Genomic DNA, 80,784 nt, shown 5'->3' on the forward strand with positions numbered 1-80,784 from the left:
GAATGAGCCAGTTAGTGGACAACTTCGAAGTTGACTTCCTGACTATATCGATGGCACGCTCATGTCACCACCCCGTCACTAGCTCCACTTTGTGGACGTAAGGAGCCAGCAACGATGTCGACACCGTCCTGTCTTCGACTCGGTACGGTGCTGCGCGTGCCAGCAACCCCGAAGCTCGCGATCGCCGACCTCCGCGCCGAGCCAGTCGACGAGCACCCGGGGTGGGTGCGCCTCGCCGGGACGCGCACGGCGCTGCCCGCGCGGTTCGAAGTGCAGGTTCTGCTCGACGATCCGGAGTGCGGGGTGCTGCTCGAGGTGAGCATCGATACCGACACCAACACGCCGGTCGTCGACGCCATGACCGTGGTCCGGACGGGCGATCGTCAGAGGTTCGGCCCACCGATCACGGGCGCCATGACGCGGCGGATCGCCGTAGACACCCTTCTGCGGCGGGGGGTCGACCAGCTGGCAGAGCCGATCGTGGCGGTGCGCCGCGATGGCATGGTCGGCGTGTTCCAGCTCCAGCGCGACGCCGATGCTGGCGAGAGCATCGCCTACGGCGGGCGGCCGGCTCAGGCCCCGTCACGGCGTCAGGCACCACGTCAGGCGATCACGGACGACTTCCTGCAGCGGGTTGCGTCGGTGTACCGATCCGCGGACCGCGCTCCGACGCAGGCGGTAGCTGACCAGCTGCACGTGTCCCGGTCCCACGCGGGCCGGCTCGTCGCACAGGCCCGCGCCGCTGGGCACCTCGGCACCACGACACGAGGGAAGGCCGGCGAGCAGCGATGAGCCGCGGCGGCATCTCGAAGCGGTGCGGCTGCACCGAGGTCGTCGACGGCAAGCGCCGGCAGCTCGGCGCGCGCTGCCCGAAGCTGCGCCGCTCCGACGGCTCGTGGAACCCGCGACACGGCACCTGGGCGTTCACGACGACCGTGCGCGGCAAGGGCGGCAAGCCTGAGCCGATCCGCCGGTCGGGGTTCGCCTCGCAGACCGAGGCTCAGCGGGAGCTCGACAAGATCCGTGACAAGGCCCGCCGCGGAGTCGTCGTCACCGACGTGACGGTCGGGGCGTACCTCGAGGAGTGGCTCGGCACGAAGAGCGACATCGCGGCCGGCACTGTCCGGTCCTACGCCGCCCACATCCGGAACTACCACGCCCCGCACCTCGGGCACCTCCGCATGGACGACCTGCGGGTCGCGCACGTCGCCGAGATGCTCGCCGAGGTGCCCTTCTCCGACGCGACCCGCCAGCGCGTGCGGGCGACGCTGCGCTCGGCGCTGAACGACGCGATCCGCGAGGGCCTGCTCATGGTCAACCCCGCCGCGCTCGTGAAGCTCCCGGCCGGGAAGCGGCCGAAGGCGCTCGTGTGGACCGCCGAGCGGGTACAGCGGTGGCGCCAGGCGAACGAGCTGCTCGCCGCCTGCGAGCCGGACGCGCCGGAGCGGGAACAGCTCGAGCTGGCCGCGCAGCCACCGTCGCCGGTCATGGTGTGGACGCCGGCGCAGCTCGGCCAGTTCCTCGACGCCGCGCACGACGATCGGCTGTACGCGATGTGGCACTTGATCGCGCACCGTGGCCTGCGCCGCGGCGAGGCGTGTGGGGTCGAGTGGTCGGACGTCGACCTCACGGCTGGCACGGTTGCTGTCCGCCGCCAGCTCGTGCAGCTCGGCTGGGAGGTCGCCGAGACGAGGCCGAAGTCGGAGGCCGGGGAGCGCACGGTGGCGCTCGACGCCGGCACGGTGGCGGCGCTGCAGGCGCACCGGAAGCGGCAGATGGAGGACCGGCTCGCGTGGGGGCCCGCGTGGGTCGAGACCGGCAAGGTGTTCGTGCGCGAGAACGGCGAGACGCTGCACCCGGCCCGCGTGACGGACTGGTTCCACGCGATCGCGGAGGCGGCCGGCCTGCCTCCGATCCGGCTGCACGACCTCCGGCACGGCGCGGCGTCCCTGATGCTCGCGGCCGGCGTCGACATGAAGGTTGTTCAGGAGACCCTGGGGCACTCGTCGAGTGCGATCACCTCCGACACCTACACGAGCGTGTACCCGAAGGTTGCCGCGGCGGCTGCGGAGGCCGCAGCGGCGCTCGTGCCGAGGCAGGCCACCGGGACGGGAATGCACACACCGCGCACATACCCCGCATCCGCGGGTCAGACCAGGACAGGAAACGCCTGGTCAGAGGGTGGGCCCCCAGGGGATCGAACCCTGAACCCGCGGATTAAAAGTCCGCTGCTCTGCCGATTGAGCTAGAGGCCCGTGGCACCCCAGAGTAGCCGCACCGGATGACCGCCCCGGAGATCACCACGACCCGCACACGACCGCGGCGCCGGGAGCGTCCACGTCCTGCCGGCGCGCTCGCACCGGGACGACGGGGCCGAGTGGCACGCCCGCGGTGCACGGGCAGCGCGCGCGTGCTGCTCGCCCCGAGCATGCCGCCATCGGCCTAATGGTCAGCACGCACAGCAGTCGGGCTCCAACCTGCGGATACCTCGCGTGGAGTAACGCAGGGTCAGTGTTCGCGACGTTACGCAACCACCCATCCTGGGGATTATGCGACCCCGTCACCTGCTCCCCGGTGTGCTCGGTGCCCTGCTCGCGGCCGGTTGCGCCACCCCGGACACCGTCGTCCAAACGGCGGCCTCCACCACTCCTGTGCACACCATCCAGGTGAGTGAGACGTTCCAGAGTGGCACCGGCCCGGCCATCACCTACGACGAGGGACTGGTGCCCGCGGGGGCGCGTGGTGCGGTGCAGTCCCGGTCAGGGGAGGGCACGACCACCGTGATGCTGGCCGTCCGCGGCCTCGAGCGGAACCGCGTTTACGGGGCGCACGTGACCATGCAGCCGTGCGGCGCCGCGCCCGACGACGCCGGTTCGAACTTCCAGTACTCCGCCGACCCGGTCCAGCCCAGCGTCGACCCGACGTTCGCCAACCCGCAGAACGAGATCTGGCTCGACGTCACCACCGACGACACCGGCGCCGGCAGCACCGAGTCGACGGTGGCGTGGACCTTCCCGGACGACCGGCGCCCCGAGTCCGTCGTCCTGCACTCCGGCCAGACCTCCTCCGAGCCCGGCGACGCAGGCGGTCGCGTCGCCTGCATCTCCGTCGACTTCTGACGTCGGGGACAATGGGGCCCTGTGAGTGCCCCGACCGCCGTCCGCCCCCTGCGCATCGGATCGTTCGTGTCCGAGACGCCGGTGGTGCTCGCCCCCATGGCCGGCATCACCAACGCCGGCTTCCGGCGCCTCTGCCGTGAGCAGGGCGCAGGCTTCTACGTCTGCGAGATGATCACCTCGCGCGGGATCGTCGAGAAGAACCCGCTGACGTTCCGGAAGATCGAGTTCGACCCGGAGGAGCATCCGCGGTCGATGCAGCTCTACGGGGTCGACCCCGCCGCGATGGGGCTGGCCGTTCGCATGATCGTCGAACGGGACCTCGCCGACCACATCGACATGAACTTCGGCTGCCCCGTTCCCAAGGTCACGCGCCGGGGCGGCGGAGCGGCACTGCCGTACAAGCGCCGGCTGTTCGAGCGGATCGTGCGCGCCGCGGTCGAGAACGCCGGGCCGGTGCCGGTCACCGTGAAGATGCGCATCGGCATCGACGACGAGCGCCACACCTACCTCGACGCCGCGCGCCGGGCCGCGGACGCCGGCGTGGCCGCCGTCGCCCTCCACGCGCGCACCGCGGCGCAGCGCTACTCGGGCACCGCCGACTGGTCGGCGATCGCCCGGCTCCGCGACGCCATGCCAGCGGAGCTGCCGGTGCTCGGCAACGGCGACATCTTCAGCGCCGCGGACGCGCTCGAGATGGTCACGCGCACCGGCTGCGACGGCGTCGTCGTCGGGCGCGGATGCCTCGGCAGGCCGTGGCTCTTCGGCGACCTGGAGGCCGCGTTCGCCGGACGCCCGCTGCCGGAACCGCCCGATCTGGGGCACGTGGCCGCCACCATGCGGCGGCACGCCGTGCTCCTCATGGAGCACATGGGCGACCACAAGGGCATCCGCGACATGCGCAAGCACATCGCCTGGTACCTCAAGGGCTTCCCCGTCGGTTCCGAGCTGCGCCGCCGCCTCGGCCTGGTGAGCAGCCTCGACGAGCTGGACGAGCTGCTGGCCGAGCTCGACCCCGACATCCCCTTCCCCGCCGACGCCGACGGCCCCCGCGGCCGTCAGGGCTCACCGGGGCGCGTGGTATTGCCGGAGCACTGGCTGGACGACCCGGACGACCCCACGGTCCCCCTGGGCGCTGAGCTGGAGCACTCGGGCGGCTGAGCGATCCGACGGGTTGCGGGCCTCAAGGACCCACGCCTCGCCGTCGACACAACTGGCATGACGATGCTGGACGCGCCCAGGCGGGAGCACGTTCCGTCCACGCCCGGACCGGCAGGCGCGGCGTGGCACACCGCGGCCGCGGAGGAACTCGCCGCCGCCGGCCGCTGGGAGCAGGCCTACCAGCACCTGCGCACCGCCGTTGGGCTGCTGAACGGGCGGTCCGGGGTCGACGAGCTCGATCGGCTGCGCCGCGAGCACGCCGAGGCCCGGGAGCAGAGCCGCCGCGACAGCCTCACCGCCACCTACAACCGCCGCTACCTCGACGAGCGGCTCGTCGCGCTGGTGGGCCAGCCGGGCGGCATCGGGGCGGGCGGGATCGCGGTCGCGCTGCTGGACGTCGACCACTTCAAGCAGATCAACGACACCTACGGCCATCCCTTCGGGGACCGCGTGCTGCAGCGCCTCGTCGCCGTGGTCGACTCGAGCCTGCCCGAGGACGCGTTCTGCGCCCGCTACGGGGGCGAGGAGTTCGCGATCGTCATGCCCGGTTACGACCGCCACGAGGCGGTGCGGGTCTGCGAGACCGTGCGGGAACGGGTCGACGGCCACCTGTGGCAGGAACTCGCCCCCGGCCTCCGCGTGACCGTCAGCATCGGGGTCGCCCACGGGTTCGGGCCGGTGACCGGCCCCGACGGTCTGGTCGGTTCGGCGGACAGGCTGCTGTACGCGGCGAAGCACTCCGGGCGCAACGCCGTGGCGTTCCACGACGCCCACACCGGGCACGCGCGGCTCGCCGGACCGGCGGGCGGCCGCCGGTCGATCCCGTAGCCACCGGTCGTCGCACCCCACTGCGATCAGGGCACCCCCGCTCCGTAAGCTCGAATCGAGACGTTGAGGGGCGGGCTCGGGCGGTCGTTGCCCGTGCCCGCCCGCCTTCTGTTGGTGTCGAGGAGGTGGGCGTGGAGGACGGTCCGTACCGTGCTCGGCGCCCCACCGAGGGGCGCAGGCGCGCCCCGGAGGATCCGCAGGACGTCCTCGCCCGGCACGGCCTGCTCGGTTCCGGCCTCGAGGCGCCGCCACCCGGCAGCCGCGCCGCCCGGCGACGGGCGGCCGAACGGGAGGCGTTCCCCGTCGGCGACAGCGGCCGGCATGGCGTCGCGCCGTCCGAGCGGCACGGCACGCCGCCGGAGGACGGTCCGCGCAGCGGACGCCGGTACCCGGCCGACGAGCCCGCCCCCGAGCCGAACGGGTTCCACTCCGGCCGGTCGCGCAGCCATGGCCGGAACGGGTACGCGGCCGCGGACGAGGTCCCGCCTGCCCGCGGCGGGGGCCACAGGCGAGCGCCGGATCCGTTCGACGCCCCACCACCGACCGACTCCGGGGCCACCGGCGGCCGTCGTCGGCTCGCCGACGACCTCGACGAACCCGCCACCCCGCCCCGACGCCGCCGGGCCGAACCCGTCGAGCCCCCACCGCGCAACGGCCGCCGCCACCTCGACCCGTTCGACGCTCCCGCCGAGGTCCGTCGGCAGCGCCCGCCGGAGCCGCCCGACCCCGTCGCGCCGCTCCGTCGCCGGCACACCGAGCACCCGGACGTTCCGCCCGCGGCACCCCGTGGCCGGAGCGAACGCTCCCGCCCGGCAGCCGTCGACCTCCCACCGGACGGTCCGGCCCGCCGCCACCGCCCGGACCCCGCCGACGAGCCGGCCGTGCCGGCGAACGGCCACCGGCGTCCCGCCGACCCGGCCGCCACCACCGCCCTTCAGCCGGCGGGAGCCCGCCGCAGGCGCGCCGACGATCCCGACGTCCGCCGTCCCGATGCCGGTGCGCCCGCCACCACGGCCATCCCCACCGGCGGACGCTCTCGCCGGCGCCGCCTCGACCCGCCCGCAGCGGACGTCGGCGCCGCCACCACCGCGCTCCCCGCGGCGCCCGCCCGCCGCGGCAGCGAGCCAGCCGGCCCGCCGACCACCGCCCTGCCCGGCACCCGTCGCCGCCCCGCAGGCCCGCCGGACGACGTCCCGCCGCGGAGCACCCCCACCCGCCCGGCCGCGGACACGTCCGCCACGACGGCCCTTCCCGTCGACGGCGGGCGCAGGCCCCGTACCGACGCGCCCGAGCCTCCGGCCACCACGGCCCTGCGCACGCCGCGCAGCCGCGACGGCGCGCCGAGCCCCGAGGCGCCGGTCGCGGTCTCCAAGACCGCGGCGGACGGCAACGACACCCGCCTGTCCGATCGCAACCTCGAATCGCGCACGCGCGCGATGCGCATCGACGAGACGCTCACGCGGCTGACCGCCGCCCATGCCGGCCTGACCCTCGCCGTGACGGACCGTCCCGCGGTGGAGCCGAGCGCGCCGCCGCCGCGGCGTGGGGCGGCCGCCACCGCGGGGCGCCTGCTCGCCGGGGCGCTGGCGCTCGTGGTGCTCGCGGCCACGGCGTTCGGCTGGGGCACCAAGACCTGGCTCGGCTCGGCCGTCCGCGACGCCGCGGCGCTGGATCCGACCTCGAGCGCCGTCGTCGACGCCGCCGCCCAGGCCGGCGACGAGAACGTGCTGGTGGTGGCGAAGGCACCGGCCCCATCGGACCCCGCCGAGCCGCGTGCCGACACGGTCGCCGTCGCGCACGTCCCGGACGGCGGCGGACCGGTCACCGTGCTCGCGTTCCCCGTCGACCTGGAGATCAACCGCCCGCCCTGCGAGACCTGGGACGCCGCCACGGCCACGTACCGGGACGAGCCCGTGCAGGCGGAGGCCCGCACCCAGCTCGCGAGCGCCCTCGATCTCGGCGGCCCGCGCTGCGTCACCCGCGTGGTGCAGCAGCTCAGCGGGCTCGCGATCACCAAGTACGTCGGCATCGACCTCGCCGCCGTACCGGCGCTCACCGACGCGGTGGGCGGTGCCGACGTCTGCGTGCCGCGGCCGGTGCTCGACGGGGTGCTCGGCCCGGTCGTGCCGGACCCGGGCCCGAACCGGCTGGCGGGCGTGCGCGTCGCCGACTTCGTGCAGGCCGGCAACGTGGAGGGCGAGCCCTCCCCGGAGTACGGGCGCATCGAACGCCAGCAGGCCGTGCTCGCCGCTGTGCTCGACTCGGCGGTGTCGGGCACCGCGCTGCTCGACGTCGGGCGGCTCATGGCGCTGCGCCCGTCGCTCTCGAACGCCGTGCTCACCGACGGGGCCGGGATCGACCAGGTGCTCGCGCTCGCGCTGACGCTGCGCCGCCTCGACGCCGACGGCGTGCAGTACGCGGCGGTGCCCACCGGTGAACACAACAGCCGCGGCAATGCGGTGCTGCGCGACACGGACGCGGCGGCCCTGTTCTCGGCCGTGCGCGGCGACCAGCCGCTGCCCGCCGCCGCCACCGACCCCGGCGCCGGGACGGCCGGGCCCAGCCCGAGCGAGGTCACGGTGGATGTCGTCAACGCCTCCGCTCGCTCCGGGCTCGCAGGGGAGGTGAGCGAGACGTTGAGCTCGCTCGGCTTCGACGTGGGCGAGCCCGAGAGCGCCGAGCAGCCCACCTCCGAGACCGTGATCCGGTTCTCCCCCGACCAGGCGGCCGCCGCCGAGGTGCTGCGCGCCACGGTGCCGTCGGCCACCCAGGTGCCCGACCCGGGCAGCACCGGGGTGCTGCAGCTGGTGCTCGGCCGGTCGTTCGACGACGTGGTCCGGGCCCCGTCGGAACCGATCGCGTTGACCGCCCCCACCGGAGAGGCACCTGCGGAACCCGCCGTCACCTGCACGTGAGCTATCCCGACGTTCACCCCGGGTTCACCCGCCTGCGCGGCCGTCCGCCCGTTTCGGCACTACCCTTGGGGGATGCGTGACGTCTACCAGGAGCAGCTCGACGAACTGGCGGGAGCCCTGGCGTGCATGTGCACCCAGGTGGCCGACGCGATGCGCAAGGCCACACGGGCGCTGCTGGAGGTCGACCTGCAGCTGGCCGAGGAGGTGATCTCCGAGGACGTCCGCGTCGACGAGATCCGCGCCTCGGCCGAGGAGAAGGCGTTCGCGCTGCTCGCGCTGCAGGCACCGGTGGCCACCGACCTGCGGATCGTGGTGTCCGCCATCCACGGCGCGGGCGACATCGAGCGCATGGGTGACCTCGCGCTCCACGTCGCCCAGGCCGCCCGCCGCCGGCACCCCCACCCGGTGCTGCCCGCGGAGGTCGCACCGTACTTCGCCGAGATGGGCAAGGTCGGCGTGGAGCTCGCGCTGAAGGCGGGCAACGTCATCCGCACCCGCGACCTCGCCCGTGCCGCGGAGCTCGAGAAGGACGACGACGCCATGGACGACCTGCACCGGCACATGTTCACGGTGCTGATGGACCGCAACTGGAGCCACGGCGTCGGCCCGGCCGTCGACATCACGCTGCTGGCCCGCTTCTACGAGCGCTACGCCGACCACGCCGTGGCCGTCGCGCGGCGGATCGTGTACGTCGTCACCGGCCAGATGCCGGGACCGCTCACCGTCTAGTGCCACCGCACCCGGTTCACCCGTCGTTCATCCGGCCGCTGCTGCCGACTCATAGGCTCTCGCCGTGCCTCCCCCGCCGCTGCCCCAACAGCTGGTCGAGCTGTCCGAGCTGATCGGCCGGATGTGCACGGCCGCGGCCGGTGCGCTGAACCGCGCCACCGCCGCGCTGCTCGAGTCGCGGGAACGGCTGGCCGTCCAGGTCGTCGCGGGCGACGAGGTGATCGACCTGCTCCGCGCGCAGGTGGAGGAGCTCGCGGGTGACGCGCTGCTGTTCCACAGCCCCGTCGCGGGCGACCTGCGGGCGGTCGTCTCCGCGATCCGCACGGCGGGCGACGTCGAGCGGATGGGCGACCTGGCGCTGCACGTCGCCGAGGTCGTGCGGATGCGCCACCCGGAACCGGCGCTGCCCCCGGAGGTGCGGCCGGCGTTCGCCGAGATGGGGAAGGTCGCCGTGCATCTGGCGCTGAAGGCCGCCGAGGTCGCGCGCACCCGCAACGTGGTGCTGGCCGCCGAGCTGGACACCGACGACGACGCCATGGACGTGCTGCACCGCGAGATGATGGAGGTGCTCATGGACGAGCGCTGGCCGCACGGGGTCCGCACGGCCGTCGACGTCACACTGCTGGCGCGCTACTACGAGCGCTTCGCCGACCATGCGGTGGTCGTGGCCCGCGAGACGGTGTACGCCGTGACGGGCCAGGAGCCCGACGCCCTCCCGATCTGACCCGTGAGCGGGTTCTGATCAGCCGAAACGGCCGGAGACGTAGTCCTCGGTGGCCTTCTCCGTGGGCTGGGAGAAGATCGTCTTGGTCTCGTCCATCTCCACGAGCTTGCCGGGCTTGCCGGTGCCCTCGATGTTGAAGAACCCGGTGTAGTCGCTCACCCGCGCGGCCTGCTGCATGTTGTGGGTGACGATGACGATCGTGTAGTCCATCTTGAGCTCGTTGATCAGGTCCTCGATCGCCAGCGTGGAGATGGGGTCGAGGGCCGAGCACGGCTCGTCCATCAGCAGCACGTCGGGCTGCACGGCGATGGCCCGCGCGATGCAGAGGCGCTGCTGCTGCCCGCCGGAGAGTCCCGAGCCGGGCTTGTCGAGCCGGTCCTTGACCTCGTTCCAGAGGTTCGCGCCGCGCAGCGACTGCTCGACGAGCTGGTCGGTGGCGTCCTTCCTCAGCTTCCTGTTGTTCAGGCGCATCCCCGCGATCACGTTGTCGTAGATCGACATCGTGGGGAACGGGTTGGGCCGCTGGAAGACCATCCCGATCTGGCGGCGGACGCCCACCGGGTCGATGCCCGGCGCGTACAGGTCCTGGCCGTCGAGTTCGAGCGTGCCCTCGACCCGCGCGCCCGGGATGACCTCGTGCATGCGGTTGATCGCCCGCAGGTAGGTCGACTTCCCGCACCCCGACGGCCCGATCAGCGCCGTGACCGTCTTCGGCCGGATCATCATGTTGACGCCCTCGACCGCGCGGAACGAGCCGTAGTAGATGTTCAGGTCCTTGGCTTCGATCGCCTTGCCCATGGTGTGTGTCCTTTATCGGGTCTTCGGGGCGAACAGGCGGGCGATCAGGCGCGCCACCAGGTTCAGCAGCATGACGAGGATGATCAGCACGAGCGCCGCCGTCCACGCGCGGTCCAGCGACGGCTCCGGCGGGACCCCGGGCTGGGTGTACGAGTAGTAGGCGAACACGGGCAGCGTGGACATCCGGCCGTCGAACGGGTTGAGGTTCAGCCCTGTGGTGATGCCGACGGTGACGAGCAGCGGTGCCGTCTCACCGATGACACGGGCGATCGCGATCGTGACGCCGGACGCGATGCCCGCGATCGACGTGGGGATGACGACCTTGAGGATCGTGCGCCACTTCGGCACGCCCAGCGCGAACGCCGCCTCGCGCAGCTCGTTCGGCACGATCTTGAGCATCTCCTCGGTGGACCGGACGACCACCGGGATCATGAGCACCGACAGCGCGACGGCGCCGGCGAACCCGAGGCGCGCGCCCGGCCCGAGCAGCAGCGTGAACAGCGCGACGGCGAAGAGGCCCGCGACGATCGACGGGATGCCGGTCATGACGTCGACGAAGAACGTGATCGCGCGCGCGAGGCGGCCCTTCCCGTACTCCACCAGGTAGATGGCGGTGAGCGTGCCGACCGGGATCGACATCACGGCGGCGAGCAGCGTGATGATCAACGTGCCCATGATCGCGTGGTACGCGCCGCCGCCCTCGCCGACGATCCCGCGCATCGAGTTCGTGAAGAACTGGGCGTCGAACCGCGTGATGCCGTACCCGACGACGGTGATCACCACGCTGAACAGCGGGACGAGCGCGACGAGGAACGCCGAGGTGACGACGATCGTGACGAGCCGGTCCGTGGCCTTGCGCCTGCCCTCGACCACGCGGGAGAGCACGTAGAGGCCGACGGCGAACACGACGACGGTACCCACCACGAACAGCCCGACGCTGAAGCCCGTGATCGCGAGCAGCCCGCCGACGACGACCGCCGCGGCGCCGAGGGCGGCGGGTGTGGCCCAGCTCGGGAGCTGTCCCCGGCGTTCGAGCCCGCGCAGGTCGGGGGCGAGCTCGGTGGCGAGGTCGGAGCTGTGCCGATCGGTGTCGATGGACATCAGTTCGCTCCCGAGAACTCGCGACGCCGGTTGACGATGTAGCGGGCCAGCGAGTTGACCGCCAGCGTGACGAGGAACAGCACCAGGCCCGACGCGACGAGCGTGTTGTTCTCCAGGCCGGTGGCCTCCGGGAACTCGAGCGCGATGTTCGCCGCGATCGTGGCCGGGTTGCCGTTGCCGATCAGGTTGAAGGTGATGCCGCCCGACACGGACAGCACGATGGTGACCGCCATGGTCTCGCCGAGGGCCCGCCCGAGGCCGAGCATCGCCCCGCTGATGACCCCGGAGCGGCCGAACGGGATGACGGACATGCGGATCATCTCCCACCGGGTGGCGCCCAGCGCGAGTGCCGCTTCCTCGTGCAGCTTGGGCGTCTGCAGGAAGACCTCGCGCGACACCGCGGTGATGATCGGCAGGATCATGACCGCGAGCACCAGCCCGGCGACGAGCATCGTGCGCCCGGTGCTGGACACCGGACCCGCGAACAGCGGGATGAACCAGAGGTACTCGTTCAGCCACGTGGCGAGGCCGACCGAGGCCGGGGCGAGCACCAGGATCCCCCAGAGGCCGTACACGATGCTGGGCACGGCGGCCAGCAGGTCGACGAGGTACCCGAGGCCCTGCGCGATCCTCCGGGGCGCGTAGTGCGTGATGAACAGGGCGACGGCCACCGCCAGCGGGGTGGCCACCACCAGGGCGATGAGCGCCGCCACCAGCGTGCCGAACACGAGCGGGGCGATGTAGGCGACGAGGCCGTGGCCGCCGGGGATGTCCTCGGCGGGTGCGACCAGCGCCGGCACCGCTTCGACGATGAGGAAGGCCGCCACTCCGGCGAGGACGACCAGGATGAGGACACCGGCCGCCGTGGCCGAGCCCGAGAAGATGCGGTCGCCGCGCTGCACGACGGGCTTGTCGGGGACGGCGGATGGTGCGTCTGTGTCCGGGGCCGACCCCGGGCTGGTATCGGTGGTCACTTCGTCCCTTCCGGCGAAGCCGTGATCGGCTCGCAGGTGGCGCCGGAAAGCCCGGGCGGCACCATGGTGGCTGCTGCCCGGGCTCCCCGGCTACGTGATGACGGTTGCACTAGTGGCCTCCGCCGGAAGTCCGTTGGGTGAGTCGGTGGATCCAGGTTCTCGCTGGGTGCGCCGGACGGCGGCCCTCGTACCGGGCGTACTCGGGCCGCTGGCCGGTGCGGCCAGCGTGGGCCTGGGCCGCCGAATCATTCGGCGGACTTCCGGCGGGGGCCACCTAGCTCCCGGCGGAGATGGCGTCGACAGCGGGCTGGAACTGGCCCCGCTGCGCGTCGGTGATCGGCGCGCTGCCCGCGGCGTCGGCCGCCGCCTGCTGCCCCTCCTCGCTGATCACGTAGTTCAGGAAGGCGTGCACCACGCCACCCTGCGCCTGGTCCGCGTACGTCGTGCACGCGATCTGGTACGAGACCAGCACGATCGGGTAGTTGCCCGACTCCGTGGTGTCGCGGGCGAGGTCGATGGCGAAGTTGTACTTCCCCTTGCCCTCGACCCGCTGCGAGCTCTCGACGACGGCCGCGGCCGCCTCCGGCGTCGGCGGCACGAACTCGCTGCCGACCCCGACGGCCACCTTGCCCAGCTCGCCGGCCTGGCTCTCGTCGGCGTAGCCGATGGTGCCCTGGCCACCCTTGACGGCGTTGACCACGCCGGACGTGCCCTGAGCGGCCTCGCCGCCCTGGACCGGCCAGTCGCCGCTCGGCTCGTGCGGCCAGTCGGCGCCTGCGGCTGCCGCCAGATACTCGGTGAAGTTCTCGGTGGTGCCGGACTCGTCCGAGCGGTTCACCGGCGTGATCGCGGTGGCCGGCAGCTGCACCCCGGGGTTGTCGGCGGCGATCGCCGGGTCGTTCCAGGTGGTGATCTGGCGGTTGAAGATCTTGGCCACCGTGGCAGGCTTGAGCTTCAGATCGTTGACGCCCTGGAGGTTGTAGACCACCGCGATCGGCGAGATGTAGACCGGGATCTGGACCACGTTGTCGACGCCGCCGCAGCGCTGCTGCGCCTGCGGGAGCTCCTCGTCGTCCAGCGCGGCGTCGCTGCCGGCGAACTGCACGCCGCTGGCGACGAACTGGTCGCGCCCCGCGCCGGAACCGCTCGGGTCGTAGTTCACCGTGGCGTCCGGGGCCACGGAGTTGAAGGCCGCGATCCAGGCCTGCATGGCGGCCTGCTGCGAGCTCGCTCCGGCCCCGGAGATCTGACCGGAGACGTCACTCGTCGCCGGTGCGCCGCCACCCGCGGGCGGGGCCGCGGTCTCGTTGGCCGCGCCGCAGCCTGCCAGCAGGAGCGCGCCGCTGGCGGCGACGCCGACGGCGGCGAGTCGGGCACGAGAGCCGTGCCGCAGGGTGTTCACCTGTGTTCCTCCGTACGTGGGTTCCCGTGCAACGGGCACACGGCTCGGGGGCCGCTCGTCGCGAACGGTAGGTAAGGCCGGTGGACGCGCCCCGCCGTTCAGGTGAACGAAAGATGAACAGGCCTGCCGAGTGAGGCAATGCACTCACGCGGCGTCGATCGTGACCTGGCCGTGACCTGCGTCGACGTGATCAGCCGGATCGATGCCGTGGTTGCCGACGGGTGAACAGACCTCAGCGGCGGTACGAAACATCGGCCTGCCATCGGGTGAACCCGAGGCCGCCGTAGAGCCGCACGGCGGGAGTGTTGTCCGCCTCGACGTAGAGCAGGACGCGGGACAGACCGCGTTCCCGCAGGTGGCGGAGGCCGGCGAGGGTGAGCGCGACGCCCAGCCGCATGCCGCGCGCCGACGGGTCGACGCCCAGCACGTACACCTCGCCGATCGGGTCGGGACCGGCGTGCACCTTGGTCCAGTGGAACCCGAGCAGGCGGTCCGCCTCGTCGACCGCCAGCAGGAAACCTGCCGGGTCGAACCACGGCTCGGCCTCCCGCAACCGCAGCTGGGCACGGTCCCAGCCGCCCTGCTCCGGGTGCCAGTCGAACGCCGCGTTGTTGACGCGCAGGAACTCCTCGTCGTCCTGCCCCGGCACGAAGGAGCGCAGCCGCACACCCGGCGGCAGCTCCGGCTCCCCGATCGGCGCGAGCAGGCTGCGCCGCATCTGCCACAGCTCCCGTACCGGGGTGAAGCCGAGGCGGGCGGCGAGGGCCACCGCACCCGGGTGCTGGCCGTGCGCCCACACGCGCAGCTCACCCCCGGCCCGCGCCAGCACCTCCTCGACGATCCGCCTGCCGAGGCCCGCCCTGCGGTGGTCGGGGTGCACCACGAGCTCCGCGACACCGTCGGCCGTGTCGAGCTGGGCCACCCCGCGCAACGCGCCGCCCTCAAGGGCGAGCAGGTGTGCCGCGCCGGCGTCGGTGAGGTGCATCAGCACGTGCTCGCCGAGGGGCGCGGTGCCGTCGACGTCCGCGGCCGCTGCGGCGAGCGCCTCGACATCGGCGGCCTGCGCCGCGTCCAACCCGGCCCGCCACGACAGCTCGATCACCCGCACGACGCTACCCGGGACGCTCAGGGACGGCCCGCGACCTCGGAGGCCTGGCGCGGGACCCGGTCACCTTCCTCGTCGTCGCCGGGGGCGTCGTCGTCCAGGAGCCCGACCGGGGGCGTGCCGAGCGCGTGGCGGCTGGGACGGACGAACTTGTAGCCCACGTTGCGCACGGTGCCGATCATCTGCTCGTGCTCGGGGCCGAGCTTCGCGCGCAGGCGCCGGACGTGGACGTCGACGGTGCGGGTGCCGCCGAAGAAGTCGTAGCCCCACACCTCCTGCAGCAGCTGGGCACGGGTGAAGACCCGGCCCGCGTGCTGCGCGAGGTACTTGAGGAGCTCGAACTCCTTGTAGGTGAGCTCCAGGAGCCTGCCGCGCAACCGGGCGGCGTAGGTGGCCTCGTCGATGACGAGCTCGCCGAGCACGAGCGCGCCGCCGTCCCGGCCCGCGTCGGCGCCGGGCCGCGACCTCAGCAGCCTCAGCCGGGCGTCCACCTCGGCCGGGCCCGTGGTGGGCAGCAGGATCTCGTCGACCACCCACTCGCCCGACACGGCCACCAGCCCGCCCTCGGTGAGCACGGCGATGACGGGGACGTCCGTGCCGGTGCTGCCGAGCAGGCGGCACAGGCTGCGGGCCGCGACCAGGTCGGTGCGGGCGTCGACGAGGACGGCGTCGTGCGGGCCCGCGTCGAGCAGCGCCGCGACCTCGGGCGCCGCCGTCCGGATCCCGTGTGGGAGCAGGGTCAGGGCCGGTAGCACCGACCCGGGGTCGGGGTCGGCCGTCAGCAGCAGGAGTTCCACGTGGCGTGCCTCCTCTCCCACCGGGTACCGGGCCGCCCGCTGCGGCCGCCTCCAGACGATTCACGGCGGGCAGCGACGACGCACCGTTCACACCCGCGTGACCCGGCGGGAACACCACACGCGGATCGATGCAGGATAACCGGGTGGGGGTCGATCACACGAGCCGCGCGGCGCAGGTCACGCCAGTGCCGATCACCGCCACCTCCGCCGACGGGATCGCGCTCGCGGGTGTGCACCTCGCCGGGCAGGCACCGGCGGGCGGCACCGCGCTGGTGGTCGCGCACGCGTTCACCCACCACGTCCGGCACCCGATCACGCGCAAACTGCTCGCGGCGCTCGCCACCGAGGCACCCGTCGTCGCCTTCGACATGCGCGGCCACGGCCGCTCAGGAGGCCGCAACACCGTCGGCGACCGGGAGCTGCTCGATCTCGACGCCGCCGTCTCCGCCGCGCGCGCCCTCGGCTACGAGCGGGTGGCCACGATCGGGTTCTCCCTCGGCGCCGCGGTGGCCCTGCGCCAGGCCGTGAGCGGGGCCGACCGGCCGGACGCCGTGGCGGCCGTGAGCTCCCCCGCCCGCTGGTACTCGCGGGAGACCGCGGCCATGCGCCGCGTGCACTGGCTGCTCGAGCAGCCGCACGGCCGGCTCGCCGCCCGCGCGATCGGGGTGCGCCTGGACGGCGGGTGGGAGGTCGTCCCGCCCTCTCCGGTCGAGGTCGTCGCCCACATCGAGGTGCCTCTGCTGCTCGTCCACATCGCCGGTGACCGCTACTTCTCCGCGGCGCACGCACGCACGCTCGCCACGGCGTCCCGGGATCGGGCCGAGCTGTGGGAGGAGCCGGGCGACGGGCACGGGGAGAGCGGCACCCACCCCGGGCTCGCCCGCCGGATCGCCCGATGGGCGCTCGCGTCGTCCGCCCCCCGGTGACGGGCGAGAAGGGGCTCGCTCTACCGTCGAAGCCTTCACCCCGGCAGAGCGCCGGGCCGCAAGGTCGGAGGTCGGATGAGGCGCCTGGTCATCGCGCTGCTCGTCCTGGTCGGACTGTTCATCGCCGTGGACTACGGAGCCGCCGCGCTCGCCGAGTCCGCGGTGTCGCGCCAGATGCGCGACCAGATCGGGCTCGTCGACGATCCCTCGGTGCGGATCAACGGCTTCCCGTTCCTCACGCAGGCGATCTCCGGGCAGTACTCCAGCGTGGACGTCGAGGCCACCCACATCCGCGTGGGCGAGCTGCAGGAGCTGGGCGTCCGCGCGCAGCTGCGCGACGTCACCGCCCCACTGCCGATGCTTCTCGGGTCGGGCCCGAAGTCGCTGTCCGTGAAGGCCGTAGAGGGCACCGTCCAGATCCCCGCCTCCGACGTGGAGCGGCTCGTCCCCGGCATCGAGAAGCTCCGCATCGAGAACGTCGACGACTACGCGCTCGAGCAGGTCGTCGTCGACGAGGGCGCCGACAAGTCGCTCCGCACGATCGACCCGGAGAACGCCGTCCGCCTCGTCGGCACCGCCTCGATGCTCGGCGAGAAGGCGGAGGTGTCGGTGATCGCGGTGCTCGAGCTGGTGGACGGGCAGGCCCGGATCACCCCGCGCGACATCCGGCTCGGCGGCAGCGACGCGGACCCGCTCCCCCCGGCCGTGCAGCGCACGCTGCAGCAGCAGTTCACGCTGCGGATCGACCCCGGCGCCCTCCCGCTCGCGGCCACTCCGACGAAGCTGCGCGCCGTCGGCGGTGCGCTCGAGATCAGCGGCTACGCCGACGACCTCACCCTCGGCGGCAACGCGGTGTCCGCCACCGGGTAGTGACCTGCTCCGCATCCGCACTGCCCAGCGGGCCCATCCTCGGTTACCCTCACCAGCGTGTTCTGGCCGCTGACCCGTCGCCGCGCAGTTGACCTGTGCCGCGTCGGCAGCTGCCTGTGTCGCGCCTCCTGAGCATTCGCGTCGTCCACGCACCCCTCAGGAGCATCTGCATGTCCGCACCACCGCACCCGTCTGCCGTGCCCCGCGCCGGCAGCGTCGTCGCGCCCGCCCAAGATCGCACCACCGACATCCAGGGAGCTACCGCATGAGCCGCCAGGACGTCCTGGTCACCGCCGACTGGGCCGAGAAGAACCTCGGCACCGACGGCATCGTCTTCCTCGAGGTCGACGAGGACACCACCGCCTACGACGGCGGCCACCTGCCCGGCGCCGTCAAGGTCAACTGGACCACCGAGCTGCAGGACCCGGTGCGCCGCGACATCGTCGACAAGGACCAGTTCGCGCAGCTGCTGTCGGCCAAGGGCGTGAGCAACGACGACACCGTCGTGCTCTACGGCGGCAACAACAACTGGTTCGCCGCCTACGCCTACTGGCAGTTCAAGCTGTACGGGCACGCCGACGTCAAGCTGCTCGACGGCGGCCGCAAGAAGTGGGAGCTCGACGGCCGCACGCTCACCACGGACGTCCCGGAGCGCACCACCACCACCTACACCGCGAAGGACCCGGACCTGTCGATCCGCGCCTTCCGCGACGAGGTCGTCGACTCGATCGGCAAGAAGAACCTGGTCGACGTGCGCTCGCCCGACGAGTTCTCCGGCAAGATCCTCGCGCCCGCCCACCTGCCGCAGGAGCAGTCGCAGCGGCCCGGCCACGTGCCGTCCGCGATCAACATCCCGTGGAGCAAGGCGGCGAACGAGGACGGCACCTTCAAGTCCGACGAGGAGCTCGCGAAGCTCTACGCGGAGGAGGGCTACGAGGCCGGCAAGCCCACCATCGCCTACTGCCGCATCGGCGAGCGCAGCTCCCACACCTGGGTGGTGCTGCACGAGCTGCTCGGCTACGGCGACGTCAAGAACTACGACGGCAGCTGGACCGAGTACGGCTCCCTGATCGGCGTGCCGATCGAGCTGGGCGCGCCCGCGAAGAAGGCCTCCTGATGTGCGGGGCACCCGACCAGGCGGTCGCGCTCCCGCCCGGCACCGATCTGACCAAGGAGACGGTCCTCACCGGCCGCGTCGTCGCAGGCGGCGCACCGGTCGGTGGCGCCTTCGTGCGGCTGCTGGACGGCACGGGTGAGTTCACCGCGGAGGTGGTGGCGTCGGAGGCCGGGCAGTTCCGGTTCTTCGCCGCCCCCGGCACCTGGACCGTCCGCGCGCTCTCCCGGGTGGGCACGGGCCAGGCCGAGCTGAGGGCCGACGGTCCCGGCGTGCACCGGGCGGAGATCGCGCTCGCGTAGGCGCCCCGGGTTGCAGCAAAGCCACTTCCATGCAACGTGCTTGCGTGAAAGTGGCTTTGCTGCGACCGGGTAGGGTGCGGCCGGTGCAGTGGTTGTTCACCGGCGTGCTCCTCGCCTCCTGCGGAGGGATCGTCGCCTTCACCGGTTACCTGCTTCGCAGGCTCTTCACCACGGCCCCCGCCGAGCCCGAGGAGTCGAGGCCGTGAGCGGGGACGAGCTGCCGGGCACCATCACCGGCCCGGCGAACGCCGCCCCCGACTCCCCGCAGCGCAACCGGCCGCGGTTCGACGACCTGCCGGTCCCGGACGACACGGCGAACCTGCGGGAGGGCCCCGACCTGCACGAGCTGTGCATCGGGCTGCTCCCGCTCGTCGGGGTGTGGCGGGGCACCGGGGAGGTCGTCTACCCGACGATCGACGGCCCGTACAGCTACGGGCAGCAGATCGTATTCGCCCATGACGGCCGCCCGTTCCTCTCCTACGAGGCCAAGGCGTGGCTGCTCGGCCCGGACGGCGAGGTGCTGCGGCCCGCCGCACGCGAGACCGGATTCTGGCGGCCGCAGCCCGACGGCGAGCTCGAGGTGCTGATCACCCATGCCACCGGGATCACCGAGATCTTCTACGGCCGTGCGCGCAACCTCACCTCGTGGGAGATCGAGACCGACGCGGTGGTGCGCACGGCGTCCGCGAAGGAGGTCGTGGGCTCCCACCGCCTGTACGGGCTGGTGGAAGGCGGCGACCTCGCCTACGTGGACGAGCGGGCGATGATGGGCCAACCCCTGCAACCGCACCTCTCGGCGCGCCTCAACCGCATCGCCGGTTAGCCCGTCCCGCCGCTCCCGGGCGGCACGACGGCCCTCAGGCCTGCTGCTCCGCAGGCGCGGGGCTCAGCAGGGCCTCCACCTCCGGCAGCGGCATCCGCGCCAGGCGGGCCATCTGGTCCGGGCGCAGGCCCGCCGCGGCCAGCCGGTGCAGCACGTCACGCAGGGCCGACCGCTCCGAGCGCACGGCGTCGGACAGGCGGTCGAGCTCGCGCAGGCAGCTCTCCAGCTCGACGGTGGCTCCGACGGCCCGCTCGGGATCGTCCAACAGCACGGCGAGCAGCCGGTCGCGCGCGTCGGGGGCCGGCCCGTCCTGCCGCGCCACGCCGTCCTCGTCGGAGCGGGGGGCCGGTACGTCGGCGGGGTCGGGGTCGGCCGGGACGGGCGCGGCGGGCGGCGTCCACGCGGCGGCCGCGAGGCCCGCTGCCGCCGCCGCGGCGGGGGCCTCGCCGTCGGAACCCGGCTCGGGCACCTGCCGCTCCTCGGGAGGCCGGCCGTCCCCGTCCGGCACCTGCTCGGGAGCGTCGGACGGGCGGTCGCCGTTCGTCCCGTGCGCCACGGGCGCGACCCACCCGTTGCCGCTCACGTCCGGGCCGGGCTCGTCGACGACGGGCGTCCTGACCTCGTGGTCAGGCGTCGCCGGCACGGCCAGCCCGACACCCTCGGGGTCCGTCGTCGCGGCCGGGTCGACGCCGTCGACGTCCCGGGTGGGAACGGGCTCGGGGCGCTCGGGCTCCGGCTGGGCCACCGCGCTCTCGTCGGCCCCCGGCGGCGGGCCTACCGGCCGCTGGGCGGAGGAGGCGCCGGTGCGGCTCGCGGCCGCGCGCACGGCGAACGCCTGCGCCACCGCGGCGGCCACGGTGCGTCCGGAACCGGCCTGGTGCGAGCGTGACGGCACCGCGGGCATCCCGGCAGCGGGGGTCCACGCCGCCGGGACATGATCGTCGCCGGCGGGCGGCTGCACGCTCGAGGAGACCTCCACCGGGTGGGGCGGCGCGGCCGCCGGCACGGGGGCGACCACGGGCTGGGGCGCGGGCGGCGCAGCGGGCTCGGGCTCCGGCGCGGCCACCGGCTGGGGCGCGGGCGGCGCAGCGGGCTCGGGCTCCGGCGCGGCAGGCGCGGGCACGGGTTCCGCCTGCGGCACGTACGGCTGCGCGACCGGGCCGTCCGCGGGCGCGGTGGCGGCGTACGGGCCCGACGGTGCCGCGGGCTGCTGCGGCATGCGCATGTCCGGTGGCACCCGGGTGGGCCGGCTCGCCGGCTTCCGCCTGCGAGCGATCTCCACCACGAGGATCACCGCACCGACGAGCACTGCGCCCACACCCAGCATGACCAGCGCGGACGCCGACAGGGGCAGCTGCATGGTTGCGAACCGTACGCCCTTTGAGCGCACGCTGCGCAACAACGATCACCCGGAGCGTGACGCCGATGCGGAGCGGTCGGCGCGCTCCGCGCCGGTTCCGGCTTGCCCGGAACCCTGCCGTCCGGACTCGCCGGAACCACCCTGCGCGTCCCGGCGCGGCTCGGGCCGCGCGCCGTCCGGACGCGGGTCGGACGCAGGCCGAGGCGGGTTGCCCGTGGTCGACGGGCCGGATCCGGCGCCGTTGGCGGGCTTGTCGCTCGGGCGCGGCGGCGCCACCTGCGACGGCGGGATGGTCGGGACGAGAGCGGTGCGGTCCCCGGGCGCCCGCGCGGGCGGCCGCTGTTCACCGTTCCCACGCTCCGCCCGATCGGATGACCCCCGGAACAGGTCACCGCCCTCCTGGGCACCCGGCCGGCGCTGATCGGCGGGGGGCCGGGCGGCGGAGGAGGTGCCTTGGCCGGACGGGCGCGCACCCGACGCCTGCTGTGCCCCTCCGGCCTGCTGACCGGGCCCGTTGCCTCCCGGGCCGCTTCCGTGGGACGCGCCGGGCTGTGGCCCGCCGGGCCGCTGCCCGGAGCCGTTGCCGCCGCCCGACGGGTTGGCACCCTGGCTCGACCCCGGCCCGTTCGTCCGGGGAGGGGACGGCGAAGCGGAGGCCGGCCCGTTCGCGCGCGGGCCCGCCTGCTGCCCTGGCGCGTTCGCCCCCTGGTTGGGGTTCTGGCCCGACCCGCTCGGCCGCTGGGCCGGGGAGCTCCCGCCCGCGCCTGCCGGTGGGGCCCCGCTCGCGGCCGGACGGGACGCGCCGGGGCCGCTCGGGTTCTGCCCCGGACGGCCCGGTGCGGCGGACCCGGGCTGCTGCCACGATCCGCCGGCGGGCGGTGCGGTGGAGGGCCGGGAACCGGCCTGGGACTTCCCGACCGGCGTGGGTCCGCCGCCGGCGGGGGCGGCGGGCGGCTGCGCGGGTGCCTGCCCGATGGGCGGGACCTTCGGTGCCGCCCGGGTGACCCCGTCTGCGGGAACGGGGCGCCCGCCGCCCGCGTCCGGCTTGCCGGCATCGGCGGCCGCACGTGCCGGAGCCTGGCCCTGTGCCTCGGTCGACGGGCGCGGCCGAGGGGTGGGGCTGGCGGGCGGCCGTGCCCCGGGCGGCGCCTGCGCCGGCCGCTGCGACGAGGGCTGCGACGAGGGCTGCGACGAGGGCTGCGACAACGACTGGGACGACTGCGGCGCAGAACCACCCGATCGAGTGTTCCCCGAGGGCTGCGGCGCGGGCGCCGGGCCGGCCTGCCGGTTGCCCGACGATGGCTGGGCAGAGGGCTGGCCGGAGGGGTTGGCGGCGGGCTGCTGCGCCGGGGACTGCTGCTGCGCCGACTGCTGCGACGGCGACTGGGGCTGCGAGGGCGACTGGGGCTTGCCCGGGCTCGGCTTCGCCGCGCCCGGGGAGGCCGAGGCGCCCGGGCGGCCGCTGTCGCTCCTGTTGAGGTCGAGCCGGCCGGTGGGAGCCGCGAGCATGCCCTCGAGCTGCCCGCGCATGCGGGTGAGCTCCTTCAGGAGGGCGTCGCGCTGCCGCACCAGGTCGGCGAGCTGCGCGCGGACCTTCTCCTCCTCGGCCCGCGCGGCCGCCCTGGCCTTGTTGCGGATCTCGGCGGCCTCCTCCTCCGCGGCCTGCAGGATGCTCTGCATGCGGTCGGTGAAGCTGCCGACGACGTCGGGGGCCTCGCCGGCCCGCTGCGGCGGCTGGCCGGGCTGTGGCGGCCGCGGCGCGGGTCGGGGACCGCCGGCGGCGGGCACGCCACCCGGCGGGGACACGAGCGGAAGTGGATGGCTGCGCGCCATCTCGAGGTCGGCGCGCATCCGCGACACCACGCGCTGCAGGCGGGCCACGTGCTCATCGACCTGCTTGCGGTCGTAACCCCGGAGGACGACGTCGAAATTGGGGGCACCGAGCGCGCCCGCATCACTCGTCATCCGTGGTCCCTCCCGAGCGTCAGAGCCCTTCCACCCGCCGAGGGTAGGTAGGTCCAGGCTCCCAAACCTGGTCGTTCACCCTGACGGAGCATACCGACGGAACCCGATCCTCGGGTATCGGAGCGCGCAACCCCTGCTTCGTCCACCCCGACACACCGGACGCCCGAGCGCCTACCATCGGCTCGGTGGACACCACGTCGGGATCCGTGGAGAGCGGGCCGGCCGCGCTCCGCCGCACCCTGCACCAACGCGGCCTGCGCATGACGCCACAGCGCCAGCTCGTGCTCGACGCCGTGCGCGATCTCGGGCACGCCACCCCCGAACAGATCTGCGCGCAGGTGCAACAGGCGGCGCCCGCCGTCAACATCACCACGGTGTACCGCACGCTCGACCTGCTCGAGCGCATCGGGATGGTCCGCCACACCCACCTCGGCCACGGCGCGCCGACGTACTCGGAGCAGGAGCACCAGCACGTCCACCTGGTCTGCCACTCGTGCGGCTCCGTCACCGAGTCCCCCACCGATCTGATGGACGGCCTCGCGGAGCGGTTGCTCGCCGAGTCCGACTTCGCGCTCGACGCCTCCCACGTCGCGCTGTCCGGGCAGTGCCGCAACTGCCGCGACGCCGAGGAGGACCAGCGGTGACGGAGCTGCCTGGAGCCACCACCGACCGGGGCGTCCCCGCGCACCGGGGCGACCCCTTCGCCGAGCAGCGGGCCATGAGCCGGGGCGCCGCCGTCGTCGACCGCGGCCACCGCGGCGTCATCGCGGTCACCGGGCCGGAGCGGCTCGCGTGGCTGCACCTGCTGCTCACCCAGCACGTCAGCGAGCTGCCGGCCGACACGGGCACCGAGGCGCTCGTGCTGGACATCAACGGGCGGGTGCTGCACCACATGGTGGTGGCGCACACCGCCGATGCGGTGTTCCTCGACACCGAGCCGGGCGACGTGCCGGAGCTGCTCGAGTACCTCCGGAAGATGGTGTTCTGGTCCAAGGTCGAGCCGCGCGACGCCACGGCGGAGCTCGCCGTGCTGAGCCTCGTCGGCCCGGACACCCCCGGCGTGCTGGCGAAGGCGGGTGTCACCGTCCCGGACCGCCCGCACGGCGTGCTCGGCCTGCCCGAGGATGTGTTCGACAAGCGCGGAGCGGGCCGCCCGGAGCAGCCGGGACCCGCTGGATCAGGCGGCGGGTTCGTCCGGCGCATGGACTGGCCCGGCACCGACGCCGCCGACCTGCTGGTGCCCCGCGACGCGCAGGCCGCGTGGTGGGAGCGGCTCACCGCAGCAGGCGCCCGCGCGGCCGGCAGCGTCGCCTTCGAGGCGTTGCGCGTCGAGGCGCTGCGGCCCCGGCTGCACGTCGACACCGACGAGCGCACCATCCCGCACGAGGTGGGCTGGATCGGGTCGGCCGTGCACCTGACGAAGGGCTGCTACCGCGGCCAGGAGACGGTGGCCCGCGTGGCCAACCTCGGGCGGCCGCCGCGGCGCCTCGTGCTGCTGCACCTCGACGCGGGAGACGAGACCCTGCCCGTGCCGGGCGACCCGGTGCTGCGCGACGGCCGCGCCGTCGGCCGCGTCGGCACCGTGGTGCTGCACCACGAGCTGGGCCCGGTGGCACTGGCACTGGTGAAACGCAACGTCCCGATGGACGCCGAGCTGACAGCGGGCGAGGACGACCGGATCGCCCCGGCGGCGATCGACCCGGCGAGCGTCCCGCCGGAGGGGGACGCGCCACCCCCCGGCCGCGCCGCCCAGCTCCGCGGCGGCCTCCGCTAGCACTTCGCACATCCAGTACGGACTTCGCACGAGGCCGGCCTCGTGTGAAGTCCGTACTGCGTGTGCGAAGTCTCAGCCGTCTCACCTTTTGGGAGATCTATCCCGGATTTCGGTACGCCGCCTTATCGTCGGGCCATGGGTTCAGGGCCTCGGTACCGGTGGGTCGTGCTCCTCGTCGGCACGGCGGCGCAGGCCGCCACCGCCTACTTCCTCGGGCTCGCGGCCGTCACGCCCGCCCTGCGTGAGCACTACGGGCTGGGCATCGCGGGCGTCGGCGTGCTCATCGGGCTCGCCTCCGCGGGCCTGATCCCGACGCTCATGGCGTGGGGCAGCGCCGCCGACCGGTTCGGCGAGCGCTGGGTGATGGCGTCCGGCCTGCTCGGGGCGGCCGTCGCGCTCGGCGTCCTCTCGCTCGTCGACCACCCGGTGGCCGCGGGTGTCCTGCTCGTCGTGGCCGGGGGCTGCGGCGCGAGCGTCAACGCCGCCAGCGGACGGGCGGTGCTCACCTGGTTCCCGGCGACGGGGCGCGGCACGGCGATGGCGATCCGGCAGACCGCGGTGCCCGTGGGGGCGGCGATCGCGGCCGTGGCGCTGCCGCCGATCGCGGACGCCGGCGGGGTCCCCGCGGTGTTCGCGGCGCTGGCCGTCACCTGCCTCGCCGCGGCGGCGGCCGTCGCCGCGTTCATCCGCGAACCGCCGGACCGGCCCGTCCGGTCGGCGCAGCAGACGGCCCGGGCCCGCGAGGTGCTGGCCGACCGGCGGCTGCAGCTGCTGAGCCTGGCCGGGCTGCTGCTCGTGGTGCCGCAGTTCCTCGGCTCGGTGTTCCTGGTGGAGGTGCTGCACGGAGGGGCAGGCCTCTCCCTGCCGGTCGCCGGGGTGCTGCTGGGCCTCACCCAGGTGCTGGGGGCCGCCGGGCGGCTCGCGAACGGCGCGTGGTCGGACCGCGTGCACAGCAGGATCGGCCCGCTGCGGATCGTCGCGCTCGCGGTGGCCGCGGGCTTCGCACTGGCCGCCGTGCTGCGGCCCGGCCCGGCCGTACTGCTCGCCGCCGTCCTCGTGCCGGCCGCCGCGCTCGCGATCAGCTGGAACGGGCTCGTGTTCACCGCGGCGGGCGAGCTGGCCCCGAACGGGCGCGCCGCCACCGCCATGGCCATGTCGAACACCGCCAACTACGCCTCCGGCGCCCTCACCCCCGCCCTCGGCGGGCTCGTGGCCGACCTGGCGGGCTGGTCGGCGATGCTCGCGATGGGCGCTGTCGCCGCGCTCAGCGCCCTCGTCATGCTGCGCCACCTGGTGGAACCCGCGGCGGAGCCACTGCCCCGGTGACCGCGCGGACGTCCACCCGAACGTGTGATGGCTGCGCGGGTGGACGCGCGCGACGCTGGGGTGCGGACCCGCTGGTGCCAGCCCAGCGGGTGAGCTCACACGCGTGCGGCGTCACATCACCGGTGCCACGTCGCACTCCTGCCGGTTCGCAAGGTACGGTGAACACCAGGAGATTGATGAGATGAATGGGGCCGCCGAGACATCCGGCCGCCCCTTCCCTGTTGTAAGGGGGACCAGCCATGGGGCGCGGACGAGCCAAGGCCAAGCAGACGAAGGTGGCCCGTCAGCTCAAGTACAGCTCCCCCACCATGGACCTCGACGCGCTGCAGCGCGAGATCGGGAGTGCGGCACCCCGCAACGGTGAGGCGGAGGACGACTACACCGATCCCTACGCTCCGGTCGAGGACGACGAGGACGAGGCTCCGCAGCGGCGCTACCGCTGAGGCGGGGTCGCCCGCAGCCCGGTGGGGGGCGGCGCGGGTGAGGGGTCAGCTGGTGAGTGTGAGCGCGAAGGAGTACCGGCTCGCGCGATAGATGTGCGAGCCGTACTCCACCGCACGACCGCCGGCGTCCCACGCTGTGCGCGTCATCGTCAGCACGGGGGCACCCCGCGTGTCGTCGAGGAGCCGGGCTTCGGCTGCCGTCGCCGCGCGAGCGCCTACCACCTGGTCGGCCATCCGCGGCACGTAGCCCGCTGCGCGCAGGAGCTCGTAGAGCCCGCGCGTCGCGAGGTCGTCGCCGCGCAGCGGGAGCACGTCCACCGGCACCGCGTTGTGCATGAGCGCGAGCGGTTCGCCGTCCGCGAACCGGATCCGCTCGAACCAGGTCACCTCGGTGCCCTCGGGAACGCCGAGAGCCTCGGCGACGTGGTCGGGCGCGGGGCGGACCTCGAGGTGGCGGATCCGCGTGGTGGGCTGCTTGCCCGACTTCGCCAGGTCGTCGTACAGGCTGGAGAGCTCCACGGGCCTGCGCACCTTCGGGTGCACGATCTGGGTGCCGATGCCGCGTTTGCGCACGAGCACGCCGCGCTCCACCAGGTACTGGATCGCACGGCGCACGGTGGGGCGCGACACCGCCATCCGCTCGGCGAGCTCCACCTCGTTCTCCAACCGGCCGCCGACCGGTAGCTGCCCGCCCTCGATGAGCTGTTCGAGCCTGCCCGCCACCTGGAAGTAGAGCGGCACCGGGCTGGTGCGGTCGAGCGCCGGGACCTCCACACCCATCTCCTACGACGTCGGATATGTCCTGACAAACTGTTGACAGGTATGGCGCGTCAGAGTACACCTGAGCCGCGTGTCCGGGGTCACCTGCGGCACGGACTCGAAGGGGAGGCGGATGGCGGGGTTCGAGGTACTCACCATGGGCCGGATCGGCGTGGACGTGTACCCGCTGCAGGCCGGGGTGTCGCTGCGCGAGGTGCAGACGTTCGGCAAGTACCTCGGGGGCAGCGCCACGAACGTGGCGGTCGCCGCGGCGCGCCACGGCCGGCGCAGCGCGGTGATCAGCCGGACCGGGCAGGACCCGTTCGGCGAGTTCATCCACGACGCGCTGCGCGGCTTCGGGGTGGACGACCGGTTCGTCACGCCGGTCCCGCACCTGCCGACGCCGGTGACGTTCTGCGAGATCTTCCCGCCCGACGACTTCCCGCTGTACTTCTACCGCTTCCCCAAGGCGCCCGATCTGGAGATCCACACCGACGAGCTGGACATGGACGCCGTGCGCGATGCGGGTGTCTTCTGGGTGACCGGCACCGGGTTGTCGCAGGAGCCCAGCCGCCAGGCCACGCTCGCCGCGCTGCGGGCGCGGGACAGGTCCGGGATCACCGTGTTCGACCTCGACTACCGTCCGATGTTCTGGCCCTCCCGCGAGGAGGCCCGCCGCTGGTACCAGGAGGCACTGCCCCACGTCACGGTCGCCGTCGGCAACCTCGACGAGTGCGAGACCGCGGTCGGCACGCGCGACCCGGATGCGGCGGCGAAGGCGCTGCACGCGGCGGGCGTGGAGCTCGCGGTCGTGAAGCAGGGGCCGGCGGGGGTGCTCGCCTCCGACGGGACCACGCAGGCCGTCGTGCCGCCGGTGCCGGTCGAGGTGGTCAACGGCCTGGGCGCGGGCGACGCGTTCGGCGGCGCGCTCTGCCACGCCCTGCTGTCCGGCTGGGACCTGGAGCGCGCGATGCTGTTCTGCAACGCGGCGGGGGCGATCGTCGCGGGCCGGCTGGCCTGCGCGGAGGCCATGCCCACGACCGACGAGGTCGAGGCCGTGCTCGGGGAGGCCGTCGGTGCTGGCTGAGTGGAGCTCCGCGGAGCGAACAGACAGAGCTGATCGTCTGCAGGAACTCGTCGAGCTCCGCGTGCGGCGCCCGGAGGCCGTGGCCGAGGCCGCGCGGCGCCGGCGCAGGCCCGACTCGCTGCTCGGCGAGCACGGCAGGCTCATGATGATCGCCGCCGACCACCCGGCCCGCGGCGCGCTGCGGGCGGGCGACCGGCCGCTCGCGATGGCCGACCGCGGCGACCTGCTCGACCGGCTGTGCCTCGCGCTGTCGCGGCCCGGCGTCAACGGCGTGCTCGGCACCCCGGACGTCCTCGACGACCTGCTGCTGCTCGGGGCGCTCGACGGCAAGGTCGTGATCGGCTCGATGAACCGCGGCGGCCTCGCCGGCACCGCCTTCGAGATCGACGACCGGTTCACCGCCTTCGACGCGGCGAGCATCGCCTCGGCCCGCTACGAGGGCGGCAAGATGCTGGCGCGCATCGACCCGGAGGACCGGGCGACCGCCGCCACCCTCGAGTCCTGCGGCCGGGCGGTGAGCGATCTGGCCGCGCACCGCCTGATGGCGATGGTGGAGCCGTTCATCTCCCACCGGGTGGACGGCCGGGTGCGCAACGAGCTCACGGCCGAGGCCATGACGCGCGCCTCGACGGTGGCGGCGGGCCTCGGCAACACGTCGGCCTACACCTGGCTGAAGGTCCCGATCGTCGAGGAGATGGAACGGGCGATGGCCGCCACCACCCTGCCTGCGCTGATCCTCGGCGGCGAGGTCGCGGACGACCAGGACGCCGCGTTCGCGAGCTGGAGCAAGGCGCTCGCCCTGCCCACCGTGAAGGGCCTGGTGATCGGACGCTCCCTGCTCTACCCGCCCGGCGACGACGTCGCTGCGGCCGTCGACACCGCGGTGGGGCTGCTGTGACGAACCCTTCTGGGAACGACTACGTCGTCCGCGCCGGCAAGACGGCCGAGGGCCCGTTCTCGCTGGTGGTGAGCCCGGAGACGGCCGGCTGGACCTACAGCTCGCTGCGGGTGCTCGAGCTGCAGCCCGGTACCGGCGCCACGTTCGCCACCGGCGAGGACGAGACGATCGTGCTCCCGCTCTCGGGTGGTTGCCGGGTGGAGTGCGACGGCGAGACGTTCGACATCACCGGCCGCCGTAGCGTCTTCTCCCGCGTGAGCGACTTCGCGTACGTGCCACGGGACGCCGAAGTCACCGTGTCGTCCGCGGGGGGTGGACGGTTCGCCCTCCCCGCTGCCAGGGCCACGCGGCGGTTGCCCGCGCGCTACGGGCCGGCCGAGGGCGTGTCGGTGGAGCTGCGCGGCGCGGGCCAGGCCAGCAGGCAGGTCAACAACTTCTGCAACCCGCAGACGTTCGACGCCGACAAGCTGATCGCCGTCGAGGTGCTCACCCCGGGGGCCAACTGGTCGTCCTTCCCGCCGCACAAGCACGACGAGGAGCGCGCGGGCGAGGCCCAGCTGGAGGAGGTCTACTACTTCGAGGTGGACCGCGACGGGCCCGCCTACCAGCGCGTCTACACCTCCGGCCCGGGCCGGGAGATCGACGTCTGCGCCGAGGTGCGCAGCGGCGACACGGTGCTCATCCCCCACGGCTGGCACGGCCCGTCGATGGCCACGCCCGGCTACGACCTCTACTACCTCAACGTCATGGCCGGCCCGAGCCCCGACCGGGCCTGGCTGATCTGTGACGACCCGGCGCACGCCTGGGTGCGCGGCACCTGGGAGGACCAGGAGATCGACCCGCGACTCCCGCTGACGACGACGGAGGAGAAGGACGTGAGCGAGCTTGCGAGCTCACCATTGGACACAGCATCGCCGGATAGGGCGACGAGCGTCAGCGAGGAGCAATGATCCGGCTCACCGTGGCCCAAGCGGTCGTGCGGTTCCTCGCGAACCAGTACAGCGAGCGCGACGGCACGTCGCACCGGCTGGTGCCGGGCTGCTTCGGGATCTTCGGTCACGGCAACGTGGCCGGGCTCGGGCAGGCGCTGCTGGAAGCCACGCGCACCGGCGTCGACCTGCCCTACCACCTGGCCCGCAACGAGCAGGGCATGGTGCACACCGCTGTCGGCTACGCCCGGATGCGCAACCGCCTCCAGGCCATGGCCTGCACCGCGTCGATCGGACCGGGCTCCACGAACATGATCACCGGTGCCGCGCTGGCCACCACCAACCGGATCCCGGTGCTGCTGCTGCCGTCCGACGTGTTCGCCACCCGCGTGGCCAACCCGGTGCTGCAGGAGCTGGAGGACCCGCGCACCTATGACATCTCGGTCAACGACGCGTTCCGCCCGGTCTCCCGTTTCTTCGACCGGGTGTGGCGGCCGGAGCAGCTGCCGTCGGCGCTACTGGGCGCGATGCGGGTGCTCACCGACCCGGCCGAGACCGGCGCCGTGACGATCGCGCTGCCGCAGGACGTGCAGGCGGAGGCCTACGACTGGCCAGACGAGCTGTTCGCGCCGCGGGTGTGGCACATCCCGCGCCCGGTGCCGGAGCCGGCCGCACTCGCGCGGGCCGTCGAGCTGATCCGCTCGGCGGAGCGCCCGCTCGTCGTCGCGGGCGGCGGGGTCCACTACAGCGAGGCCACCGACGCGCTGCGCCGCTTCGCCGAGGTCACCGGCATCCCGGTCGGGGACACCCAGGCCGGCAAGGGCGCGCTGCTGTGGGACCACCCGCAGGCCGTGGGCGGCGTCGGATCCACCGGCTCGCCGGTGGCGAACGCGCTCGCTCGCGAGGCCGACGTCGTGATCGGTATCGGCACCCGCTACAGCGACTTCACCACCGCCTCCCGCACGGCGTTCCAGAACCCGGGCGTGCACTTCGTCAACCTCAACGCCGCGGCGTTCGACGCGGCCAAGCACGCGGGCGAGATGCTCGTCGCGGACGCCCGCGCCGGGCTGGAGGCCCTCACCGAGGCCCTCACCGGCTACCGGTGCTCCTCCACCTGGGACACCACCGCCTGGAACCGCACGGTCGACGAGGCCTTCCACCTGGGCCACCAGCCGCTCCCGGCGCAGACCGAGGTGCTGGGCACGCTGAACGAGGAGATGGCGCCGACGGACGTGGTCGTGCAGGCGGCCGGGTCGATGCCCGGTGACCTGCAGATGCTGTGGCGCGCCCGGGACGCGAAGCAGTACCACGTGGAGTACGCCTACTCCTGCATGGGCTACGAGATCGCCGGCGCGTTGGGGATCAAGATGGCGGCCCCGGACCGCGAGGTGTTCGCCCTGGTCGGCGACGGGTCGTACCTGATGATGGCGAGCGAGATCGTCACCGCGGTCTCCGAGGGGATCAAGCTCAACCTCGTCATCGTGCAGAACCACGGGTTCGCCTCGATCGGCGCGCTGTCGGAGTCGGTGGGATCGCAGCGGTTCGGCACCTCGTACCGCTACCGCAACCCCGACACCGGCCTGCTCGACGGGCAGCCGCTTCCGGTCGACCTGGCCGCCAACGCCGAGAGCCTCGGCGCCGACGTCATCCGGGTGCGGACGATCGAGGAGTTCCGCGCGGCGATCGCCCGCTCCCGCGCGTCCGATCGCACGACCGCGATCCACATCGAGACCGACCCCCTGGCCCCGGCGCCCGACTCGGAGAACTGGTGGGACGTTCCGGTGGCCGAGGTCGCGCAGCTCGACACCACCACCGCCGCCCGCAAGACCTACGAGGCGCACAAGGCTGACCAGCGCCCGCTGATCGGAGGCAACCCTCGATGAGGACCGTCACGCACTGGATCGGCGGCAAGCCCGCCACCGGCGAGTCCACCCGCACGGGGCCGGTCTGGAACCCGGCCACGGGCGAGCAGCAGGCGGAGGTGCTGCTCGCGAGCCGCGCGGACGTCGACGCCGCCGTGCAGGCCGCGGTCGCGGCGTTCGCGGGCTGGTCGCAGTCGTCGCTCTCGAACCGGACGAAGATCCTCTTCAACTTCCGGGAGCTGGTGAACGCCCGCACCCAGGAGCTGGCGGAGATCATCTCCGACGAGCACGGCAAGGTCGTCTCGGACGCCCGGGGCGAGGTGCAGCGCGGCCTCGAGGTGATCGAGTTCGCCTGCGGGATCCCGACCCTGCTCAAGGGCGACTACTCCGACCAGGTCTCCTCCGGAGTCGACCTGTTCTCGTTCCGCAGCCCTCTGGGTGTCTGCGCCGGGATCACGCCGTTCAACTTCCCGGCCATGGTGCCCATGTGGATGCACCCGGTCGCGATCGCCTGCGGCAACACGTTCGTGCTCAAGCCCAGCGAACGCGACCCGAGCGCGTCGCAGCTGGTAGCCGAGCTGTGGGCCGAGGCGGGCCTGCCCGACGGCGTGTTCAACGTGGTGCACGGCGACAAGGAGGCCGTCGACGCGCTGCTCGACCACCCGGACGTGGCCGCGGTGTCGTTCGTCGGGTCCACACCGATCGCGAAGTACATCCACGAGCGCGGCACCGGGACCGGCAAGCGCGTGCAGGCCCTCGGCGGGGCGAAGAACCACGCCGTCGTGCTGCCGGACGCCCCCATCGACTACGCGTCCGACCACCTCGTCGCGGCCGCGTTCGGCTCTGCGGGCGAGCGCTGCATGGCGATCTCCGCCACGGTCGCCGTCGGCGGCGCGGCCGACGAGCTGGTGGCCGCGGTCAGCGAGAAGGCCCGTGCCGTCAAGGTCGGCCCGGGGCGCGAGCCCGACAGCGAGATGGGCCCGGTCGTCACCGCCGCCGCGAAGGAGCGGATCGTCGGGCTGATCGGCAGCGGTGCCGACCAGGGCGCCGAGCTCGCCGTCGACGGCCGCGGGCTCACCGTGCCCGGCCACGAGAACGGCTTCTTCGTCGGCCCCACGGTGATCGACCGCGTGGCGCCCGAGATGGACGTCTACCGCGAGGAGATCTTCGGCCCGGTGCTGTCGGTCGTGCGGGCCGACGACGTGGACGCCGCGATCGCGCTGATCAACTCCAACCCGTACGGCAACGGCACCGCGATCTTCACCTCGTCCGGCGAGGCGGCGCGGCGGTTCCAGCGCGGCGTCAACGTCGGGATGATCGGCATCAACGTGCCGATCCCGGTGCCGATGGCCTACTACTCCTTCGGTGGCTGGAAGGACTCGCTGTTCGGCGACAAGCACATCCACGGGCCGGAGGGCGTGTCGTTCTACACGCGCGCGAAGGTCGTGACGTCCCGGTGGCCGCACGTGGAGCACGCCACCGGCGCCAGCTACCACTTCCCGACGGCGACCTGATCATGGCCAGCCTGCACCGGCTCACCCTCGGCACCGCGCCCGACTCCTGGGGCGTGTGGTTCCCGTCCGACCCGAAGCAGGTCGGCTGGCAGCAGTACCTCGACGAGATCGCGCAGGCCGGCTACCTGTGGACCGAGCTGGGCCCGTCCGGCTTCCTCCCGCAGGACCCGGCACGGCTGCGCGACGAGCTGGACGCCCGTGGCCTGCGGGTCTGCGGCGGCACGATCTTCGCCGGGCTGCACCGCGGGGCCGAGGCGCTCGATGACGCCGTCGAGGCGTGCAGCCGGGAGTCGCGCCTGCTCACCGCCCTGGGCGCGCGCCACCTCGTGCTGCTCCCGGAGCAGTACACGGACATGCACACCGGTACCGCCGTCCAGTCCGGCGACATCGACCCCGACCAGTGGAAGAACCTCACCACCGGCTACGACCGGCTCGGGAAGCACCTGCAGGAGGAGTTCGGCGTCGACCTCGTCTTCCACCCGCACGCCGACACCCACGTCGACACCCAGGAGCGGGTGGAGCGGTTCCTCGCCGACACCGACCCGCGGTTCGTGAACCTGTGCCTGGACACCGGGCACATCTCCTACTGCGGCGGCGACAACATCGCGATCGTCCAGCGGTTCCCGGATCGGATCCGCTACGTCCACCTCAAGCAGGTCGACCCGGCGGCGCGGCAGCGGGTCCGGGCCGAGAAGCTCTCGCTCGCCGAGGCCGTGCCGCTCGGGGTGATGGTCGAGCCGCCCTACGGCGAGCCCGACATGCCCCCGCTGCTCGACGCGCTCGCCGCACTGGACGCCGACCTGTTCGCGGTGGTCGAGCAGGACCTCTACCCGGTCGAACCGCACATCCCACTGCCGATCGGGGCCCGGACCGCGGGGTACTTCCGGGGCTGCGGCCTCGGGCCCGTCCGGCGATGGCCCTACTGACGGGGCCTACCGACCCAACCCAGCCCGCCGCTCCGGCCGGCTCTCGCACTGGAAGGAAACTCAAAGATGAGTACCAGGAAGACGATGCGCGCACTGGCGGTGGCCGGGGCGCTCGGCATCGCGCTGGCTGCGTGCAGCAGCCAGGGCGGGGCGCAGCAGGAACAGGGCGGCGGCGGCCCGGCGGGTGGCAACGTCGGCGGCGAGCGCTACACGATCGCGATGATCACCCACGAGCAGCCGGGTGACACCTTCTGGGACCGGATCCGGGCGGGCGCGGAGGACGCGGCGCGCGCGAACAACGTCGAGCTGAAGTACTCGAACGCGCAGGCGGGGCCCGAGCAGGCGACGCTCGTCCAGAACGCGATCGACAGCCAGGTCGACGGCATCGCCGTGACGCTCGCGTACGTCGAGCAGGTCGGTCCGGCCGCCAAGGCCGCGGCCGACCGCGGGATCCCGACCGTCGCCTTCAACGCGGGCAAGGACCAGTACCAGCAGTTCGGGGCGAAGATGTACTTCGGCTCCGACGAGGACCTCGCCGGGCAGGCCGCCGGGCAGCGCCTGGCCCAGGACGGCGCGCAGAAGGCGATCTGCGTGATCCAGGAGCAGGGCCACGTCGCGCTCGAGGCCCGCTGTGCGGGCGTCAAGAAGACCTTCCCGAACACCGAGGTCCTGTACGTCCAGGGCACGGACATGGCCTCGGTGCGCTCGACGATCGGCGCCAAGCTGCAGGAGGACCCGTCGATCACCCACATCGTGACGCTGGGTGCCCCGTTCGCGCTCACCGCGCTCCAGTCCGTGGCCGACGCCGGGAGCAAGGCGAAGGTCGCGACGTTCGACCTGAACGTCGACGCGGCGAAGGCGATCCAGGACGGCAAGATCATGTTCGCGATCGACCAGCAGCCCTACGTGCAGGGCTACATGGCCGTGACGTCGCTGTGGCTGAACCTGTCCAACGGCAACGACATCGGGGGCGGCGGCCCGGTGCTCACCGGCCCGTCCTTCGTCGACAAGTCCAACATCGACCAGATCGTGACCTACGCGCAGAACAACAAGCGCTAGCCCCTTCCAGGGGGAGCCGGCGGCCCGGCTCCCCCTGCCCCATCCCCACCCCTGGAGCGAGCCATGAGCTCACCCGTGGCGACCCAGCCCCCACCGACGCCGCCCACCGAGATCGAACGTCCCAAGAAGCCGTTGTTGTCCACCCTGCTCACCCGGCCGGAGATCGGGTCGTTCGCGGCGGCGATCGTGATCTTCATCTTCTTCTTCGCGACCGCGGAGCCGTTCCGCAGCCTGCCGGCGCTGTCGACCGTGCTCTACGCGAGCTCGTCGATCGGCATCGTCGCCGTCGGGGTGGCCCTGCTGATGATCGGCGGCGAGTTCGACCTGTCGGCCGGCGTGTCCGTGGTGACCGGTGCGCTGACGGCGTCGATGTTCAGCTACCAGCTCAGCGCGAACCTGTGGGTCGGTGTGTTCGTCAGCCTGATCGTGATGCTCGCGATCGGCTTCTTCAACGGCTACCTGGTCGTGAAGACCGGCATCCCGAGCTTCCTCATCACGCTGGGTTCGTTCTTCATGCTGAGCGGCATCAACCTCGGCGTCACGAAGCTGGTCACCGGCACCGTCGCCACCCAGAACGTCGCCGACATGGACGGCTTCGCCTCGGCGCGCGCGGTCTTCGCCTCGGAGTTCGCCGTGGGCGGGGTGACCATCCGCGTCACCGTGCTCTGGTGGATCTTCTTCGTGGCCCTGGCCACCTGGATCCTGTTGCGCACCCGCCTCGGCAACTGGATCTTCGCCGTCGGCGGGAACGCCGCCAGCGCCCGCGCGGTCGGCGTGCCGGTGAACAAGGTGAAGATCGGCCTGTTCATGGGCGTGGCCCTGATGTGCTGGTTCTACGGGATGCACATCCTGTTCGCCTTCAACACCGTGCAGTCCGGGCAGGGCGTCGGCAACGAGTTCCTCTACATCATCGCCGCGGTCGTCGGCGGCTGCCTGCTCACCGGCGGGTACGGCTCGGCGATCGGCGCCGCGGTCGGCGCGTTCATCTTCGGCATGACCACCCAGGGCATCGTGTTCGCCGGCTGGGACCCGAACTGGTTCAAGTTCTTCCTCGGCGCGATGCTCCTGCTCGCGGTCATGCTCAACCTCTACGTCAAGAACTACGCCCTCAACCGGAGGAGCTGAGTGCCATGACCGACACGATCGTGGAGCACGCCGACCGTGGCCTGAAGGTCGGCACCCCGCTCGTCGAGATGGAAGGCGTCGGCAAGGCCTACGGCGTCATCCGGGCCCTGGAGGGCGTCAACCTCACCGTCAACGCGGGCGAGGTCACCTGCGTCCTCGGTGACAACGGCGCGGGCAAGTCCACCCTCATCAAGATCATTTCCGGACTGCACCCGCACACCGAGGGCACCCTCAAGGTGGACGGGCGGGAGGTGCACTTCGGCTCGCCGCGCGAGTCGCTCGACCACGGGATCGCCACCGTCTACCAGGACCTCGCGGTGGTCGGCCTGATGGAGGTCTGGCGCAACTTCTTCCTCGGTTCGGAGATCCGCAAGGGGAGCTACCCCCTCGCCCCGCTGGACATCAAGGGCATGCGGGAGATCGCCGACACCGAGCTGCGCAAGATGGGCATCACGGTCAAGGACATCAACCAGCCCATCGGCACGCTGTCCGGCGGCCAGCGCCAGTGCGTGGCGATCGCGCGGGCGGTGTACTTCGGCGCGCGGGTGCTCATCCTGGACGAGCCGACCGCGGCGCTGGGCGTCAAGCAGTCCGGCGTGGTGCTCAAGTACACGGCCGCGGCCCGCGACGCCGGGCTCGGCGTCGTGTTCATCACCCACAACCCGCACCATGCCTACCTCGTGGGCGACCACTTCATCATCCTGAAGCTCGGCCGCCGGGTGCTGGACAAGAAGCGGTCCGAGGTCTCCCTCGAGGAGCTCACGGCCGAGATGGCGGGCGGGCAGGAGCTCGCCGAGCTGTCCCACGAACTGAAGCGCTGAGGAAGGGACCCCTCGTGACACTCGCCGTCGGCGTCATCGGCACCGGCATGATCGGCCAGGACCACATCAGGCGGCTCACCTCGGTGCTGTCGGGGGCCCGCGTGGTGGCGGTGACCGACGTGGACCTCGACCGCGCCCGCTCCGTCGCCGACGGCGTGCCCGGCGCGGTCGTGCACGACACCGGCCAGGCCCTGATCGACGACGCGGGCGTCGACGCCGTCGTCGTCACGTCGTGGGGGCCGACGCACGAGGAGTACGTGCTCGCCGCGATCGCCGCCGGCAAGCAGGTGTTCTGCGAGAAGCCGCTCGCCACCACCCGCGCGGCGTGCGACCGCATCCTCGACGCCGAGGTCGCGGCCGGGCGCCGGCTCGTGCAGGTCGGGTTCATGCGCCGGTTCGACCCGCAGTACCGCGCGATGAAGGCCGTGGTCACCAGCGGGGAGATCGGGGCGCCGCTGCTCATGCACGCGTCCCACCGCAACCCGTCGGTGCCGGACTTCTTCACCAGCGACATGACGATCAACGACAGCACGGTGCACGACATCGACGTGGCGCGCTGGATGTTCGACGACGAGCTCGCCGCCGTCACCGTCCTGAAAGGGCGGGTCAGCCGCAAGGCGAAGCCGGGGTTCAACGACCCGCTGCTGGTGATCCTCGAGCTGCGGGGCGGCGTGCTGGTGGACGTCGAGGCGATGGTGAACGCGGGCTTCGGCTACGACATCCGCGGCGAGGTGGTCTGCGAGGACGGCACCGTCGAGCTCTCGGAGAGCGCGGGCGCCGTCGTCAAGCGGGCCGGGCGGTACTCCGGGCGCGTCCCGGAGAACTGGAAGGAGCGCTTCGTCGGCGCGTTCGACCTCGAGTTGCAGGCGTGGGTCGACGCCGTCACGGCGGGCGGCACCACCGGTCCGAGCGCGTGGGACGGCTACGCCACCACCGTCGCGTGCGAGACGGCCCTCGCGGCCCTGCGCAGCGGGCAGCGCGAGGAGATCGTCCTGCGCGAGCGGCCCGACCTGTACGCCAAGGACGGCGCCGCAGAGGAGCTGACCGCGTGAGGAAGCTCGGCATCGGCGTCGCCGGGGTGGGCCGGATGGGCCGCATCCACGCCGTCGACCTCGTCTCCCGCTGCGCCCGGGCCGGGCTGGCCTGCGTCTACGACGCCGACGGCGAGCGGGCCGCCGCGCTCGCCGCCCAGCTCGACGTGCCGGTGGCGGCCACCTTCGACGAGCTACTCGAACGCTGTGCGGCCGTCGCGATCGCCACCCCGACCGGCACGCACGCCGAGCTCTCGGTGGCGGCGGCGAAAGCCGGCACACCGGTGTTCTGCGAGAAGCCGGTGTCGCTGGACCGCGCCACCACCGTCGCCACCCTCGAGGCCGTCGACGCGGCCGGGATCCCGTTCCAGGTGGGTTTCCACCGCCGCTTCGACCCCGACTGGGTGGCCGCGGCCGAGCGGATCGCCGCCGGGGAGCTGGGCGAGGTCACGCTCTTCCGCACCTCGTTGCGGGACATGAACCCGCCGGACCCGGCGTACCTGGCCGGCTCGGGCGGGTTCTTCGTCGACGTCACCGTGCACGACCTGGACGTCGCGCGCTGGCTGGTCGGCGAGGTCGTCGAGGTCAGCGCGCACGGCGCGGCAGCCGACCCCGCGTTCGCCGAGCTGGGCGACATCGACACCGCGGTGGTCGTGCTGCGCTTCGCGAACGGCGCGCTCGGCGTGATCGACAACAGCCGCGGGGCCCGCTACGGCTACGAGTGCTCCACCGAGGTGATGGGCACCCGCGCCACCGCGCGGATCGACAACCCGCACCGGCGCGGGCTGGAGTGGCGCTCACCCGGCGTGGCGGCGCGCGATCTCGTGCGTGACTTCGAGGAGCGCTACCCGTACGCCTACGCCGCCGAGCTGGACGCGTTCGCCGACTGCGTCCGCACCGGCACCCCGCCACGCGTGACGGGCCGGGACGCGCTCGCCGCGTTCGACCTGGCCGTGGCGGCAGACGAATCCTGGCGCACCGGGCGCCCCGTAGCGATCGAGCGAGGAGAAGCCGCATGAGCACGGACCGGATCGCCGGCGCCCCGATCTCGTGGGGCGTGTGCGAGGTGCCAGGCTGGGGTTACCAGCTGCCGCCTGCGCGGGTGCTCGCCGAGATGCACGACGTCGGCCTCGCCGCCACCGAGCTCGGCCCGGACGGCTTCCTCCCCACCGACTCCGGCGCGATGGCCGACGTGCTCGCCCGGCACGACCTGCGGGCGATCGGCGGGTTCACGCCGCTGCTGCTGCACGTCCCCGGCCAGGACCCGGTGCCCGACGTCGAGAAGCTGCTCCAGACCTACGCCGCGACCGGGTCCGACGTGCTCGTGCTGTCGGCCGTCACCGGGCTCGACGGGTACGACGAGCGCCCCGACCTGGACGCCGACGGCTGGCGCACGCTGCTCGGGAACCTCGACCGGCTCGACGCGCTCGCATCAGCCCACGGCGTGCGCGCCGTGCTGCACCCGCACGTCGGCACGATGGTCGAGAACACCACCGACGTGCAGCGGGTGCTCGACGGCTCGTCGATCGCGCTCTGCCTCGACACCGGGCACCTGATGATCGGCGGCACCGACCCCGCCGAGCTCGCCCGCCAGGCCCCGTACCGGATCGCGCACACCCACGTCAAGGACGTCGACCTCGGCCTCGCCCGGCAGGTGCAGTCCGGGCGGCGGACCTACACCGAGGCCGTGCGCGAGGGCATCTACCGCCCGGTGGGACAGGGCGACGTCGACTTCGCCGCGATCGTCGGACACCTGCGCGCCGAGGGCTATCCCGGCTGGTACGTGCTGGAGCAGGACACGATCCTCACCGAGGAGCCGCGCGGCGAAGGCCCGCTCACGGACGTCCGCACGAGCGTGGCGGCGCTGCACGCGCTACTCGAACCCCCGACGGGGTGACGCAGGCCTCACCCGGATGCGACACATTCGCGGCCGCTGGAACGATAGTCCGCAGAGCAGCTCGCACCGAGATTCCGAGGGGGGCGACCACCATGATCAATATCTCCGTGTCCTCGCGGTCGCTGGCGGCCGCCCGCCGGGTTGACCCGAACGTCTCCCCCGCCGCGGTGCACGCCGCGGTCGAGGCCGCGATCGCCGAGCACACCCGGGAGCTGGGAAGGCGCCCGGTCCAGCCGCCGGAGGAGCTCGAAGGCCCCGACGCGTAGCCGAACGACCCGGCACTCTCGTCACTCCCGAAGCTGCAGCTCACTCCGAGCGGCACGCGAGTTGATCGCGTAGCGGCGGCGTTCCCCTCGCCGGGATCACGCCGCTCGACAAGTACGAAGTGCGCCGCCGCGTTCGTCGCCGCGCTGACGTACTCCTCGCGCGGATCATGCGCCCGCCCGCAACGCGCCGGTCGGCGCCGCATCGGCACGGACCTATGCGGGAGGCAGCGTCCAGAGGCCGCGTGGCCTCCGGTGATGCGTCCCGCGGAACGGGCGGTTCACCGCTTCCTTCACGAACCACCACCCCTCGTCCTCGGTCTCCGCCCAGCCGTGCGAGGTCTTGCCCTCGTCCAGCACCACCGTCCACCGGTACCGGCCGGAACGCTCGTGGAACGTCACCGACGCACGGCCCTGCTGGCGGGCGATCTGCAGCCGCGCATCCGCCTCGTCCGGTGACTCGCCCATCGCGAACCCGCCCCCCGGTAGCTCCGTCATCCAGAACGCCACCGAACCAGCGTACTGAGGACATCCGTGGACATTCAACCCGTGACAGGGACTTTCAATCCCACCCGAGGTCATCGAGCTACCTCCGGGTCGATACCCGACTTAGCGTGGACAACGTGCCGCCCGGATTGCTCACGACCACTCAGCTCGCGAAAGAGCTGAACGTGTCGACGAAGACGATCCATCGCTGGGTGGCCGCCGGGAAGATCCGGCCGACCCTCACGACCCCCGGCAATCAGTTCCGGTTCAGACTGGACGATGTCCTCGAACAGCTGGGCCAGCCGCGGAAGCGGCCGGAGTAGAGCTCAGCGCGGTGGAGCCGTGGTGCCCCGGACCACCAGGTGCGGAGTCAGGACCACCTCCACCGGGTCGGTGCGGTTCCCGTCCAGGCGTTCCACCGCCGCGGCCACGGCGCGGCGCGCCTGCTCGCCCGCCTCCTGGCTGACCGTCGTGAGGTCGATGTGGGCGAGGCGGGCGAGCTCCCCGTCGTCGTAGCCGACCACCGAGACGTCCTCGGGCACGCGCACGCCGGCACGCAGGAAGACGTCGAGGAGGCCGAGCGCGCAGCGGTCGTTGGCGGCGATCACCGCCGTGGGCGGCTCGGGGTCGCCCAGCAGCGTGCGGGCCGCGGCCGCGCCCGCCGCCTCCACGGGACCGCCGGGCAGCACCCGGCCGTCGAGGCCGTGGCGGCGCAGTGCGGCGAGGAAGCCGGCCCGCCGGTCGGCGGCCATGGCCGCCCCTCCCCCGTCGACGTGCACGATCCGCCGGTGCCCGAGCCCGACGAGGTGGTCGACGGACTCGCCGACGCCCGCCTCGTCGGCCACCCGCACGACGTCGAAGCCGTCGGGGGCGACGTGCCGGGCGACCACGACGACGGGGGCCCGCGCGCCGAGCGCCGCCAGGTCGGCCTCCGGCAGCTCGGGGGCCAGCAGCAGCACCGCCTCGCAGCGCATGTCGAGCAGGGCGTCCACCACCCTGGCCTCGTCCGAGGCCGGGGTGATCGCGCTCAGCGCCACGGCGTATCCACCCATCTCGGCGGCGACCTGCACCTCCTCCGCCATCTCCGTGCGGAACGCGTCGCGCAGGAGCACCGGGACGCCGAGCAGCCGGGTGCGGCGGCGGGCGAGGAGGCTCGCCGTGCGGTCGGCCCGGTAGCCCAGGCGCCCTGCGGCCGCGAGCACGCGCTCGCGCGTCTGCGCGCTCGGGCCGGGCACGTCGCGCAGGACGAGGGAGACCGACGCCGTCGAGACGCCCGCCTCGGCGGCGACGTCCTCCAGCCGGGGCCTGCGCTGCACGCCCCACCCCCTTGACAGCCGTCGGCGACGCGAGGATGGTAGCGCGCGTCTAAAGCGCTTTAAACCGGGAGCCGCCATGGCAACGACGCACGCACCCGACACCCGCTGGACCGAGGCCACCTGCCGCCTCGAGGACCTGCTCGACGTGCTCGCCGAGCGCACCGACCCGCACGCGTTCCCGCTGGCCACCGAGGTCGTCGCCGAGGTGCTGGTCTACGACGCCACCCGCCTGCTCGGCGCACCGGCCGACGAGGCCGCGGCCGAGTTGGTCCGCGCCTTCGCCGACGGCCCCGGGGTGGTCGTGGTGCGCGGCGCCCACCCGGACCCGGCCGTGGTCGACCGCGCCACCGCCGCGTTCGAGGAGATGATCGCCGAGCAGCGCGCGAGCGGGGCCGTGGCAGGCGACCACTTCGCGAAGCCCGGAGCCAACGACCGGGTGTGGAACGCCCTCGAGAAGCTCGCCGTTCGGGCGCCCGGGGTCTTCGTCGACTACTACGCCGACCCGGTGCTCGCCCTCGTCTCGACGGCGTGGCTGGGCCAGGGCTACCAGGTGACGTCGCAGGTCAACGTCGTCAACCCGGGCGGGGCCGCCCAGGTCGGGCACCGTGACTACCACCTCGGGTTCCTGCCGCCCGCGCGCATCGAGCAGTTCCCGCAGCACGTGCACGTGCTCTCCCCCGTGCTCACGCTGCAGGGCGCCGTGGCGCACACGGACATGCCCGTGGAGAGCGGGCCCACGATGTACCTGCCGCACTCGCAGAAGTACGGCCCCGGCTACCTCGCCACCGGCCGGCCGGAGTTCGCCGAGCACTTCGAGCGCCACCACGTCCAGCTCCCGCTCCGGAAGGGCGACGCCGCGTTCTTCAACCCGGCGGTGATCCACGGTGCGGGCGCGAACCGCTCAGCGGACGTGCGCCGGATGGCGAACCTGCTGCAGATCTCCTCGGCGTTCGGGCGCGCGATGGAGAGCGTCGACCGCGACCGGATCTGCCGCGCCGTCTACCCCGCGCTGCGCGCCCACCCGGCGCCCGAGCACGCCGTCGCCGCGGCCGCCGAGGGCTACCCGTTCCCGACGAACCTGGACCGCGACCCACCGGTGGACGGGCTCGCCCCGCCCAGCCAGGCCGACCTCGTCCGGCGCGCGCTGGCCGAGGACTGGTCGCCGGAGACGTTCGGGGCCGCGCTCACCGAGCACGCGAACCGCCGCCGGACCGCGTGATGCCACTCCTGACCGACCGGGTCGTGCTGGTCAGCGGCGGGACGCAGGGCGTGGGCGCCGGCGTCGCGCGGGCGGCGGCGCGCGAGGGCGCCACCGTCGTCGTCAGCGGGCGGCGCCCGGAGCCGGGCGAGAAGCTCGTCGCTGAGCTGCGCGGGGCCGGCGCCGAGGCGTTCTACGTCGCCACCGACGTCGCGGACGTGGCACAGGCGCAGGGATCGGTCGCCACCGCCGTCAAGGCCTTCGGCCGGGTCGACTCGCTGGTCAACGCGGCCGGGCTCACGTCGAGGGGCACACTGGTCGACACCACGCCCGAGCTGTTCGACGAGCACGTCGCGATCAACCTGCGAGCGCCGTTCTTCCTCATGCAGGCCGCCGTGCGGGACATGCTCCGCCGCGGCGCCCCGGGCACGATCGTCAACGTCATCTCCTCCTCCGAGCTGGGCGGGCAGCCCTACCTGGCGCCGTACGTCGCGGCCAAGGCCGGCCTCGCCGGGCTCACCCGCAACGCCGCCCACGCCCACCGCTTCGACCGGATCCGGATCAACGGCCTCGACATCGGCTGGACCGACACCGAGGGCGAGGACGCCATCCAGCGCCGGTTCCACGGTGCAGACGACGGATGGCGCGATGAGGCGGGCGGGCGGCTGCCGATGGGCAAGCTCGGGCAGGTCGACGAGATCGCCGACTTCGTCGTGTTCCTGCTGTCGGACCGCAGCGGCGTCGTCACCGGCTCGGTGATCGACTGGGACCAGAACGTGTTCGGAGGTTTGGACTGATGCGCCTCGGACTGATCGGGCTCGGCCGGATCGGCGCGTTCCACGCGCAGACGCTCGCCGACCTGGACACCGTGGACTCGCTGGTCGTCACCGACGCCGTGCCCGCGGTGACCAAGGAGGTGGCGGAGCGGATCGGCGCCGAGCCGGTCGACTCGGTGGCTGAGCTGCTCGCCGCGGGCATCGACGGCGTGCTGGTCGCGGCGGCCACCGACACCCACCCGGAGCTGGTGCTCGCCGCGATCGAAGCCGGGCTGCCGGTGTTCTGCGAGAAGCCGCTCGCCCGGGCCGTCACCGACGCCGTCGCGGTGGCGCGGCGGCTGCGGGAGTCGGGGGTACCCGTGCAGGTCGGGTACCCGCGCCGGTTCGACCCGGCGTTCCTCGCCGCCCGCGCGGCCGTCGAGAGCGGCGAGCTCGGCGGGCTGCACACCGTTCGCTCCACCACCCTCGACCCGGCTCCGCCGCCCGCCGCGTACCTCGCAGGGTCGGGCGGGATCTTCCGGGACTGCGCCGTGCACGACTTCGACGCCGTCCGCTGGGTGACCGGCCGGGATGTCGTCGAGGTCTACGCCACCGGCTCCGACCGCGGCGAGCCGCTCTTCACCGAGATCGGGGACGTGCACACCGCGGCCGCGATCCTCACGTTCGACGACGGCACCCTCGGCGTCGTCTCGGTGAGCCGCGGGAACCCGCGCGGCTACGACGTGCGGCTGGAGCTGCACGGCACGGCCGACAGCGCCGCAGCGGGCCTCGACGACGGGCTGCCGCTGCGCTCGCTGGAGCCCGGCGTCACGTTCCCGGCAGGCCCGCCGCACGGCTTCTTCATGGACCGGCTCGCCACGGCGTTCCGGGCCGAGCTGGCCGCGTTCACCGAGGTCGTGGCCGGCGACCGGCCCAGCCCCTGCACCGTGCAGGACGCGCTGGAGGTCGCGTTCATCGCGGAGGCGGCCACGCTCTCCCTGCGGGAGCACCGCCCGGTGCCGATCGAGGAGGTGCGCGCGAGCGCATGATCATGATCGGGTAGCGTCAGCCCGACGAGAAGTCGGGGAGGACGATGCGCGGCAACCTGTTCGCCGTGGCGGTGGACCTGGTCGTGCTGACCGTGCGGGACGGCGCCCTCTGCGTGCTGCTGCGCGAGCGCGCGGCGCCCCCGTTCGCCGGTGAGCACGCCCTTCCCGGCGGCTTCGTGCAGGGCCGCGAGGACCTCCTCGACGCCGCCTTCCGCGAACTGGCGGAGATCGGGCTCGCGATCGACGGCCACCACCTGGAGCAGCTCGCGAGCTATGCCGCCCCCGACCGCGATCCCCGGGGACGCGTGCTCACGGTCGGGCACCTCGCCCTCGTGCCCGACCTGCCGGAGCCGCCCGGCGAGGGCGGATGGGTCCCGGTGGCCCAGGTCGGCGGGCTCGCCTTCGACCACGCCCGGATCCTCGCCGAGGGCGTCGAGCGCGCCCGCGCGAAGCTCGAGTACACCACGCTCGCCGCGGCCTTCTGCCCCGCCGAGTTCACGATCTCGCAGCTGCGCCGGGTGTACGAGGCGGTGTGGGACACCTCCCCCGACCCGCGCAACTTCTCGCGCAAGGTCACCTCGACACCCGGCTTCCTCGTGCCGACCGGCACGAAGGTCAGCTCCGGCCGCGGCCGGCCCGGGCAGCTGTTCCGGCGCGGCCCGGCCGCCGCACTGCACCCGCCGATGCTGCGCGAGCACGCATCGGAATCCCCCGGGTAAGCCGTCACGCGGGCGCCCCGCCGAGCGAGCTCTCCGGCATGGGCGTTCCCACCCTCGCCGGCATCCACCACCTCAAGCTCCCGGTGCGCGACCTGCGGTGCTCCGCGCGGTGGTACGGCGAGGTGCTCGGCTACCGCGTCACCGTCGAGTTCGTGGAGCAGGGCGAGCTGAAGGGGCTGGGGATGGAGCACCCCGACGGCGGCCCGCCGCTCGCCCTGCGCCTCGACCCCGAGCTCGCGGCGGCCGCCGCCGGGTTCGACTACTTCGCCTACGGCGTGCCGGACCGGCCGGGGATCGAGGCGCTCGCCGCCCGCCTCGACGAGCTCGGGTTGCCGCACGGCGGGGTGCACCGCGCCAGCGAGGGCTGGATCCTGCCGATGCTGCACGACCCGGACGGGCACGAGGTGCGCTTCTACCCGCACGCCCGCCACGAGGACGCCCCGACCGGCCCGCACCGGGTGCACGACCCCGGTCCGGACATGCGGATCGAACCGCTGGTCTGAGCGCTCAGATCGTCGGGACGTAGGCCGAAAGGCCGTCGAGCAGCATCCCGCTCCCCTGCTCGGACATGTCCCGCTGCTCCGGGTTGGCGCACGCCTGGGACAGCACGATCCGGGTCTTCTCCTCCTCGCCTGCGAGGTCGATGGCCATCAGCGTGGACTCCCCGCCCGGGAGGTCCATGCGTACCTCGAGGCGCTCGTTCTCGACGACCTCGCCGTAGGTTCCGGTCAGCGGGAACTCCGAGCCGTCCGGGGTGGCCATCGTGGCGCTCCACGCGCCACCCGGCCGCACGTCGAGGGAGATCGTCGGCAGCACGGCGCCGGACCACCGCGCGTAGTGCTCGGGCTGGGTCCAGGCCGCCCACACGTTCTCGACCGGGGCGTCCAGCACGCGGGTCAGGGTGTAGGTGTACTCGCCTGCGGCGCTCATCGTCATCTCCTCGTCCGTGGCCCCGGGGCGGGGCCAACGGAGTGTGGACCATGCGACACCCCGGAGTTGATCGGCCGGGTCGATGTGACGCCGCTCACGCCGACGGGCGTTCTCCCGGGGGGATCGAACGGCATCCTCGGGCGCTGGATGCGAGCGAACGGGCCACCCGCCGCGCTCGTGGTGGGTCAGAACCTCGGGTGGTCGCCCTTCAGGTGCACCGTGCGGGTCTTCCCCCGGCGCACCTCGCCGAGCACCCACGCGGGCACGTGCCGCGCCGTGAGCACCGCGAGGGCACGGTCGACCTCGTCCGCCGGCAGCACCGCCACCATGCCGACGCCCATGTTGAACGTCCTCTCCATCTCGGCGCGCTCCACGCGGCCGCGGCCGGCGATCAGCTTGAAGACCGGCGCCGGGGTCCAGCTGCCGCGCTCCACCACCGCGTCGACGCCGTCGGGCAGCACGCGCTCCAGGTTGCGGGCCAGCCCCCCGCCGGTGATGTGGGCGAACATCCGCACGCCGGTCTCGGCGGTGAGCGCGAGGCAGTCGCGCGCGTAGATCCGGGTGGGCGCGAGCAGCTCCTCGCCGAGCGTGTGGCCGAGCTCCTCCACGTGGCCCTCGAGCGGCATCCGGGCGATGTCCAGCAGGACGTGCCGGGCCAGCGAGTAGCCGTTGGAGTGCAGCCCGGACGAGCCGAGCGCCACGAGCACGTCGCCCGGCCGGATCCGGTCGGGCCGCAGCATCGCGCCGGCCTCCACGATGCCGACGCCGGTGCCCGAGATGTCGTAGCTGCCGGCCTCCATCAGGCCGGGGTGTTCGGCGGTCTCCCCACCCAGCAGCGCGCAGCCCGCCTGCTGGCAGCCGTCGGCGATGCCCTTGACGATCGTGGCGATCTGCCCCGGGACGACCTTGCCGACCGCGATGTAGTCCTGCATGAACAGCGGCTCCGCGCCGCACACGACGAGGTCGTCCACGACCATCGCCACCAGGTCGAGCCCGATCGTGTCGTGCTTGTCGAGTGCCTGCGCGATCGCCACCTTGGTGCCGACGCCGTCGGTGGAGGAGGCCAGCACCGGCTCGGTGTACTTGCTCATCTTGAGCGCGAACAGCCCGGCGAACCCCCCGATACCGCCCATCACCTCGGGCCGGCTCGCCTTCTCCGCGTACGGACGCAGCGCGTCCACAGCCTCCTCACCTGCGTCGATGTCCACGCCGGCGGCGGCGTAGCTGGCGCCTGACCCGGCGGACCGGGCGGTGATGGGCGGCATGGTCGTCGCGCTCCTGACAGTCGGGTGGGCGGCAGGCGCCGCCGGGGTCGGGTTGGTCCGGGCTCAGGGCCGGCCGAGCGCGTCGGCGGCGCCGTAGCCGACCGAGAGCGGCCCGGGGTCGCCGGACGCGGCTCCGGAGGCGTCCTCCGGCACGGCGAGGTCCTCGAGCAGGTGCTTGCCGAGCCGCGCCTCCTCGGGCAGCGGGATCGGGTACTCGCCGGTGAAGCAGGCCGTGCACAGCCTGCTGCGAGGCTGCTCGCTGGCCGCGATCATCCCGTCCACCGAGACGTAGCCGAGGGTGTCGGCGCCGATGGACCGCCGCACGCCCTCCGTGTCGAGACCGCTCGCCACGAGCTCCGCACGCGTGGCGAAGTCGATGCCGTAGAAGCACGGCCAGCGCACCGGCGGGGACGCGATCCGGACGTGGACCTCGACGGCCCCCGCCTCGCGGAGCATCCGCACGAGTGCGCGCTGGGTGTTGCCTCGCACGATCGAGTCGTCGACGACCACGAGCCGTTTGCCGCGGATGACGTCGCGGAGCGGGTTGAGCTTGAGCCGGATGCCCAGCTGGCGGATGGTCTGGCTGGGCTGGATGAACGTGCGGCCCACGTACTGGTTCTTCACCAGGCCCTGGCCGTAGGGGATGCCGGAGCCCTGGGCGTAGCCGATGGCCGCGGGGGTGCCGGACTCGGGCACCGGGATCACCAGGTCGGCGTCGACCGGGTGCTCCTCGGCGAGCCTGCGCCCGATCTCCACCCGGGCCGCGTGCACGGAACGCCCGGAGATGCTGGTGTCCGGCCGGGCGAGGTAGACGTACTCGAAGACGCAGCCCTTCGGCTCGGGCGCGGCGAACCGGGAGCTGCGCAGGCCACCGGCGTCGATCGCGAGCAGCTCGCCCGGCTCGACCTCCCGCACCATCGACGCGCCCACGATGTCCAGCGCGGCGGTCTCGCTCGCCACCACCCAGCCGCGTTCGAGCCTGCCGAGCACGAGCGGGCGGACGCCGTACGGGTCGCGCGCCGCGTAGAGCGTCTGCTCGTCGGCGAACACGAGCGAGAACGCCCCGCGCACCCGCGGGAGCAGGCGCATCGCCGCCTCCTCCACCCCGGTGTCGGCTGCGGTGACGGCGAGCAGCTCGCTGATGAGGTCGGAGTCGGTGCTGGCCGGGATCGCTCCGCGGTCGGCGCGCTCCTCGGCGCGGGCGGCCGCGACCTCGTCGCGCAGTTCGGCGCTGTTGACGAGGTTGCCGTTGTGGCCGAGCGCGATGCCGCTGCCGGTGGCCGTGGTGCGGAACGTCGGTTGCGCGTTCTCCCACGTGGTGGAGCCCGTGGTGGAGTAGCGGCAGTGGCCGACGGCGAGGTGGCCCTTCAACGACGAGAGCACCTGCTCGTCGAAGACCTGGCTGACCAGCCCGAGGTCCTTGAACACGACCATGCGGCGCCCGTCGGAGACGGCGATGCCTGCGGCCTCCTGACCGCGGTGCTGGAGCGCGTAGAGCCCGTAGTACGTGAGGTTGGCGACGTCCTCCCCGGGCGCCCAGACCCCGAAGACGCCGCACTCCTCGCGCGGTTCGGGGTCGTGGGCGAGTGGGTCGGGCTTGCGTTCGGTCGGCTGCTCGTTCCGGGCGGAACTCGGGCCCACAACACGCTCCTCGCGCAGACGGCACAGCTGACGGCGGAACATGGCCGTTCAGCGGCCGATGCTACGCCGTGCGAGCTCCGGGACCCACTCTCCGGGACCGGAGTCACCGAACCACCTGCCCTGCCCGACGTCGCAGCCCAGCTCCGCAAGACGCTGGGCCTGCACGGCGGTTTCCACCCACTCGGCCGTGACCTCGAGCCCGAGCGCGTGGGCGAGCTCGATCAACGCTCGGACGATCGAGGTGTCGGTCGGGTCGGCCGACGGCTTGCGCAGGCCGTCGATGAAGGACCCGTCGATCTTCAGGCCGTGCACGGGGAGCCTGCGCAGCCAGGAGAGGCTGGAGTAGCCGGTGCCGAAGTCGTCCAGCGCGATCCGCACGCCCGCCTTGCGCAGCTCGCTCAGCGCGTCCAGGACGACCAGCTCGTCGCCGAGCACCGCCTGCTCGGTGATCTCCAGCTGGAGCAGGCGTGCCGGCAGGCCGGTGTCGGTGAGCACGCGCGCGACCTCGCGCACCCACGTCGGCTCGGCGAGCTGCACCGGCGACACGTTGACGCTGACGAACGGCGCCTCGTCGCCGAGCTCGCGCCACCAGGCCGCCGCCTGCTCGCAGGCCGCCTGCAGGACCCACCGCCCCAGCGGCACGATGGCGCCGCTGTGCTCGGCGAGCTCGATGAACCGGCCGGGGCCCACCACCCCCTGCTCGGGGTGCTGCCAGCGCACCAGCGCCTCCGCGCCGCGCACCCGGCCGTCGGCCAGGCGCACGAGCGGCTGGTAGACGAGGCGGAACTCGCCCCGGTCGATGGCTCCGCGCAGGCCGGAGAGCAGGGCGAACCGCGCGGCTTCCGCCGCGTCGCGCTCCGGGTCGAAGACCACGCGCCGCCCGCCCCCGAGCGCCCGCGCCCACCCACGGGCGACGTCGGCCGCCCGCAGCAGCTCGGCGGCGCTCCCGCTCGACGTGGCCGCTTCCGTCACCCCGATGCTCGCGGAGACGACGAGGGTGTGCCCGTCGATGTGGAACGGAGTGGCCAGCGCGGCCTGGAGCCGGTCGGCGAGCCTGCTGACGTCCGTGGCGCCCTCGGGCTCGGCGACGAGCACGACGAACTCGTCATCCCCGGTGCGGCACACGATGTTGTCGCCCGCCGCGAGGTGCAGCCGCCCCGCCACACCGAGCAGCAACCGGTCACCGATCTGCTGGCCGAGCTCGTCGTTGATCGCGTGGAAGCCGTCGAGGTCGAGGGCGCAGATGCCCACCCGCGACGGCCCGCCGCCCGCGAACGCGCGGTGCAGCCACTGGTCGGCCACCGCCTGGTTCGGCAGCCGGGTGAGCTGGTCGGCGAAGGAGGCCTCGCGCAGGCGAGACCACAGCCGGTGGCGGTCCGACACGTCCTCCACCAGCCCGGTGACGTGCGAGGGGCTGCCGTCCTCCCCGAGCACGCGCGACGCCGTGACGTGCACCCACATCACCCGCGAGTCGACGCGCACCAGCCGCATCTCCATGCGCACGACGTCGGGCTCGCCGCCGCGCGCGAGGCGCTTCAGGCGTTCGACGACGTCGACCATGTCGTCGGGGTGCACGAAGTCCGACATCGGCCGCGGCTGGTCGAGCGGCCCCTCGAGGCCGAACATCCGGCACAGCGCGGGGTTGAGGTCCAGCACCTTCCCGTCGAGCGACACGATGGCGATCCCCACCGCGGCCTGCTCGTAGACCGCCCGGATGTGCCGCCCGTCCACCGCCGACGCCCACGCGGGGTGGTGCCCGCCCAGCTCGTCGCGATCGCGCTCGCGCCGCTCGACCCCGATGCGGTCGTGGACGGCGCCGACCACACCCGCGGCCAGCTCGTCGAGGGCGGCCGTGAGCCTGCGCTCCCCCTCGGGCCCCTGCAACCCGAACGCATCGGGGACGTCCCGCCGCAGGAGCCGCAGGGTGGGCACCACGAGGCCCTCGACGTCCTCCGCGTCGATGCGCTCAGTGGGACCGCGCCCTCCCGCCGTCACCAGCTCGGCGCCGATCGTCCGCGCCGCCAGCGGCCAGAACGGCTCGGCGCGCAGCACGGCGGCGAGCTTGCGCAGCAGCGTGGCGAGGTACGCCGCGGCTCCGGGATCGTCGGGGTGGGCGCACGCCGCCCAGCGGACGGCGAGCGCCTCGATCCGGTCGCCCTCCACGGTGCGGAGCGGCCGGTGGGCGGCCGGGCCACGAGGTGACGCCAGGGGATCCGGAAGGCTGCGCGGTGCGACCACGCGGCCACCTCCTGTCGCCCGTTCGGTCCGGCTCGACCCTGATCGGGCCAATCTTCCGTCCCTCGCCCGAGTTCGCGCCACTGCGACGTGTTCGCATTCACCGGAGCGAGCGGCACATTAGTGGCAGCTCATCGCAACGGCAGCATTCGGGAGACCTCGCCGCTGCGGGTGCCGGAAGCCTGCAGCACGCCGCTGTCGAGCGCCGCGTCCCACGTCGTCCGGCCGACCACCAGCGCGAGCCAGGTGCGGGCGTCGGTCTCGACGACGTTCGGCGGCGTGCCCCGGCCGTGCCGGGGCCCGCTGATGCACTGGACGGCCCCGAACGGGGGGATCCGCACCTCCACGCTGTGGCCGGGCGCGGCGGCCGCGACGGCGGCCAGGCTCTCCTTGACCGCGTTCCGCACCACCGGCCGGTCCGGCGCCGGACCGCCGTCCAGCCAATCCAGGACGGCAGGGGCGATCCGCGTGCCGCTCGTTCCTCCCCGCACCCGCCGAACGGTAATCGATGCGGGCCGGCCCTGACCTTTCGGCCAGGTACCCGGCCTCGGTCGGTCCAGCCGCTGCGCCCGCTCAGCCGAACAGCGCCGGGAGGGTGCCCTCCCACGCGGTGCGCAGCGTCGCGAGCGGCAGCTCGGGAACGTCCCCGACGACCAGGGCGGACCCGCCCGTTGTGCCGATCTCCCGGGCCGGCACCTCGGCGTCCGCCGCCCTGGACAGCACCTCGGAGACGTGCTCCGGGGCCACGGCGACGAGCACCCGGCCCGCCGACTCGGAGAACAGGGCCACGAACGGGTCGATCGGCGGGAGCTGCACGGTGGCGCCGCGGCCGCCCACGAGGCACGCCTCGACGAGCGCCTGGGCGAGCCCGCCCTCCGCGAGGTCGTGCGAACCGGCGAGGAGCCGGGCGGCCGCGGCCTTCGCGAGCAGGTCCGCGAGCCGGGCCTCCGCGGCCAGGTCGACGGCCGGCGGGCGGCCGCCGAGGTGCCGGTGCACGACGTGCGCCCACTCGCTGCCGCCCAGCTCGTCGCGCGTGTCGCCGAGCAGCACGATGGCGTCGCCGTCGCGCCGGAACCCGGACGGGACGCGGCGGGCGACGTCGTCGAGCACGCCCAGCACGCCCACCACCGGCGTCGGCAGGATCGCGCGCTCGCCGGTCTGGTTGTAGAAGCTCACGTTGCCGCCGGTCACCGGGACGCCCAGCTGAGCGCAGCCGTCGGCGAGCCCGCGCACGGCCTGCTGGAACTGCCACATGACGTGCGGGTCCTCCGGCGAGCCGAAGTTGAGGCAGTTGGTGACGGCGAGCGGCACCGCCCCGCTCGTGGCGACGTTGCGGACCGCCTCGGCCAGCGCGAGCTGAGCCCCCGCGTACGGGTCGAGCGCCACGAAGCGGGCGTTGCAGTCGGTGGCGACGGCGATGCCACGGCCGGTCCGCTCGTCGATGCGCAGCACCCCGGCGTCAGCGGGCTGGGCGGCCGCCGTGTTGCCACGCACGTAGCGGTCGTACTGGTCGGTGACCCAGGCGCGGCTGCACAGGTTCGGGCTGCCCACCATCCGCAGGATCTCGGCCTGCAGCTCGCTCGGGGCGGCCGGGCGGGGCAGCCGGTCGGGCGAGTCGGCCACCAGCTCGTCCTGCCGGTCCGAGCGGGCGACCGGCCTGCGGTAGACGGGGCCCTCGTGCGCGACCGTGCGCGGTGGCACGTCCACGACGGTCTCACCGTGCCAGTCGATCACCAGCCGGGTGCCGGCGGTGACCTCGCCGATCACCGCGGCCAGCACGTCCCACTTGCGGCAGACCGCGAGGAACGCGTCGACGTCCTGCGGGCGCACCACGGCGCACATGCGCTCCTGCGATTCGCTGGACAGGATCTCCGCGGGGGTCATCCCGGAGGCGCGCAGCGGCACGGCGTCCAGGTCGATGTGCATCCCGCCGTCACCGGCACTCGCCAGCTCGGACGTGGCGCAGGACAGTCCGGCACCACCCAGGTCCTGGATGCCCACCACCAGGCCGGCGTGGAACAGCTCGAGGCAGCACTCGATGAGCACCTTCTCGGTGAACGGGTCCCCGACCTGCACCGACGGCAGCTTCTTGCGGCCGGTCTCCGCACCGAACGTCTCCGACGCCAGCACCGACACCCCGCCGATGCCGTCCAGCCCCGTGCGCGCACCGAACAGGATGATCTTGTTGCCGGTGCCGGACGCGAAGGCGAGGTGCAGGTCCTCCGTGCGCATCGCGCCGACGCACAGCGCGTTGACGAGCGGGTTGCCCAGGTAGCTCTCGTCGAAGACGACCTCGCCGCCGATGTTGGGCAGGCCGAGCGAGTTGCCGTACCCCCCGACACCCGCGACGACCCCGGGCAGCACCCGCCGGGTGTCCGGCGCGTCGGCCGGGCCGAACCGCAGCGGGTCGGCCACCGCCACCGGCCGGGCCCCCATCGCCATGATGTCGCGGACGATCCCACCCACGCCGGTGGCCGCACCCTGGTACGGCTCCACGTAGGACGGGTGGTTGTGCGACTCGACCTTGAACGTCACGGCCCAGCCGTCGCCGATGTCGACGACGCCGGCGTTCTCGCCGATGCCCGCGAGCATCCGCTCGCGCATGGCGTCGGTGGTGGTCTCGCCGAAGTAGGCCAGGTGCACCTTGGACGACTTGTAGGAGCAGTGCTCGCTCCACATCACCGAGTACATCGCCAGCTCGGCGTCGGTGGGTCTGCGTCCCAGGATCTCCCGGATCCGCGTGTACTCGTCGTCCTTCAGCCCCAGCGCCCGGTAGGGCTGCGGCTGGTCGGGCGTGGCGGCGGCGTTCTTGACGGTGTCGGCAGCCGGGTGAGGCGTCACAGCTGGTCAGCCTACGTGGCGGCGGTGCCGGACCTCCCCGCCGGTGTGCCGGCGATCCCGGGTGGCCCCGGTCCCGGGAGCACTAGTTCCTGCCGAACTCCGAGGGGAGCTGGACGACGCTGATGAAGAAGTGGTCGATCTGCTTGATCGCCTCGATGAAGCCCTCGAAGTCGACCGGTTTGGTGACGTAGGCGTTGGCGTGCAGCTGGTAGCTGCGCAGCACGTCCTCCTCGGCCTTCGAGGTGGTCAGCACGATCACGGGGATGTGCCGCAGGCCCGGGTCGGCCTTGATCTCCTGCAGCACCTCCCGCCCGTCGCGGCGGGGGAGGTTCAGGTCGAGCAGGATCAGGTCCGGCCGGGGCGCGTCGGTGTAGGGCCCCTCGTGGCGCAGGTAGTCGAGCGCCGCCGCCCCGTCCGTGACCACGTCCAGCCGGTTGTGCAGGTTCTCCTCGAACGCCTCGCGGGTCATCAGGACGTCACCCGGGTCGTCCTCCACGAGCAAGACGTCGATCGTCCTGGCCTGCGGGTCGGTCATTCGGCGGTCTCCTCTGGCAGTGCGGGCAACGTGAAGCGGATGGTGGTGCCCTCACCATCGCCGGAAGAAACCTCGATGCGGCCTTGGTGGAACTCGACGATCTTCTTGGCCAGCGCGAGCCCGATGCCGGTGCCCGGGTACTCGTCGCGTCCGTGCAGCCGCTGGAAGATCACGAAGATCTTCCCACTGTACTCGGGCTCGATCCCGATCCCGTTGTCCGCGACCGTGATCGCCCACGTGTCGCCGTCGCGCTGCGCGTCCACGCGGACGACCGGGGGAACACCCTCGCGGTGGAACTTCAGGCCGTTGCCGATCAGGTTGGCGAGCAGCGCCTGGAGCAGGCCGGGATCGCCCGCGACCGTCGGCAGGGCGCCGAGCACGATCTCGCCGCCCGCCTCCTCCCGGGCCTGCTCGAGCTGGGCCGCGGCCGCCGCCGCGACGGCACCGAGGTCGACCGTCCCGAAGTTGTCCCTGGTACGCCCCACGCGGGAGAAGGCGAGCAGGTCGTTGATCAGCTGCTGCATCCGCTGCGCGCCGTCCACGGCGAACGCGATGTACTGGTCCGCGCGCTCGTCGAGCTTCCCGGCGTAGCGTCGCTGCAGCAGCTGGCAGAAGCTCGCGACCTTGCGCAGCGGCTCCTGCAGGTCGTGGCTCGCCACGTAGGCGAACTGCTCCAGGTCTCCGTTGGAACGCGCCAGCTCGCGCGCCTGGTCGTCCAGGCGCCGGTTCGCGGCCTGGGCCTCGTCGAGGTCCCGCAGGATGCGGCGGCGCATCGCGTCGACGTCCGCGCCGAGCTCGCGGATCTCACCCGGCCCGTCGACGACCACCTCCCGGTCGGTGTCACCGGCGACCACCTCACGCACCTGCACCGCGAGGTCGGACACCGGGCGCAGCACCAACCGGCGCAGGCCGATCCCCACCACGGCGAGCAGGACGAGCAGCGTCACCGTGATCGCGGCGCCCGCCCACGCGGCGAACGAGGAGGCGGACCCGAGCTCGTCCCGGGCGGTCTGCCGCAGCGCCGCGAGCCGGTCCTGCAGGGCGCCGGTCGAGCCACGCACGCGGTCGAAGAAGGCCCGGCCCGCGGCCACCCCGGGTGCCGCGGGGTCCCCGGCGACGACCGGTTCCGCGTAGGCCGCGCGCCAGTCCTGCTCCGCCTGCACGACCGCGTCGAGCTCCGGGCCGATCTCGGGCATGCGGACGGTCTCGGCCCGCAGCTCGGCCACCGCCGCGTTGCTGGCGTCGACGCCCGCGTAGTACGGATCGAGGAACTGGCGCTGGCCCGTGAGCAGGAAGCCGCGCACCCCCGTCTCCTGGTCGAGCTGGGCCGCCGACAGCCGCTGCGCGGCGAGGACCACCGGCCCGACCTGGTCCAGCAGCGTCGTGCGGGCCTCCGCCAGCCGCCACAGCGCGCCGGCGCCCAGCACCACGGTGCCGATCGCGACCAGCGCGGCGAGCACCGCGCCCACCACGAACACCCGCGCGAGCGGCCAGTGGCCCCGTCCCGGGGTCGGGCGCAGGCGCAGCGGGATTCGCCGCGGGCGGCGGGCGAGGTCGGCGGGTGCCGTCACGGGTTCCCGTCCTCGGACAGGATGAGGATCGCGACGTCGTCGGCCAGCGGCCCCCCGTTCAGCTCCTGCGCCCGTTCGACGAGACGCGCCGGCAGCAGCTCCAGATCCGTCTCGCGCTCACGCGCCAGCATGTCGTACAGCCCCTCCTCCCACAGCGGCTCGCCGGGCTCGGGACCGCGCCCCTCGATGAGACCGTCGGTGTAGGACAGCACGGACCACCCGGCCTCGAGCGGCACTGTGAGCGGGTCCCACAGGGCGTCGGGGAGCACGCCGAGCGGCACGCCGACGGGCGGGGTCAACCGGCGCAGCTCCGGCCGCAGGAGCACCGGTGGTGGATGACCGGCGAGCCGCACGACGGCCTGGCCACGCTCGCCGTCGACCGGCCGGATGGCGATCGCGCACACCGTGGTGAACAGCGCCGGGTCGTGCCGCTCGCTCACCAGCACCTGCTGCAGCTTCGGCAGCAGCTGCGACTCGGCCACCCCGGCCAGTACGAGTGCCCGCCACGAGACGCGCAGCATCGCGCCCAGCGCGGCCTCGTCGGGCCCGTGCCCGCAGACGTCACCGACGATGGCGTGCACCGTGCCGGTGGGGCCGAGCACGGCGTCGAAGAAGTCCCCGCCGATCAGCGAGCGCGTGCGGCCGGCCCGGTAGAAGGACCGGGCGCGCACCGAGCTCCCCGCGAGCAGCGGCGACGGCAGCAGCCCGCGTTCCAGCCGCGCCGACTCGGCGGCGGCCAGCTGCTCCTCCCGCAGCCGCAACAGGCTCGACTCGGCCCTGCGCCGCTCCACCGCGTAGCGCACCGCCCTGATCAGGACCTGCCCGTCCACCTTGCCCTTGACCAGGTAGTCCTGAGCTCCGGCCGCAACCGCCGCCACCCCGAGGTGCTCGTCGTCCAGGCCGGTGAGCACGCACACCGCGGCGCCGCTGTGGGCGTGCAGGACCCGGCGCAGCCCGTCGAGGCCCTGGGAACCGGGCACGTTCAGGTCCAGCAGCACGCAGTCCGAGCTGCGCAGCAGATCACCCGACACCGCCTCGGCCACCGAGGCGACCGCGACGACCTGCAGCGCCGGGTCCACCTCCGCGAGCAGCTCCCTCACCAGGAACACGTCGCCCGGATCGTCCTCGACCAGGAGCACCCGGTGCGGGGACGTGATGCCGGAGCGGGTCATCTGCGGGGGCCTCAGGGGGATCGGACGCGCCGCTCAGGCAGCCGACACCGCGGCCTGCAGCACCGACGTGAACAGGCCGAGCCCGTCGGTCGACGGCCCGGTCAGGGGGTCGATGGCGTGTTCGGGATGGGGCATGAGCCCGACCACCCGCCCGTCTGCCGAGGCGATGCCGGCGATGTCCGCGAGCGCCCCGTTCGGGTTCCCGCCGGCATAGCGGAACACGATCCTGTTCTCGGCCTCCAGCTGCGCGAGCGTCCCGGCATCGGCGACGAAGCGGCCCTCCCCGGACTTGATCGGCACGAGCAGCTCCTGCCCGGCCGTGAACCCGCCAGTCCACGCGGTGGTGGTCGACTCGACGCGCAGCCGCTGGTCCCGGCAGACGAAGTGCAGGCCGGCGTTGCGCACGAGCGCACCCGGCAGCAACCCCGCCTCGCAGAGGATCTGGAAGCCGTTGCAGATCCCGAGCACGGGCGTGCCCCGCCCGGCGGCCGCGACGACCTCGGTCATGATCGGGGCGATGCTCGCGATCGCGCCCGCGCGCAGGTAGTCGCCGTAGGAGAACCCGCCGGGGACGACGATCGCGTCCACGCCCTCGAGGTCGTGCTGGGCGTGCCAGAGCGCCACCGGCTCGGCGCCCGCGTACCGCACCGCGCGGGCGGCGTCGACGTCGTCGAGCGTGCCGGGGAACGTGATGACGCCGATCCTCATGCCGGTCGTCATGCCCTCGTCACCACCCAGTCCTCGATCACGGGGTTGGCCAGGAGCGTGGCCGCGACCCGCTCCAGGGTCTCGTCGTCCACCGAGTCGTCGACCTCCAGCACGAAGTGCTTGCCCTGCCGCACGTCCCCGACGCCCGCGACACCGAGCCGCGTGAGCGCCCCGGCCACCGCCTGCCCCTGCGGGTCCAGGATCTCCGGCTTGGGCATCACGTCCACCACGACCTTCGCCACGTGCATCAGCGTACGGGCGGCCGTCCACCGGCTCGTCACTAGACTCCGCCGAGCACGTCGAGCATCGAGATCGCGGGGCACCACATGACTCAGATCACGCACTACGGCCATTCCTGCCTGCTCCTCGACACCGGGGCGGCGCGTCTGCTCGTCGACCCGGGCGCGTTCTCGGCCGGGTTCGAGCCGGTCCGGGGGCTGGACGCCGTTCTCGTCACGCACCAGCACTTCGACCACCTGGACGCCGACCGGATCCGCCCCCTGCTGGACGCCAACCCGGATGCGCGCCTGATCGTCGACGCGGGCACCGCCGAGCAGCTCGCCGGGATCACGCACGAGATCGTCGGCCCCGGCGAGACCGTGGAGGTCGCAGGAGCGCGGATCGACGTGCTCGGCGGGCAGCACGCGGTGATCCACGACGACATCCCGGTGATCCCGAACAACGCCTATCTCGTCGACGGCACCCTGCTGCACCCCGGCGACTCGTTCACCCCGCCGCCCGAGCCCGTCGAGGTGCTGTTCCTGCCCACCGGCGCGCCGTGGCTGAAGCTCGCCGAGGCCGTCGACTACCTGCGGGCCGTCGCGCCGCGCACGGCCGTCCCGATCCACGAGGCCGTGCTCTCCCGCCCGGCGATGCACTACGGGATGTTCGAGCGGCTCGGCCCGGAGCAGACCACGGTCCGGGTGCTGGAGCGGGAGGAACCCACCACCCTCTGAGCCGGTCAGGCGGCCGAGGCGGCCGCGGTGAGCTGGTAGGTCGTCGGGGTCGCGCCCAGGCGGAGCGCGTCGTCCACGGCGGCCAGCACCGCCTCGCGACGGGGCGGCCGCTTGAGGTCCTTGGCCCGCACGTTGATCCGCACCAGGCCGCCGCGGCGCACCGTGCGGGTGACCTCGGCGACCAGCACCCGGCAGCGCCACGCCTCGGCGGCGCGCCGGTCGTCGGCCACGGGGTGGCGCTCACCGGACACCCGGAAGCCGAGCACGCGGGAGCGCACCAGCCGCTCCGGTTCCCGGAGGAACCGCACGCCCAGCTCGTCGGCGATCACCCCGAACCCCTGCTCCCGCAGCGCCTCCACGGTTCCCGGCGACGCGAGCCACCGCGGCGGCACGAACACGTCGGTGCGCAGCCGCAACGCCGTGAGCGCCCGGCGGGCCGCCACCAGCCGCAGGCCTGCCTCGTGCCGCGGGAGGGCCGCGAACTCGGCCCGCCTGCCCACCCGCGGCAGCGCGATCGGGGCGGCCGTGTGGTCGTAGCCGTGGAGCACGAGCGCGTCGCCCGCGGCGCGCCGCTCACGCATCCACTGCGCGAGCGGCGAGTCGTCCGGGACGCCCGCGGGGCGCAGCAGCTGCGAGACCGGGACGCCGCGTGCCTGGAGCTCACCGGTGAACGCGACGGCTCGATCGAGCGCCTCGGGGGCGTCCGGGGTCAGGCCCGAGAGGGAGACCACCAGGTGGGATTCGGCCACGCAGCTATGGACGCATGCCGGTGTGAACGGCTGTTGACCAAGCCGTGAGGTACGGGTGGTGAGTAGCCACCCATCACAGGTCGCGACCCGTGATCCGCTCGTACGCCTCCACGTACCGGGCCCGGGTGGCCGCCACGACGTCGGCGGGGATCTTCGGGCCGGGCGCGGTGCGGTCCCAGTCCAGGCCCTGCGACCACTCGCGGAGGAACTGCTTGTCGAAGGCGAACTGCGGGTGCCCCGGCTCCCACGAGTCGGCGGGCCAGAACCGCGACGAGTCGGGTGTGAGCACCTCGTCGGCGAGCACGATCCCGCCGTCCGCGCCGACGCCGAACTCGAGCTTGGTGTCGGCCACGATGATCCCGCTGGCCGCTGCGGTCTCGGCGCCACGGGTGTACACCGCCAGCGTGAGCTCCCGCAGCCGCGTCGCGGTGTTCGCCCCGACGGCCGCGACGACGTCGTCGAACGTCATGAACTCGTCGTGCTCGCCGACCGGTGCCTTCGTGGTGGGCGTGAAGATCGGCTCCGGCAGCTTCGATCCCTCGACCAGCCCGTCGGGGAGCGGCACGCCGGACACCGTGCCGTGCTTGCGGTACTCCTCCAGCCCCAACCCCGCGAGGTAGCCGCGGGCGATGCACTCGACGGGCAGCATCGAGAGGCGACGGCAGCGCACGGCCCGGCCCGCGAACTCCGGCGGCACGTCGGTGCCGGAGATCACGTGGTGCGGGACGAGGTCGGCCAGGCGGTCGAACCACCACAGCGACAGCTGGGTGAGCACCCGGCCCTTGTCCGGGATCGCGGTCGGCAGCACCACGTCGTAGATCGACACACGGTCGGAGGCGACCAGGACGAGGTCCTCCCCGTCCAGGTACACGTCGCGGACCTTGCCCGAGTGCAGCAGCTTCACAGGATCGCTCCGGGGGTGTAGGCGGCGGCGTCCGGGTGGGCGTCGACGACCGCCCGCACGCGCTCGACGACGGCGGCCACCTGGTCGGTGGCGGCACCGGTGAACCGCAGCGGGTCGGCGAGCAGGCCGTCGAGCGCGCCCGCGGGCAGCCCGAGCCGCTCGTCGCCCGCGAGCCGGGCGACGAGGTCGTTCTCGGACTGGCCCTTCTCCCGCATCGCGAGCGCGACGCCCACGGCGTGCTCCCTGATCACCTCGTGGGCGGTCTCCCGGCCGACGCCGGCCCGGACCGCCGCCATCAGCACGGCAGTGGTGGCGAGGAAGGGCAGGTAGCGGTCCAGCTCGCGGGCGATGACGGCCGGGTAGGCGCCGAACTCGTCGAGCACGGTCAGGGTGGTCTCGTAGAGGCCGTCCAGGGCGAAGAACGCGTCGGGCAGCACCACGCGGCGCACCACGGAGTCGGAGACGTCGCCCTCGTTCCACTGCGCACCGGCCAGCTCCGCCGCCATCCCCGCGTAGCCGCGCAGCAGCACGAGCATGCCGTTGACCCGCTCGGCCGACCGGGAGTTCATCTTGTGCGGCATCGCCGACGACCCGACCTGCCCCGGCTGGAACCCCTCGGTGGCGAGCTCGGCCCCCGCCATCAGCCGGATCGTCGTGGCCAGTGACGACGGCGCGGCGGCCAGCTGCACGAGCGCGCTCACCACGTCGAAGTCGAGCGAGCGGGGGTAGACCTGCCCCACGCTGGTCAGGGCGCCGGAGAACCCGAGGTGCTCGGCCACCCGCCGCTCCAGCTCGGCGAGCGTGGCCGGGTCGCCGCCGAGGAGGTCGAGCATGTCCTGCGCGGTGCCGACCGGTCCCTTGATCCCGCGCAGCGGGTAGCGCGCGCGGAGGTCCTCCAGCCGCGCGTACGCGACGAGCAGCTCGTCGGCGGCGGAGGCGAACCGCTTCCCGAGCGTGGTGGCCTGCGCGGCGACGTTGTGCGAGCGCCCCGCCATCACCAGCTCGGCGTGCTCGCCCGCCCGGCGGGCGAGCCGGGCGAGGACGGCGACCGTGCGGTCGCGCACGTGCTCCAGCGAGAGCCGCACCTGCAGCTGCTCGACGTTCTCGGTGAGGTCCCGGCTCGTGAGGCCCTTGTGCACGTGCTCGTGGCCCGCGAGCGCGTTGAACTCCTCGATGCGCGCCTTGACGTCGTGGCGCGTGACCCGCTCCCGCGCGGCGATCGACTCCAGGTCGACCCGCTCGACGACCCGCTCGTAGTCCTCCAGCACCCCGTCCGGGACGTCGACGCCCAGTGCGCGCTGGGCCTCGAGCACCGCGATCCAGAGCCGCCGCTCCAGAACGATCTTGTTCTCCGGCGACCAGAGCCGGACCAGCTCCCGGCTCGCGTAGCGGGCGGCCAGCACGTTGGGAATCACGTTCCGGCAGCTTACGGCCCGAGGACCGGCCTGACGGCACCGGCCGCGAGCGTTCCAACCCCGGCGGAACGCGAGACTCGCCCGGCGGAACGCGAGACTCGCCCGGTGAAACGCGAGACTCGCCCGACAAGCCGCGAGTCTCGCGCATCGCGGCGTGAGGTTCGCGTTCGCGTACGTCAGAGGGTGCGGAGGAGGAGCTCGCGGCCCACGGCGCGGGGGTCGGGGTCGGACTCGATGAGGGCGCTGACCACGGCCCCGTCGATGAGCGAGACGAGGTCGCGGACGGCCACCGGGTCGAGCGAGCGGCCCGAGCGCGCGAGGATCTCGCCGAGCAGGGCGTCGAACTCGTCGCGCATCTTCCGCATGAGCGGCGCCAGGTACGGCCGCCGCCCCGCGCCGACCAGCCGCTCGAAGCGCAGCAGCGCGGCCTCCAGCCCCCGCTCCCGCGACTCCCGCCCGATCAGCTGGTCGAGGATCAGCTCCACCAGCTCATCCGTGCCGAGCACGCCCTCCGGAAGGGCGTCGAGCTGCTCGCGGACCTCCGCCAGCTCGTCGCGCCCCGTGCGCTCGACGGCCGCCGTGACCAGCTCCTCCAACGAGGAGAAGTAGTACGTGGTGGATGCCAGCGGCAGCCCGGCCCGCTCGGCGACGGCCCGGTGGCGCACGGCGTCGAACCCGCCGGACCGCAGCAGGGCGGCGGCGGCCGTGACCAGCTCCTGCCGCCTGCGCTCCCCCTTGGTCGTGCCCACGCCCCCATCCTCCTCCCGGGCCGCCCGCGGGGTTCAGAGGCGGGGCGCGAGCTGGGTGACCAGTGGGTGGAGGCGGTCCGCGAACGGGGCCGGCGCACCGGGGCCGTCGCCGCGGGTGCTGACGACGACGGTGCCGCCGCTGGCCGTCGGGGCGGTCACCGCGCCCTCGGGAGGGCTGGGCGCCGCACCGGGCGGCAGGTACTGCACGGTGAGCAGGCCGGCCGTCCCGCCGTCGCCCACCTCGAGGTTGACGCCCCGCTCGCCGCCGGGCCGGCACTCCTCCGTGACCGCCGCCTCGGGCGCCCCGATCGCCTCCGGGAGGAACTCCTCCACCACCGCGCGCAGCGCTGGGTCCTGCCGGTCGGCGCACTGGGTCGTGCCCGGCCCGAGCGGCGGCGGCCCCCCGACGGCCGCCGCCCCCGGCGCCGGCGCCATGAGCACGCCGGGCCCTCCCTCCGCCGCTGCGGGCGGTGGCGCCTTCCGCTGCGCCCGCGAGTCCGCGGACGGGCCTTCCGGGGCGTGCATCGGCGCGGCGACCGTGGCCGCGTCGCCGCCCGCCGTCCGGCCGGGCAGCACGATGGCCCCGCCGACCCCCACCACGGCGAACAGGGCCAGACCGCCGACGACGACCGCGGTGCGCCGCCGCGCGGTGATCCGCCGTGACGTCCGAACGATGCTGTCGTGGTCGAACCCGGGCTCCGGCGCGGCGGAGTCGGAGGCGGCGGCGCGGAACAGCGCCCCGAGCCTCTCGTCGTCGGTCATGTCCCCACCTCCCCTATCCGGCCGGCCGCAGGTCGTCGAGCGCGTCGCCGAGCACGGCCCGGAGCGCCGTCAGGCCGTGCGCGGTCTGGCTCTTGACGGTGCCCTCGCTGCAGTTCAGCGCGGCGGCCGTGCCGGCGACGTCGAGCCCGTCCAGGAAACGCAGCACGAGCACGGCGCGCTGGCGCGGCGGGACGGCCCGCAGGCCGTCCACCAGCACGTGCCGCGTCGTCACCGCCTCCGACGCCGGTGGCACGACCGCCCTGTCCGCGGGCGGCTCGGCCGTGAACCGCTCGCGGCGCCACGGCCGCCGCGACTCGTCGACGACGGAGCGCACCAGTGTGCGGCGCACCCACGCGTCCAGCGCGTCGCGGTCGCGGATGCGCCGCCAGTGGCGGTGCAGCTTGACGAACGCCGCCTGCGCGTGGTCGTCGGCGCGGTGCCAGTCACCGCAGAGCAGGAAGGCCGTGCGGCGCACGGCGTCGCGGCGCGCGCGGAAGTACTCGGCGAACTCCCGCTCGCTGGCGTCGTCCACCCGGCCTTCCCCCCTTCCCGCCGGTCTGTCGTGCAAGGGACGCGAGCATGCTCGTCCGGGGTTGTCCGGACCGCGCCGAATCGCCCGAACGGCCTAACGCCGTGATCGTTCCGTGACCCTCCCGCCGCCGGACCGAATCCTCCTGGTTGAATCGAGGGCCGTGCGACCCACCTCTCGAGTCCGGCGATCATCGGCCCACGACGGCCCGATCGACCTCCGCTCGGACACCGTCACCAAGCCCACCAAGCAGATGCGGGCGGCGATGGCCGCGGCCGAGGTGGGCGACGACGTCCTCGACCGCGACCCGACGATGCGCGAGCTGGAGATCCGGGTGGCCGGGATGCTAGGCGCCACCGACGCCCTCTGGACGCCCAGCGGCTCGATGGGCAACCTCATCGCGCTGATGCACCACCTCGGCCGCGGCGAGTCCTTCCTCGCCCCGGCAGGCGCCCACGTCCTGGACAACGAGCTCGGCACGGCGGCATGGCTCGCAGGCGGGATGCCGCGCCCACTGGAGCACGACGCCGGCCCGGGCAAGGTCTCCCCGGCCGCGGTGCGCCGCGCCGCGGCAGGCGGCGTCGGGCCGTACCACGCGCTGCACACCACGCTGCTCTGCCTCGAGAACACGCACAACGCGGCCGGGGGCACGGTCACCGCACCGGACGAGCACGCGGCCGTCGTCGCCGCGGCACGCGGCGCGAAGCTCACGGTGCACCTCGACGGCGCCCGGCTCTGGCACGCCGCGGTGGCCCTCGGCGTGCCGCCAGGGGCTCTGACCGTGGGCGTCGACACCGTGCAGGTCTGCCTCAGCAAGGGCCTCGGCGCACCGGTGGGTTCGGTGGTGGCCGGCTCGGCCGAGTTCGTCGCGAACGCCCGGCGGCTGCGCAAGATGCTCGGCGGAGGAGTCCGGCAGGGTGGCGTGCTCGCCGCAGCCGGGCTCGTCGCGCTGGACCGGATCGACCGGCTGAGCGAGGACCACGACCGCGCACGCACGCTCGCCGCAGGCCTGCGCGAGCGCGGCTGGGACGCCGCCGTTCCGCAGACCAACATCGTGCTCGTCGCGGTCGCCGACCTCGCCGGCACCCTCCAGCGGTTCGAGGCGGCCGGCGTGCGGGCCGGGCCGATGGCGGGCCAGGTACGGCTGATGACCCACGCCGACCTCACCGACGCCGACATCGCCACCGCCCTGAGCCGGATCGGCCCGGTCGACGGCACAGCAGGCCGCACCGACGGCCGCCGCTCCCCGGTGCGGCCCGGGCGCCGCTGAGGCTCAGGACGGCCGGCTGCTGCGTTCCAGCGCGTCCAGCCGGGCGTTGATCGCCCGCAGCTCCGCCAGCACGGCCGCGAGCTGCACCTCGGTGCGGTCCACGTCGGCCGACACCTCATCCAGCTCCCGCTCCACCGTCGCCTCGGTGCGCCGCAGGTTCTCCACGAACCACGACGCGATCGACGCCGTCACCACACCGAGCAGCGCGATGCCCGCCACCATCAGCGACGCCGCCACGAGCCGCCCCTCCGGCGTCACCGGGTAGCGGTCGCCGTAGCCGACGGTGGAGATGGTCGTGATCGTCCACCACACGGCGCCGCCGAACGTGGTGATCGACGCGTCGGGCGCGTACCGCTCGGCGTCGAGCACCGCGAGCGACGCGACGAACCCGATGAGCACGACGGCGCCCATGACGTAGAACAAAACCCGCCCGCGCGCGTCGTCGCGCAGCTGGCGGTTGAGCACGGTGATCACGGTGATCAACCGGAGCACCCGCAGCTGCCGGAACATCGGCAGCGCGAGGATCACCAGGTCCAGCAGGTGGGTGCGCACGAAGTACCAGCGGCGGCGGGCCAGCGCGATCCGCACCACGTAGTCGACGACGAACACCACCCAGGTGCCGGTGAGCACGAACTCCAGCGCGTCCCGCCCCGCCGGTGGGAGCGACGTGTCCAGCACCTGCCACGCGTAGGCGGCGAGGAACACGGCGGCGAGGCCGGTGAGCCACCAGTCGACCCGCCGGTTCCACGCGGCGATCCGGGGCTCGGCGACGAGATCGGGTGGAGCCATGTCACGGAGCGTATGCGCGCACGGTCACACCCGGGCGCGCGGCAGCCACGCCTCCAGGCGCGCCAGGGTCTCCCTGATGTCCTCCGTGGCACCGGCGAAGGACAGCCGGACGAACCGGCCGCCGTCCACCGGGTCGAAGTCGATCCCGGGTGCCGTGGCGATGCCGGTCTCGGCGAGCAGCCGCTGTGTGAAGGCCATCGAGTCGACCGTCAGGTGCGAGACGTCGGCGTAGGCGTAGAACGCTCCGTCGGCGGGCGCCAGGCGGGTGATGCCGAGCCGGGCGAGGCCGTCGAGCAGGAGCTCGCGGTTCACCGCGTACCGGGCGACGTGCCCGTCGGCCTCCGCGTAGCTCGACTCCTCGAAGGCGCCGAGCGCGGCTCGTTGCGCGAGCGTCGGCGGGCAGATCGTGAAGTTGCCGGTGAGGCAGTCGGCGGCGCGCAGGAGCCGCGGGGGCAGGAGCAGCCAGCCCAGCCGCCAGCCGGTCATGGAGAAGTACTTCGAGAACGAGTTGACGACGATCGCTTCCCGCGACGTCGCCCACGCCGAGGACGTGGCCGGGGCGCCCGGGTAGGAGATGCCGTGGTAGATCTCGTCGCTCACCAGCTGCACGCCGGTGCGCTCGCAGTGCTCCGCGAGCGCCGCCAGCTCCGACGCGTCGATGACGGTGCCCGTCGGGTTGGCCGGGCTCGCGACCACGAGGCCCCGCACGGGCTCGTCGAGGGCCTCCAGCATCGCGACGGTCGGCTGGTAGCGGGTCTGCGGCCCGCACGGGAGGTCGACGACCTCGCAGCCCAGCGCGGTGAGGATGTTGCGGTAGCAGGGGTAGCCGGGGCGCGCGAGCGCCACCCGGTCGCCCGCGTCGAACGCCGCGAGGAACGCGAGCAGGAACCCACCGGACGACCCGGTGGTGGCCACGACCTGCTCGGGAGGCACGTCGAACCCGTACGTGCGCGCGTAGTGCCCGGCGATCGCCTCGCGCAGCTCGGGGATCCCGAGCGCGACGGTGTAGCCGAGCACATCGCCGTCGAGCGCTGCCGCGGCGGCGGCCCGGACGGCGACCGGAGCCGGGGTGGACGGTTGGCCCGCGGACAGGTTGACGAGGTCGCCGTGGGTGCGTTGGCGCTCGGCTGCCGCCGCCCACACGTCCATGACGTGGAACGGCGGCACCGCGGCCCGCGCGGCGACCGTGAGCTGGGCGGGCGGAACGGGCTGGATCGACACCACCAGATGTTATGCGGATCGGCGGCCGCCCCACGTCGATGGAGGGCGGCCGCCGATTCCGGTACCGGGATGCGATCCCGGGCGTCAGAGCAGGCTGGAGACCAGGTGCTTGGCCGAGAAGCGGTCGCCGCCGCCGTCGGAGTCGCCGTCGTCCGAGTCGTCGCTCTTGTCGCTCTTGTGCGACGAGGACGAGGAGTCGTCGTCGGAGTCGGAGCTCGCCTCGTCCGAGTCGGAGTCGTCGCTGTCGTCGTCCGAGACCGCGTCCTCGTGGTCGGACTCGTCGGAGTCGTCGGAGTCGGCCTTGTCCGAGTCGCCCCGGTCGGAGCCCCCGAGCAGCCCGGACAGCAGGCCGCCGCCGTGGCGGTCGTTGTCGTTGTCCTCGTCCGCCGTGGTCTCGTCGTCGTCACCGTCGTCGGACGTGGCGGCGTCGTCGGACGACCCGCGGTCCGATCCGCCGAGGAGCCCGGTGAGCAGGCCGCCGCTACGACCGTCCCGCTCCTCGTCGGCGTCCTCGTCGTCGTCCGAGTCCTTGTCGGCGACGGTGTGCGAGCCACCGCCCAGCAGGCCGGTGAGCAGGCCGCCACGGTGGTCGCCGCCCCGGTGGTCGCCGTCCTCGTCGTCCGCGTCGTCGGCGTCCCGGCTCGACCCGCCACCGAGCAGCCCGGTGAGCAGGCCCCCGCGGTGGCCGTTGTCGCCGTCGTCGTCCGCGTGCCGGCTCGACCCGCCACCCAGCAGGCCGGTCAGCAGGCCACCACGGTGGTCGTCGTCGCCGTCGTCCGCCCGCGAGCCGCCGAGCAGGCCGGAGACCAGCCCGGTGCGCACGTTGTCGTCGGCGTCGGAGCCGAGGACGCCGGCCAGCAGGCCGCGGGCCTCGTCGTCGTCCAGGTTGCCGAGGTCGAGCGGCAGGCCCGCGCGCAGGGCGTTGCCGTTCAGGACGGTGGCGAGCGTGGCCGTGACGTCGCTCGTGAGGCCGTCGACGTCGAGGTCGTCCAGCGCCGTCTGCACCTCGTCGAGGTCGAGGCCACGCAGGTCGAGGTCGGAGAGGACCGAACGCAGCTCGTCGAGGTCCAGGTCGTCGAGGTCGACCGGGACGTCGAGGTCCGAGAGGACGGAGCGCAGGTCGCTGACGTCGAGGTCCTGCAGGTTGACCGGCAGGTCGAGGTCCGAGAGGGTCGTGGTGACCTGGCCCAGCTCGAGCCCGTCCACGACGGCGGGCAGCTGGCTGAGCTCGACGTTCTGCAGGACCTTCGGCAGGTGGTCCAGATCCAGGTCCTGCAGGGCGCTGGGCAGGTCGTCGAGGTCGATGTCGAGGTCGTCCAGCGCCGAGGCGAGGTCGCCCAGCTGGACGTCCCGCAGGTCGACCGGGAGCTTGTCCAGGTCGAGGTCCTGCAGCGCGTCCAGGTCCAGTCCGGCGAGGGTGCTCCGCAGGCTGCCGACGGTGTCGTCGACCGCCGCGAGGTCCAGGTCGGCGTCGGAGAGCGTGCCCAGCTCGGGCAGCGCCTGGAGGTCACCGACCAGCGGCAGCACGTCGGCGCCCGGCAGCCCGACCAGGTCGCTGCCGTTCGGCAGCGCCGACAGGTCGTTGACCACCGGCAGCAGGTCGGCGGTCGGGCCGAGGCCCGCGGTCGCGATGCCGTTGGCGAGGCCGGGCGCCGTGGACAGGGCCCCCGCCACCTCGAACACGTCGAGGTCGCCGGTGAGCCCGTCGGTCGGCAGGTTCGGCGTCGGAAGCCCGTCGACGCCCAGCGCCTCGAGCCCGGGCAGGACGGACCCGACCATCGACAGCTGGAGGTCGGTGCCGGTGTCGTCGTCTGAGACCTGAGCGTCCACGGCGGCCGATGCGGGTCCGGCCGCGGCCATCATGGCCATCGGCGCACCCAGGACGCCGACCGCAGCGCGCCCGGCGATCTTCGACGCGCGGCTCGGGGCCGAGTGTCGAGGCCGTGCGTTGTTCGTCATTCGAGTCCTCAAGTTTCTCGGGGGAGCGAACATCGGACCCGACGTGATCAGTAGGGAGCCGTCGTGGGGAGCGGCGACGACGTGATCACCCCGGGTGCGCAGACCCTGGCGTGCCACCCGTCAGTGTGCAAGTCGCGTAGAGCGACCACTGACCAGCACACCTCACCCCGATCGGGGCAATGAGCTTGCGCTTCACGCGCTGGAGGGTAGCCCAAGCGATCTCAAATGTCACCTGTTCGGAGGACCCTATTTCACGAAGGAGCGGGTACTGAGACCGCGCCCTGGGCCGCTCGGAGGGCGATGTCGGTCCGATGGTGGGAGCCCGCGACGTGCACCTGCTCCAACCGGTCGTAGGCCTCTCGGCGGGCGGCGAGCAGGTCAGCGCCGGTGCCGACCACCGACAACACCCGCCCGCCGGAGGAGACCACGGCCCCGTCGTCGCGGCGGCGCGTGCCCGCGTGCAGCACGCCCGGGGCCTCGGATCCGCTGATCACATCGCCCACCCGGGGCGGGCCGGGGTAACCCTCCGCGGCCACGACGACCGTGACGGCGGCGCCGTCGGCCCACTGCGGCGACGGCTCCCCGGCCAGCCGCCCGGTGGCCGTGGCGTGCAGCAGGCGGGCGAGCGGGCTGCGCAGCAGCGCCAGCACGACCTGGGTCTCCGGATCCCCGAAGCGGCAGTTGAACTCGATCACGGCAGGCCCGGCGGCGGTCAGCACCAGCCCGGCGTAGAGCAGCCCGCTGAACGGCGTGTCGCGGCGGACCAGCTCGGCGGCGACGGGCGCGACCACCTTCTCGACGAGCTCACCGGCGAGGTCGGGCGATGCCCACGGCAAAGGGGCGTACGCCCCCATCCCCCCGGTGTTGGGGCCGGAGTCGTCGTCACCGACGCGCTTGAAGTCCTGAGCGGGCAGGAGCGGCACCACGGTCTCGCCGTCGACGAGGCAGAACAGCGACACCTCCGGCCCGTCGAGGTAGGCCTCGAGCAGCACCGGGTGCCCACCGTCCAGGAGGGTGCACGCGTGGGCGCGGGCGATGTCGAAGTCGGCGCTGACGACCACGCCCTTCCCCGCGGCCAGGCCGTCGTCCTTCACGACGTAGGGCGGGGTGAAGCGGGCGAGCGCCGCGTCCAGGTGCGCCGGGTTGTCCACCACGACGGACGCAGCCGTGTTGACGCCGGCCGCGGCCATGACGTCCTTGGCGAAGCTCTTCGACCCCTCGATCCGGGCGGCCGCCGCGCTCGGGCCGAAGCAGGCGATCCCCGCGGCCCGCACGGCGTCGGCCGCGCCGGCGACGAGCGGCGCCTCCGGCCCGATGACGACGAGGTCGGCACGCCAGTCGAGGGCGAGCGCGGCCACCGCGGCCGGATCGGCGGCGTCGAGCCCCCGCTGTTCCGCCACCGTGGCCGTGCCGGCGTTGCCCGGCGCGCAGGCCAGCGCCGTGACGCCGGGGTCCTGCCCGAGGGCGAGGACGATGGCGTGCTCCCGAGCACCGGACCCCACGACCAGGACGCGCACGTTGCAGCATCGTAGAGGCCGGCTTCGGCCTCCACTCACGAGGAGGACAGGAAGCCACCGAGAAGAGCGGTCGACGCGGCCGGGCGCTCCTCGTGCGGGAAATGACCGGTTCCGGCCATGACGTGCAGTTCGTGCGCAGCCCCGGCCCAGCGCCGGGACGCGGCGGCGGTCGGCACGAGCACGCACGGGTCGAGGGCGCCGTGCACCTGCAGCACCGGCACGGTCGGGATCCGCGCCGCGGCGGCCGCGAAGCGCCGGCCCTCGGCACGCAGCTGCGAGCGCGCCGCCCACCGGTAGTACTCGAGGGCGCTGTGCACGACGCCGGTGACCTGGATGGCGCGCCGGTAGTGCCCGACGGCCTCGGCGAAGTCCTCCGACGCCTGCCACTCCGGCCCCGACCACGCCGACAGGATCCGCGCCACCCGCGCCCCGCCGTCGCGCCGCAACGACCGCTCCGGCCAGCGCGGGAGCTGGAACGCCGCGACGTAGCGGGCGGTCGCCAGCCCCTGGCCGCGCGGGTCGCGGGCCACGGCGGATCGCACGGCGAGCGGGTGCGGCGCGGCGAGCGCGGTCAGGGAGAGCACGAGCCGCGGGTGCAGCGCTGTCACCGTCCAGGCGATCAGGCCGCCCCATCCGTGCCCGATCAGGTGTGCGCGCGACTCACCGAGCGCTCGGATCAACCCGGCGACGTCGCCGGCGAGCGTCCACAGGTCGTAGCCGCGCGGGGTCTTGTCGGACTCGCCGTAGCCGCGCAGGTCGGCGGCGACCACGCGGTAGCCGCCCGCGGCCAGCGCCGGCAGCTGGTGGCGCCACGACCACCAGAACTCGGGGAAGCCGTGCAGCAGGACGACGAGTGGCCCACCGCCGTCGCACTCCGCGACGTGCAGCCGGATCCCGTTGGCCGACACGGCGCGGTGCGTCCACGGGCCGGGCAACCGGAGCGAGGACGCGTCCGGAGCGCGGCTCACGCCGGCGCCCGTCGCGCCGTCAGCGGGCCGTCAGCTCGGGGTGCGCGTCCTCGTCGTGGCCGCGGTGCGCGAGCACCTGCGCCGACTCCCTGAGCGTGGAGATCGTGCGCTCCGGCTTGCGGATCCGGCGGACGCGCAGGTAGCCGAGCAGTCCGAAGAGCGCAGCCACGAGCAGCATGATCCCGAAGACGATGGCGAACGCGGCGGAGCGCGGCAGCCAGATGTCGAGGACCTCGCCCAGCGCGAGGAACGCGAAGAACAGGCTGAACAGCAGGATCGTCAGTGCGATGACGAAGAAGATGCTGCCCTGCAACCCCTTCTTCACCTCGGCGGTGACCTCGGCCCGCGCGAGCTCGACCTCCGCCCGCACGAGCGTGGACACGTGCGTGGTGGCCTCCCGCACGAGCTCACCGATCGACTGCTCGCCCGCCGACCGGACGGGCTCGGGCGCGAGCGGGATCGACGGCAGGACGGGCGGAACGTCCCCGCCGCCGGGGCTGGTCGGGCTGGCCACCGCGGTCCTCCTCGTGCGGTCCGGGTCCGGTGATCGCGGGCCATCCTTCCACGAGAGCGGGCCTCGTGCGGCGTCGGACGCGCCGGACTCCACCCACCGTTCTGCATCCGGCCCGGCGTCACGACGTAGGGTGATCACACCTCACTACCCCGAAGGCGTGCCGTTGCCCGACATCCTTCCCGCCGTCCTCGCCTGCGTGATCTTCGCGGGCGCGTACGTCCTCATCGCCACCGAGAAGTGGGCGAGCCGCACGGCCGTTGCGCTCGGCGGCGCCGCACTCGTGCTCGCGCTGGGGATCAGCGACGCGCACGCCGCGTTCTTCTCCGAGGACACCGGCGTCGACTGGAACGTCGTGTTCCTGCTGCTCGGAATGATGATCATCGTGGGCGTCATGCGGGACACGGGGATCTTCGAGTACCTGGCCATCTGGGCGGCCAAGCGCGCCCGCGGCCGGGCCTTCCCGCTGATGGTGCTGCTGATCATCATCACGGCGACCGCCTCGGCGTTCCTGGACAACGTCACCACGGTGCTGCTCGTCGCGCCGGTGACGATCCTGATCTGCCAGCGGTTGGCCCTTCCTGTGGTGCCCTACCTGATCTCCGAGGTCTTCGCGTCCAACGTCGGCGGCACCGCGACCCTCATCGGCGACCCGCCGAACATCATCATCGCCAGCCGCGGCGGCCTCACGTTCAACGACTTCCTCGTCCACCTCACCCCGGTCGTGATCGTCCTCGTCGCGGTGCTGATCGGCCTCTGCCGCTGGCTCTTCGCCTCGTCGTTCCGGGCCGACCACGAGCGGATCGCCGAGATCATGAGCCTCGACGAGCGCGAGCTGATCAAGGACCACAAGCTGCTGGTGCAGTCGCTCGTGGTGCTCGGCATCGTCCTCGTGGCGTTCGTGTTCCACCCCGTGCTCGGGTACGAGCCGTCGGTGGTCGCGCTGCTCGGCGCCGGCCTGCTCGTCGTGGTGACCAGGGTGACCACCGAACAGGCGCTGCAGGACGTCGAGTGGGGCACGCTGGCGTTCTTCATGGGTCTCTTCGTCATGGTCGGCGGGCTCGTCGAGTCCGGGGTGCTCGGCGCGCTCGCGGACGCCGTCGGCGGCTTCGCCGGGGAGAACCTGCTCGGTTTCACGAGCGTGCTGCTCTGGGGTTCGGGTGTGCTGTCCGGCGTCGTCGACAACATCCCCTACGTCGCGAGCACGGCCCCGGTGGTCGCGGGCCTCGTCGGCCCGGACGGTCAGCCCGAGGTGCTGTGGTGGACCCTCGCGCTGGGCGCGGACCTCGGCGGCAACGCCACGCTCATCGGCGCCAGCGCGAACGTCGTCGTCGCCGGGATCGCGGCCCGCAACGGGCACCCGATCGGGTTCTGGCAGTTCACGCGCTACGGCCTCGTCGTGACGTTCGCGACGATCGGCGTGTCGTACGCCTACCTCCTGCTGCGCTACTTCGTGCTGGCCTGACCGGAGCCGTCCTCCGCCGACGACAGGAGCACCTCGAGCAGGTGCGCCGCCGTGAGCAGGCCGCGCACGCGCCCGTCGTCGGTCACGACCACCAGCGGGCTGTGCAGCCGCGCCATGAGGGCGGCGCAGTGCAGGGCGGTGGCATCGCCCTCCACCGCGGCCAGCTCGACCCGCTGCCCCCGCGCCGGGAGGAGGTCGCCGACCCGCTTCCCGGCGAGCGCTCCGGCGGACCGGTCCGCGGTGGCCTCGTCGACGACCCGGGCCAGGTGGGGGTCCTCCTGGATGTATGTGGGCACCACGAACCGCAGCACCTGCGAGGCCGGCAGCACGGCCACCGGGTTGCCGTCGGCGTCGACGACGGCCACACCGGGCAGCCGGTGCGAGGCGATCAACCGCGCGGCGGCGAGCGCATCGGAATCCGGTCGGACGGTGGGCAGGTCCTGCGCGAGATCGCGGGCTCTCACGGCGGTCAGGATAGGGGTGGCGGTCACCGGGTGGTGCCGCCCGCTCGATGCGCCCGGCTGCGCACGGCGAGCACCGCGGCCGCGACCAGCGCCGCGACCGCCGACGACAGCAGCACGGACGCCTTCGCCGTGTCGACGTCGGGACCGTCGAGGCTGAGCTCGGCCATCAGGAGGCTCACGGTGAACCCGACCCCGCCGAGCATCGAGACGGCGAGCACGTCACGCCACGAGAGCCCGGCGGGCCGGCTCGCCGGGGTGAGGCTCACCATCAGGTAGCTGGCCCCGAAGATCCCGACGACCTTTCCCACCAGGAGGCCGACGGCCACCGCCTGCGCGACCGGCTCCGCGACCACCGACCGCAGGGCATCCGCCCCGACCGGCACGCCCGCGGCGAAGAGCGCGAAGAGCGGAACGCAGAACCCCGCCGACCACGGCTGGAGCCGGTGCTCCAGCCGGATGGCGGGGCTGTCCGGCTCACCCGGATCCGATCCGACCCGGGTGAGGACGCCGAGGAGGACGCCCGCGAGGGTGGCGTGCACCCCCGCCTCGTGCACCGCGACCCAGGTGGCGAGGGCGATGGGGACGTACAACCACGCCGTGGTGACCCGGCGGCGCTGCAGGTACCAGTAGAGGAGGGCGAGCAGGGCGGCGGCCGCCAGCGCCACGAGGTTCAGGCCGACGCTGAACAGCACCGCGATGACCACGATCGCGCCCAGGTCGTCGACCACGGCGAGGGCGAGCAGGAAGATCCGGGCCGTCACGGGCAGGGCGGTGCCGGCGAGGGCCAGCACGGCGAGCGCGAACGCGATGTCGGTGGCCACGGGGATGGCCCAGGCCTGCTCCATCCCGGGCGCGCCGCGCCCCACGAGCAGCGCCAGCAGGGCGGGCACGACCATCCCGCCGAACGCCGCCACCACCGGGAGCAGCGCCTGGCTGCGCGTCGACAGCTCGCCGATCACGAGCTCGCGCTTGAGCTCGAGGCCGACGACGAAGAAGAAGAGCGCCAGCACCCCGTCGGTGGCCCACTGCGCGAGCGTCAGGTCCAGGTGGAGGGCGGCCGGCCCCACCACCGCGTCCCGCATCGCCTGGTAGGCCGGCGACCATGGCGAGTTGGCCCAGACCAGTGCCACGGCGGTGGCGGCGAGCAGAACCATCCCACCGACGGTCTCGGTGCGCAGGAAACGCGCGAACTCGCTGATGGGTGCGGGGAGGCGGCGGTCCGACACGGGCGGCTCCGGGTTCTTCTGGCGCGACGACGACGTCGCCGACCAGACTTCCCGGCACACCCGGATAAGACCCTAACGTGCGCGAAGGGGTCGGCTGCTGTGATTCGCGGCCCAGTCCCGTCCGCCCTCGTTCCGGAGCCGACGAGCCGGCCCGGCGCGCTCCTCTAGTCGTCCGGCCGGCCGCGGAGCCGTTTGAGCGCCCCGCGGCGCGACTTGGCGTCCAGCCGCCTGCGGACGGAGCCACCGGTGGGGCGGGTCGAGCGGCGCTTCGGCGGGTCGGGGTGCATGGCGTCGCGCAGGGTCGCGGCGAGCCGCTCCCTGGCGGCCTCGCGGTTGCGGAGCTGGCTGCGGTGCTCGGCGGCGACCACGGTGAGCACGCCGTCGACCAACCGGCCGCCGAGCCTGCGCACGGCGAGCTCGCGCAGCCGCTCGGGCAGCGATGGCGACCGCGCGAGGTCGAACGAGAGCTCGACGCGCGAGTCGGTGGTGTTCACGCCCTGGCCTCCGGGCCCCGAGGCGCGCGAGAACCGCCAGTGCAGCTCCCGGCCGGGCAGCACCACGCCGCGTCGCACCGGGAGATCCCCTTCAGCCACGGACCCAGCATGCCGAGCCCGGGGGAGAACCGCCGCTTCTGTCCGGAGTGAGCACGTTCACGGTCGGGAACAACTCAGACAGGCCCGGCACTTTGTATGCTGTAAGCAGTCGACCGGGAGTCAAGGTCGGCCCACCGCACTACCAGGAGTACGCGATGGCATTGTCAGAGACGCCCACCGAGGCCGGCAGCCGGCGGATCGCCCGGCCTGTCCCGCTCCGCGAGAGCGTCTACAACGCGATCCTGGACATGATCGTCAGCCGCAGCCTCAAGCCGGGGCAGCACCTGGTGGAGAGCGAGCTCGCCCTGATGCTGGGAGTGTCCCGGCAACCGGTGCGGGAGGCCCTCCAGTGGCTGAAGAACGACGGTTGGGTGGACCTGCGTCCGGGCCTGGGCGCATTCGTCCACGCGCCCACGGTCGAGGAGGCCGACCAGCTGCTCGCGGTACGCAGCCTCCTGGAGACGGAGTCCGCCCGGCTCGCGGCCACGAGGGCCACCGAGGAGGGCGTCGCCCACCTGCGTGAGCTGTGCGACCGCGGACACGAGGCACTCGCCGCCGAGGACGTCACCACGATGGTGGAACTCAACGCCGAGCTGCACAAAGCAGTGATGACGATGTCGGGCAACGACGTGCTCGTCGAGCTGGCGGGCCAGGTCGACCGCCGGGTCCGTTGGTACTACACCCCGGTGGCCCGCCACCGCGGTGAGCAGTCCTGGATCGAGCACGCCGCGCTGATCGACGCGATCGCCGCGGGCGATGCGGCCCGCGCGGGCGAGGTCATGGCCGCCCACACCGAGCACACGCGCCGCTCCTACCTGGAGCACCGCGACGACGTCGACGAGGCCACTCCCGCACTGCGGGGCCGCGTCCCCTGACCGGCCGGGCCCGACTGGGCCCCGCCCCATCTCGGCATCGAGGCCGAGGCATCCACCCGCCCGACCGGCGGGTTCCGCACGCCCATCCGACGCGCGACGCCGCGCGCCGGCCGTCCCCGCGCGCCGAACGTCCGGCGCCGCCGCGTCCGACCTGCATGCCGGACCGCGGTCGGGGAACCCTGATCACGGAGGTGACAAGCATGCGTACGCTGCGCAACTTCATCCGGTCCCTCGCGGACCTCCCGCGCGGCTCCTCTGCCGACGGCCGTGCCATCGGCCTCGGGCTCGACGCCGCGCTGAAGGCCCAGCGCGCTCACGGCGCCGAGGCCGCTCCGCTCAGGACGCGGACCAGCCCGGCCACCGACGACCGCCCCTTCACCCGGGCCTGACGAGTCTCCCGCACCACACCGTGGCCGCCCCCGTGAGGGGCGGCCACCGGCGTTTTCAGGCTCAGACGGCATACTCCGACCGCTCCTCCGGGATCCGGGGCAGCGGAAGGGTGCGGGGCAGCCCGGGACGCTGCAGCGCACCGGTGGCGCGGGCCGCGACGAGCGACACCACGGCGGCACCCGCGAACGTGGCGGCCCAGCCCCAGCTCGTGACCGCGAGCGCGGCGAGCCCGATCCCGAGCACCCCTCCCGCGGCCTTGGCGCTGTAGACGAGGCCGTGCACCTCGAGGGCGCTCTGCTCGCCGAAGTACTCCCGGGCGAGGCTCGCGAAGATCGGGTAGAACCCGCCGCCACCGAGGCCGGCCAGCGCGGCCGCGACGACGAGCGTGGCCGTCGACCCGGTGGTGGCCGACAGCGCGAACAGCAGCTGGGCAACGCCCTGCACCGAGAGCACCACGCTCAGCGTGGGGCAGCGCCCCACCCGGTCGGAGACGCCCATGGACAGCGCCCGTCCGGCCCCGTTGACGCCGGCGAAGAGGCCCGCGGCGAGCGCCACGACGCCCGCGCTCGCCGTGACCCCGTCGGCGTAGACCACGACGAACACGGCGTTGAACAGGGAGACCGCCCCGGCACCGAGCAGGATCAGGCACATCACCGGCAGCACCCGGGTCTGCATGGCCTGCGCGGGTGAGAACTCGCGGATGGCGGGCGGGTTCATCCGCCGGGCCGGGTTGCGCAGGGCCCACGCCCGCGGGTCGACCTCGGCGGGCCACCACCGCTCGGGCGGGTCGCGGAAGAAGAGGCCGGGCCCGGCCACGAGCAGGAAGAGCACCACCGCCGCGGTGTCGAGCACCGTCGTGAGGTTTCCGGCATCGAGGCCGATCACCGCGGCCACGATGAACGGTACCGACCCGTAGGCGAAGGCCCCGGTCACCGTGCTGACCCGCCGTCCCATGCGCTCCGGGTACCACTTGGCCACGGTCGAGGTGCAGGCGGCGTACACGAGACCGGCGCCGGTGCCGCCGAGGAGGGCGTAGCCGAGCAGCGCGCCCACGAGGTCGGTGCTGTGCGCGAGCGCGACCAGCCCGAGCGCGGAGAGTGCGGCGCCCGCCACCATCACCGGGCGCGGCCCGATGCGGTGCCGCTCGCGCAGGTAGGCGGTGGGCAGGCCGACGCCGGCCTGGAGCACGGTCCAGCCTGCGAGCAGCCAGATCGCCGCGACGAGGCTCCAGCCGTTGCGTTCCACCAGCGCCGGCACCGCGGCCCCGTAGCCGTACTGCAGCACCCCGACCGCTGCCATCGGCAGCCACGCCTGCCACAACACGCTGGAGCGAGGGCGGCCGATGAGCTCCTGCGGTGACTCGCCCACGCGGTAGCGGCGGCCGTGGTTGTCGCGGATCTCCCGGACGGCGTCCGGCTCCGACATCGCCATGGCGACTCCCTCCATACTGTATGCCGATCCTGCGGCACGCGTGACCCAACACACAAGGCCTCTGGACAAGTTTCTCCATACTGCATACAGTCGACCGCCACTGCTCGAGCAGGAGACGGGAGACCGCACTGTGGACCTCTACGAGCACCAGGCCAGGGACGTCTTCGCCGCGCACGGCGTGCCCGTCCCACGCGGCGCGGTGGCCGACACCGCGGACGAGGCCGGCGACCGAGCCCGCGAGCTCGACGGGCCGGTCGTCGTGAAGGCCCAGGTGAAGACCGGCGGGCGAGGCAAGGCCGGCGGCGTGCAGCTGGCCGGGACACCCGAGGAGGCGAAGGAGAAGGCCTCCGCGATCCTCGGCATGGACATCAAGGGCCACCCGGTGCACCGCGTCCTCGTCACCGAGGCCAGCGACATCGCCGAGGAGTACTACTTCTCGTTCCTGCTGGACCGCTCGAACCGCACCTTCCTGGCGATGTGCTCCGCCGAGGGCGGGGTCGAGATCGAGCAGCTCGCCGTCGAGCGGCCCGACGCGCTGCTGAAGGTACCGATCGACCCGCTGAGCGGCGTCGACGCCGACACCGCCGCCCGGATCGCCGCCGTGCTGCCGAGCGACGTCGCCGACAAGGCGGCCAAGGTGATCACCAGCCTGTGGGACGCGTTCGTGGCGGAGGACGCCACCCTCGTCGAGGTCAACCCCCTCGTCCGGACGGCGCAGGGCGAGATCGTCGCCCTGGACGGCAAGGTCACCCTCGACGACAACGCCGCGTTCCGCCACCCCGGGCACGCGGACCTGGTGGACCAGCGCACCGAGGACCCCCTGGAAGCCAAGGCGAAGGCGAAGGACCTCAACTACGTCAAGCTCGACGGCGAGGTCGGGATCATCGGCAACGGCG

82 protein-coding genes, 1 tRNA gene and 1 pseudogene are annotated in these 80,784 nt (G+C 73.5%); 44 read left to right on the forward strand and 40 right to left on the reverse strand.

The annotated features are described in order from the left end of the window. Positions 1 to 225: 225 nt before the first annotated feature. Positions 226 to 792 carry a hypothetical protein gene (locus tag ABEA81_RS28410; RefSeq protein WP_345608976.1) on the forward strand — a complete coding sequence of 189 codons (567 nt, stop codon included), beginning with the start codon at positions 226 to 228 and terminating at the stop codon, positions 790 to 792. A gap of 358 nt (positions 793 to 1,150) precedes the next feature. On the opposite strand, the gene ABEA81_RS28415 is transcribed toward ABEA81_RS28410, so the two are convergent. Beyond that, a complete protein-coding gene (locus ABEA81_RS28415) occupies positions 1,151 to 1,489 on the reverse strand; it encodes a hypothetical protein (protein ID WP_345608978.1) in 339 nt (112 codons plus the stop codon). Between ABEA81_RS28415 and ABEA81_RS28420 the strand changes: the two are divergent. Beyond that, positions 1,488 to 2,033 (forward strand): annotated as a pseudogene (locus tag ABEA81_RS28420) (site-specific integrase); the annotation flags it as partial. The gene ABEA81_RS28415 and the pseudogene ABEA81_RS28420 sit on opposite strands and share 2 nt — an antisense overlap. A gap of 149 nt (positions 2,034 to 2,182) precedes the next feature. Here the strand turns inward: ABEA81_RS28420 and ABEA81_RS28425 are convergent. Next, positions 2,183 to 2,255 (reverse strand) — tRNA-Lys (locus ABEA81_RS28425). Positions 2,256 to 2,549: 294 nt separating this feature from the next. On the opposite strand from ABEA81_RS28425, the gene ABEA81_RS28430 reads away from it, so the two are divergent. From ABEA81_RS28430 to phoU (ABEA81_RS28455), 6 genes are all read left to right on the forward strand, one after another. Beyond that, the gene (locus ABEA81_RS28430) at positions 2,550 to 3,119 is read left to right on the forward strand and encodes a superoxide dismutase (RefSeq protein WP_345608980.1); all 570 of its coding nucleotides are present in this window, start codon (positions 2,550 to 2,552) and stop codon (positions 3,117 to 3,119) included. A gap of 21 nt (positions 3,120 to 3,140) precedes the next feature. Then, a complete protein-coding gene (dusB, locus tag ABEA81_RS28435) occupies positions 3,141 to 4,277 on the forward strand; it encodes a tRNA dihydrouridine synthase DusB (protein WP_345608982.1) in 1,137 nt (378 codons plus the stop codon). Positions 4,278 to 4,334: 57 nt separating this feature from the next. Then, complete coding sequence (locus ABEA81_RS28440) at positions 4,335 to 5,105, forward strand: GGDEF domain-containing protein (RefSeq protein WP_345608984.1); 771 nt, start codon at positions 4,335 to 4,337, stop codon at positions 5,103 to 5,105. Between the two features lie 131 nt (positions 5,106 to 5,236). Continuing rightward, complete coding sequence (locus ABEA81_RS28445; protein ID WP_345608986.1) at positions 5,237 to 8,020, forward strand: LCP family glycopolymer transferase; 2,784 nt, start codon at positions 5,237 to 5,239, stop codon at positions 8,018 to 8,020. Between the two features lie 72 nt (positions 8,021 to 8,092). Further along, the gene (gene phoU / locus ABEA81_RS28450; RefSeq protein ID WP_345608988.1) at positions 8,093 to 8,749 is read left to right on the forward strand and encodes a phosphate signaling complex protein PhoU; all 657 of its coding nucleotides are present in this window, start codon (positions 8,093 to 8,095) and stop codon (positions 8,747 to 8,749) included. Between the two features lie 64 nt (positions 8,750 to 8,813). After that, a complete protein-coding gene (gene phoU / locus ABEA81_RS28455) occupies positions 8,814 to 9,473 on the forward strand; it encodes a phosphate signaling complex protein PhoU (RefSeq protein WP_345608990.1) in 660 nt (219 codons plus the stop codon). 18 nt (positions 9,474 to 9,491) lie between these two features. On the opposite strand, the gene pstB is transcribed toward phoU (ABEA81_RS28455), so the two are convergent. The 6 genes from pstB to ABEA81_RS28485 all read right to left on the reverse strand — a co-directional run bounded on the left by pstB (position 9,492) and on the right by ABEA81_RS28485 (position 15,650). Continuing rightward, positions 9,492 to 10,271: a phosphate ABC transporter ATP-binding protein PstB gene (gene pstB, locus ABEA81_RS28460; protein WP_345608992.1), complete on the reverse strand. Its 780-nt coding sequence runs from the start codon at positions 10,269 to 10,271 to the stop codon at positions 9,492 to 9,494. Positions 10,272 to 10,283: 12 nt separating this feature from the next. After that, complete coding sequence (gene pstA, locus ABEA81_RS28465; RefSeq protein ID WP_345608994.1) at positions 10,284 to 11,372, reverse strand: phosphate ABC transporter permease PstA; 1,089 nt, start codon at positions 11,370 to 11,372, stop codon at positions 10,284 to 10,286. Next, the gene (gene pstC / locus ABEA81_RS28470; protein WP_425570696.1) at positions 11,372 to 12,346 is read right to left on the reverse strand and encodes a phosphate ABC transporter permease subunit PstC; all 975 of its coding nucleotides are present in this window, start codon (positions 12,344 to 12,346) and stop codon (positions 11,372 to 11,374) included. Before pstC ends, pstA begins: the two co-directional genes overlap by 1 nt. Positions 12,347 to 12,620: 274 nt before the next feature. Then, positions 12,621 to 13,739 carry a phosphate ABC transporter substrate-binding protein PstS gene (gene pstS, locus ABEA81_RS28475; RefSeq protein ID WP_425570706.1) on the reverse strand — a complete coding sequence of 373 codons (1,119 nt, stop codon included), beginning with the start codon at positions 13,737 to 13,739 and terminating at the stop codon, positions 12,621 to 12,623. 241 nt (positions 13,740 to 13,980) lie between these two features. Continuing rightward, on the reverse strand, positions 13,981 to 14,850 hold the full coding sequence (mshD, locus tag ABEA81_RS28480) for a mycothiol synthase (protein ID WP_425570698.1): 870 nt from the start codon (positions 14,848 to 14,850) through the stop codon (positions 13,981 to 13,983). Positions 14,851 to 14,873: 23 nt separating this feature from the next. Further along, complete coding sequence (locus tag ABEA81_RS28485) at positions 14,874 to 15,650, reverse strand: winged helix-turn-helix transcriptional regulator (protein WP_345608998.1); 777 nt, start codon at positions 15,648 to 15,650, stop codon at positions 14,874 to 14,876. Positions 15,651 to 15,793: 143 nt separating this feature from the next. Between ABEA81_RS28485 and ABEA81_RS28490 the strand changes: the two genes are divergently transcribed. The 7 genes from ABEA81_RS28490 (at position 15,794) to ABEA81_RS28515 (ending at position 19,685) form a co-directional block, all read left to right on the forward strand. Then, a complete protein-coding gene (locus ABEA81_RS28490) occupies positions 15,794 to 16,576 on the forward strand; it encodes an alpha/beta hydrolase (RefSeq protein WP_345609000.1) in 783 nt (260 codons plus the stop codon). Between the two features lie 75 nt (positions 16,577 to 16,651). Further along, positions 16,652 to 17,446 carry an LmeA family phospholipid-binding protein gene (locus ABEA81_RS28495; RefSeq protein ID WP_345609002.1) on the forward strand — a complete coding sequence of 265 codons (795 nt, stop codon included), beginning with the start codon at positions 16,652 to 16,654 and terminating at the stop codon, positions 17,444 to 17,446. Positions 17,447 to 17,503: 57 nt separating this feature from the next. Beyond that, the gene (locus ABEA81_RS42770; RefSeq protein ID WP_370645493.1) at positions 17,504 to 17,578 is read left to right on the forward strand and encodes a putative leader peptide; all 75 of its coding nucleotides are present in this window, start codon (positions 17,504 to 17,506) and stop codon (positions 17,576 to 17,578) included. A 133-nt stretch (positions 17,579 to 17,711) separates the two neighbouring features. Continuing rightward, entirely contained in the window at positions 17,712 to 18,563 is an 852-nt protein-coding gene (locus tag ABEA81_RS28500) for a sulfurtransferase (protein ID WP_345609004.1), read from the forward strand. Further along, entirely contained in the window at positions 18,563 to 18,862 is a 300-nt protein-coding gene (locus tag ABEA81_RS28505; protein WP_345609006.1) for a DUF1416 domain-containing protein, read from the forward strand. The genes ABEA81_RS28500 and ABEA81_RS28505 overlap by 1 nt, the downstream gene beginning before the upstream one ends. A gap of 83 nt (positions 18,863 to 18,945) precedes the next feature. Further along, entirely contained in the window at positions 18,946 to 19,068 is a 123-nt protein-coding gene (locus ABEA81_RS28510) for a hypothetical protein (RefSeq protein WP_345609008.1), read from the forward strand. Then, complete coding sequence (locus ABEA81_RS28515; protein WP_425570700.1) at positions 19,065 to 19,685, forward strand: heme-binding beta-barrel domain-containing protein; 621 nt, start codon at positions 19,065 to 19,067, stop codon at positions 19,683 to 19,685. The genes ABEA81_RS28510 and ABEA81_RS28515 overlap by 4 nt, the downstream gene beginning before the upstream one ends. Before the next feature lie 34 nt (positions 19,686 to 19,719). Here the strand turns inward: ABEA81_RS28515 and ABEA81_RS28520 are convergent, their stop codons facing one another. Then, the gene (locus ABEA81_RS28520; protein WP_345609010.1) at positions 19,720 to 21,045 is read right to left on the reverse strand and encodes a hypothetical protein; all 1,326 of its coding nucleotides are present in this window, start codon (positions 21,043 to 21,045) and stop codon (positions 19,720 to 19,722) included. Between the two features lie 45 nt (positions 21,046 to 21,090). After that, on the reverse strand, positions 21,091 to 23,010 hold the full coding sequence (locus ABEA81_RS28525) for a hypothetical protein (RefSeq protein ID WP_345609012.1): 1,920 nt from the start codon (positions 23,008 to 23,010) through the stop codon (positions 21,091 to 21,093). A 260-nt stretch (positions 23,011 to 23,270) separates the two neighbouring features. On the opposite strand from ABEA81_RS28525, the gene ABEA81_RS28530 reads away from it, so the two are divergent. The 4 genes from ABEA81_RS28530 to ABEA81_RS28545 all read left to right on the forward strand — a co-directional run bounded on the left by ABEA81_RS28530 (position 23,271) and on the right by ABEA81_RS28545 (position 26,553). Next, positions 23,271 to 23,654 carry a Fur family transcriptional regulator gene (locus tag ABEA81_RS28530; protein ID WP_345609132.1) on the forward strand — a complete coding sequence of 128 codons (384 nt, stop codon included), beginning with the start codon at positions 23,271 to 23,273 and terminating at the stop codon, positions 23,652 to 23,654. After that, positions 23,651 to 24,784: a CAF17-like 4Fe-4S cluster assembly/insertion protein YgfZ gene (gene ygfZ, locus ABEA81_RS28535; RefSeq protein ID WP_345609014.1), complete on the forward strand. Its 1,134-nt coding sequence runs from the start codon at positions 23,651 to 23,653 to the stop codon at positions 24,782 to 24,784. Before ABEA81_RS28530 ends, ygfZ begins: the two co-directional genes overlap by 4 nt. A 135-nt stretch (positions 24,785 to 24,919) precedes the next feature. Continuing rightward, positions 24,920 to 26,110 carry an MFS transporter gene (locus tag ABEA81_RS28540; RefSeq protein ID WP_345609016.1) on the forward strand — a complete coding sequence of 397 codons (1,191 nt, stop codon included), beginning with the start codon at positions 24,920 to 24,922 and terminating at the stop codon, positions 26,108 to 26,110. 239 nt (positions 26,111 to 26,349) lie between these two features. Continuing rightward, a complete protein-coding gene (locus ABEA81_RS28545; protein WP_345609018.1) occupies positions 26,350 to 26,553 on the forward strand; it encodes a DUF3073 domain-containing protein in 204 nt (67 codons plus the stop codon). 45 nt (positions 26,554 to 26,598) lie between these two features. Here the strand turns inward: ABEA81_RS28545 and ABEA81_RS28550 are convergent, their stop codons facing one another. Beyond that, positions 26,599 to 27,327: a GntR family transcriptional regulator gene (locus ABEA81_RS28550; RefSeq protein ID WP_345609020.1), complete on the reverse strand. Its 729-nt coding sequence runs from the start codon at positions 27,325 to 27,327 to the stop codon at positions 26,599 to 26,601. Between the two features lie 118 nt (positions 27,328 to 27,445). Between ABEA81_RS28550 and iolC the strand changes: the two genes are divergently transcribed. The 13 genes from iolC (at position 27,446) to ABEA81_RS28615 (ending at position 40,727) form a co-directional block, all read left to right on the forward strand. After that, positions 27,446 to 28,399 (forward strand): 5-dehydro-2-deoxygluconokinase, encoded by a 954-nt coding sequence (gene iolC, locus ABEA81_RS28555; protein ID WP_345609022.1) that lies wholly within the window; start codon positions 27,446 to 27,448, stop codon positions 28,397 to 28,399. A gap of 37 nt (positions 28,400 to 28,436) precedes the next feature. Next, positions 28,437 to 29,297 (forward strand): Cgl0159 family (beta/alpha)8-fold protein, encoded by an 861-nt coding sequence (locus tag ABEA81_RS28560; protein WP_425570707.1) that lies wholly within the window; start codon positions 28,437 to 28,439, stop codon positions 29,295 to 29,297. Further along, positions 29,294 to 30,247: a 5-deoxy-glucuronate isomerase gene (gene iolB / locus ABEA81_RS28565; protein WP_345609026.1), complete on the forward strand. Its 954-nt coding sequence runs from the start codon at positions 29,294 to 29,296 to the stop codon at positions 30,245 to 30,247. Before ABEA81_RS28560 ends, iolB begins: the two co-directional genes overlap by 4 nt. Then, the gene (iolD, locus tag ABEA81_RS28570) at positions 30,244 to 32,109 is read left to right on the forward strand and encodes a 3D-(3,5/4)-trihydroxycyclohexane-1,2-dione acylhydrolase (decyclizing) (RefSeq protein WP_345609028.1); all 1,866 of its coding nucleotides are present in this window, start codon (positions 30,244 to 30,246) and stop codon (positions 32,107 to 32,109) included. Before iolB ends, iolD begins: the two co-directional genes overlap by 4 nt. Next, positions 32,106 to 33,602 (forward strand): CoA-acylating methylmalonate-semialdehyde dehydrogenase, encoded by a 1,497-nt coding sequence (locus ABEA81_RS28575; protein ID WP_345609030.1) that lies wholly within the window; start codon positions 32,106 to 32,108, stop codon positions 33,600 to 33,602. The genes iolD and ABEA81_RS28575 overlap by 4 nt, the downstream gene beginning before the upstream one ends. Positions 33,603 to 33,604: 2 nt before the next feature. Continuing rightward, positions 33,605 to 34,528: a TIM barrel protein gene (locus tag ABEA81_RS28580; RefSeq protein ID WP_345609032.1), complete on the forward strand. Its 924-nt coding sequence runs from the start codon at positions 33,605 to 33,607 to the stop codon at positions 34,526 to 34,528. A 66-nt stretch (positions 34,529 to 34,594) separates the two neighbouring features. Further along, positions 34,595 to 35,587, forward strand: coding sequence for a substrate-binding domain-containing protein (locus ABEA81_RS28585; RefSeq protein ID WP_345609034.1), 993 nt, complete (start codon positions 34,595 to 34,597; stop codon positions 35,585 to 35,587). Between the two features lie 63 nt (positions 35,588 to 35,650). Next, the gene (locus tag ABEA81_RS28590; protein WP_345609036.1) at positions 35,651 to 36,712 is read left to right on the forward strand and encodes an ABC transporter permease; all 1,062 of its coding nucleotides are present in this window, start codon (positions 35,651 to 35,653) and stop codon (positions 36,710 to 36,712) included. Between the two features lie 5 nt (positions 36,713 to 36,717). Then, positions 36,718 to 37,533 carry an ATP-binding cassette domain-containing protein gene (locus tag ABEA81_RS28595; RefSeq protein ID WP_345609038.1) on the forward strand — a complete coding sequence of 272 codons (816 nt, stop codon included), beginning with the start codon at positions 36,718 to 36,720 and terminating at the stop codon, positions 37,531 to 37,533. Positions 37,534 to 37,547: 14 nt separating this feature from the next. Beyond that, positions 37,548 to 38,585 carry a Gfo/Idh/MocA family oxidoreductase gene (locus tag ABEA81_RS28600; RefSeq protein WP_345609040.1) on the forward strand — a complete coding sequence of 346 codons (1,038 nt, stop codon included), beginning with the start codon at positions 37,548 to 37,550 and terminating at the stop codon, positions 38,583 to 38,585. Further along, positions 38,582 to 39,583 carry a Gfo/Idh/MocA family oxidoreductase gene (locus ABEA81_RS28605; protein ID WP_345609042.1) on the forward strand — a complete coding sequence of 334 codons (1,002 nt, stop codon included), beginning with the start codon at positions 38,582 to 38,584 and terminating at the stop codon, positions 39,581 to 39,583. The genes ABEA81_RS28600 and ABEA81_RS28605 overlap by 4 nt, the downstream gene beginning before the upstream one ends. Next, positions 39,580 to 40,461 carry a sugar phosphate isomerase/epimerase family protein gene (locus ABEA81_RS28610; RefSeq protein ID WP_345609044.1) on the forward strand — a complete coding sequence of 294 codons (882 nt, stop codon included), beginning with the start codon at positions 39,580 to 39,582 and terminating at the stop codon, positions 40,459 to 40,461. Before ABEA81_RS28605 ends, ABEA81_RS28610 begins: the two co-directional genes overlap by 4 nt. 92 nt (positions 40,462 to 40,553) lie before the next feature. After that, the gene (locus ABEA81_RS28615; RefSeq protein ID WP_345609046.1) at positions 40,554 to 40,727 is read left to right on the forward strand and encodes a hypothetical protein; all 174 of its coding nucleotides are present in this window, start codon (positions 40,554 to 40,556) and stop codon (positions 40,725 to 40,727) included. Between the two features lie 213 nt (positions 40,728 to 40,940). On the opposite strand, the gene ABEA81_RS28620 is transcribed toward ABEA81_RS28615, so the two are convergent. After that, positions 40,941 to 41,234 (reverse strand): hypothetical protein, encoded by a 294-nt coding sequence (locus ABEA81_RS28620; protein ID WP_345609048.1) that lies wholly within the window; start codon positions 41,232 to 41,234, stop codon positions 40,941 to 40,943. A 104-nt stretch (positions 41,235 to 41,338) separates the two neighbouring features. On the opposite strand from ABEA81_RS28620, the gene ABEA81_RS28625 reads away from it, so the two are divergent. Continuing rightward, positions 41,339 to 41,533, forward strand: coding sequence for a helix-turn-helix domain-containing protein (locus tag ABEA81_RS28625; RefSeq protein ID WP_345609050.1), 195 nt, complete (start codon positions 41,339 to 41,341; stop codon positions 41,531 to 41,533). Between the two features lie 3 nt (positions 41,534 to 41,536). Here ABEA81_RS28625 and ABEA81_RS28630 read toward each other — a convergent pair whose 3' ends face one another. After that, positions 41,537 to 42,526 (reverse strand): LacI family DNA-binding transcriptional regulator, encoded by a 990-nt coding sequence (locus tag ABEA81_RS28630; protein ID WP_345609052.1) that lies wholly within the window; start codon positions 42,524 to 42,526, stop codon positions 41,537 to 41,539. A gap of 76 nt (positions 42,527 to 42,602) precedes the next feature. Between ABEA81_RS28630 and ABEA81_RS28635 the strand changes: the two genes are divergently transcribed. Genes ABEA81_RS28635 through ABEA81_RS28655 form a run of 5 tightly spaced genes read left to right on the forward strand, consistent with a single transcriptional unit; the run spans position 42,603 to position 46,750 of the window. Further along, positions 42,603 to 43,745 carry a phytanoyl-CoA dioxygenase family protein gene (locus ABEA81_RS28635; protein WP_345609054.1) on the forward strand — a complete coding sequence of 381 codons (1,143 nt, stop codon included), beginning with the start codon at positions 42,603 to 42,605 and terminating at the stop codon, positions 43,743 to 43,745. Continuing rightward, positions 43,745 to 44,521: an SDR family oxidoreductase gene (locus ABEA81_RS28640; RefSeq protein ID WP_345609056.1), complete on the forward strand. Its 777-nt coding sequence runs from the start codon at positions 43,745 to 43,747 to the stop codon at positions 44,519 to 44,521. Before ABEA81_RS28635 ends, ABEA81_RS28640 begins: the two co-directional genes overlap by 1 nt. Next, a complete protein-coding gene (locus ABEA81_RS28645) occupies positions 44,521 to 45,528 on the forward strand; it encodes a Gfo/Idh/MocA family protein (protein ID WP_345609058.1) in 1,008 nt (335 codons plus the stop codon). Before ABEA81_RS28640 ends, ABEA81_RS28645 begins: the two co-directional genes overlap by 1 nt. Before the next feature lie 44 nt (positions 45,529 to 45,572). Continuing rightward, complete coding sequence (locus tag ABEA81_RS28650; protein ID WP_345609060.1) at positions 45,573 to 46,247, forward strand: NUDIX hydrolase; 675 nt, start codon at positions 45,573 to 45,575, stop codon at positions 46,245 to 46,247. A 38-nt stretch (positions 46,248 to 46,285) separates the two neighbouring features. After that, positions 46,286 to 46,750 (forward strand): VOC family protein, encoded by a 465-nt coding sequence (locus ABEA81_RS28655; protein ID WP_345609062.1) that lies wholly within the window; start codon positions 46,286 to 46,288, stop codon positions 46,748 to 46,750. 4 nt (positions 46,751 to 46,754) lie between these two features. Here the strand turns inward: ABEA81_RS28655 and ABEA81_RS28660 are convergent, their stop codons facing one another. The 11 genes from ABEA81_RS28660 to purS form a co-directional block, all read right to left on the reverse strand. After that, positions 46,755 to 47,177, reverse strand: a complete 423-nt coding sequence (locus tag ABEA81_RS28660) for an SRPBCC family protein (protein WP_345609064.1) — start codon at positions 47,175 to 47,177, stop codon at positions 46,755 to 46,757. Positions 47,178 to 47,362: 185 nt separating this feature from the next. Continuing rightward, positions 47,363 to 48,442: a phosphoribosylformylglycinamidine cyclo-ligase gene (purM, locus tag ABEA81_RS28665; protein ID WP_345609066.1), complete on the reverse strand. Its 1,080-nt coding sequence runs from the start codon at positions 48,440 to 48,442 to the stop codon at positions 47,363 to 47,365. A gap of 63 nt (positions 48,443 to 48,505) precedes the next feature. Further along, a complete protein-coding gene (gene purF, locus ABEA81_RS28670) occupies positions 48,506 to 50,083 on the reverse strand; it encodes an amidophosphoribosyltransferase (RefSeq protein WP_345609068.1) in 1,578 nt (525 codons plus the stop codon). Positions 50,084 to 50,131: 48 nt separating this feature from the next. Continuing rightward, on the reverse strand, positions 50,132 to 52,321 hold the full coding sequence (locus tag ABEA81_RS28675; protein ID WP_345609070.1) for a putative bifunctional diguanylate cyclase/phosphodiesterase: 2,190 nt from the start codon (positions 52,319 to 52,321) through the stop codon (positions 50,132 to 50,134). Positions 52,322 to 52,449: 128 nt separating this feature from the next. Then, on the reverse strand, positions 52,450 to 52,809 hold the full coding sequence (locus tag ABEA81_RS28680) for a sterol carrier family protein (RefSeq protein ID WP_345609072.1): 360 nt from the start codon (positions 52,807 to 52,809) through the stop codon (positions 52,450 to 52,452). Between the two features lie 82 nt (positions 52,810 to 52,891). Then, on the reverse strand, positions 52,892 to 55,159 hold the full coding sequence (purL, locus tag ABEA81_RS28685) for a phosphoribosylformylglycinamidine synthase subunit PurL (RefSeq protein WP_345609074.1): 2,268 nt from the start codon (positions 55,157 to 55,159) through the stop codon (positions 52,892 to 52,894). 82 nt (positions 55,160 to 55,241) lie between these two features. Continuing rightward, positions 55,242 to 55,694, reverse strand: coding sequence for a response regulator (locus ABEA81_RS28690; RefSeq protein ID WP_345609076.1), 453 nt, complete (start codon positions 55,692 to 55,694; stop codon positions 55,242 to 55,244). Beyond that, positions 55,691 to 57,265, reverse strand: a complete 1,575-nt coding sequence (locus tag ABEA81_RS28695) for a sensor histidine kinase (protein WP_345609078.1) — start codon at positions 57,263 to 57,265, stop codon at positions 55,691 to 55,693. The genes ABEA81_RS28690 and ABEA81_RS28695 overlap by 4 nt, the downstream gene beginning before the upstream one ends. Then, positions 57,262 to 58,437, reverse strand: coding sequence for a PP2C family protein-serine/threonine phosphatase (locus ABEA81_RS28700; protein ID WP_345609080.1), 1,176 nt, complete (start codon positions 58,435 to 58,437; stop codon positions 57,262 to 57,264). The genes ABEA81_RS28695 and ABEA81_RS28700 overlap by 4 nt, the downstream gene beginning before the upstream one ends. A gap of 33 nt (positions 58,438 to 58,470) precedes the next feature. Beyond that, on the reverse strand, positions 58,471 to 59,145 hold the full coding sequence (purQ, locus tag ABEA81_RS28705) for a phosphoribosylformylglycinamidine synthase subunit PurQ (RefSeq protein ID WP_425570709.1): 675 nt from the start codon (positions 59,143 to 59,145) through the stop codon (positions 58,471 to 58,473). 8 nt (positions 59,146 to 59,153) lie between these two features. Continuing rightward, complete coding sequence (purS, locus tag ABEA81_RS28710; protein ID WP_345609084.1) at positions 59,154 to 59,387, reverse strand: phosphoribosylformylglycinamidine synthase subunit PurS; 234 nt, start codon at positions 59,385 to 59,387, stop codon at positions 59,154 to 59,156. Positions 59,388 to 59,471: 84 nt separating this feature from the next. Here purS and ABEA81_RS28715 point away from each other — a divergent pair, with 84 nt between their 5' ends. After that, complete coding sequence (locus ABEA81_RS28715) at positions 59,472 to 60,101, forward strand: MBL fold metallo-hydrolase (protein WP_345609086.1); 630 nt, start codon at positions 59,472 to 59,474, stop codon at positions 60,099 to 60,101. A 5-nt stretch (positions 60,102 to 60,106) separates the two neighbouring features. On the opposite strand, the gene ABEA81_RS28720 is transcribed toward ABEA81_RS28715, so the two are convergent. From ABEA81_RS28720 to ABEA81_RS28745, 6 genes are all read right to left on the reverse strand, one after another. Beyond that, a complete protein-coding gene (locus ABEA81_RS28720; protein ID WP_345609088.1) occupies positions 60,107 to 60,850 on the reverse strand; it encodes a DUF2334 domain-containing protein in 744 nt (247 codons plus the stop codon). Positions 60,851 to 60,923: 73 nt separating this feature from the next. Next, entirely contained in the window at positions 60,924 to 61,754 is an 831-nt protein-coding gene (locus ABEA81_RS28725) for a phosphoribosylaminoimidazolesuccinocarboxamide synthase (protein ID WP_345609090.1), read from the reverse strand. Next, complete coding sequence (gene purB, locus ABEA81_RS28730; RefSeq protein WP_345609092.1) at positions 61,751 to 63,169, reverse strand: adenylosuccinate lyase; 1,419 nt, start codon at positions 63,167 to 63,169, stop codon at positions 61,751 to 61,753. Before purB ends, ABEA81_RS28725 begins: the two co-directional genes overlap by 4 nt. Before the next feature lie 176 nt (positions 63,170 to 63,345). Beyond that, positions 63,346 to 63,918: a TetR/AcrR family transcriptional regulator gene (locus tag ABEA81_RS28735; RefSeq protein WP_345609094.1), complete on the reverse strand. Its 573-nt coding sequence runs from the start codon at positions 63,916 to 63,918 to the stop codon at positions 63,346 to 63,348. A gap of 33 nt (positions 63,919 to 63,951) precedes the next feature. Beyond that, entirely contained in the window at positions 63,952 to 64,680 is a 729-nt protein-coding gene (locus tag ABEA81_RS28740; protein WP_345609096.1) for a hypothetical protein, read from the reverse strand. A gap of 13 nt (positions 64,681 to 64,693) precedes the next feature. Beyond that, positions 64,694 to 65,212, reverse strand: a complete 519-nt coding sequence (locus ABEA81_RS28745; protein ID WP_345609098.1) for a SigE family RNA polymerase sigma factor — start codon at positions 65,210 to 65,212, stop codon at positions 64,694 to 64,696. Between the two features lie 250 nt (positions 65,213 to 65,462). On the opposite strand from ABEA81_RS28745, the gene ABEA81_RS28750 reads away from it, so the two are divergent. Next, the gene (locus ABEA81_RS28750; protein WP_425570710.1) at positions 65,463 to 66,479 is read left to right on the forward strand and encodes a threonine aldolase family protein; all 1,017 of its coding nucleotides are present in this window, start codon (positions 65,463 to 65,465) and stop codon (positions 66,477 to 66,479) included. Positions 66,480 to 66,482: 3 nt separating this feature from the next. On the opposite strand, the gene ABEA81_RS28755 is transcribed toward ABEA81_RS28750, so the two are convergent. The 6 genes from ABEA81_RS28755 to ABEA81_RS28780 form a co-directional block, all read right to left on the reverse strand. Continuing rightward, complete coding sequence (locus tag ABEA81_RS28755; RefSeq protein WP_345609102.1) at positions 66,483 to 67,268, reverse strand: potassium channel family protein; 786 nt, start codon at positions 67,266 to 67,268, stop codon at positions 66,483 to 66,485. Positions 67,269 to 67,292: 24 nt separating this feature from the next. Next, on the reverse strand, positions 67,293 to 68,417 hold the full coding sequence (locus ABEA81_RS28760) for a pyridoxal phosphate-dependent aminotransferase (RefSeq protein WP_345609134.1): 1,125 nt from the start codon (positions 68,415 to 68,417) through the stop codon (positions 67,293 to 67,295). Positions 68,418 to 68,573: 156 nt separating this feature from the next. Further along, positions 68,574 to 70,448 (reverse strand): hypothetical protein, encoded by a 1,875-nt coding sequence (locus ABEA81_RS28765; protein WP_345609104.1) that lies wholly within the window; start codon positions 70,446 to 70,448, stop codon positions 68,574 to 68,576. A gap of 251 nt (positions 70,449 to 70,699) precedes the next feature. Beyond that, positions 70,700 to 71,965 (reverse strand): phosphoribosylamine--glycine ligase, encoded by a 1,266-nt coding sequence (gene purD / locus ABEA81_RS28770; protein ID WP_345609106.1) that lies wholly within the window; start codon positions 71,963 to 71,965, stop codon positions 70,700 to 70,702. 35 nt (positions 71,966 to 72,000) lie between these two features. After that, positions 72,001 to 72,933, reverse strand: coding sequence for an alpha/beta fold hydrolase (locus ABEA81_RS28775; RefSeq protein WP_345609108.1), 933 nt, complete (start codon positions 72,931 to 72,933; stop codon positions 72,001 to 72,003). Positions 72,934 to 72,952: 19 nt separating this feature from the next. Beyond that, on the reverse strand, positions 72,953 to 73,447 hold the full coding sequence (locus tag ABEA81_RS28780) for a phage holin family protein (RefSeq protein ID WP_345609110.1): 495 nt from the start codon (positions 73,445 to 73,447) through the stop codon (positions 72,953 to 72,955). Positions 73,448 to 73,604: 157 nt separating this feature from the next. Here ABEA81_RS28780 and ABEA81_RS28785 point away from each other — a divergent pair, with 157 nt between their 5' ends. Then, positions 73,605 to 74,909: an ArsB/NhaD family transporter gene (locus ABEA81_RS28785; RefSeq protein ID WP_345609112.1), complete on the forward strand. Its 1,305-nt coding sequence runs from the start codon at positions 73,605 to 73,607 to the stop codon at positions 74,907 to 74,909. Here ABEA81_RS28785 and ABEA81_RS28790 read toward each other — a convergent pair. The 3 genes from ABEA81_RS28790 to arfB all read right to left on the reverse strand — a co-directional run bounded on the left by ABEA81_RS28790 (position 74,891) and on the right by arfB (position 77,192). Beyond that, positions 74,891 to 75,373 (reverse strand): CBS domain-containing protein, encoded by a 483-nt coding sequence (locus tag ABEA81_RS28790; protein WP_345609114.1) that lies wholly within the window; start codon positions 75,371 to 75,373, stop codon positions 74,891 to 74,893. The genes ABEA81_RS28785 and ABEA81_RS28790 overlap by 19 nt on opposite strands. A gap of 23 nt (positions 75,374 to 75,396) precedes the next feature. Next, positions 75,397 to 76,527 (reverse strand): Na+/H+ antiporter NhaA, encoded by a 1,131-nt coding sequence (gene nhaA / locus ABEA81_RS28795; protein ID WP_345609136.1) that lies wholly within the window; start codon positions 76,525 to 76,527, stop codon positions 75,397 to 75,399. A 236-nt stretch (positions 76,528 to 76,763) separates the two neighbouring features. Then, positions 76,764 to 77,192 carry an alternative ribosome rescue aminoacyl-tRNA hydrolase ArfB gene (arfB, locus tag ABEA81_RS28800; RefSeq protein WP_345609116.1) on the reverse strand — a complete coding sequence of 143 codons (429 nt, stop codon included), beginning with the start codon at positions 77,190 to 77,192 and terminating at the stop codon, positions 76,764 to 76,766. A gap of 155 nt (positions 77,193 to 77,347) precedes the next feature. On the opposite strand from arfB, the gene ABEA81_RS28805 reads away from it, so the two are divergent. Next, a complete protein-coding gene (locus ABEA81_RS28805) occupies positions 77,348 to 78,067 on the forward strand; it encodes a GntR family transcriptional regulator (protein WP_345609118.1) in 720 nt (239 codons plus the stop codon). A 200-nt stretch (positions 78,068 to 78,267) separates the two neighbouring features. Next, entirely contained in the window at positions 78,268 to 78,456 is a 189-nt protein-coding gene (locus ABEA81_RS28810) for a hypothetical protein (protein WP_345609120.1), read from the forward strand. A gap of 61 nt (positions 78,457 to 78,517) precedes the next feature. On the opposite strand, the gene ABEA81_RS28815 is transcribed toward ABEA81_RS28810, so the two are convergent. Next, positions 78,518 to 79,888: an OFA family MFS transporter gene (locus tag ABEA81_RS28815; protein ID WP_345609122.1), complete on the reverse strand. Its 1,371-nt coding sequence runs from the start codon at positions 79,886 to 79,888 to the stop codon at positions 78,518 to 78,520. 130 nt (positions 79,889 to 80,018) lie between these two features. Between ABEA81_RS28815 and ABEA81_RS28820 the strand changes: the two genes are divergently transcribed. Beyond that, a partial coding sequence (locus ABEA81_RS28820; protein WP_345609124.1) for an ATP-grasp domain-containing protein occupies positions 80,019 to 80,784 on the forward strand: 766 nt, incomplete at its 3' end.

This window comes from Pseudonocardia adelaidensis (assembly GCF_039543345.1).
Taxonomy (GTDB): Bacteria; Actinomycetota; Actinomycetes; order Mycobacteriales; family Pseudonocardiaceae; genus Pseudonocardia; species Pseudonocardia adelaidensis.

Coding starts and splice junctions, on each gene's coding strand:
- ABEA81_RS28415 (WP_345608978.1), bottom strand. CDS start 1,489: ATGACCGGCGACGGTGGCTGCGCGGCCAGCTCGAGCTGTTCCCGCTCC.
- ABEA81_RS28430 (WP_345608980.1), top strand. CDS start 2,550: ATGCGACCCCGTCACCTGCTCCCCGGTGTGCTCGGTGCCCTGCTCGCG.
- ABEA81_RS28440 (WP_345608984.1), top strand. CDS start 4,335: ATGACGATGCTGGACGCGCCCAGGCGGGAGCACGTTCCGTCCACGCCC.
- phoU (WP_345608988.1), top strand. CDS start 8,093: ATGCGTGACGTCTACCAGGAGCAGCTCGACGAACTGGCGGGAGCCCTG.
- pstB (WP_345608992.1), bottom strand. CDS start 10,271: ATGGGCAAGGCGATCGAAGCCAAGGACCTGAACATCTACTACGGCTCG.
- pstA (WP_345608994.1), bottom strand. CDS start 11,372: ATGTCCATCGACACCGATCGGCACAGCTCCGACCTCGCCACCGAGCTC.
- ABEA81_RS28495 (WP_345609002.1), top strand. CDS start 16,652: ATGAGGCGCCTGGTCATCGCGCTGCTCGTCCTGGTCGGACTGTTCATC.
- ABEA81_RS28500 (WP_345609004.1), top strand. CDS start 17,712: ATGAGCCGCCAGGACGTCCTGGTCACCGCCGACTGGGCCGAGAAGAAC.
- ABEA81_RS28505 (WP_345609006.1), top strand. CDS start 18,563: ATGTGCGGGGCACCCGACCAGGCGGTCGCGCTCCCGCCCGGCACCGAT.
- ABEA81_RS28520 (WP_345609010.1), bottom strand. CDS start 21,045: ATGCAGCTGCCCCTGTCGGCGTCCGCGCTGGTCATGCTGGGTGTGGGC.
- ABEA81_RS28525 (WP_345609012.1), bottom strand. CDS start 23,010: ATGACGAGTGATGCGGGCGCGCTCGGTGCCCCCAATTTCGACGTCGTC.
- ABEA81_RS28530 (WP_345609132.1), top strand. CDS start 23,271: ATGACGCCACAGCGCCAGCTCGTGCTCGACGCCGTGCGCGATCTCGGG.
- ABEA81_RS28540 (WP_345609016.1), top strand. CDS start 24,920: ATGGGTTCAGGGCCTCGGTACCGGTGGGTCGTGCTCCTCGTCGGCACG.
- ABEA81_RS28545 (WP_345609018.1), top strand. CDS start 26,350: ATGGGGCGCGGACGAGCCAAGGCCAAGCAGACGAAGGTGGCCCGTCAG.
- iolC (WP_345609022.1), top strand. CDS start 27,446: ATGGCGGGGTTCGAGGTACTCACCATGGGCCGGATCGGCGTGGACGTG.
- iolD (WP_345609028.1), top strand. CDS start 30,244: ATGATCCGGCTCACCGTGGCCCAAGCGGTCGTGCGGTTCCTCGCGAAC.
- ABEA81_RS28575 (WP_345609030.1), top strand. CDS start 32,106: ATGAGGACCGTCACGCACTGGATCGGCGGCAAGCCCGCCACCGGCGAG.
- ABEA81_RS28580 (WP_345609032.1), top strand. CDS start 33,605: ATGGCCAGCCTGCACCGGCTCACCCTCGGCACCGCGCCCGACTCCTGG.
- ABEA81_RS28585 (WP_345609034.1), top strand. CDS start 34,595: ATGAGTACCAGGAAGACGATGCGCGCACTGGCGGTGGCCGGGGCGCTC.
- ABEA81_RS28590 (WP_345609036.1), top strand. CDS start 35,651: ATGAGCTCACCCGTGGCGACCCAGCCCCCACCGACGCCGCCCACCGAG.
- ABEA81_RS28595 (WP_345609038.1), top strand. CDS start 36,718: ATGACCGACACGATCGTGGAGCACGCCGACCGTGGCCTGAAGGTCGGC.
- ABEA81_RS28610 (WP_345609044.1), top strand. CDS start 39,580: ATGAGCACGGACCGGATCGCCGGCGCCCCGATCTCGTGGGGCGTGTGC.
- ABEA81_RS28615 (WP_345609046.1), top strand. CDS start 40,554: ATGATCAATATCTCCGTGTCCTCGCGGTCGCTGGCGGCCGCCCGCCGG.
- ABEA81_RS28635 (WP_345609054.1), top strand. CDS start 42,603: ATGGCAACGACGCACGCACCCGACACCCGCTGGACCGAGGCCACCTGC.
- ABEA81_RS28640 (WP_345609056.1), top strand. CDS start 43,745: ATGCCACTCCTGACCGACCGGGTCGTGCTGGTCAGCGGCGGGACGCAG.
- ABEA81_RS28645 (WP_345609058.1), top strand. CDS start 44,521: ATGCGCCTCGGACTGATCGGGCTCGGCCGGATCGGCGCGTTCCACGCG.
- ABEA81_RS28650 (WP_345609060.1), top strand. CDS start 45,573: ATGCGCGGCAACCTGTTCGCCGTGGCGGTGGACCTGGTCGTGCTGACC.
- ABEA81_RS28655 (WP_345609062.1), top strand. CDS start 46,286: ATGGGCGTTCCCACCCTCGCCGGCATCCACCACCTCAAGCTCCCGGTG.
- ABEA81_RS28660 (WP_345609064.1), bottom strand. CDS start 47,177: ATGAGCGCCGCAGGCGAGTACACCTACACCCTGACCCGCGTGCTGGAC.
- purM (WP_345609066.1), bottom strand. CDS start 48,442: ATGCCGCCCATCACCGCCCGGTCCGCCGGGTCAGGCGCCAGCTACGCC.
- ABEA81_RS28690 (WP_345609076.1), bottom strand. CDS start 55,694: ATGACCGACCCGCAGGCCAGGACGATCGACGTCTTGCTCGTGGAGGAC.
- ABEA81_RS28700 (WP_345609080.1), bottom strand. CDS start 58,437: ATGACCCGCTCCGGCATCACGTCCCCGCACCGGGTGCTCCTGGTCGAG.
- purQ (WP_425570709.1), bottom strand. CDS start 59,145: ATGAGGATCGGCGTCATCACGTTCCCCGGCACGCTCGACGACGTCGAC.
- ABEA81_RS28715 (WP_345609086.1), top strand. CDS start 59,472: ATGACTCAGATCACGCACTACGGCCATTCCTGCCTGCTCCTCGACACC.
- ABEA81_RS28740 (WP_345609096.1), bottom strand. CDS start 64,680: ATGACCGACGACGAGAGGCTCGGGGCGCTGTTCCGCGCCGCCGCCTCC.
- ABEA81_RS28750 (WP_425570710.1), top strand. CDS start 65,463: ATGCGGGCGGCGATGGCCGCGGCCGAGGTGGGCGACGACGTCCTCGAC.
- ABEA81_RS28755 (WP_345609102.1), bottom strand. CDS start 67,268: ATGGCTCCACCCGATCTCGTCGCCGAGCCCCGGATCGCCGCGTGGAAC.
- ABEA81_RS28760 (WP_345609134.1), bottom strand. CDS start 68,417: ATGGACGTGTGGGCGGCGGCAGCCGAGCGCCAACGCACCCACGGCGAC.
- ABEA81_RS28765 (WP_345609104.1), bottom strand. CDS start 70,448: ATGACGAACAACGCACGGCCTCGACACTCGGCCCCGAGCCGCGCGTCG.
- nhaA (WP_345609136.1), bottom strand. CDS start 76,527: ATGGTTCTGCTCGCCGCCACCGCCGTGGCACTGGTCTGGGCCAACTCG.
- ABEA81_RS28805 (WP_345609118.1), top strand. CDS start 77,348: ATGGCATTGTCAGAGACGCCCACCGAGGCCGGCAGCCGGCGGATCGCC.
- ABEA81_RS28810 (WP_345609120.1), top strand. CDS start 78,268: ATGCGTACGCTGCGCAACTTCATCCGGTCCCTCGCGGACCTCCCGCGC.
- ABEA81_RS28815 (WP_345609122.1), bottom strand. CDS start 79,888: ATGGCGATGTCGGAGCCGGACGCCGTCCGGGAGATCCGCGACAACCAC.